At 46.7% G+C, this 113579-nt stretch carries 115 protein-coding genes, 4 tRNA genes and 6 pseudogenes (1 of these 125 running past the window's edge); 67 read left to right on the forward strand and 58 right to left on the reverse strand.

From position 1 onward, the window contains the following. Nucleotides 1–684, forward strand: a 684-nt coding sequence (locus E5355_RS04860) for a transposase (protein ID WP_136009412.1), incomplete at its 5' end; no start/stop codon positions are given. 120 nt (nt 685–804) lie between these two features. On the opposite strand, the gene E5355_RS04865 is transcribed toward E5355_RS04860, so the two are convergent. Continuing rightward, a tRNA-Ala gene (locus E5355_RS04865) sits at nt 805–878 on the reverse strand. Between the two features lie 103 nt (nt 879–981). On the opposite strand from E5355_RS04865, the gene E5355_RS04870 reads away from it, so the two are divergent. The 9 genes from E5355_RS04870 (at nt 982) to E5355_RS04910 (ending at nt 11320) form a co-directional block, all read left to right on the forward strand. Then, nucleotides 982–1287, forward strand: a complete 306-nt coding sequence (locus tag E5355_RS04870) for a DUF4286 family protein (protein WP_136009413.1) — start codon at nt 982–984, stop codon at nt 1285–1287. After that, on the forward strand, nt 1284–1862 hold the full coding sequence (gene ruvC, locus E5355_RS04875) for a crossover junction endodeoxyribonuclease RuvC (protein ID WP_136009414.1): 579 nt from the start codon (nt 1284–1286) through the stop codon (nt 1860–1862). The genes E5355_RS04870 and ruvC overlap by 4 nt, the downstream gene beginning before the upstream one ends. 24 nt (nt 1863–1886) lie before the next feature. Next, nucleotides 1887–3884, forward strand: coding sequence for a type I pullulanase (gene pulA / locus E5355_RS04880; protein ID WP_136009415.1), 1998 nt, complete (start codon nt 1887–1889; stop codon nt 3882–3884). A gap of 10 nt (nt 3885–3894) precedes the next feature. Continuing rightward, nucleotides 3895–5364: an ATP-binding cassette domain-containing protein gene (locus E5355_RS04885; protein WP_136009504.1), complete on the forward strand. Its 1470-nt coding sequence runs from the start codon at nt 3895–3897 to the stop codon at nt 5362–5364. Between the two features lie 18 nt (nt 5365–5382). Continuing rightward, entirely contained in the window at nt 5383–6675 is a 1293-nt protein-coding gene (locus E5355_RS04890; protein WP_136009416.1) for a hypothetical protein, read from the forward strand. Nucleotides 6676–6852: 177 nt separating this feature from the next. After that, nucleotides 6853–8070, forward strand: a complete 1218-nt coding sequence (locus E5355_RS04895) for a 6-bladed beta-propeller (protein ID WP_136009417.1) — start codon at nt 6853–6855, stop codon at nt 8068–8070. 98 nt (nt 8071–8168) lie between these two features. Further along, a complete protein-coding gene (locus E5355_RS04900; RefSeq protein ID WP_136009418.1) occupies nt 8169–8603 on the forward strand; it encodes a hypothetical protein in 435 nt (144 codons plus the stop codon). A 105-nt stretch (nt 8604–8708) separates the two neighbouring features. Next, the gene (locus E5355_RS04905; protein ID WP_136009419.1) at nt 8709–10607 is read left to right on the forward strand and encodes an LTA synthase family protein; all 1899 of its coding nucleotides are present in this window, start codon (nt 8709–8711) and stop codon (nt 10605–10607) included. Nucleotides 10608–10639: 32 nt separating this feature from the next. Then, a complete protein-coding gene (locus tag E5355_RS04910) occupies nt 10640–11320 on the forward strand; it encodes a phosphatase PAP2 family protein (protein ID WP_136009420.1) in 681 nt (226 codons plus the stop codon). Here the strand turns inward: E5355_RS04910 and E5355_RS04915 are convergent. Together E5355_RS04915 and E5355_RS04920 are read right to left on the reverse strand one after the other, a co-directional pair. Further along, nucleotides 11317–13854 (reverse strand): carboxypeptidase-like regulatory domain-containing protein, encoded by a 2538-nt coding sequence (locus tag E5355_RS04915; RefSeq protein WP_136009421.1) that lies wholly within the window; start codon nt 13852–13854, stop codon nt 11317–11319. The genes E5355_RS04910 and E5355_RS04915 overlap by 4 nt on opposite strands. 218 nt (nt 13855–14072) lie before the next feature. Continuing rightward, entirely contained in the window at nt 14073–14936 is an 864-nt protein-coding gene (locus E5355_RS04920; RefSeq protein ID WP_136009422.1) for a GLPGLI family protein, read from the reverse strand. A 215-nt stretch (nt 14937–15151) separates the two neighbouring features. On the opposite strand from E5355_RS04920, the gene E5355_RS04925 reads away from it, so the two are divergent. The 3 genes and pseudogenes from E5355_RS04925 to E5355_RS04935 all read left to right on the forward strand — a co-directional run. Beyond that, nucleotides 15152–16687: a sensor histidine kinase gene (locus tag E5355_RS04925; protein ID WP_136009423.1), complete on the forward strand. Its 1536-nt coding sequence runs from the start codon at nt 15152–15154 to the stop codon at nt 16685–16687. A 45-nt stretch (nt 16688–16732) separates the two neighbouring features. Further along, nucleotides 16733–17416, forward strand: a complete 684-nt coding sequence (locus E5355_RS04930) for a response regulator transcription factor (protein ID WP_136009424.1) — start codon at nt 16733–16735, stop codon at nt 17414–17416. Nucleotides 17417–17544: 128 nt separating this feature from the next. Next, a pseudogene (locus tag E5355_RS04935) lies at nt 17545–17663 on the forward strand (mechanosensitive ion channel family protein); the annotation flags it as partial. Here the strand turns inward: E5355_RS04935 and E5355_RS04940 are convergent. Then, nucleotides 17660–18718: an endonuclease/exonuclease/phosphatase family protein gene (locus E5355_RS04940; RefSeq protein WP_136009425.1), complete on the reverse strand. Its 1059-nt coding sequence runs from the start codon at nt 18716–18718 to the stop codon at nt 17660–17662. The pseudogene E5355_RS04935 and the gene E5355_RS04940 sit on opposite strands and share 4 nt — an antisense overlap. A 39-nt stretch (nt 18719–18757) precedes the next feature. Further along, nucleotides 18758–20215: an aminoacyl-histidine dipeptidase gene (locus E5355_RS04945; RefSeq protein ID WP_136009426.1), complete on the reverse strand. Its 1458-nt coding sequence runs from the start codon at nt 20213–20215 to the stop codon at nt 18758–18760. Between the two features lie 238 nt (nt 20216–20453). Here E5355_RS04945 and E5355_RS04950 point away from each other — a divergent pair, with 238 nt between their 5' ends. Both E5355_RS04950 and E5355_RS04955 read left to right on the forward strand, forming a co-directional pair. Next, a complete protein-coding gene (locus E5355_RS04950; protein WP_005835814.1) occupies nt 20454–20687 on the forward strand; it encodes a hypothetical protein in 234 nt (77 codons plus the stop codon). Between the two features lie 25 nt (nt 20688–20712). Then, the gene (locus E5355_RS04955) at nt 20713–21315 is read left to right on the forward strand and encodes an OmpH family outer membrane protein (RefSeq protein WP_009036606.1); all 603 of its coding nucleotides are present in this window, start codon (nt 20713–20715) and stop codon (nt 21313–21315) included. 162 nt (nt 21316–21477) lie between these two features. On the opposite strand, the gene E5355_RS04965 is transcribed toward E5355_RS04955, so the two are convergent. The 4 genes from E5355_RS04965 to E5355_RS04980 all read right to left on the reverse strand — a co-directional run bounded on the left by E5355_RS04965 (nt 21478) and on the right by E5355_RS04980 (nt 24639). Further along, nucleotides 21478–22290 carry a copper homeostasis protein CutC gene (locus E5355_RS04965; protein ID WP_136009428.1) on the reverse strand — a complete coding sequence of 271 codons (813 nt, stop codon included), beginning with the start codon at nt 22288–22290 and terminating at the stop codon, nt 21478–21480. Nucleotides 22291–22376: 86 nt separating this feature from the next. Then, nucleotides 22377–23915 (reverse strand): ribonuclease Y, encoded by a 1539-nt coding sequence (gene rny / locus E5355_RS04970; protein ID WP_136009429.1) that lies wholly within the window; start codon nt 23913–23915, stop codon nt 22377–22379. A gap of 125 nt (nt 23916–24040) precedes the next feature. Next, nucleotides 24041–24331: a cell division protein ZapA gene (locus E5355_RS04975; RefSeq protein ID WP_136009430.1), complete on the reverse strand. Its 291-nt coding sequence runs from the start codon at nt 24329–24331 to the stop codon at nt 24041–24043. Nucleotides 24332–24345: 14 nt separating this feature from the next. After that, the gene (locus E5355_RS04980) at nt 24346–24639 is read right to left on the reverse strand and encodes a hypothetical protein (RefSeq protein WP_136009431.1); all 294 of its coding nucleotides are present in this window, start codon (nt 24637–24639) and stop codon (nt 24346–24348) included. A gap of 547 nt (nt 24640–25186) precedes the next feature. Here E5355_RS04980 and E5355_RS04990 point away from each other — a divergent pair. The 5 genes from E5355_RS04990 to E5355_RS05010 all read left to right on the forward strand — a co-directional run bounded on the left by E5355_RS04990 (nt 25187) and on the right by E5355_RS05010 (nt 27917). Then, complete coding sequence (locus E5355_RS04990; RefSeq protein ID WP_136009432.1) at nt 25187–25561, forward strand: DUF2141 domain-containing protein; 375 nt, start codon at nt 25187–25189, stop codon at nt 25559–25561. Nucleotides 25562–25578: 17 nt separating this feature from the next. After that, complete coding sequence (locus E5355_RS04995; RefSeq protein ID WP_136009433.1) at nt 25579–26202, forward strand: hypothetical protein; 624 nt, start codon at nt 25579–25581, stop codon at nt 26200–26202. 164 nt (nt 26203–26366) lie between these two features. Next, nucleotides 26367–26981, forward strand: coding sequence for a hypothetical protein (locus E5355_RS05000; RefSeq protein ID WP_246866887.1), 615 nt, complete (start codon nt 26367–26369; stop codon nt 26979–26981). A gap of 1 nt (nt 26982) precedes the next feature. After that, nucleotides 26983–27273 (forward strand): winged helix-turn-helix domain-containing protein, encoded by a 291-nt coding sequence (locus E5355_RS05005; protein WP_136009435.1) that lies wholly within the window; start codon nt 26983–26985, stop codon nt 27271–27273. Nucleotides 27274–27338: 65 nt separating this feature from the next. Beyond that, nucleotides 27339–27917 carry a 5'-methylthioadenosine/S-adenosylhomocysteine nucleosidase gene (locus E5355_RS05010; protein WP_136009436.1) on the forward strand — a complete coding sequence of 193 codons (579 nt, stop codon included), beginning with the start codon at nt 27339–27341 and terminating at the stop codon, nt 27915–27917. Between the two features lie 4 nt (nt 27918–27921). On the opposite strand, the gene E5355_RS05015 is transcribed toward E5355_RS05010, so the two are convergent. Beyond that, complete coding sequence (locus E5355_RS05015; protein WP_136009437.1) at nt 27922–28281, reverse strand: YbaN family protein; 360 nt, start codon at nt 28279–28281, stop codon at nt 27922–27924. 35 nt (nt 28282–28316) lie between these two features. On the opposite strand from E5355_RS05015, the gene E5355_RS05020 reads away from it, so the two are divergent. From E5355_RS05020 to E5355_RS05035, 4 genes are all read left to right on the forward strand, one after another. Then, nucleotides 28317–29189 (forward strand): pyridoxamine kinase, encoded by an 873-nt coding sequence (locus E5355_RS05020; protein WP_016273219.1) that lies wholly within the window; start codon nt 28317–28319, stop codon nt 29187–29189. A gap of 14 nt (nt 29190–29203) precedes the next feature. Next, entirely contained in the window at nt 29204–30037 is an 834-nt protein-coding gene (locus tag E5355_RS05025) for a phosphodiester glycosidase family protein (RefSeq protein ID WP_136009438.1), read from the forward strand. Nucleotides 30038–30145: 108 nt separating this feature from the next. After that, on the forward strand, nt 30146–30478 hold the full coding sequence (gene queD, locus E5355_RS05030) for a 6-carboxytetrahydropterin synthase QueD (protein ID WP_005826426.1): 333 nt from the start codon (nt 30146–30148) through the stop codon (nt 30476–30478). Then, complete coding sequence (locus E5355_RS05035; protein ID WP_016273222.1) at nt 30465–31010, forward strand: 7-carboxy-7-deazaguanine synthase QueE; 546 nt, start codon at nt 30465–30467, stop codon at nt 31008–31010. The genes queD and E5355_RS05035 overlap by 14 nt, the downstream gene beginning before the upstream one ends. Nucleotides 31011–31065: 55 nt before the next feature. Here E5355_RS05035 and E5355_RS05040 read toward each other — a convergent pair. The 4 genes from E5355_RS05040 to E5355_RS05055 form a co-directional block, all read right to left on the reverse strand. Then, nucleotides 31066–31138: transfer RNA gene (locus E5355_RS05040), tRNA-Trp, on the reverse strand. A gap of 75 nt (nt 31139–31213) precedes the next feature. After that, nucleotides 31214–31789, reverse strand: a complete 576-nt coding sequence (locus E5355_RS05045) for a uracil-DNA glycosylase family protein (protein ID WP_136009439.1) — start codon at nt 31787–31789, stop codon at nt 31214–31216. A 190-nt stretch (nt 31790–31979) separates the two neighbouring features. After that, on the reverse strand, nt 31980–32606 hold the full coding sequence (locus tag E5355_RS05050) for a hypothetical protein (protein WP_136009440.1): 627 nt from the start codon (nt 32604–32606) through the stop codon (nt 31980–31982). A 474-nt stretch (nt 32607–33080) separates the two neighbouring features. Next, the gene (locus E5355_RS05055; protein ID WP_136009441.1) at nt 33081–33722 is read right to left on the reverse strand and encodes a helix-turn-helix domain-containing protein; all 642 of its coding nucleotides are present in this window, start codon (nt 33720–33722) and stop codon (nt 33081–33083) included. Nucleotides 33723–33871: 149 nt separating this feature from the next. On the opposite strand from E5355_RS05055, the gene E5355_RS05060 reads away from it, so the two are divergent. The 3 genes from E5355_RS05060 (at nt 33872) to E5355_RS05070 (ending at nt 36177) form a co-directional block, all read left to right on the forward strand. Continuing rightward, entirely contained in the window at nt 33872–34048 is a 177-nt protein-coding gene (locus E5355_RS05060; RefSeq protein ID WP_005826447.1) for a histone H1, read from the forward strand. 93 nt (nt 34049–34141) lie between these two features. Further along, nucleotides 34142–35407, forward strand: a complete 1266-nt coding sequence (locus tag E5355_RS05065) for a putative DNA modification/repair radical SAM protein (RefSeq protein WP_136009442.1) — start codon at nt 34142–34144, stop codon at nt 35405–35407. Further along, nucleotides 35404–36177: a TIGR03915 family putative DNA repair protein gene (locus tag E5355_RS05070; protein WP_136009443.1), complete on the forward strand. Its 774-nt coding sequence runs from the start codon at nt 35404–35406 to the stop codon at nt 36175–36177. The genes E5355_RS05065 and E5355_RS05070 overlap by 4 nt, the downstream gene beginning before the upstream one ends. Nucleotides 36178–36583: 406 nt before the next feature. Here E5355_RS05070 and E5355_RS05075 read toward each other — a convergent pair whose 3' ends face one another. From E5355_RS05075 to E5355_RS05085, 3 genes are read right to left on the reverse strand one after another with little or no spacing between them, the layout of a single operon-like run. Beyond that, complete coding sequence (locus E5355_RS05075) at nt 36584–37564, reverse strand: lytic transglycosylase domain-containing protein (protein ID WP_136009444.1); 981 nt, start codon at nt 37562–37564, stop codon at nt 36584–36586. A 42-nt stretch (nt 37565–37606) separates the two neighbouring features. Further along, nucleotides 37607–38332 (reverse strand): SDR family NAD(P)-dependent oxidoreductase, encoded by a 726-nt coding sequence (locus E5355_RS05080; RefSeq protein WP_136009445.1) that lies wholly within the window; start codon nt 38330–38332, stop codon nt 37607–37609. A gap of 12 nt (nt 38333–38344) precedes the next feature. After that, the gene (locus tag E5355_RS05085; protein ID WP_136009446.1) at nt 38345–38755 is read right to left on the reverse strand and encodes a secondary thiamine-phosphate synthase enzyme YjbQ; all 411 of its coding nucleotides are present in this window, start codon (nt 38753–38755) and stop codon (nt 38345–38347) included. Nucleotides 38756–39395: 640 nt separating this feature from the next. Between E5355_RS05085 and E5355_RS05100 the strand changes: the two genes are divergently transcribed. Then, nucleotides 39396–39860, forward strand: a complete 465-nt coding sequence (locus E5355_RS05100) for a MaoC family dehydratase (protein ID WP_005826461.1) — start codon at nt 39396–39398, stop codon at nt 39858–39860. Nucleotides 39861–39862: 2 nt separating this feature from the next. Continuing rightward, on the forward strand, nt 39863–40069 hold the full coding sequence (locus E5355_RS05105; RefSeq protein WP_009036627.1) for a hypothetical protein: 207 nt from the start codon (nt 39863–39865) through the stop codon (nt 40067–40069). On the opposite strand, the gene E5355_RS05110 is transcribed toward E5355_RS05105, so the two are convergent. The 3 genes from E5355_RS05110 to E5355_RS05120 are packed head-to-tail and all read right to left on the reverse strand — an operon-like array spanning nt 40015 to nt 41147. Continuing rightward, entirely contained in the window at nt 40015–40371 is a 357-nt protein-coding gene (locus tag E5355_RS05110) for a nitrous oxide-stimulated promoter family protein (protein WP_136009447.1), read from the reverse strand. The genes E5355_RS05105 and E5355_RS05110 overlap by 55 nt on opposite strands. 2 nt (nt 40372–40373) lie before the next feature. Continuing rightward, nucleotides 40374–40652: a zinc ribbon domain-containing protein gene (locus E5355_RS05115; RefSeq protein ID WP_005835861.1), complete on the reverse strand. Its 279-nt coding sequence runs from the start codon at nt 40650–40652 to the stop codon at nt 40374–40376. 36 nt (nt 40653–40688) lie between these two features. Continuing rightward, the gene (locus tag E5355_RS05120; protein WP_005835863.1) at nt 40689–41147 is read right to left on the reverse strand and encodes a GNAT family N-acetyltransferase; all 459 of its coding nucleotides are present in this window, start codon (nt 41145–41147) and stop codon (nt 40689–40691) included. A gap of 156 nt (nt 41148–41303) precedes the next feature. Here E5355_RS05120 and E5355_RS05130 point away from each other — a divergent pair. The 3 genes and pseudogenes from E5355_RS05130 to nfo all read left to right on the forward strand — a co-directional run. Then, nucleotides 41304–41627: pseudogene (locus E5355_RS05130) on the forward strand (hypothetical protein); the annotation flags it as partial. Between the two features lie 58 nt (nt 41628–41685). Next, on the forward strand, nt 41686–42003 hold the full coding sequence (locus E5355_RS05135; RefSeq protein ID WP_136009448.1) for an MGMT family protein: 318 nt from the start codon (nt 41686–41688) through the stop codon (nt 42001–42003). A 4-nt stretch (nt 42004–42007) separates the two neighbouring features. Beyond that, complete coding sequence (gene nfo / locus E5355_RS05140; protein ID WP_136009449.1) at nt 42008–42850, forward strand: deoxyribonuclease IV; 843 nt, start codon at nt 42008–42010, stop codon at nt 42848–42850. Between the two features lie 4 nt (nt 42851–42854). Here nfo and E5355_RS05145 read toward each other — a convergent pair whose 3' ends face one another. The 14 genes from E5355_RS05145 to E5355_RS05215 form a co-directional block, all read right to left on the reverse strand. Continuing rightward, entirely contained in the window at nt 42855–43199 is a 345-nt protein-coding gene (locus E5355_RS05145) for a VOC family protein (RefSeq protein ID WP_246866888.1), read from the reverse strand. Between the two features lie 57 nt (nt 43200–43256). Further along, nucleotides 43257–43727: a GNAT family N-acetyltransferase gene (locus E5355_RS05150; protein ID WP_136009450.1), complete on the reverse strand. Its 471-nt coding sequence runs from the start codon at nt 43725–43727 to the stop codon at nt 43257–43259. A 38-nt stretch (nt 43728–43765) separates the two neighbouring features. Next, nucleotides 43766–45394: an RluA family pseudouridine synthase gene (locus E5355_RS05155; RefSeq protein WP_168354277.1), complete on the reverse strand. Its 1629-nt coding sequence runs from the start codon at nt 45392–45394 to the stop codon at nt 43766–43768. Between the two features lie 72 nt (nt 45395–45466). Continuing rightward, nucleotides 45467–46117, reverse strand: coding sequence for a leucyl/phenylalanyl-tRNA--protein transferase (gene aat, locus E5355_RS05160; RefSeq protein WP_136009451.1), 651 nt, complete (start codon nt 46115–46117; stop codon nt 45467–45469). Between the two features lie 4 nt (nt 46118–46121). Then, entirely contained in the window at nt 46122–48362 is a 2241-nt protein-coding gene (locus E5355_RS05165) for an AAA family ATPase (RefSeq protein WP_136009452.1), read from the reverse strand. Nucleotides 48363–48377: 15 nt separating this feature from the next. Next, nucleotides 48378–48689 (reverse strand): ATP-dependent Clp protease adaptor ClpS, encoded by a 312-nt coding sequence (locus tag E5355_RS05170; RefSeq protein ID WP_008663802.1) that lies wholly within the window; start codon nt 48687–48689, stop codon nt 48378–48380. A 31-nt stretch (nt 48690–48720) separates the two neighbouring features. Further along, the gene (locus E5355_RS05175) at nt 48721–49410 is read right to left on the reverse strand and encodes a hypothetical protein (protein ID WP_022401631.1); all 690 of its coding nucleotides are present in this window, start codon (nt 49408–49410) and stop codon (nt 48721–48723) included. Between the two features lie 42 nt (nt 49411–49452). Further along, complete coding sequence (locus tag E5355_RS05180) at nt 49453–50310, reverse strand: SDR family NAD(P)-dependent oxidoreductase (RefSeq protein WP_136009453.1); 858 nt, start codon at nt 50308–50310, stop codon at nt 49453–49455. A gap of 13 nt (nt 50311–50323) precedes the next feature. Further along, nucleotides 50324–50470 carry a hypothetical protein gene (locus E5355_RS19350; RefSeq protein WP_168354278.1) on the reverse strand — a complete coding sequence of 49 codons (147 nt, stop codon included), beginning with the start codon at nt 50468–50470 and terminating at the stop codon, nt 50324–50326. A 70-nt stretch (nt 50471–50540) separates the two neighbouring features. Further along, a complete protein-coding gene (locus E5355_RS05185; protein WP_136009454.1) occupies nt 50541–50771 on the reverse strand; it encodes a hypothetical protein in 231 nt (76 codons plus the stop codon). 335 nt (nt 50772–51106) lie between these two features. After that, nucleotides 51107–52180 carry a PDDEXK nuclease domain-containing protein gene (locus E5355_RS05195; protein WP_136009455.1) on the reverse strand — a complete coding sequence of 358 codons (1074 nt, stop codon included), beginning with the start codon at nt 52178–52180 and terminating at the stop codon, nt 51107–51109. Between the two features lie 549 nt (nt 52181–52729). Next, a complete protein-coding gene (locus E5355_RS05205) occupies nt 52730–53164 on the reverse strand; it encodes a DUF6078 family protein (protein ID WP_008663796.1) in 435 nt (144 codons plus the stop codon). Nucleotides 53165–53324: 160 nt separating this feature from the next. Further along, the gene (locus E5355_RS05210) at nt 53325–53795 is read right to left on the reverse strand and encodes a copper resistance protein NlpE N-terminal domain-containing protein (RefSeq protein WP_136009457.1); all 471 of its coding nucleotides are present in this window, start codon (nt 53793–53795) and stop codon (nt 53325–53327) included. Nucleotides 53796–53839: 44 nt separating this feature from the next. Further along, the gene (locus tag E5355_RS05215; RefSeq protein WP_136009458.1) at nt 53840–55132 is read right to left on the reverse strand and encodes a hemolysin family protein; all 1293 of its coding nucleotides are present in this window, start codon (nt 55130–55132) and stop codon (nt 53840–53842) included. Nucleotides 55133–55226: 94 nt separating this feature from the next. Here E5355_RS05215 and E5355_RS05220 point away from each other — a divergent pair, with 94 nt between their 5' ends. Further along, on the forward strand, nt 55227–56039 hold the full coding sequence (locus E5355_RS05220; protein WP_136009459.1) for an alpha/beta hydrolase: 813 nt from the start codon (nt 55227–55229) through the stop codon (nt 56037–56039). Between the two features lie 8 nt (nt 56040–56047). Here the strand turns inward: E5355_RS05220 and E5355_RS05225 are convergent, their stop codons facing one another. Then, complete coding sequence (locus E5355_RS05225) at nt 56048–56953, reverse strand: DUF4595 domain-containing protein (protein WP_005835902.1); 906 nt, start codon at nt 56951–56953, stop codon at nt 56048–56050. Between the two features lie 13 nt (nt 56954–56966). Next, nucleotides 56967–58388, reverse strand: coding sequence for a S41 family peptidase (locus E5355_RS05230; RefSeq protein WP_136009460.1), 1422 nt, complete (start codon nt 58386–58388; stop codon nt 56967–56969). A 184-nt stretch (nt 58389–58572) separates the two neighbouring features. Here E5355_RS05230 and E5355_RS05235 point away from each other — a divergent pair, with 184 nt between their 5' ends. Both E5355_RS05235 and mnmA read left to right on the forward strand, forming a co-directional pair. Next, nucleotides 58573–59859, forward strand: coding sequence for an O-acetylhomoserine aminocarboxypropyltransferase/cysteine synthase family protein (locus tag E5355_RS05235; protein WP_005835904.1), 1287 nt, complete (start codon nt 58573–58575; stop codon nt 59857–59859). A gap of 22 nt (nt 59860–59881) precedes the next feature. Then, a complete protein-coding gene (gene mnmA, locus E5355_RS05240) occupies nt 59882–60946 on the forward strand; it encodes a tRNA 2-thiouridine(34) synthase MnmA (protein WP_005826509.1) in 1065 nt (354 codons plus the stop codon). Here mnmA and E5355_RS05245 read toward each other — a convergent pair. From E5355_RS05245 to nhaC, 3 genes are all read right to left on the reverse strand, one after another. Next, on the reverse strand, nt 60937–61599 hold the full coding sequence (locus tag E5355_RS05245; protein ID WP_136009461.1) for a response regulator transcription factor: 663 nt from the start codon (nt 61597–61599) through the stop codon (nt 60937–60939). The two genes, mnmA and E5355_RS05245, sit on opposite strands and share 10 nt — an antisense overlap. Before the next feature lie 90 nt (nt 61600–61689). Then, the gene (locus E5355_RS05250) at nt 61690–62280 is read right to left on the reverse strand and encodes a DUF4251 domain-containing protein (protein ID WP_136009462.1); all 591 of its coding nucleotides are present in this window, start codon (nt 62278–62280) and stop codon (nt 61690–61692) included. A 66-nt stretch (nt 62281–62346) separates the two neighbouring features. After that, the gene (nhaC, locus tag E5355_RS05255) at nt 62347–63783 is read right to left on the reverse strand and encodes a Na+/H+ antiporter NhaC (RefSeq protein WP_136009463.1); all 1437 of its coding nucleotides are present in this window, start codon (nt 63781–63783) and stop codon (nt 62347–62349) included. A gap of 255 nt (nt 63784–64038) precedes the next feature. On the opposite strand from nhaC, the pseudogene E5355_RS05260 reads away from it, so the two are divergent. Both E5355_RS05260 and E5355_RS05265 read left to right on the forward strand, forming a co-directional pair. Next, nucleotides 64039–64319: pseudogene (locus tag E5355_RS05260) on the forward strand (sugar kinase); the annotation flags it as partial. A gap of 471 nt (nt 64320–64790) precedes the next feature. Continuing rightward, nucleotides 64791–65552, forward strand: coding sequence for a YczE/YyaS/YitT family protein (locus E5355_RS05265; RefSeq protein WP_136009464.1), 762 nt, complete (start codon nt 64791–64793; stop codon nt 65550–65552). 566 nt (nt 65553–66118) lie between these two features. Here E5355_RS05265 and E5355_RS05275 read toward each other — a convergent pair. The 5 genes and pseudogenes from E5355_RS05275 to E5355_RS20210 form a co-directional block, all read right to left on the reverse strand. After that, on the reverse strand, nt 66119–66433 hold the full coding sequence (locus tag E5355_RS05275; RefSeq protein ID WP_136009465.1) for a hypothetical protein: 315 nt from the start codon (nt 66431–66433) through the stop codon (nt 66119–66121). Nucleotides 66434–66567: 134 nt separating this feature from the next. Further along, nucleotides 66568–67950 (reverse strand): TolC family protein, encoded by a 1383-nt coding sequence (locus E5355_RS05280; protein WP_136009466.1) that lies wholly within the window; start codon nt 67948–67950, stop codon nt 66568–66570. A gap of 2 nt (nt 67951–67952) precedes the next feature. Continuing rightward, nucleotides 67953–71087 (reverse strand): efflux RND transporter permease subunit, encoded by a 3135-nt coding sequence (locus tag E5355_RS05285; RefSeq protein ID WP_136009467.1) that lies wholly within the window; start codon nt 71085–71087, stop codon nt 67953–67955. Nucleotides 71088–71090: 3 nt separating this feature from the next. Next, entirely contained in the window at nt 71091–71951 is an 861-nt protein-coding gene (locus tag E5355_RS05290; protein ID WP_288839570.1) for an efflux RND transporter periplasmic adaptor subunit, read from the reverse strand. Nucleotides 71952–71968: 17 nt separating this feature from the next. Then, nucleotides 71969–72211 (reverse strand): annotated as a pseudogene (locus E5355_RS20210) (efflux RND transporter periplasmic adaptor subunit); the annotation flags it as partial. Between the two features lie 161 nt (nt 72212–72372). Between E5355_RS20210 and E5355_RS05295 the strand changes: the two are divergent. The 3 genes from E5355_RS05295 (at nt 72373) to E5355_RS05305 (ending at nt 74514) form a co-directional block, all read left to right on the forward strand. Further along, complete coding sequence (locus E5355_RS05295) at nt 72373–73380, forward strand: sensor histidine kinase (protein WP_136009468.1); 1008 nt, start codon at nt 72373–72375, stop codon at nt 73378–73380. Then, complete coding sequence (locus E5355_RS05300; protein WP_136009469.1) at nt 73377–74096, forward strand: LytR/AlgR family response regulator transcription factor; 720 nt, start codon at nt 73377–73379, stop codon at nt 74094–74096. Before E5355_RS05295 ends, E5355_RS05300 begins: the two co-directional genes overlap by 4 nt. Nucleotides 74097–74160: 64 nt before the next feature. Then, nucleotides 74161–74514 (forward strand): transposase, encoded by a 354-nt coding sequence (locus E5355_RS05305; protein ID WP_246866890.1) that lies wholly within the window; start codon nt 74161–74163, stop codon nt 74512–74514. Between the two features lie 178 nt (nt 74515–74692). Here the strand turns inward: E5355_RS05305 and E5355_RS19355 are convergent, their stop codons facing one another. After that, nucleotides 74693–74887, reverse strand: a complete 195-nt coding sequence (locus E5355_RS19355; RefSeq protein ID WP_168354276.1) for a hypothetical protein — start codon at nt 74885–74887, stop codon at nt 74693–74695. Between the two features lie 184 nt (nt 74888–75071). Further along, on the reverse strand, nt 75072–77099 hold the full coding sequence (gene rho, locus E5355_RS05310; protein ID WP_136009470.1) for a transcription termination factor Rho: 2028 nt from the start codon (nt 77097–77099) through the stop codon (nt 75072–75074). A gap of 291 nt (nt 77100–77390) precedes the next feature. Between rho and E5355_RS05315 the strand changes: the two genes are divergently transcribed. Further along, the gene (locus tag E5355_RS05315; protein WP_168354280.1) at nt 77391–78224 is read left to right on the forward strand and encodes a 4Fe-4S dicluster domain-containing protein; all 834 of its coding nucleotides are present in this window, start codon (nt 77391–77393) and stop codon (nt 78222–78224) included. A gap of 3 nt (nt 78225–78227) precedes the next feature. On the opposite strand, the gene tilS is transcribed toward E5355_RS05315, so the two are convergent. Beyond that, nucleotides 78228–79496: a tRNA lysidine(34) synthetase TilS gene (tilS, locus tag E5355_RS05320; RefSeq protein ID WP_136009472.1), complete on the reverse strand. Its 1269-nt coding sequence runs from the start codon at nt 79494–79496 to the stop codon at nt 78228–78230. A gap of 471 nt (nt 79497–79967) precedes the next feature. On the opposite strand from tilS, the gene feoB reads away from it, so the two are divergent. The 4 genes from feoB (at nt 79968) to E5355_RS05340 (ending at nt 83426) form a co-directional block, all read left to right on the forward strand. After that, nucleotides 79968–82439 carry a ferrous iron transport protein B gene (gene feoB / locus E5355_RS05325; protein ID WP_136009507.1) on the forward strand — a complete coding sequence of 824 codons (2472 nt, stop codon included), beginning with the start codon at nt 79968–79970 and terminating at the stop codon, nt 82437–82439. Then, nucleotides 82436–82654, forward strand: coding sequence for a hypothetical protein (locus tag E5355_RS19795; protein WP_136009473.1), 219 nt, complete (start codon nt 82436–82438; stop codon nt 82652–82654). The genes feoB and E5355_RS19795 overlap by 4 nt, the downstream gene beginning before the upstream one ends. 67 nt (nt 82655–82721) lie before the next feature. Further along, nucleotides 82722–82793 (forward strand) — tRNA-Cys (locus E5355_RS05335). A 96-nt stretch (nt 82794–82889) separates the two neighbouring features. Then, nucleotides 82890–83426 (forward strand): TlpA family protein disulfide reductase, encoded by a 537-nt coding sequence (locus tag E5355_RS05340; protein WP_016274283.1) that lies wholly within the window; start codon nt 82890–82892, stop codon nt 83424–83426. A gap of 72 nt (nt 83427–83498) precedes the next feature. On the opposite strand, the gene E5355_RS05345 is transcribed toward E5355_RS05340, so the two are convergent. The 6 genes and pseudogenes from E5355_RS05345 to E5355_RS05370 form a co-directional block, all read right to left on the reverse strand. Further along, nucleotides 83499–84236 (reverse strand): class I SAM-dependent methyltransferase, encoded by a 738-nt coding sequence (locus E5355_RS05345; RefSeq protein WP_136009474.1) that lies wholly within the window; start codon nt 84234–84236, stop codon nt 83499–83501. After that, nucleotides 84233–84418: a hypothetical protein gene (locus tag E5355_RS05350; protein WP_008664928.1), complete on the reverse strand. Its 186-nt coding sequence runs from the start codon at nt 84416–84418 to the stop codon at nt 84233–84235. Before E5355_RS05350 ends, E5355_RS05345 begins: the two co-directional genes overlap by 4 nt. A gap of 29 nt (nt 84419–84447) precedes the next feature. Next, a complete protein-coding gene (locus E5355_RS05355) occupies nt 84448–84825 on the reverse strand; it encodes a VOC family protein (RefSeq protein ID WP_136009475.1) in 378 nt (125 codons plus the stop codon). 49 nt (nt 84826–84874) lie between these two features. Next, the gene (locus tag E5355_RS05360) at nt 84875–86020 is read right to left on the reverse strand and encodes a DUF4468 domain-containing protein (protein WP_136009476.1); all 1146 of its coding nucleotides are present in this window, start codon (nt 86018–86020) and stop codon (nt 84875–84877) included. 39 nt (nt 86021–86059) lie between these two features. Further along, nucleotides 86060–86794 (reverse strand): MBL fold metallo-hydrolase, encoded by a 735-nt coding sequence (locus E5355_RS05365; RefSeq protein WP_136009477.1) that lies wholly within the window; start codon nt 86792–86794, stop codon nt 86060–86062. An 82-nt stretch (nt 86795–86876) separates the two neighbouring features. Then, nucleotides 86877–87059, reverse strand: a pseudogene (locus tag E5355_RS05370) (pirin family protein); the annotation flags it as partial. 152 nt (nt 87060–87211) lie between these two features. Here E5355_RS05370 and E5355_RS05375 point away from each other — a divergent pair. After that, nucleotides 87212–88669 carry an OmpP1/FadL family transporter gene (locus E5355_RS05375; protein WP_136009478.1) on the forward strand — a complete coding sequence of 486 codons (1458 nt, stop codon included), beginning with the start codon at nt 87212–87214 and terminating at the stop codon, nt 88667–88669. 76 nt (nt 88670–88745) lie between these two features. Here E5355_RS05375 and E5355_RS05380 read toward each other — a convergent pair. Continuing rightward, nucleotides 88746–88930 (reverse strand): annotated as a pseudogene (locus E5355_RS05380) (hypothetical protein); the annotation flags it as partial. 245 nt (nt 88931–89175) lie between these two features. Here E5355_RS05380 and E5355_RS05385 point away from each other — a divergent pair. From E5355_RS05385 to E5355_RS05410, 6 genes are all read left to right on the forward strand, one after another. Next, nucleotides 89176–89856, forward strand: a complete 681-nt coding sequence (locus E5355_RS05385; RefSeq protein WP_136009479.1) for a queuosine precursor transporter — start codon at nt 89176–89178, stop codon at nt 89854–89856. A gap of 113 nt (nt 89857–89969) precedes the next feature. After that, a complete protein-coding gene (queC, locus tag E5355_RS05390; protein WP_005831503.1) occupies nt 89970–90626 on the forward strand; it encodes a 7-cyano-7-deazaguanine synthase QueC in 657 nt (218 codons plus the stop codon). A 31-nt stretch (nt 90627–90657) separates the two neighbouring features. Then, entirely contained in the window at nt 90658–91113 is a 456-nt protein-coding gene (queF, locus tag E5355_RS05395) for a preQ(1) synthase (protein ID WP_008664917.1), read from the forward strand. Between the two features lie 649 nt (nt 91114–91762). Next, entirely contained in the window at nt 91763–94069 is a 2307-nt protein-coding gene (locus tag E5355_RS05400) for a TonB-dependent receptor (RefSeq protein ID WP_246866891.1), read from the forward strand. A 43-nt stretch (nt 94070–94112) separates the two neighbouring features. Further along, nucleotides 94113–95516: a DUF4374 domain-containing protein gene (locus E5355_RS05405; protein ID WP_136009481.1), complete on the forward strand. Its 1404-nt coding sequence runs from the start codon at nt 94113–94115 to the stop codon at nt 95514–95516. Nucleotides 95517–95522: 6 nt separating this feature from the next. Beyond that, a complete protein-coding gene (locus E5355_RS05410; protein ID WP_136009482.1) occupies nt 95523–96704 on the forward strand; it encodes a PepSY-associated TM helix domain-containing protein in 1182 nt (393 codons plus the stop codon). Between the two features lie 97 nt (nt 96705–96801). Here E5355_RS05410 and E5355_RS05415 read toward each other — a convergent pair whose 3' ends face one another. Both E5355_RS05415 and E5355_RS05420 read right to left on the reverse strand, forming a co-directional pair. Continuing rightward, complete coding sequence (locus E5355_RS05415; RefSeq protein ID WP_136009483.1) at nt 96802–97677, reverse strand: PfkB family carbohydrate kinase; 876 nt, start codon at nt 97675–97677, stop codon at nt 96802–96804. A gap of 212 nt (nt 97678–97889) precedes the next feature. Then, nucleotides 97890–98615 (reverse strand): RDD family protein, encoded by a 726-nt coding sequence (locus tag E5355_RS05420; protein WP_136009484.1) that lies wholly within the window; start codon nt 98613–98615, stop codon nt 97890–97892. Between the two features lie 100 nt (nt 98616–98715). On the opposite strand from E5355_RS05420, the gene E5355_RS05425 reads away from it, so the two are divergent. From E5355_RS05425 to E5355_RS05450, 6 genes are read left to right on the forward strand one after another with little or no spacing between them, the layout of a single operon-like run. Beyond that, nucleotides 98716–99678 (forward strand): stage II sporulation protein M, encoded by a 963-nt coding sequence (locus E5355_RS05425; RefSeq protein ID WP_136009485.1) that lies wholly within the window; start codon nt 98716–98718, stop codon nt 99676–99678. Beyond that, nucleotides 99659–100603, forward strand: a complete 945-nt coding sequence (locus tag E5355_RS05430) for a hypothetical protein (RefSeq protein ID WP_136009486.1) — start codon at nt 99659–99661, stop codon at nt 100601–100603. Before E5355_RS05425 ends, E5355_RS05430 begins: the two co-directional genes overlap by 20 nt. 9 nt (nt 100604–100612) lie before the next feature. After that, nucleotides 100613–101227: a DUF4129 domain-containing protein gene (locus E5355_RS05435; protein WP_136009487.1), complete on the forward strand. Its 615-nt coding sequence runs from the start codon at nt 100613–100615 to the stop codon at nt 101225–101227. Further along, nucleotides 101224–102447, forward strand: a complete 1224-nt coding sequence (locus E5355_RS05440) for a DUF4350 domain-containing protein (RefSeq protein ID WP_136009488.1) — start codon at nt 101224–101226, stop codon at nt 102445–102447. The genes E5355_RS05435 and E5355_RS05440 overlap by 4 nt, the downstream gene beginning before the upstream one ends. A gap of 11 nt (nt 102448–102458) precedes the next feature. Further along, complete coding sequence (locus tag E5355_RS05445; protein ID WP_136009489.1) at nt 102459–103433, forward strand: AAA family ATPase; 975 nt, start codon at nt 102459–102461, stop codon at nt 103431–103433. After that, entirely contained in the window at nt 103430–104740 is a 1311-nt protein-coding gene (locus E5355_RS05450) for a DUF58 domain-containing protein (protein ID WP_136009490.1), read from the forward strand. Before E5355_RS05445 ends, E5355_RS05450 begins: the two co-directional genes overlap by 4 nt. Nucleotides 104741–105097: 357 nt before the next feature. Here E5355_RS05450 and E5355_RS05460 read toward each other — a convergent pair. Continuing rightward, nucleotides 105098–105171 (reverse strand) — tRNA-Asp (locus tag E5355_RS05460). 354 nt (nt 105172–105525) lie between these two features. On the opposite strand from E5355_RS05460, the gene purU reads away from it, so the two are divergent. The 9 genes from purU to E5355_RS05505 all read left to right on the forward strand — a co-directional run bounded on the left by purU (nt 105526) and on the right by E5355_RS05505 (nt 113266). Beyond that, nucleotides 105526–106383: a formyltetrahydrofolate deformylase gene (gene purU, locus E5355_RS05465; protein ID WP_136009491.1), complete on the forward strand. Its 858-nt coding sequence runs from the start codon at nt 105526–105528 to the stop codon at nt 106381–106383. A gap of 69 nt (nt 106384–106452) precedes the next feature. Beyond that, on the forward strand, nt 106453–107043 hold the full coding sequence (hisH, locus tag E5355_RS05470) for an imidazole glycerol phosphate synthase subunit HisH (protein ID WP_136009492.1): 591 nt from the start codon (nt 106453–106455) through the stop codon (nt 107041–107043). Nucleotides 107044–107063: 20 nt separating this feature from the next. After that, entirely contained in the window at nt 107064–107786 is a 723-nt protein-coding gene (gene hisA, locus E5355_RS05475) for a 1-(5-phosphoribosyl)-5-[(5-phosphoribosylamino)methylideneamino]imidazole-4-carboxamide isomerase (RefSeq protein WP_136009493.1), read from the forward strand. A gap of 51 nt (nt 107787–107837) precedes the next feature. After that, nucleotides 107838–108593 carry an imidazole glycerol phosphate synthase subunit HisF gene (gene hisF / locus E5355_RS05480; RefSeq protein WP_136009494.1) on the forward strand — a complete coding sequence of 252 codons (756 nt, stop codon included), beginning with the start codon at nt 107838–107840 and terminating at the stop codon, nt 108591–108593. 16 nt (nt 108594–108609) lie between these two features. After that, nucleotides 108610–109221 (forward strand): bifunctional phosphoribosyl-AMP cyclohydrolase/phosphoribosyl-ATP diphosphatase HisIE, encoded by a 612-nt coding sequence (gene hisIE / locus E5355_RS05485; RefSeq protein WP_136009495.1) that lies wholly within the window; start codon nt 108610–108612, stop codon nt 109219–109221. Nucleotides 109222–109249: 28 nt separating this feature from the next. Continuing rightward, nucleotides 109250–109951 carry a cell division ATP-binding protein FtsE gene (locus tag E5355_RS05490; RefSeq protein WP_136009496.1) on the forward strand — a complete coding sequence of 234 codons (702 nt, stop codon included), beginning with the start codon at nt 109250–109252 and terminating at the stop codon, nt 109949–109951. A gap of 122 nt (nt 109952–110073) precedes the next feature. Next, the gene (locus tag E5355_RS05495; RefSeq protein WP_136009497.1) at nt 110074–111399 is read left to right on the forward strand and encodes an aspartate kinase; all 1326 of its coding nucleotides are present in this window, start codon (nt 110074–110076) and stop codon (nt 111397–111399) included. 79 nt (nt 111400–111478) lie between these two features. Continuing rightward, nucleotides 111479–112639: a diaminopimelate decarboxylase gene (lysA, locus tag E5355_RS05500; RefSeq protein WP_136009498.1), complete on the forward strand. Its 1161-nt coding sequence runs from the start codon at nt 111479–111481 to the stop codon at nt 112637–112639. Between the two features lie 144 nt (nt 112640–112783). Next, nucleotides 112784–113266 (forward strand): ferritin, encoded by a 483-nt coding sequence (locus tag E5355_RS05505; RefSeq protein ID WP_136009499.1) that lies wholly within the window; start codon nt 112784–112786, stop codon nt 113264–113266. Nucleotides 113267–113364: 98 nt separating this feature from the next. Here E5355_RS05505 and kbl read toward each other — a convergent pair whose 3' ends face one another. Beyond that, nucleotides 113365–113579, reverse strand: partial view of a glycine C-acetyltransferase gene (kbl, locus tag E5355_RS05510; RefSeq protein WP_136009500.1) — the final stretch only. 973 nt of this gene lie beyond the right edge of the window; only the last 215 of its 1188 coding nucleotides appear in the window; the start codon falls outside the window, past its right edge; the stop codon is at nt 113365–113367.

Raw genomic sequence — 113579 nt, forward strand, 5'->3', positions numbered from 1 at the left:
GAAATGATTCATCTCTCCAGGCGCAAGACGGTCAAAGAGGTTACTTTGGATCTTTTACCGACCATGATGCGGATTGTCCGAACGACTTTTCCCAATGCCACTATGACCAATGACCGGTTTCATGTACAGAAACTCTTTTATGAGGCAATTGATGAGCTCAGGATTACTTATCGCTGGATGGCACGGGATTTGGAGAACGATGAAATTCAGCGGTGCAAAGAGCAAAACATAGAGTATGTTCCGTTTCGATATACCAATGGTGATACCCGCAAGCAGCTGCTGGCAAGGGCCAAACATGTACTTGTCAAGCATTCCAGTAAATGGACTGAATCCCAAAGAATACGTGCGGAAATCATATTCGACCATTATCCGGAACTGAAATCTGTTTACGACTTAGCTATAGAGTTGACCAATATATATAATAAGCACTATGACAAGGATGTGGCACGTGGAAAGCTTGCCTTGTGGTACAATAAAATAGAAAAGCTTGGATACGGATGTTTCAGAACCGTAACAAATACCATGCAGAACTATTATGAAACAATACTAAACTATTTCGTTAACAGAGAAACGAATGCATTTGCTGAATCATTCAATGCAAAAATTAAAGCGTTCAGAGCACAGTTTAGGGGAGTCGGAGATATACCATTCTTTATTTTTAGATTATGCAAACTAACAGTGTAGATTTAACATACCCACAGGGTTTTCGGACTGACCCGAACATGATTTACGGGTGACCCGTAAAACTCCCGTAATCCTTAACAAAAAGAAAACCACTGACTCATTGTGAATCAGTGGTCTAAGTGGAGCGTATGAGACTCGAACTCATCACCTCGACACTGCCAGTGTCGCGCTCTAGCCAGATGAGCTAACGCCCCGTTGCCAACGTTTGCGGGCTTGCTTTCATTTTTGATGGTGCAAATATAATGCATTATTCTGAAATAATTGCTATGTTTGCGAAAGAATTTGAAAAAATAAGTTATGCTGATATATAATACCACTTATCATGTAGAGAAAGGAGAAGACAAAAACTTCCTGATATGGATGCAGGAACACTATCTTCCCGAGGTAGAAAAGAATGGAATATTGTATGCTCCACGTATAGCCCGTATCTTGAGTCATATTGAGGAAGGAAGTATCTGTTATTCTGTTCAGTTTGAGGTAGAAAACTCTGCCAAATTGCATCGTTGGCATCAAGAGCAAGGAGTGAAACTGAATGAGGAATTACTGAATATCTTTAAGAATAAAGTGATTGGATTTCCTACATTGATGGAGGTAATAATGTGATACAACCGGTCAAAGAGAAAATAATATTGGGTATAGACCCTGGTACCACCATTATGGGGTATGGAGTATTGCGTGTGGCAGGTGTCAAGCCAGAAATGATAGCTATGGGAATTATTGACCTCCGCAAATTTGGAGACCACTATCTGAAGTTACGCCATATTCATGAACGGATACTGAGTATCATAGAGAGTTATTTGCCTGATGAGCTTGCTATTGAAGCCCCTTTCTTTGGAAAGAATGTACAGTCCATGTTGAAGTTGGGGCGTGCGCAAGGCGTAGCAATGGCAGCTGCTTTGAGTAGGGATATTCCCATTACGGAATATGCTCCTTTAAAAATAAAGATGGCAATCACCGGAAACGGACAAGCATCCAAGGAACAGGTGGCGAACATGTTGCAGCGTATGCTGCATTTTCCTAAAGAGGATATGCCTACTTTTATGGATGCAACGGACGGGCTTGCTGCTGCCTATTGTCACTTTCTGCAGATGGGGCGTCCCACGGTGGAGAAAGGCTATCATGGCTGGAAAGACTTTATTGCCAAAAATCCGGATAAGGTGAAGAAGTATAAGAATTGAAATGTAGAATATAAAAATAATATCATGAAATTGAATGAACTTGCTATCATTGGAGTGGCTGCGACAACGGTTGTAAGCTGCACTCCCGCGAAGACGGAGTATGCTTCGTACGAACTTTACCCTGTCCGTTCGGGTAGTCTGACAGAGATGGAATATACACCTGCTGCCACGCAATTCACATTATGGGCGCCTACGGCGGATGAAGTTCGCCTGATGTTGTTCGAAGCAGGAGATGGAGGTCATGCCTACGAAACTATTTCAATGGAATCATCTGAAGAAGGGACTTGGAAAGCTAAAGTTGAAAAGGACTTGATAGGTAAATTCTACACATTCAATGTGAAAATCAATGATAAGTGGTTGGGGGATACTCCGGGTATCAATGCCAAAGCTGTAGGGGTGAATGGAAAGCGTGCCGCCATCATCGACATGAAATCCACAGACCCCGAAGGATGGGCAGATGATAAACGTCCGGCATTGGACTCTCCTGCCGATGTGATTCTTTATGAAATGCACCATCGTGATATATCCATTGATTCGTCGTCGGGTATTGAGCATAAAGGAAAGTTCCTGGCATTGACAGAACAGGGAACGGTAAGTCCTGATGGGCTGGCAACCGGCATTGACCATCTGAAAGAATTGGGAGTGACACATGTACATCTCCTTCCGTCTTATGACTATGCCTCCGTTGATGAGACAAAGCTGGACGAGAACAAGTATAATTGGGGATATGATCCGCAGAACTACAATGTGCCTGACGGCTCTTATTCCACTGACCCTTATAAGCCGGATGTTCGTATCCGCGAATTCAAGCAGATGGTGCAGGCTTTGCACAAAGCTGGTATCCGTGTTGTTCTGGATGTGGTGTATAACCATACTTTCAATACATCTGACAGCAATTTCGAACGTACAGTTCCAGGATACTTTTATCGTCAGCGGCCGGATGGAACGTATGCAAACGGTTCGGCTTGTGGCAATGAAACTGCCAGCAACCGTCCGATGATGCGTAAATACATGATAGAGTCTGTGTTACATTGGATTAATGAATATCACATTGACGGCTTCCGTTTTGACTTGATGGGTATCCATGACATCGAGACAATGAACGAAATCCGTAAGGCGGCAACGTCTGTAGATTCGACTATATTTATATATGGTGAAGGATGGGCGGCGTCGGCTCCACAGATGGCGGAAGATTCTCTGGCAATGAAAGCCAATACTTATAAGATGCCGGGTGTTGCTGCTTTCTCTGACGAAATGCGTGATGCTTTGCGCGGTCCGTTCAATGACAATCATCAAGGTGCTTTCCTTGCCGGATTGCCGGGAGGAGAGGAGAGCATAAAGTTTGGTATTGTAGGAGCCATCAGGCATCCGCAAGTAAATAATGACTCTGTGAATTATAGTAAGGCTCCGTGGGCGGAACAACCTACACAGATGATTAGCTATGTTTCCTGCCATGATGATATGTGCTTGGTGGATAGGCTGAAAGCAAGTATCCCGGGTATTACTCCCGTAGAATTGGCAAAGCTTGACAAACTGGCGCAAACAGCCGTATTCACTTCCCAAGGTGTACCGTTTATTTATGCCGGTGAGGAAGTGATGCGTGACAAGAAGGGAGTACACAATAGTTTTGAGAGTCCCGATTCCATCAATGCGATTGATTGGAGACGAAAGGCGGAGCATGCAGATGTATTTGCTTATTATAAAGGTTTGATACAGCTTCGTAAGAAGCATCCGGCTTTCCGTATGGGTGATGCGGATTTGGTGCGTAAACATTTGGAATTTCTACCGGTTGACGGCAGCAATGTGGTGGCTTACCGTCTGAAAGAAAATGCCAACGGTGATGCTTGGGGAGATATTATAGTAGTCTTGAATGCCCGTAAGGAGCCTGCCAAACTTACCGTACCCGAAGGTAAATATACAGTGGTCTGCAAGGATGGCTTTATCAATGAACAAGGTTTGGGTACACTGTACGGCCCCGAAGTTGTTGTTCCGGCCCAATCGGCACTGATTATGTATAAATGATGATTGGATGATGCAGCAACATACAATACACATAGCGGGGGGCGTAGTACGCAACCCGCTTGTTCGTTTGACAGAGCCTGTCACCCTTGATTTTCTGGCAGGAGAACACATTGCCATTGTAGGACCGAACGGAGCCGGAAAGAGTCTTTTGGTGGATATGCTGACGGGAAAGTATCCATTGCGTGATGGTGAGCTTACCTATGATTTCTCTCCCTCCCTCACGAAAACTGCCTATGACAATATCAGATACATTGCTTTCCGTGATACTTACGGTTCCGCCGATGCCAATTATTACTATCAACAGCGTTGGAATGCCCACGACCTGGAGGATGCTCCGTCGATACGCGAAGTACTGGGAGAAGTAAAGGACGATGCCTTGAGGCAACGACTATTTGAACTTTTCAGCATAGAGCCGATGCTTGACAAGAAAATCATTCTTCTCAGTAGTGGGGAACTCCGTAAGTTTCAGCTGACTAAGGCTCTATTGTCCGCTCCCCGAATTCTTATCATGGATAATCCTTTCATCGGGTTGGATGCGCCTACACGCGAACTGCTCTCCGGTTTGTTGGAACAGCTTACCAGGCTGGGCGGGTTGCAAATTGTCCTTGTGCTTTCCATGTTGGATGATATACCTTCATTTGTTACACACGTTGTTTCGGTAGATGGTATGAAGGTGAGCGGGAAGATGAAGCGCGAGGAGTATGTGCAGGCATTCTGTGTGGACAATCAGATACATATTCGGGAAGAAGCCGGTGCTTTGGAGGAATTGCGGCGGCGTATTTTTGATTTACCCTATGAGCATACGGATTTTACTTCCGATGAAGTGGTGAAGTTGAACGGGGTCAGTATCCGTTACGATGACCGTATCATTCTGAAGGAGCTGGATTGGACAGTGATGCGTGGGGAGAAGTGGGCGTTGAGTGGCGAGAACGGTTCCGGTAAGTCTACGTTACTCAGTCTGGTATGTGCCGATAATCCACAGTCGTACGCTTGTGATATTAGTCTTTTCGGACGGAAGCGCGGGACGGGGGAGAGTATTTGGGAAATCAAGAGACACATCGGTTACGTCAGTCCGGAGATGCATCGTTCTTATCTGAAGAACCTGCCTGCCATGGAGATTGTAGCTTCCGGTCTGCACGACAGTATCGGACTGTATAAGCGTCCTCACGCAGAACAGATGTCGGTATGCGAGTGGTGGATGGATATTTTCGGTATTGCCGCCTTGAAAGACAAGCCTTTTCTGCAACTTTCCAGTGGTGAACAACGTCTGGCGTTGTTGGCGCGTGCTTTCGTGAAAGACCCGGAATTGCTGATTTTGGATGAACCGCTTCATGGACTTGATACTTACAACCGTCGTCGGGTCAAGAAGATTATAGAAGCATTCTGCCACCGAAGAGATAAAACGATGATTATGGTGACTCATTATGAAAACGAGTTGCCGGGTACGATTACGAATCGGCTATTTTTGAAACGCAACTGATAATAATACTACAAAAAAATGAAGTACGGAATTCTTTACCTGTTGCTTCTGCTTTTCTTGTTGGTTTCTTGTGGAAAACAGCGTCTGGCATCGGAGCCTATGCGTCCCGATTCTGCTAGAGTGGCTTGGATTTTTTATAAGAAAATCTGGGCTGTATCCGCATTGGATAGTGTGGAAAGATATGCAAATCTGACATGTCGTTATCTTTCGGATAAAGAACTCACAGCAAGAGTGAATTACGGTGTGGCGCTTCGTTGCATGAAGTTAGGAATGTTTGAACGGGCTTTGGTCTATTATAGGAAAACAGGTGACGGGGCAGATACTTGGATACAGGGAGAAGTGTGTAGGGCCATGCCCGAGGCTTATGCCGGTATGGGGCGTTATTTGGATGCAGTCCGTTGTCTGGATTCCATACGCGATTGCAGGCAGTCTCGTTCCGTCATACCGCATTATTGCCTGGCTAAGGGAAACCTGTATGCCATGACAGGACAAGTTGATTCGGCCTGCCGTTACTATGAAAGTGCTGCTCGTTCGCTGAATCGTTGGGTGGCAGGTGTAGCTTCGCGGCGATTGAGTGCTTTTCATGCTTCGCGTGGCAAGGATAGCTTAGCTTATAATCTGGCATTGAAAGCGGATAAGATACTGATACGTGAAATCCAAAAGGAAGAAGCTACAGAAAATCGTGAGAATTATGAGAAAGAGAAAATGCAGAATGAACTGAATCGTTTGAGGATAGACAAGCAGCGGCAAGAAATCATGGTATTATCCCTTGGACTGATTGTGGTTCTGATTGTTTTTGTTTTCTATTTTGTATCGCAGCGTCGAAAACGCCAGACCGACCTCTTGTTGTTGCAGGAGAAAACGATTCGACTGGAACAGACCCGACAGTTGCTGGTGCAGGCAGAGGAGTTGACGCTTTTGCGTGAAAAGGAATCGCAGTTGCGCGAGTCTTTATTTCGCCGTATGAAGTCTTTTCATAAGATTCCTTCTTTGGAAGACAACGACCGGAAAGAAACAGATACCAACCTGCGCATTGCTTTGAGTAAAGAGGACTGGGACGATATCCGGCAGACGGTGGATAAGAGTTATGATAACTTTACGCAACGGCTGAAACGGAGTTTTCCTTCTTTGTCGGAGAAGGATGTCAATTTTTGTTGTCTGGTGAAGATTGGAGTCAGTATAAAAGACCTTTCAGATATTTATTGTATCAGTCGCACATCCGTCAGCCGTAAAAAGCAGCGGGTGAAAAAAGATAAGTTCGGATTGACTGCCGAAGATGATACTTTGGATTCTTTTTTGCGGCATTTTTAGAACTATGTGGCAAAATGTCTATATGATACTTTCTTTGTATATAGGTTATATATCTGTATTATAGTGAAATATAAAAGAAAGAAACTTCCGCTTTTGTCTATCGCGAGAATTGTGTTATTGCAATTTCTACTCTAATTTTGTTCTCATTCTATTCATGAATTTAAAAAGAATGAGGACATGAAAAACAAAAAACAGATGAGGGTCTTTTCCTTATTGATGGGGGTGGCTTTATTGGCGGGTTGCAATGGAGCCGGTAAAAAAGCGACGGATGGTTTGGCTGACTATCCGATGGTAAATTCTTTGGCCGGGCAGTCGGTGGTAGGTTCTGTGGAGGTAATGGATGGCGATTCGGTATGGGTCTGTGACTTTTCTAAATTAAAAGATACGGTTACTTTGCCTTTAAGTGCTATTGCGGAAGAGTTTCAAGTGGTGAAATTGGATAACAGTGACGAGGCGCTGGTTCCGGCAGGAGGTGTTTTGGTTTCGGACAATTATATATTGGTATATGGCAGGCAGCAGACACCTTTTAAACTATTTGACAAGTTCGGCAGGTTTCTGGCGAATATAGGCTCTTTCGGACAAGGGCCGGGTGAGTATCAGCTGGTGTATGATGCACAGATTGACGAGGCGTCGGAGCGTATTTATATCCTGCCCTGGAATGCAAAAGCTTTGCTTGCTTATGACTTGAAAGGTCAGTATGTACAGAGCATTCCTCTGCCCACACTGGTTCCGAAGGGGAAATTTAAAGTGGACAGTAAAAATTCCACTCTATCGGTATTCATCCTTCCTTTCAATAATCTGCTCTATGCGGCATGGCGTCAGGACTTTCAGGGGAATCTGCTGGATACCATTCCCGGACGTCATTTGGCGGTGCGTCCGGACTTCAGTAACGAGGTATTTAGTAACAAGGTGAACGGAAAGTTCGATGTATCTTTATTTACTTTCTTTGAACTTCGTCCCGATACGCTTTATCATTTTGAAGAGGGACGTTTGAATCCGCGTTTTACGGTGGATTTCGAGATGAAGGAAATCCCGATACATTTTTATCAGGAATTGCCCCACTGTTTTGTGGGCGACGTGACGGTAAAGAAGCAGGTAAGTGAGAATAGCTATGTCACTGAGGCTCCGTCCTGTTATATCATGGACAAGAAGACGTTGAAAGGTGCTTTCTACAGATTGGTGAATGACTATCTGGGAGACATGCCCGCCTATCTTACGGTGAATGGTGATTACTATATTCTCAATATGGAGCCAGCCAAGCTAAAAGATGCTTTGGAGAAACATCTGGAAATCAAGACAAATCTTTCTTCCAAAGAACGCGAACGCTTGCAGAAGTTGGCAGATAGCATCCATGAGAATGACAATAACTATATATTATATGCTAAATTGAGATAAACCATGAAATATGTTTGTTTTCTTGTTGGTACTTTTCTCTTTTTCGACTTGCAAATAGAGAGCGGAAAAAAGAACCGGTTGTTGCCGATACTCTGTCTGTGACCGTAGAACCGGTACGTTCTGTTGAACCGTCTTTGGTTGCCGGAAGTGTCACTTTGAGCGAGGATGATTTAGTGCAGAGTTGCGGTAGTGCTCGCGGAACGGCATATTTGTATGAAACGACTGCTTCTAAGCTGTATGCCGCAGATACTACCGGCACTCTAAAGTCGGTTCCTGTAAAATTCGAGGCCATAAAAGGGAGCAGCTATTCTAGCAAGCAAATAGTCATGGCGGCGCCTGATACACTCTATTCGGTAGATAACGTCAGGGGAGGCAAGGCACTTTTCCGCATGGTATTGCAAGGTGACTCAACGGTGACGGAGCAGATTTACAATCTCTCTTTCAGTAAAAAACACAAGGGGTGGGCTGCTTATATAGGAGACTTCCTTTATGAGTTGCCGGAAGATGTATTGCGTGGTCAACAAGCACTATAAATGCTATAAGCCTATCTTTCAATGTAATTATTGACTGATATTGGCGAGAAATAGAATAAAAAGGTTTATTTTTGCGCCTTATATTAAATATATGATAAGGCACTGATGAAAGATAGGCTCATAGGATTTATTAAGACATACTGCTTGTTTGTCTGTATTTTTGTGTTGCAGAAACCACTATTTATGCTGTTTTACAAGTCGCTGTATCCGGACGCCTCGTGTGCGGACTGGTTCAGTGTCGCTTGGCATGGGTTACCTTTGGACTTGTCTTTGGCTGGTTATCTGACGGCTATTCCAGGTTTCCTTTTCATTGCTTCCGTATGGACGCTTTCTAAATCCCTTCATCGCATCTGGTGCGGGTATTTCCTCTTTGTTTCAGTTCTTATTTCCATAATTTTTACTGTCGATTTAGGACTGTACGAGTATTGGGGATTTCGTTTGGATGCTACTCCGTTATTCTATTTCTTTTCTTCTCCTAAAGATGCAGTGGCCAGCGTCAGCATCTGGATGGTGCTGGGAGGAATTGTGGCAATGGTTGTGTATGCTGTCGTACTCTATGCTGTTTTTTACAGCATCTTGTTGCAGAAGAAACAGCTGCTGCGGATGAAACTGCCTTATCGTCGTCTGAAGATGTCGGGCATACTGTTGCTGATGACGGGGTTGCTGTTTATTCCTATCCGTGGAGGCTTTACGGTATCTACCATGAATGTGGGGAAAGTCTATTTCAGTGCCGAGCAGCGTCTGAACCATGCAGCTATCAACCCTGCATTCAGTCTGATGGAATCTCTTGCCAAGCAGAAGGACTTCAGCAAGCAGTACCGTTTTATGGAAGCTGCGAAGGCCGACCGGATTTTTAAAGACATGCTTGAGCCTGCAGTAGTCGGTGGTCAAACGGAAGAGACTGACTCTGTGCTGCAAGCTACTGACTCGCTGCATACTTTATTCAATACTCAGCGTCCCGATGTACTCTTTGTGATTCTTGAGAGTTTTTCCTCCAGGTTGATGACAGCTTTGGGAGGTGAGCCGAATATTGCCATCCATCTGGATAGTCTGAGTAAAGAAGGGGTACTCTTTACGAACTTCTACGCCAACAGTTTCCGTACGGACCGTGGACTGGTGGCTATCTTGAGCGGTTATCCTGCCCAGCCCACCACGAGTATCATGAAATATCCCCGCAAGACGCAGTCTATTCCTGCCATTGCAGGCAGCTTGCGGAAGGCGGGTTATGGTACCAAGTATTATTATGGCGGTGATGCCGACTTTACCAATATGCGTTCCTACCTGATGTCATCGGGCTTTGAAGATATTGTTTCCGACCAGGACTTTCCCGTAACGGAACGTTTAAGTAAGTGGGGGGCGCACGACCATCTCGTATTCAACCGTCTGCTGGAAGACTTGAAAACCGAAGCAGCCGAAGGAACTGCCGAAGAGAAAACTCCTCATTTCCGTGTCTTGCAGACCTCCAGCAGCCACGAGCCTTTTGAAGTACCTTTCCGTCGTCTGGAGAATGACCGGCTGAACGCCTTTGCCTATACGGATAGTTGTGCAGGCGATTTTGTAAGACAGTTTCGTGAGCTCCCCCAGTGGAAGAATACGGTGATTGTGTTTGTTCCAGACCACTTGGGAGCTTATCCCGAACATATCGACAATTTGTCGGTAGAACGCTACCGGATACCTCTGTTGATGGTGGGCGGTGCCGTCCGAGAGCCGAGGCGCATTGACGTCTATGGCTCGCAACATGACATTGCAGCCACGTTGCTGGCCCAATTGGCGCTGCCCCATGAAGAGTTTGTTTTCAGTAAAGATATGCTTAATCCCGCTTCCCCTCATTTTGCGTTCTTTACCGTACCCGATGCTTTCGGTATGGTGACAGCGGACAACCGGGTGATATTCAATTGCCAGGCAGGTGCTGTGGTATTGGATGAGGGTACGGCAAAGGGGAAGAATCTGCCTTTGGGCAAAGCCTATCTGCAAAAATTGTATGACGATATAGCAAAAAGATAGAGGAAGATAATTAAAGTATAAGAGTATAAAGTATGACAGCACTTATGGATGCCTTGCAAAGGGCGATAGATATAGACACAAACATATTCCTTTTCATCAATGGGATGCACAACACCTTTTTCGATTATTTTATGAGCGCCTACAGCGGTAAGTGGGTCTGGGTGCCGATGTATGCTGCCATTTGGTATGTGATGCTGCGCAACTTCCATTGGAAAGTGACTTTGTGCTGCATGGTCGGTCTGGCACTCGTAATTACCATTGCCGACCAGACGGGGGCAACATTGATACGCCCGTATGTGGAACGCCTTCGTCCCGCCAATCTGGAAAATCCCATATCCGACATGGTGCATATCGTAAACGGGTATCGGGGAGGGCGTTATGGATTCCCCTCCTGTCATGCTGCCAATACTTTTGGCCTGGCATTCTTTGTCTGGTTTCTTTTCCGTAAACGATGGCTCACTGTGTTTATGATGGGATGGGCGTTGCTGACCTGCTATTCACGTATCTACTTGGGAGTGCATTATCCGGGCGATCTCATCGTGGGAACATTGGTTGGATTGATTGCCGCATACATTGTATATCGCCTTTTCCTGAAAGTCAGCGGGTATAAGACCATGAAGAAAGTCCCCCATATTTATGCTCCCATATTGGTGGGCGGATTGACGATAGTTGGGATATTGATATATTCCACGGTGATGATATTGCAGGCTTAGAACTGATGATTTATCGTCACCATTGCTTCCCTCGGACGTATATTTAGTCGTGAAGTGTAGCTTTGCGTGGTGGAATACGTGGTGTAAGCATACTCTTTTTTGTTGAACAGGTTGTTGAGGCTTGCTTCCAATCTCCATTTTTTTCTTTTATAGATAAGGGATGCATCTGCGAACACGGTGTTGAGATGTGCGTCCCCTCCTAAGTCATTCCGGTAATGCTCGCCGGATAGCCGTAGGTCTACCTGCCCGATACTGAATGTGAGATGTAGCCGTTGTACGAAGTCCAGTAACGGGGTGAGACGGGTATCACTTCCTATCTTACTGCCGCCATAGCCTAATGTGGCATGATATTCCGCTTCAAAAACATCTGCGGGCGACCAGATTATTTTAGGCTCTGCTTTCAGATAATCATAACGATAGGTCTGCAGAAGACTTTGCCGGTTACCCTCGCTGTCAGCCAGGCGGGTAAGCTGTTCGCCATTGCTGCGACTGAGTAGTAGGGTGAGTGAGGTTTTCAAATGCCAGTCGTATATACCTTTGGACAAAGTACTGCTGAGATTCCAGCTATCGTTATGGTTCGGTAGTTCACGACGAGTGTAGACAATGGCATTTTCGGAAACACTCTGTTCGAAAAGAGTATTCCGGTTGCTGCGGCTGTAGGTTAGTGCGGCAGTGATGAAAAATTCCTGTACAGTGTTTTTGTACTCTCCGTAGAGATTGTAGGTTTGCGTGAGGCTGGTAGGGAAGAGTCCGTTGCCGTCTCGCCAGGTGCGGTAATCAGTTTGGTAGAGTCCCGGATACAAGTCGGAGAAGTCTCCTGCCGAGCGTTTCAGACTGCCATAAAGGGAGAACGTCCAATGATAATCCAGTTTATAGCGCAAATACATGGACGGATTGAAGAACAGGAACGAACGCTGTTGTGAGAAATACCGATCTGCTTTCAGAGGAAGCGAAAGTGTAGCCAGCCATTTTCCACGTTCCAGCTGGAAGTAGGGGGTAATATGCAATGACAGATGCGAAGCATTGAAATCATTGGGCTGTCTTGTCAGAGTATATTTCAGGGTAGCCCGTTCTCCTTGTATTCCTGCCTTATATTGTTGGGTAAATCCATCATACTTTCGTAGATATGCGGCACTGTTATCTGTGTAGAAGTTGTGCTGGTTGAATTTACTTTTTCCTTCTTCGAGTAGTAAGGATGCAGGCTGGTAAGCATACTGTGTCGTCGAACGAAATTCCCAGGTTCCGCTTTCCCGGTTTCGGATAAGATTGAAGTAGTTTCCGGCACTTAGCTGTGAAGTTTGCAGAGTTTGTCCCAGTTCCTCCGAATGTCCGCGATTTGTTTCTCCGTCTACGGTGAAGCGGTTGGATATATAATTCCGGCTGCTGTTGTCTTCATAACGCAGTTCCAGATTAGCGATGTCACTTCTCAGACGATAATGGTAGGTTTCGTCTATTTGTATGGTATCTGTCGGTTGATAGTAGATTTGGGTATTTCCCCGTTGCTGTCGGATTAGCTCACGAGTATATCCGGCTTGCAGGCGTAAGCTGCGGTCATCATTCCATTTGTACATACGGTTGCCGTTCAGGGTGTGGGTTTCATTGAATAATAAGCGATTCTTGTCTAATGGTGCGCTGATGCCCGGCTGGGAGAGAAAACCGGAAAGCGGAACTTGTTGCTGGCCATTTCCGGTCAGTTTGGTTTGCTCGTTGCTGAGGTCCTTGCCATTGTTATTTGTCTTGTAATTATAGACACTCTGTTTTCCTTTACCCAGTTGAAGGGCATTCAGTCTGCCTTCCCACAGGATTTTGTTGTTGTCACTCCATCCGGTTCCCAGAGTACCGTTTGCTATCCATTGATCGCGTGCTTTCGGATCCAGTTTCAGGTTCAATGCCACCTCATCGGAATTGATTTTTCCTTTCAAGGCCTTTACTGACTGATAGTTCTCCATGATTTCCGCACTCTTTACGGCTTTGGCACTCAGGTTGTTGTTGATTTGGTTATAACGTCCGCCTGTCACGTCCATTCCTTCCACAAAGTAGTGGTCGATGGCTTTCCCTTTATACTTAACCTGTCCGTTTTCATCTACATCTACGCCCGGAAGTTTCTTCAATACATCCTTTATGTGCACATCTTTAGATGATGCAAACTGCGCCAAGTCATATCTCACCGTATCTTTTCGGGTATTGATACGTCCGGGACGTATTTGTACTTCTTTTAATACGATGGCTTCCGGTTGTAGGCTGAGGTTCAGGATTCCTGCCGCATTGATATTCCGCATTTCTCTCTTATAGCCTAACAAAGAAATATTGAGTTGCAGCATTCCGCTATGCTTCCACGGCAAAGAAAATTGTCCTTTGGCATCGGTCAATGCATAGTCTATCGTTATGTTTCCGCGTAATACACTAATCATTACAGCTTCTAGCGGTTGATTGGTTTCTGCATCTGTTATCTTGCCGCTCAACGTCTGTGCGCAGGTAGGCGACAAGAAACGAAAGAGAAACAGGGAAAATAGAATGATAGTTTTTTTATTCATACACTGCAATAATTGATTGTTTGGCAATTGAAGTTTGTTGTAATTTTTATACAATTATGATAGTTTCATAATCCGTTGATTATCAATGCGTAAAAAAGAGGGTATTTAAGTATACGACTGAATGGCATTCACTATACGACTGAATAGGGTTCAGTATACGACTGAAATGCATTCAGTATGCGATAGATTTCACGAATGCTTACGGGTGTGGAGAAATATTATCGTTCCAGTGGATTATAAGGAACGTTTTTCGGGTTCTTGGTTGCATTGCCGTGTTCATCACTAACCTTAATGGTGACGTTCGGCATGCTTCCGGTGATAAATCCTACCGGATTGGCATAATAACGTTCGTGCACTTTGTTGTATGCTTTGCGGTTCATCGGTTCGTGCTTCTTTCCGTCGAAAAGTATCGGCCGATATGTGTGGCATTGCTCTACACCTGTGGCAGTGAATGAATAATGCCCTTCACTGTCTTCGGCTTTCAGTATCAGTCCGGGCAGTCCGCAAAGCTTCCATGGACCTTCGCTGACGGGTATTTCTGCAGTAAACCATGCCGTCCATGTACGGCCTTTTAATTGACATTCGGCTTTGCTGCAAAGGTAGGAGAGGACACTATCGTTTTCTGCCAGTATCTTCCACTGCGGACGTTCATCCGTTTCTTCGCAACGTAGGCGGGATATGCCTGCCACTTCATCGAGAGTCGTTACTTTTCCGGCAGGATAACCTCTGAAGGTTCGTTCGCTCAGTTTGCTTGTTCCGTATTGTTTCAGATGTTCATTAATCGTTTCCTGCGAGGCTTTATTGGCGAAGTCTACTGCCAGTACAGAGTCGCAAACATACTTGGTGTAACTGTAGAATTTAGAGAGATTTTTACCGACTTCCAGCATCATGGTTTCTTCCGTAATATTTTCCGGCTTTTCCGTATTACTGATACAGCGCGTTTCATATTGCACAAGGATTTGTGCTTCACCGATGGTATCATTCTGTATTTTCGTTCCATCAGAAACGATGATTTGTGCCTTCGCTTGTGATGCGAACAATATAGCGAGACACAGATTGAGGAAAATAATTCTTGCACTCATAGTTTTTACATTTTTAGAGGTTTTACATATTGCTTCCAGCGATTATTGTACTGCAAAACTATGCGGATTTTGCTTCAGAAGAGGCTGAAAGTTATTACTGAAATATTACTCAATGCATAATATCTGCCTCGCACGTACCTATATTTGCAAGCTAACTTCTACCTTTGCCGGTACTAAATGAAAGTCTTTCTAAGTGAGACTAAAAAAGAACAATTATGGAACAACGGATTAAGATCGTTTGGATATTCTCCATCGCATCGATACTGCTTATTACCTGCGGACAGGTCTACTGGTTGCGTAATCAGTATCAGTATATGAATGATGAACAAATCAATGATATTTATGATTGCATCTTGCAGACCACCCAACAGTATGACTCTATCCGTACTCCCCAACCCAAAAAGGTGCTTAGCAATACCAATATGTTCTTCTATCAGCTTAGCAAATCCATTGATTTGGAAAAGCGGACTACTATCGACGAATTAATTTTGGGTGTTCTGAAAGGGCGGGACTTGGAGAGCTTGGGCCAAAAGAATACAGAAATTCTCAAAATAGAGCAGCAGGACTCTGCCAGTACAGATGATAAAGAGAGAGAGGCAAAGCGTAGGGAATGGGCATTGGCGTTAGACACCCTTTTGCCGGAAGAGCGGCTCATTGCGAAGGATTCATTCAAAATCAATATGTCCGATAAAGATGCTCCTAATTTGAACTCTATTATTAATCTTTATCGTTTGGAGTTGGATGTGCCTTTTGCGTTGCAGCAATTTGATTCCTTGCTTGCCATACGTTTGGACGAACAAACGTTTACTACGCATCTGGTGGTTTCCGAAGATTCCATTTACCAGTGGAATGCGGAACTGAAACGGCAAGGTACATTGTTCAATCCATATATAGAAGTAATGTATCCTTATAATCCCCTGAAACGCCAGTTTGTGCTTGTTTCCGTGAAGGTTTCACCTCATGTGGTACTTGTGCGTATGGGTTGGCAGTTAGTGGGCAGTACATGTCTGATATTTCTGCTGGGGCTTTGTCTGCTGTTTCAGATAAAAACCATCTTGAAGCAACGGCGGATAGACGAACTGCGAAAAAGCTTTGTAAACACTATGATACATGAACTGAAACGTCCCGTCCAGGCTCTGAAAATGTGTATAGCCTTTCTCAATGACAAGTCTATGCGAACAGATGAGAAAGCGATGGATGAAGTGATTCACGATTCCATGTCCGAGCTGGATAACTTGTCGGCCTATCTTTCAAAACTACGTGATATGACGCGTGCCGATGATGAACACACGCAGCTTTCCGTCCGTACATTTGATATAAAGACGAGTTTGGAAAAGCTTGTCCGGCTTTACCATGTTCCTGAGGATAAGGATGTTGCTATTGAAACCCATTTCAGTTCGGAGACTCTGGTAACGGCAGACCCGGTGCATGTTTCTAATATTATCAGTAATTTGATAGAGAACGCCGTAAAGTATTCGGGCAAGTCTGTGCATATTGTTGTAGATTGCCTTTTGCAGGATTACCAATTGACGATACGGGTGTCTGATGATGGCATCGGCATTCCGGTTTCCGAACAGAACCGTGTATTCGATAAGTTTTATCGGGGTAGTAATCTTCCCGACCGTTCGTTGCCCGGCATTGGTCTGGGGTTGAGCTATGTAAAGTTGCTGGTAGAGGCGCATCATGGAAGCATTTCTTTAAATAGTCAGGCAGGCAAGGGAACAATGATTGAAATTAATATTCCTCAATAAGTCCGTGCTAACCCGCATAATCCCTACTCTAAAATAACCAATGATATGAAAGCCTTGAAAATACTTTTTGCCGATGATGATTTGAAATATTCAATGCTGCTGAAGCGCTTTCTTGAGAAGGAAGGCTATGAAGTGACTTATGCCGGAAACGGGGAAATTGCTCTGGAACAATTTCCGCTCATAAAGCCTGATTTGGTATTGCTCGATATCAATATGCCCGGTTACAATGGCTTTGAAGTGGCTGAACGCATTCGCGAGACGGATAAACACGTCCTGATTTTTTTCCTTTCCGACCGTAGCGATAAGGCCGACCGCCTGCAAGGATTCCAACTGAAGGCGAACGATTATCTTGCCAAACCCTTCTATCCGGAAGAGCTGACAGCGCGTATCCGCGAGCGTTTCACTTCGCAGTTGTCCGGCGTGGCGGAGAATGAGATGTATGCTTTCGGCCATTCCGTATTCAATTACAGTACGAACGAGATTCGTACGGGAAATAGTAAGGTGCTGATTACTTCCCGTCAAGCCGATATCCTTCGCTTGCTTGCGCTGAATGTGAATAAGACTGTCGGCCGCGATATGTTGCTGGATGCCGTGTGGGGCACTGCCTCATATGCCAATTCCCTTGCCTTGAATGTGCAGGTGTCCTATCTGAGGCGGGCATTGAAAAACGACCCGGCCGTGAGGATTGAGTCGTTGATGAAAAAGGGGTATATGCTTGCCGTTCCCTGAAACCATCTTTATCTTTGGATTGTTATACAAACAAGAGACTTCAAAAAAGAGAGCTTGTGATGAGTTTAGGAGGATGAATGAACAAAGTCCTGACAAGTTGGGGGATAGACCCGAGGTTTGCCGAAATGTATTTCTCTTCGCGCAACAAAGTTTGGAAAGAGTACGAGCGCATTCAGTCCGACATCTCGACCATTTGTTGGTTATAGCGCAGAAGTTTGATTTGAAGCTGTATCAGTATTCCGATTAATATATCAACCGGAACTCCGCATATACAGGCAAGTGGTCGCTGTATCCTCCTTGATACTTCATCCCGTAGTAGGTGCGGAAAGGTTGCTGCCCTCCGTATTTCTTGTCTCTTGTCAGTAGGAAGGGCGGGCGGAATACATCCGACTTTGCTTCCTCCGTACGTAGTGATGAGTGTTCTTGCAACAGCGTGCCCGATACGATGATGTGGTCCAGCAGTCCCCATTCTCCTTGATACCTGTAGCTGCCGAAGTGCTTGTGTGTCTTGGCTTTTTCTGCCAGCAGATGATAAAGCTTTTGTGGACGTAGAGAGTCTTGCAATGTTGACGGTGCTACCGCCTCCAACACCTCCTTTACCGATTTATTCTCCGGATAATCGTTGAAATCCCCTAAAAGGACAATTTGCGGATGTCGGCGTATCGTGTATAGACTGTCTATGGCATACTTCACCTTTCGGGCAGCCAGTAGCCGGTAAGGTTCAGACTCTCTTGCCCCTCCCGAACGGGATGGGAAGTGAGCTACCAGTACATCAAGCGTATCCCGATTCAGCAACAATCCGCTGACGTGAAGAATGTCCCGTGTGGGACGGCTATTCTTCCGGGGCTTGTCTACGGGGAGGCTCTGATAGGAAAGCAGCTTGAAAAGATTACGTTGATAAAGCAGCGCTATGTCGATGCCGCGTTCGTCGGGAGACTGTGTCATCACATACCGGTAGTCTGCTTCGCGCAAGGCGGAGTAGCGGGTAAGGTCGCGCATCACACTGTCATTCTCCACCTCACACAAGGCAACAAGGGCAGGCGGCGTCCATCCTCCGGTGGCGATGATGACGCGGGCTATATTGTCCAGTTTCTTTCTGTATTTAGAGTAGTTCCAATGCCGGACGGCATCCGGCAGGAACTCGTAGTCATTCTTTAGTGTATCATGTCGGCAGTCGAATAGGTTTTCTACGTTGTAGCTTACTATCCGAAACGTGAGGGTATCTTTTCCTTCTTGCCCGTACAGAGTGATGTACGGGCATAGAAGGAAGAGTATAACTCCTATCTTATAGATAACGTTCATACAAACTATTCCCGTTCCCTTTTAAGGAACGTGGGATATTTATTTCACCGGTATGTGCTTCAGTATATCCAGCAGATGGTCCCAGAACTTCTGTACGGTAGGAATCAGCATCCGTTCGTCGGGAGAGTGTACACCCTGCAGGGTAGGTCCGAAGGAAATCATGTCCAGTGCCGGGTATTTGTCAAGGAACAGTCCGCATTCCAAACCTGCATGGATAGCTTTTACCTTGGCATCTACACCGAACAAGCGTTTGTAGGACTCGACAGCCACTTCCAGAATTTCTGAATGCGGGTTGGGTTTCCAGCCCGGATATCCGTCTCCGAAGGATACGGCTGCTCCACCCATTTCGAATACAGTGCGTACCATATTGGCAATGTCTTGTTTGGAGGAGGCGGTAGAACTGCGCTGGCTGGTCTCGATGCGGATGATATGGCCGGGTTTCATCTTTACGGAGGCCAGATTGGTAGAGGTTTCCACCAACCCCGGAATGTCTTGGCTCATGGCATATACACCGTGAGGTGCGGCATAGATGGTTTGCAGCAATCGCTTGGCGGTATCTTTGTCAATGGCTTTGGGACGGGCTGCTTCCGATTCGAGCACGAATTGGAGGTCTGGGTCAACGACGGCATATTCTGCCTCCACTTCGGCGGCAAAGACATTCAAGTCTGTGCGCAGGGCATGCTTGTCGGCATCGGGTATGGCAATTACCGCGTGTGCTTCGCGGGCAATGGCATTGCGCAGGTTACCACCGTCTATTTCGCAAAGGTACATGTCGTACTTCTGGGATGCCTGGCTCAGGAAGCGGTTCAGCAGTTTGTTGGCATTGCCACGCCCCAGGTGTATGTCGCCGCCGGAGTGTCCGCCTTTCAGCCCCTTTACCTGCACTTTGCAGCAGAAGTATCCTGCAGGTACGTCCACTTCCCGGTAGGTGAACTCGCCAACGGAATCTATGCCTCCTGCGCAGCCGATGAAGAGCTCGCCTTCATCTTCGGAATCAAGGTTCAGCAGAATGTCTCCGTTCATGAAACCTTCTTTCAGTGCAAAGGCACCGGTCAGTCCGGTCTCCTCGTCCACGGTGAATAAGCATTCGACAGGACCGTGTTCAATGCTGTCGTCGGCAAGGATAGCCAGTTCGGTGGCTACACCGATGCCGTTGTCGGCTCCCAAGGTAGTACCTTTGGCTTTCAGCCATTCGCCGTCAATTTCGGTTTCGATAGGGTCGGTCAGGAAATCGTGCTTCACGTCGTTGTTCTTTTCGCATACCATGTCGATGTGCGATTGAAGTACGACAGTCTTGCGGTTTTCCATGCCCGGAGTGGCGGGTTTCTTTATCAGAACGTTTCCGGCTCCGTCCACTTTTGTTTCCAACTTATGTTTTTCTCCGAATGCTTTTAAGTAAGCAATGATTTTCTCCTCCTCCTTAGAAGGACGCGGCACTTGGCAGATTTCCTCGAAATAGTGAAATACACCGGCCGGTTTCAAGTCTTTTTCTTCCATAATTATCTGAATTAACAGCTGCCTTACATGCGTTTATGCAGCCTTCATTATCAATTGTCAATTATTAATTCTCCATTAAATTAACCGCTTATTGCTAAATATGGTTAAAATGGTTGGCTATTTTATTCCCCTTTCTCTTTTTTTAGAGTAAAAAAGGCGTGTTAGTCCAACCAAAGCCCTATATTTGCACCCACAAAAATAGTAAAAACGCTATTTTCATGTAACAAAATTAATGGAAATGCTTGATACAATATTGATAACTCTGTTAATAGTTGCTATTTGCATTGTTTTATTGGGTGTAAAGGTCTTTTTTGTGAAAGGCGGCAGGTTTCCTAATGGGCATGTCAGTGGCAATAAGGCTATGCGCGATAGAGGTATCGGCTGTGTGCAGTCGCAGGATAGGGAAGCGCAACGCAAATCCCGTTTTTCCATTGATGAACTGGAAAAAGCCTTAAACGATAGTATGAACTAAATTTTAAAAACAATATTTATCAATTATGAAGAGATTAAACTACCTCATGAACGGTCTGGCAGCTCTCGCACTGATCGTTTTATTTGCTCAATGTGCCGGCAATACTGATAAACAGACAACAAACGCTCCTGCACAAGCCGGCGGATTATCGGAAATGAAAATTGCTTATGTTGAAATAGATACGCTTTTGGCAAAATACAACTATTGCATAGACTTGAATGAGGCTATGGTGAAGAAAGGAGAGAATGTCCGCCTGACCCTGAACCAGAAAGCCAGCGAGCTGGAGAAGCAGAAACAGGAATTCCAGACAAAGTACCAGAACAACGCTTATCTTTCTCAGGAGAGAGCGCAGCAGGAATACAACCGCATTGCCAAATTGGAGCAGGATTTGCAAAATTTGAGCAACAAGCTGCAGTCTGAGCTGATGAGTGAGAATGAAAAGAACAGCTTGCAGTTGCGTGATTCTATCAATGCTTTCCTGAAGGAGTACAATAAGACAAAAGGTTACAGCATGATTATCAGCAATACGGGTTTTGATAATCTGCTCTATGCAGACAGTGTCTACAACATCACTCGTGAGATTCTGGATGGTCTGAATGCAAGATACTCTTCTCCGGTGAAGAAATAATATATATCCTAATGATATAAGAAATAAGGATGTACTTTCGGTACATCCTTTTTTATAGGAGGGTGTGTCAAAACCCTCTTTTTAACAAAATCACCCTTGCTACAGATATCTGTGGCAGGGGTGATTTTCATATTTTTGGTGTTTTGACACCCTGTTTTGAAGTTACCCTTGTTTGTATTTTGTAGGACTATCTTTGTCCTCCTCCCCATGAGGAGGGGCTAGGAGAGAGGTTTTCAATGCTCCGATTGTTTGCCTTACCCGTTCCGTCGTAGTGATGGTGTGTGTATATTCATCAATATGTACCGTTCCTCCCATAGAGACGTTGGAATTATGATAGAGCATGGAACTCTCGATATTTTCCCTGGCGGAGAAATGGAACTCGCGGATACCGGTTTCTCGGGCAATGTGGGCTATGTTGGTTTCATTCACCCCACAGCCTGCCAATAGAATGATTCGGCCTGCTGCTTGTTGTTGGAGTTCTTCTAGCAGAGGGATGCCTTGCTCTGCTGTAGATTGCTGTCCGGAAGTTAGGATGCGGTTGCATCCTAATGCGATAATATCTTCTATTGCTTTTCGTGGATTTCTGCATACATCGAAAGCACGGTGGAAGGTGACGGACATCCCTTGTGAGGCTTTCATAAGTTGCTCCATCAATGGGAGGTCTACATCTCCTTCTGCCGTCAGGCAACCGAACACGACTCCGTCAGCGCCTAGACGGCGGGCATTCTCTATGTCTTTCAGCATGATGCGCTGTTCGGTGGAGGAGTAAAGGAAGTCTCCTCCGCGGGGACGGACAATGATATGCAATTTGGTCTGCTGCAATACTTCCCGTGCGATGAGGATATCGCCGTATGAGGGGGTTGTTCCTCCCTCGGGGATGCCTGCACATAGTTCTACTCGGTCTGCTCCGCCGGCTTGTGCGGCAATGCAACTCTCTACGGAGTTGGCACAAACTTCAAACTGATAATCTTTCATTTTTGTAAAGTTATGGTTATAGTGCAAAAATAAGAAAAGGGTGAATATGAATTCACCCTTTTCTGCATTTATTTTCTTTTCCGATGTTACTTTGCGTAGCTCACTGCACGCGTCTCGCGGATAACGGTAATCTTCACCTGGCCCGGATAAGTCATTTCATCCTGAATCTTCTTGGCGATTTCGCCGGAAAGACTCTCCGTCTGCTTGTCGTCAATCTTGTCGGCACCGACAATGACGCGCAACTCACGACCTGCCTGGATGGCATATGTCTTTGTCACTCCCGGATAGGACATGGCCAATTGTTCAAGGTCGTTCAGGCGCTTGATGTATGCTTCTACAATTTCGCGGCGTGCTCCCGGGCGTGCTCCTGAAATGGCGTCGCATACTTGTACGATGGGGGCCAGCAGGCTGGTCATTTCCACTTCGTCGTGGTGGGCACCGATGGCGTTGCAGATGTCCGGTTTTTCCTTAAACTTTTCTGCCAGCTTCATACCATAGAGTGCATGCGGCAATTCCGGTTCTTCATCGGGCACCTTACCTATATCGTGCAGCAGTCCGGCACGTTTTGCTTTCTTCGGGTTGAGTCCCAGCTCTGATGCCATCACAGCGCAAAGATTGGCTGTCTCGCGTGCATGCTGCAAAAGGTTCTGGCCGTACGAAGAACGGTATTTCATCTTACCGATAATGCGGATAAGTTCCGGGTGCAGACCGTGGATGCCCAGGTCGATAGTAGTACGTTTACCGGTTTCGATGATTTCCTCTTCTACCTGCTTGCGTACTTTGGCAACTACCTCTTCAATGCGTGCCGGATGGATACGTCCGTCCGTCACCAGCTGGTGCAATGCCAGACGTGCAATCTCACGGCGAACTGGGTCGAAGGCTGACAATACGATAGCTTCCGGAGTATCGTCTACTACGATTTCTACACCGGTAGCGGCTTCCAGAGCACGGATGTTGCGGCCTTCGCGACCGATGATACGTCCCTTTATTTCATCTGATTCGATGTGGAACACGGTTACTGAGTTTTCAATGGCTGTTTCCGTAGCTACACGCTGGATGCTCTGTATCACGATGCGCTTGGCCTCTTTGCTTGCTGTCAGCTTGGCGTCGTCCATGATGTCGTTGATGTAGGACTGGGCCTGCGTTTTGGCTTCTTCCTTCAGGGATTCCACCATGCGCTCTTTGGCTTCTTCGGCAGAAAGTCCGGAGATAGCTTCCAGTTTTTCTATTTCCTGGCGCTGCATGTGCTCCAGTTCTTCTTTCTTCTTGTCTACGATGGACAGCTGGGCTTCTAGATTTTCTTTCACGGCTTCTGCTTCCATCTTCTTGCGCTGGATTTCTTCCTGGCGTTGGTTCAGTACCAATTCACGTTGTTTCAGCTTGTTTTCTGCCTGCTGTATCTTTTGGTTACGTTGGGCCACTTCTTTTTCCAGGTCTGCCTTCTTGTTTAAGAATTTTTCCTTTACTTCCAGCAACTTGTTCTTCTTAATCACTTCCGCTTCCGCTTCCGCATCTTTCAGGATACCGTCGTATTTGTTTTTCAGCCCGTGCTTGAAGAACAAGTACGAGGCAAACCCTCCGACAATGAGGCAGGCAATGGATAATACTATTGTAACTACTGTCATTTTATTAATTTGTTTTTAATATATAAATAAAAAAGCACTGCATAAAAGCTTGCTTCGATGAAGGGCAAACTTTTGTACAGTGCGCGAATTTCTCTCTTTTACCGACCCGACGGAGGGATTGCAGCTTATTGTTCCTTGAAATAGGTCTCCAATACCTCTGTCAGTTCCTTTATTTTAGCTGTATAGGGTTCAGTATCATTACAATCCTTCAACCGAAGGTTTTCTAAAGCGAACTGATAGGCCACCATAGCTATAATTCTCTCTAGAGACACATTCAGATAATGCTCCCGATACGCATTGAGTCTGATATCTACCTGCTTGGCGGCTTCTCTTACCATTTCCTCGTCCTCACGGTTGATTGTGAGAGGGTAGGAGGCCCCTGCCATCTTCAGGTTTATCTTTATTTTATCGTTCATACATCCTCTTTTCTTTATTCATTCAACAAAGCGATGCATTTATCGATTTCACGCACTAATTTGGACAATCGCAGTTTCGTCTCTTTCACGTCGCTGCCGTTAAGGCTGATTGTCATAGCTGTTTTTAGGTTCGTGTAGTTAAGTTCCAGTTCGCGGTATTCAGCCTGTACCTTCCCGTATTCTTCCTCTTTGGCTTTAAGAAGTTGCTTTAGCTCAGTATTTTCGCGTTTTAATTCATCGTGCAGATAGATTAAATGCCGCAGTCTGGCTTCAAAGGTACTTAATAGCTTCTTTTCTTCGTCTGTCATTACTACACCAAAATTGTACACAAAAATACGATTTACTTGGAGATTACAAAAACTTTTCGGAGAAAATGTGTTGTAGAGGTATCGAAATAACCGAAATGGCCTATGAAAACCTGCTTTCGGGGGATTGAAAAAGGGGCGGACTGTTTATCAAAAGATAGGATATGTGTGGGACTATTGGTTTTCTGCAAGGATTCTCTTCCTTTCTTTTCAAACGCTTAGTATTTCTGTTGCTAACTATTAATCGTCCGACAGTTGTTGAATTATCGTCCAACAACTGTCGGATGATAATTAGACATATGTCGGACGATAATAAAACGGTTATCGGACGATTAATAGTTAGTAAGGCAGGAATTACTTTTTGCTGTTTCCGGAACTACTGCTTGGGAATGATTGGAATAATCTACAGTAAAGGAGGATGCAAAGAAATAAATAAAATAATTTATATAATAGTTTGGTTTATAAAATAAACTAATTGTATTTGCATTGGAGTTCGAACCTAAAAAGTGTTTTTGTTAATATGTGTGTAACTTTAAAATGAAGTGTGATTATGAAAACAATGGGTTATAAAGGTATGGTAATCGTTCTTTTTAGTATGTTTGTAGTGGGTGTGTCGGCGCAGAGTGTTCTGACGCTGAAAGTGACGAATGTTCCTTCTGCCAAGGGGAAGCTGATGGCGGCTACCGACAAGGGGCAATATAATATGGTGGATGCCGCTGTGAGCGATGTCGTGCTGGAGCTGAAGGATGTGCCTGCGGGCAAGTGCAAAATTTACGTCTATCACGATGAAAACGGTAATTACCGGCTCGACAGAGAGGACGGAGTACCGATGGAGTATTGTGCCATTGTCGATTGGGAGGTAAAAGAAAATACGGAGACGGTGGTTGTGCCGTTGGTGGATGTCCGAAAGGGAATGAAGAAGTAATCATATCGGGTATAATTATGAAAGATAAAGAATTGAACGAGAAAGAGAGTTTGGAACTTATCGCTCGAATGATACGCAATACGCGTCGCAACCTGGATACGGGTAGCGGAAATGTTTTTTTAGTGTGGGGATATGTAGGTGTGTTGGTGACTTTGGCCGTATGGGCAGGTGTCACGTTTACGGGCAATCCTGTCTGGATGTGGGGATTCTGGGGGATTCCGGTTGTGGGGTATCTGTTGATGTTCCTCTTATTGCGTAAGCGGCAAAAACCTGTGAAGTTTTATCTTGACAAGATACTGGAGCGGGTGTGGGGGGTGTTCGGGATGGTATGTATGATGGGGGTGCTGGCGGCAACGGATGCCGGACGTTACGAAACTATTCTGCCTTTGTGTGCCATCTTCTTCTCGTTGGGCAGCATCATTACGGGCTGCATCATTCGCTATACTACGTTTTTTATCTTCCCGCTGTTTGGCTTTTTATGGGGGCTGAAGAATTTGTTGTATACTTGGGGAGAAGTGCCTTTCCTCTCATCCCTGCTTTGGTTTGTCGGTGTACTGGTATTTTCGCTGATTATTCCCGGGCATATACTGAATTATAAGGCGCGGAAAGAAAATCGAAACGGAGAGTGGGGTGAAGTATGATGACACGAAACAGTGCTTTAGACAAATTCCTGCTTTCCCGAAAGTTTATTGTGTGTATAATTGTTTTGCAATTTATTCTATTGCCGATTGCTACTAAAGGATTTCGGTGGGAGAACATCGGTGATCTGATAATTTATACCTTGAGCCATGCACTTATACAAGGGATGTATCCTTATGCGTGGACTTTTCAGATTGTTTCCCTTGTCATGCTGATGCTGCTTGTGCTTCGGCGCGTGACGATGTCGCGCTGGTTTATGTTTTATGTGGGAGGTTGCTATGTGCTGTATGCCATTGTACAGAATGTGGCAGTAACAGATAAATATGGTTTCAGCATAGTGACGGTCAATGTGGTGATGATGCTCTTGGTTGCCCTGCTTTGGATGAGGGAAGCCTGGCGGGGGAGCAGCAGGCTGACCTTCGGCAATCTGAACCGAAGGACGGCATGGCTGATACCCGTGGCACTCTTTTGCCTATGGTGGCCTATGGACATGATGCGTGGCGCAGAACCCGATTTCAGCCCGATACATCTGTTTGCCGGAGGCTCGGCGATGGCATTTTGTCCGATGACTCCGGTTTTTCTGGTCCTGCTTCTATTGAGTAAAGAAAATATTGATTTAACTTTGCTGCGGGTAACGGCGTTGGTGGGGTTTATCATCGGCTGTTATAACATGGGCAATTTTGCAACCGATGCAGGGTTTTATTTGGGATTGTATCACCTTCCTTTGGTGGGAATATCTCTCTATGCATTGTTGAAAAGTAAACGGAAGAATAAAATTTGATATGTTTAAAGAACTGAACCCTTTGCTTCACAGTGAACTGCGGCTTGCGGTGATATCGTTGCTCATCAGTGTCGAGGAAGCGGATTTTGTCTATATCCGTCAACAAACGAAAGCTACGGCAGGAAACCTCAGTGTGCAGTTGGACAAGCTCAGCAAGGCGGGTTATGTGGAGATAACAAAAACTTTTAAAGGAAAAATGCCTTGTACACTTTGTAGGATTACTCCGCAGGGAGTGGATGCCTTTGAAGAATATATAGAGGCGTTGAAATCTTATCTGGTGGGAAAATTATGATTTTCCTGAGAATTTGATGAGATTGATGGAAAATGGCAGTGTCTGATTAAAAACAATGAATTGATATGAGAATCTTGGTTACTTATGCCGTACAAGGCGAATTTACTGAATTGAAATTTCCCGGACTGATAGGGGAGGAAGAGGTGCAGATTGGCTATCTCCGTACCGGCGTGGGAAAGGTGAAATCGGCTTTTTATCTTTCTGAAGCGATAAACCATGCGCAACCGGACTTGGTGGTCAATGTAGGTACGGCAGGGACTATCTGTCATCAGGTAGGAGATATTTTCGTATGTCGCCATTTCGTAGACCGCGATATGCAGAAGCTGGTGGAGCTTGGTATGGAGCATGAGATTGATTCAACGGATTTGTTGTCCCAAAAAGGATATTGTTTGCACTGGCCGGCAGGCGGTGTATGCAATACGGGGGATACTTTCCTGACAGAACTCTCGGATGTGTCCGGTGATGTTGTGGATATGGAAGCCTATGCCCAGGCTTTGGTATGCCGTGCCAAGAATGTTCCTTTCATTTCGGTGAAGTACGTGACGGATATTATCGGACAGAACTCCGTGAAACATTGGGAAGACAAGCTTGCCGATGCCCGGAAAGGGTTGGGAGAATTCTTTGAAAAATTGGGAGGAATTTAGCACGTTACCTCAACGTCTTGAATGACAGAATATGCCAAGTCACCCCCACAGCGACAAGAAACAATACTATCTTTATTTCTGTTAGTGGAATCAGGAAGAAGATGCAGTAAACCATTGTTCCCCACATCAGCAGTAGGGAGATGATTTTGGCACGTAGAGGGATGGCTTTGTTCTCGCGGAAGTTGCGGATGTAGGGGCCGAGGCATTTGTGGTTCAGCAGCCATTGGTACAGTCTGGGTGAGCCTCTGAAATAGAGCGTAGCCGTGAGCAGCAGGAAAGGCGTAGTGGGCAGCAACGGCAGGAAGATACCGATGATGCCGAGTGCCAAAGAAAGTGTTCCTAAAATGATGTAGACTGTTTTCATGCAGCAAATGTAGGAAAAATAATAATATAGATAATATGTATGCGAATAAAGTAAAGAAGGTTGTTGCCGTCCACGACTTGTCGGGAGTCGGACGGGTGTCTCTGACGGTGGTCATTCCCATTCTTTCGTCTATGGGTTTCCAGGTGTGCCCATTGCCTACAGCCGTATTGTCAAGCCATACCCAGTATCCGGAATTCTCTTTTCTGGACCTGACGGATGAAATGCCGAAGATTATTTCCGAGTGGAAAAAGCTGGAAATGCAGTTTGATGCCTTTTATACCGGCTATCTGGGTTCTCCGCGGCAGATACATATTGTTTCTGACTTTATTGATGACTTCCACCGACCGGACGGTCTGGTTGTGGTAGACCCGGTGTTGGGCGATAACGGACGGCTTTATGCGAACTTCCACGAGTCCATGATTGATGAAATGAAACATCTCATCACCAAGGCCGATGTCGTTACTCCCAATCTGACGGAACTGTTCTATCTGCTGGGCATTCCTTATAAGGAGATGAATACGGATGAGGAGTTGAAGTCATATCTTCGCCAGCTTTCCGATTGTGGTCCCGAAGTGGTGATTATTACCAGTGTGCCTGTATGGGATGATAAGCATAAGACGTCCGTATATGCCTATAACCGGAACGGTAACCGCTACTGGAAGGTTACGTGTCCTTACTTGCCGGCCCATTATCCCGGAACGGGGGATACGTTTACCAGTGTCATCACCGGAGCACTGTTGCAAGGCGACAGTTTGCCCATTGCCCTGGACCGTGCCACGCAGTTCATTCTGCAAGGTATCCGTGCTACTTTCGGATACGAGTACGACAACCGTGAAGGTATACAGCTTGAAAAGGTGTTGCATAATCTCGACATGCCGATTCAAATCTGCAGCTATGAATTAATTTAAACCAATCCCATCTTATGAAAAAGAAAATATTCCTGGCAGTGTTTCTCTGCTGCGGCATGTTTGCAGCAATGGCGCAGACTGCTGCCGACTCTCTTGCCATCGTTTCTGCCACCTGGCAGACTGAGCCCCTGCAGAAAGGGATGCTTTATAAAAAGGCAGTATTCAGTTCTTTGTATGGAGTTCCTCAGGAAGTGTCCATTCTTGAAATATCCCCGAAACGCTACCGTTTCGATGTGCTCGTCCACAATCCCAAGGAGGAGACCAGCGTAGCCGCCCGGCATGCAGGTGCGGTGGCGGCCATCAATGGTTCCTATTTTGATATGAAAGCCGGTAATTCCGTCTGTTATCTGCGTAAGGACGGGGTGGTGATAGACACTACCTCTACCGGGGGGGTGGCAACAGTGTCCAATGGAGCTGTGTTCATAAGGAAGGGTAGGCTGGAACTGATTCCCTGGAGCAGGCAGGATGAAAAGACGTGTACTTTGAAAAAGGGCACTGTGCTGGCTTCCGGTCCTTTGATGCTGAAGGACGGGCAAATGTGCGACTTGTCCGGGACTAACCGGAATTTTGTAAATACCAAGCATCCCCGCAGTGCTGTGGCGCTGACAAGAGAAGGAAAAATCCTGCTTATTGTTGTTGACGGACGTCGGAAGGGAAAATCGGAAGGTATCAATATACCCGAGCTTGCTCATATGATTCGTATATTGGGCGGGGAGGATGCGTTGAATCTGGATGGTGGCGGTTCTTCTACGCTGTGGAGTGGGGCGTTGCCGGATAAGGGAATAGCCAATACCCCGAGTGGCAGTGCCGAGCGTAAGGTTGCCAATTCTCTTTGTGTGTACGAATAAGTTAGGGAAGTAAATGGATAAATCTTAAGTTTTTTGTAATTTTGCCGTCGCATCGAGGTGACATTAGATGCGATAACTTATATTATATTAATTAGCGTATTAACAAGTATGTACACAGTCATCAAACGCATGGAAGTGTCGGCTGCCCATAGCCTGAAACTTTCTTATCGCAGCAAGTGTGAGAATCTGCACGGTCACAACTGGATTATCACTGTCTATTGCCGTTCCAAAGAGCTGAATGCGGACGGAATGGTGGTAGACTTCAGTCACATCAAGCAGGTGGTAAAGGAACAGCTGGACCATCACAATCTTAATGAAGTGCTTTCCTTCAATCCCACAGCCGAGAACATAGCCCGTTGGATATGCGACCAGATACCCACTTGCTTCAAGGTAGAGGTGCAGGAGTCGGAATCAAACATTGCCGTCTATGAGGAAGATTAATGAGATATTCTACAGTTTGCAGGGAGAAGGATACCATACGGGTACTCCGGCTGTCTTTATCCGTTTTTCCGGTTGCAACCTGAAGTGCCCCTTTTGTGATACGCAGCATGAGGACGGCATACTGATGTCCGATGAAGATATCGTAACAGAAGTCAGTAAATACACTGCCGCTACCGTGATATTGACCGGTGGAGAACCCTCCCTTTGGATTGACCATGAATTTGTGGATTGTCTGCACCGGGCAGGAAAGTATGTCTGCATTGAAACAAACGGTACCCGTCCGCTGCCGGATAATATAGATTGGGTGACCTGTTCTCCCAAGCAGGGGGCAAAGCTGGAAATTACGCGTATGGATGAAGTGAAGGTGGTGTATGAAGGGCAGGATATTACTGTTTATGAGCAGCTGCCTGCCAGGCATTTCTTTCTCCAGCCTTGCTCTTGCAGCAATACGGCCGAAACGGTGGATTGCGTGATGAAGCATCCTAAGTGGAGGCTTAGTTTGCAGACACATAAGCTGATAGATATCCGGTAGGCGTTTATAAAACGATAAAGGCTGTAAGCATTGCTTACAGCCTTTATCGTTCATGCACGGGAGGAGAGGCTCGAACTCCCGACACCCGGTTTTGGAGACCGGTGCTCTACCAACTGAGCTACTCCCGTGTTTGCGGCTGCAAAGGTAATGTAAACTTTCAAATATACAAGTAATATACGTACTTATTTTATAAAGAAAGTTGCTTATAGCATCTGTAAGTCCTGATACATAATGCGATAGGCAGCTGCCTTTTTTTCCAGTGCCAGCGGGTAGGCTCTCGAGGAAGAAGGCATCCGGTAGAGACGCATCGGATGGTTTTCAAAAAGAAACTCTGTGAAGTCTCCTACTTTGGGTTTGTCGATGGAGAACTGTGTGCACAGCGTATCCGTCGCCTTCTCGCCGGTGGTGACGATAGCCTTGCATTGAGGTATCCGGTGTAGCAGGGCAGGGATGTCCGTGGGTTGCACCACTTCCAGAAACTTATCCGAGGCGTTGTCTTGCAGGCGCCGTATGGCAGAGGCTGTGTCGAACAAGGCAATACCTTTTTCCTGCAGGAAACTGATGAGGCGTGCTTTGCAGAAAGCCTTCTTCGTCTTGTCTACAAAATAATCCTTGTCATTGAAGAAAAGTAATCCGGTAATCCTCCACATGTCATTGTTCCAGTTGGGATAGTAAAACTCCATGGACCACCGTTTTTTCTGCGGAGGAAAACTTCCCAGCATAAGCAGACGGGCATTGCCGGGAAGGAAGGGTTCTAAAGGGTGTTGTTCTATTTCCATACTTTCCAATCGTCTTGCCTTTCGTATAGTTCCGGATGATGGCATATTCTTCGGCGTCTTCTCCCATGGCTTGCAGTTGGTGGAGGCAGGAGGCTTTGGTTGTCAATGAACCAGCCAGCCGCCAGCCGGCGGCATTAGGCTTGCCGGACTCCACCATATTCTACTGTTTCCAGTTAGAATTCTTATTCTTTTATTTCTCTTCGTTGGCTTTCTGTTTCGGTTCCTTTTTGGCCAGCATCACTACGTTGTAAACGTACTCGGTCATCCATTGTTCCGAATATCCCAGACGCTCTTTGTACTGGCGTACTGCCGCTGCCGTCTTGTGTACATCGTCCTTTTTCCATACGGTTTTTGTGCAGACATCGTGTACGGTTTTTTCGGTCATGCTGCGCAGTGCTCCCTTGAAGATGGAAGGCATGCGGAATTTCCACTGCATCAGGTTTCCCATCAGCATCATAAGATCATTGGAGAAGCCCTGATACATGAAGAGGTAGCCTTGTACGTCATTTTGTGTACGACAGTGCTTTTTGACAGAAGTGTCAATTTCCTTGAAGAAGTTTTCACTGATACCGTAGTCCTGCATCAGCATTTTGCGCGAAGCGGCCTTTTCCGCTTGTCCCAAGCGTCCTCCCTGCGTGGGGATTTTGAACAGACGCTTGAAATTGGCTACATCCGGCACAAAGCGGATGTTGGTGATGCCCAGATTGGCGGCTATTACAGACTGGAAGTAGACGCGTGTCAGTGACACGAAATCTTCTACATTCTTCGAAGATACTTCTTCGGTATTCTTGTTGAATAGTTTGGCAAATAAACTCATATCAAATTACGAATTATTGATTACAATTTACAAAATCGCAGGTCATCCGGCGGTTTCGGCTGCAAAAGTACGAAATAAGTTGGTTATCACCAGCACTCTATGTCTTTTTCTACCTCTTTCAGGCAGTTCTTGGTGAAAACGGGGTCTTGGATATCGGTGCTTTTCTGTGCGCGGTAGTCTTAAGGCAGCCTGAAAGCATATTTTCCGATTATCCCAACAGCAGGGCGATGAGGATGTAGATCCGGAGCAGGTCGTTTATCAGATTTATTATTCGCATCAATGTATATATACAGTAATCTATTTGCAGTAAAAAACTTGCACAAAACAACTACTATCCTCTGTCGTTATTCAAGATTGCTTCTGTTGTTATAGAGATGAGCTTTTGCAAATTTTTGATAATCAGCAATATGAAGTCTGTTGTGCTGCAACTTGCGGCATGGGCAAATCTGGACGAACCTGATGGAATCTCCTTGCCTATTTCAGCCTGAAGTGAAATTTGTGCCCTTCAAACACAGGCTCCACGATGTCATAACGAACAAACTTTGCCAGCAGATGTTCGGCGGTGCGTCGGGAAAGATGCGCTAGGCGGCAGTAACGGTTCAGTGAAAGGCGGTTGTCTTCTTCCAGCAGATTGAGCAGCAGTTGTTCCCGTTCGGTATATTCTATCAGTTCTCCTTTCAGACTTCCGCTTTGCTGCCAGACGCGTAGATGAACGGGAGTAGCCAGGATGTTTTCGTCCTTGATGCGCAGATAGGCCAAGTATTTTCCTGTTTCGTCCTTGGCGTATACCGGCTTCCGGTCACTTTCCTCGATTTGTACCACCAGCACACTGCGTCCTTCCACCAGATAGGTCTGCATGGTGTAGTTCACTTCGGGACTGCAATAAAGTCCGGCAGCCGCTTCTATCATATATTGTTCTTCGTCCGAACGGACACCGGCAATTTTCCCGTTGTCTTTCACTCCAATGAGCAGTTTTCCGCCGTCTGTATTGGCAAAGGCTGAAAGGGTTTTGGCTATCTTGCGGGCGTCGGATATTTCGAACTTGAAATCCTGTTGTTGATGCTCTCCTTCAGCTATGAGAGCGTGTATATACTCGGTGTCAGTAAGCGTTTTCATGCTTGCAAAAGTAGATAAAAAACGCGTAAGAGCCCGTTTTTGAGGCGATTTTACCGAATATTTCAAAAAAAATATCGTTTTTCTGTATTTATTTCAAGAAAGAATGTATTTTTGCCAGACATTATTAACGAAGTAATTTGAAAAGGATTATGAAAGAATTAGTTGAAAAAGTAGCTGCATTATATGCAGACTTCTCAAAAGATGCAAACGCTCAGTTGGAAAACGGTAATAAGGCAGCAGGAACTCGTGCTCGTAAGGCTTCTTTGGAAATCGAAAAAGCTATGAAGGAATTCCGCAAAGCATCTTTGGAAGCTTCTAAGAAGTAAGAAAAAAAGCATATCTTATGCTGTGAAAGACTGCCACGTTTGGCGGTCTTTTTTGTTTTTAAAAGTATTATTATTACTTTTGGCGCAGGTATTATGGATGAAAACGTTCTCAATAAACTGAAGATACTGGCAGAGTCGGCAAAGTATGACGTCTCTTGCTCCTCCAGTGGTACGGTACGCTCCGGCAAGGCAGGCATGCTGGGGAATGCTGTGGGTGGCTGGGGCATCTGCCATAGTTTTGCCGAGGACGGCCGTTGCATCTCTCTGCTCAAAGTGATGCTTACCAATTATTGCATCTACGATTGTGCCTACTGCATCAACCGCCGCAGCAACGACCTGCCGCGTGCCACGCTGTCGGTGACCGAGCTTGTAGGCCTCACCATGGAGTTCTATCGCCGCAACTATATCGAAGGGCTTTTTCTGAGCAGTGGGGTGGTGCGTAATCCCGATTACACAATGGAACGCCTGGTGCGTGTTGCCAAGGATCTCCGTACCATCCATCGTTTCAACGGTTATATCCATCTGAAAAGCATTCCCGGCGCCAGCCGCGAACTGGTGAATGAGGCAGGGCTTTATGCCGACCGTCTCAGCGTCAATGTCGAAATACCGAAGGAAGAGAATCTGAAACTGCTTGCTCCGGAGAAAGACCATAAGAGTGTATATGCGCCTATGCGCTACATCCAGCAGGGTGTCCTTGAAAGTTCGGAAGAACGCAAGAAACACCGCCATGCTCCTCGTTTCGCTCCTGCCGGACAAAGCACACAGATGATAGTAGGTGCTACTGCCGAGACGGACAAGGATATTCTGTATCTTTCGTCAGCCCTCTACAAGGGACCTACGATGCGACGTGTCTACTATTCGGGCTATATTTCCGTCAATACCTACGATAAGCGCCTGCCGGCCTTAAAACAGCCCCCTTTAGTACGTGAAAACCGGCTCTACCAGGCTGATTGGTTGATGCGTTTTTATCAGTTCAAGGTGGAGGAAATAGTGGATGATGCCTATCCGGACCTTGATTTGGAGATTGACCCCAAGCTGTCCTGGGCTTTGCGTCATCCCGAGCAGTTTCCAGTCGATGTGAACAAGGCGGATTATGAACTGTTGCTTCGCGTGCCGGGCATCGGCGTGAAGTCGGCACGGCTGATAGTGGCTTCCCGGCGTTTCTCCAAGATAGGTTTCTATCAGTTGAAGAAGATAGGGGTGGTGATGAAGAAGGCACAGTATTTCATTACCTGCTGCGAGTTGCCGATGCACACGGTCAATGAGCTGACTCCGCAAGGGGTACGCAGCCTGCTGTTGCCCAAACCGAACAAGAAAAAAGTGGATGAGAGGCAGTTGATGCTTGATTTTGGCGAATGAATATTTTTTTATACGATAAGACTTTTGAGGGATTGTTGACTTCTGTTTTTGAAGCCTATTCCCGCCGCACTTTCCCCGATGCACTGTTGTTGGAAGGAGAGCCTCTTCCATTGTTCTGCGATGAAATATTTACAGTGATAACCGATGAAGAGAAATCCGGCCGCGTCTGGCGGGGATTGCAGAAGAAACTGTCGTCTGCGGCACTTGCCTGCCTCGCCCAGTGCTGGCTGGCGGAGGAACCGGAAACTCCCATGCTGCTGTTCCGCTATATCCGCAAGGCGATAGATGCTCTTCGCTCCATTGAAACGAATTTTGCCGATCCTGATGTGCTGGAGTTCTCCCGTATGTGGAAGCGGGTGGATTGGGAGCGTATACGCCTGCTTCAGTTTGTCCGTTTTCAGAAGGCTGCGGACGGTACTTTCTTTGCGGCCGTCGAGCCCGAGAAGAATGCCCTTCCTTTGGTGACGGAGCATTTCAAGGATCGTTTTTCCGACCAGCGTTGGCTGATTTATGACATCAGGCGAGCCTATGGGTACTATTACGACTTGAAGGAGGTGCGCCAAGTGACTTTTGGTGAGGACAGCTGCGAGGGGCATCTTGTCACCGGCATGCTCGACGAAAGTCTGATGGACAAAGACGAACGGCTTTTCCAGTCTCTCTGGAAAACCTATTTCAAGGCAATCTGCATCAAGGAACGCCTCAATCCCCGAAAGCACAAGCAAGACATGCCCGTGCGCTATTGGAAATATCTGACGGAGAAACAGCAGTGATTCCTTTTATTCGATTTTCCACTGTCATCTCGGGAAATTCCTGCCCAGTTGCAGCAAATATCCCTCATCATAGTTTATTAATACGAATCTGTGGTTGAAACGGGGCATAACGGCCCTGAAACGAGTACAATGATATTTTGATGAATTGTTGTGATTTAATGAAGTGATGATGGCGGTTTGTAATATTCTGATTATCTGCGTGTTTAAGATGACCTGCATTCAGTATACGACTGAACCCTATTCAGTATACGATTGAATGGCATTCAGTATACGACTGAATTAGGTTCAATATGGCACTGTATCTCGAATCTGTATTATTTGTAAATAATGCAGATTGCCATCCGACTTCTGTCTCGGCTCATGACCGATAAAAAAAGGAATTAGTTTCAACTACTGATTCGCATTGTTAATTGATGACCCAGTTCTTGTCGTGGGGTACTGTTTTCTTGGGGTCGTAATGCATTCCATCCTGCGTAGGTATCTTCAGTGTATAAGTACGTCCGCTTTTATTCATCAGTAAGGTATCCCGTAGCCAAGGGTTGGCGTCTTTCAGTTGGGCATAGGTGATGCCTTTACTTTTGGCAAACTGTGCCAGGTTGGCAATACCCGTTGTGACAGCCACTTCCGTGCAGGGTATGGGCGGATAAAGATGTTCCCGTTTCAGCAGAAAACCGTACTGTTGCGGATTGCTGATGACGGCTTTGGCTGCCAGCAGGCGGAACATGTAACGCGAAGTTTCTTCTACCAGCCACAAGTCGACGGCTTGGTCTACCATTTGTCTTTGCATCTGTGTGGAGATGCGCCCTTGTCCGGCATTGTAGGCGGCAGCCACGCACAGCCAGTTTCCATATTTCTGATAGGCGTCTTTCAGGTATTTGCAGGCTGCCTTGGTTTCCTTCTCGATATGGTATCGTTCGTCGATGTTGCTGTTCACCTCCAGGCCGAATTCACGTCCGGTGGCAGGCATGAACTGCCATAGGCCTGCAGCACCCGCAGGCGATTTGGCTAGCGGGTTCAGGTTGCTTTCTATCACAGCGAGGTACTTGAAGTCATCGGGCAGGCCGTTGGCTTTCAGTATAGGTTCTATGACGGGGAAGTAGCGGTTGGCACGCTTCACCATGAGCATGGTGGTGGAGTGCATGTAGGTGAATGACATCAGTTCGCGGTCCATACGCTCGCGATGGTCATAGCGCAGCAGGTCAATATCCTGCCCGGCAAAAGTAATCTTGTCCGGTACGCTGGGAGAGGTCACGCAGTAGGGAACTTCGGATTTCACGGAATCGCGTTCGGGGTTCAGCGCACTGCTGCCTGCGAGGAAGGGGAGGCTGGAACCTGCACACAGTGCAATGGCAGCCGTAAGCACGATATATTTTGAATTTTTCTTCATGTCTGTATGTATATTTCTGTTTGGAGACGTGAAGATACGAAATCAATTCGTTATAGGCAACCTTTCCCATAGCCATCGTGGAATCATACGCCAAAAAAACACCAGTACCCGGTAGCGTCCGTCAATGACAACTACCCGTCTCTTTTCTCTTAAAGCCTTGATTATGTGCTGTGCTACACGGTCTGCTTTCATCAGCATCGGGTATTTCCCGCTTTTCAGTAAATCGGTGGCAACAAATCCCGGACGGATGTCGGTGAAGTGTATATCAAGATGCTGCATCCGGGCAAGTTGTGCCAGCGCTTCGATATAGGTATTCTGGAAGCGTTTGGTGGCAGAGTAGGCCGGTGCAACGCCTAGTCCTTTAGTGCCTGCAATGGAACTGATGACAGCAATATGTCCGGAGCCTTTTTCCTTGAAATAGTTGAAGGCGGCAGTCACCATGCGGGTAAATCCCTCTACATTGGTACGTGCCGTGTTCAGTTCGATGTCCGGTTGTAAGTCCCGGTTTTGATGTCCCACGCCGGAACTGAGGAAAAACAAGTCCATACCTCCCAGCTTTTCTATCAGGTTATGGAGGTGTAGGGTCGCGGTCTCTTCCGTAACGTCCAGCTGTTCCGTGACTATCCGGTCGGGTGCGGTGGTTTGCAGGGCATGCAATGCCTCTTTCCTTCTGCCGGCAATGCCTATATGCCAGCCTTGTTGTACAAGTATCCTGGCTACTTCTTGTCCGATGCCTGAAGTGGCACCGATGATGATGGCTTTCTGCATGATGATAGGGGATTATCCGATGACGGTTGCTACAATTCTTCTTCCTCCGCCCCGGTTGCGGAACTCGCAGAGATAGATGCCTTGCCAGGTACCCATGTTCAGGCGTCCGTTGGTGATGGGAATCGTAAGGCTGGTTCCGCTGAGAGTTGCTTTGGCATGGGCGGGCATGTCGTCATCCCCTTCGCATGTATGTTGGTAATAAGGTTCCCGCTCTTTTACGAGGCGGTTGAAGATGGCTTCCATGTCTGTCTGTACGTCAGGGTCTGCATTTTCGTTGATGGTGAGGCCTGCGCTTGTATGCTTGATGAACAGATGCAGGATTCCGGCAGGTGGAAGAGGGGGAAGGTTACGTATAATCTCCTCTGTCACCAGGTGAAAGCCACGCCGGCGAGGGGTCAGGGTAAATTCTTTCTGTGCGGTCATAAATCATTGTTTTTCGTTTGTTGTCAGGCTTATCTTGTCTGGCAGGGCAGTTCCACGGTGAATGTACTTCCCACGCCCATTGTCGAATCTACGGCAATCACTCTTTAATAGTGATGTTTTTGTTCTGTCACAACAATTAAGATATTGACAAAGATATATTATTTCCAAATTAATATGTGATGAACGGAAATAAAAAATAAAGGTTGTATCTGTTTTGAGGAAATGGGAAAAAGATACCCGAGTTTTTGTACTTGCGGGAATAAGACGTATATTTGTTGCAATTTTTGCATCCTGACAAGAAAATGACATGAAGCGTATTGGACTCTTTGTAATGGTTTTTTCTGCATGTCACTCTTGCTCCATGCAAGTGGTCTGCGTGTCTTGTTTATCGGAGATTCTGTGATATGAACCATATTTATGGTAGCGGCTATATGTATTTGTGTGCAAGTCATTATCAAGGAAATTTCCCGGAAAAGGAATATGCTTTTTTAATCGTGGCATCAGTGGAAACACTCTCCGGCTTCTCAAGACCCCTATTGGATTTGGGACGGTATCCACCCCACTCCTGCAGGGCATAAACGAATGGCAGATATGTGGATAAAGCGCGTGAATTTATAATTTATCAATAAAATAGAGAGTAATGGAAAAAGTGATTATCAACTCGTACGAGGATTTTGAAAAGCTGGTAGGCCAGCAAATCGGTGTTTCGGAATATGTAGAGCTCCCTCAGGAGCGTATCAATCTGTTTGCTGATGCGACATTGGACCATCAGTGGATACACGTCGATACGGAACGTGCCAAAGTGGAAAGCCCTTTTAAGAGCACCATTGCACATGGGTATCTCACCTTGTCCATGTTGCCATATCTGTGGAACCAGATTATTGAAGTGAACAACCTGAAGATGATGATTAATTATGGTATGGACAAGATGAAGTTCGGTCAGGCGGTATTGTCCGGACAGAGCATCCGACTGGTTGCCCATTTGCAATCTCTGTCGAATCTGCGCGGTGTGGCAAAGGCGGAAATAAAGTTTGCCATCGAGATACAAGGTGAAAAGAAGAAGGCACTGGAAGGGGTGGCTATATTTTTGTATTATTTCAATTGATGATGCGTAAGATGGTATGCCCCCAATGCAAGGTGGGGGCATTTTTTGTGATGAACGGACAAGGTGAGCGCCTGCCGGTCTACATCTCTGACAAAGGCGAGATTGTGCCTAAAGACAGCACCTCTTCATTGGAAGGATACGACCTGGATACGGTTTATTGTTTGTGCTGTTCCTGGCGCGGAACTCCGAAACGTTTGGTGAGATACTGATGGACATATTCCTGCCACAAATGGCAGATTGCCGCCACGGGATGGTATAACAGCATCCGTGGTCCGGCATACCGCATGACTTTACGCATCCGTTCTTTCATTTCGGGCTTGTAGCAGTGAATGCTGCATTGCCTGCAGGTGGATTTATTCTCACCGAAAGGACAGCGTGAAAGACGAATGCGGGCATATCCCAGCAATTCCTCGCATCGGGGACACAATTGCTTGTTACCTTCCTTTTTCCGGCAGTAGAGGCGGACCATCCGTTCTACTGTCTGTTTTTCCTGCTCGATACGGGATGGCATGTTTATTGTTTGGACTGCCAGCGTTTCAAGGTCGGGAAGAATTCTTTCATACCGGCAATGGCTTCCTCTTTAGTGAAATTCATTCCGGAATCCTTGTTGAATTCGTCGGTGAACTGTGCACAATGTTCTATCATTTCGTCCATAGTGCAGTCTTGTGCAAAATTGCCGTGCTGGTAGCAATAGGTGCAATATTCCTCGTTGAGGCTACCGTCGGCATTGGTTCCGAGTACTTCTGCAGATGACAAGGGCATTCCGCAGCTTTGGCAAAGTTTAGCTTCCATAATGTGTGGAGTTAAGTGATATGCAAATATAGGATATTATTTTGGTTGAAGCGTCCTTTTCAGATAAATCATGTCTTTCAGTTGCTTGCCTCCTTCAAATATGGGGTGGTCGTAATTATCGATAAAGAAATCGGGTACCCGGTGTGAGTATGCAAATCCGCAGCTTTCATAGAAGGGGATGGTTAGCGGACTGTCTCCAGTGCCGACAAGCATAGTATGGCACCGGTCTTTATAATGTTCAAGAACGAATGCTATCAGTTGTCTTCCATATCCCTGGCGCTGGTATTCCGGATAGACAGCTATGCTCTTTATTTCGTAGATTCCTTTATCCTCGCAGGTGATTACACAAGACGCTTTGACTGTATCATTATCGGATAGGATGAACATCTCTCCCCGTTCCAGATAACGGTCAATCATGGACTCTTGTTCGTCGGCAAGCAGCAGCAGGTCAAGATATTGCTTTTTGTTGCCGGATATGGGATGTATTCTTATCATATTTCTGAATTTCTGGTGTGAAGTTAGTCATTTTCTATTGAATTACAATGGATATCTCTTTTTAACTGTTGAATGGTTGAGAGTTGCCGGTGAACAAAATCTGCCATACGCCGTTCTTCTCATAACATGATAATCTGATGAAGTTATGAGTAAGTTGAAATTCTCTTTTCTGGTTTTGATACGAAAGTCTGGTTTGACGGGCAGGCGCAATGGGTAATGCAACAGACGGACTGGGAGACAATGGACGAAGTGCCCCCTGCCGTTTACAATGCTTTTGCCGCCAGTGAATATTCCGGAGGGATGGTGCAGAATGTCACTTGGGTACAGTTTCCCAAATGGCAGTCCATCGTGGCGGTAGAGGTAGGGATGGCAAATCTCCAGACGAAATATCAGATATTGTTTACCCCGACGGGCGAAATCATCCGTGCCCGTAATGTCACCTATACATACAATCCGCTCGGGGCAGCCACTTTCTTGTAACGTCTGTTCGCATACCTGCTGAATTTATCATATCTTTGCCTTCCCAAACCAGACTTTTATGGACAAAGACACTTTTCAGCAGGAGGTTTATAATGTAGTGGCCGCAATCCCTCCGGGGCGGGTGGTGACGTACGGACAGATTGCCTATCTTGTCGGAAGACCTCTATGTTCGCGCATGGTGGGACATGCCATGCACGATGTGCCCGACGGCATGTGTCTGCCCTGCCATCGGGTAGTGAACAGCCAGGGCAGGCTGGCACCGTGCTGGACTGAACAGCGGGCTTTGCTGGAGGCAGAGGGCGTGACGTTCAGAAAGAATGGGTGTGTAGACATGAAAAAATGCCAGTGGGAATTCATGAAAGAACAAATACAATAAGATTATGAAATTTATAGGTGCACATGTATCGGCCAGTGGGGGAGTGGAAGCGGCTCCCGTCAATGCCGGTGAGATAGGGGCAAATGCTTTTGCCTTGTTTACCAAGAACCAGCGTCAGTGGGTGGCAAAGCCGCTGGCGGCTGATAGTATTGAATTGTTTAAGGAAAATTGCGGGAAGCTTGGTTTCGATTCCCGCTGCATCCTGCCTCACGACAGTTATCTGATAAATTTAGGGCATCCCGAAGAAGAAGGGCTACAGAAAAGCCGCGCCGCTTTTCTGGATGAGATGCAGCGCTGCGAACAATTAGGGCTGAAGTTGCTGAATTTTCATCCGGGCAGCCATCTGAATAAGATTTCCGTGGAAGAGTGTCTGGATAGGGTCGCTGAATCCATTAATCTTATATTGGGCAAGACGCACGATGTGGTGGCTGTCATAGAGAACACAGCCGGGCAGGGTAGCAATGTGGGAAACGAGTTCTGGCAGCTGGGACATATCATTGACCGGGTGGATGACAAGTCTCGCGTTGGAGTTTGCCTTGATACCTGCCACACGTATACAGCAGGCTATGATATAGTGAATGAGTATGACAAGGTGTTTGAGGAGTTTGACGCAGCGGTAGGCTTCGGCTATCTGCGCGGTATACACCTGAATGACTCCAAGAAAGCACTCGGCTCCAGAGTAGACCGTCACGACAGCATCGGCAAGGGGCTGATAGGTATGGATTTCTTCCGGCGTTTTATGCAAGATGTGCGTTTTGACGGTATACCTATTATTTTGGAGACGCCCGATGAATCGCTTTGGGCAGAGGAGATAAAACTGTTGAGAAGCTTTGTTTCCTCTGATTGAGAGACTATGCCCTGAATACGCATTCTATACGGTTACCGTCCGGGTCGAGGACGACACTTTCAAAATATCCGTCGCCGGAGGTACGGGGCTCTCCTGCGATGGTATATCCCGCTGTACGTAGCCGTTCTGTCTGTCGGAGGACAGCTTCCTGGCTGTCGAAGGCAAAGGCAAAGTGGGTCAGTCCCAGTCTGTTTTCCTCAATAGGGGTATTCTGTATGTCCGTACGGCTCATCAGTTCCAAATCCGTTCCTTCATCGAAGTGAAGGAAATAAGATTCGAATCCTTTTTTGGGGTTGATGTACTTTTCATTGCTGCTCCCGTTGAAGTAACGTGTGTAGAACTCTTTCATCTCTTCCAGTTGGAAGGTCTAGATGGCGATGTGATGTATCTTCATAAGTTTGCTAAATTATAATCTGTGTTCTACCCGAGTAATCTGTGGTGGGGTTGGTAATTGCAGATGCAGAATAGGGAAAGGCTTTCCCGTCGGGTCGGTTTCGTCCCGGCCGGCCACTTGGAATCCCATATGTTGGTAAAATCGGCAAGCTTGTCCGTTCTGCTCGTTTACATCCACTTTGTGGATGTGTTTTTGGTGGACGGCGTACTCCATGAGCCGTTTTCCGTATCCCTTACCTTGTTGGTCAGGACGGACAAACAACATCTCGATGAGTTCATCGCTCAGTCCCATAAAGGCGGCAATTTCTTCTTTTTCGTTGCGGATGATGTAAAGCTCTACGGCGAGAAAGGACTGCTCTCTTATCAGCGGTTTGTAAAACTGTATATCCTTTTCTGCCAGGAAGTGGTGTGTGCTGCGGACAGAGGCTTCCCAGACGGTCAACAGTTCGTCATAATCTTGTGGGGTAGGTCGGAATATCATCATTTATTGCATTACTTTGCTGGTTATTAATCAGTAGGCAGTCAGAATTCAGCTTCTTTGGTAATCCTTAGGGTTTCTCCCGTGATAGGATGCGTAAATTCCAAATACTCGGCATGCAGATAAAGCCGTTTTGCTTTCTCCCCGTAAAGTTCATCACCGATGATGGGGCAGTGCAAGCCAAGCGGGTGTGCTGCATGTATACGTAGCTGATGGGTTCTTCCCGTGCGCGGATAGAAAGCGATACGGGTCTGTTTCCCGTCCAGACGTTCCAGAACTTGATAATCGGTGATGGCGGGCTTCCCGTGTTCGGTGTGTACCATTTGTCGTGGACGGTCAAGTGGATTCAAGCAAAGCGGGAGGTCGACCGTACCTTTGTCCTTTGGAACAACACCCTCGAGCAATGCGACATAACGTTTCCTGACCAGGCGGTTCTTGAACTGGGCCTGCAGGTTCTGGTGTACACGCTTGGTCTTGGCAATGAGCATTAAACCGGAAGTGGCCATGTCGAGACGATGTACCGTCAGTGGACCGTCAGCTTCTGGATATTGCCCACGCATCAGGCTATAGACGGAGACTGCATCTTCCTTGCCGGGAACAGACAGCATTCCTGCCGGTTTGTTGATGACCGAAAGCCATGAATCCTCGTAAACAATCTCCAAATTCTTGGAGGGCACCTGCATTCTTTTCAGCATGGGGTTTTCCTCTACTTGCAGACCTTGCAGCATATGCTGCAGTATAGGTTCGCACTTTCCTTTGCAAGCCGGATAATAGTGCCCGTGATGGCGTATCTCTGTCTTGGGGGAGTCACCCCACCAGAACTCGGCCATGGCAATCGGTTTCCATCCATGCAAATAAGCTTGTTGTAGCAATTTGGGGGCTGCACATTCACCCGCGCCGGCAGGAGGTGTCTTGTGCACGGTCTGCCCGAATATCTCACAGAGATTCTTGACTTCTCCTCGGTAATTCAGCATCCCGAACTGTTCGAATAGCTTTTGCTGCAATGCTGCAGAGCGGGTTTTACGTTCAGACTTCAATGCTGAAATCCGTCTTTCCCAGTCTTCCGTCTGCGTTTGCAGTGTGGCAATCCTTGCTTTCCATGAACGTTCCAGGCGTTTATATTCCGCCTTTTGAAACTGGCTTTCCCGTATCAGTTCGGCTTCTTCCTGCGCATTGAGTTCTTTTTCTTTTCTGCGCTGTTCTCTGGCAGTTTTGGCTTCTTTCAACTGTGCTTTGGCTGTTGCCAGTATGTCTTCTGCTGACTGGATAGTCCGGGCAAGCTCTGCTGATAAGGCGGCATATGCTTTGTCATTTTCCAATTGCCGGATGTTGCGGTTGATGGAAGAGATGTTCTCTTCTTCTATCTTGAAAAAGCCTTGTGGCTGTAGCAAGTCATATACGGGAGGAACAAAAAAGGGATGTAGGTTCTTTCCGGCCAATATGCCTGAGAATGCAGCTAAATATCCGGTTTCTCCATGCTCGGTTTGTACAATCAGTACCCCGAACATTTTGCCTTGGCGCAGTTCGTCCTTCCATGCAGTTTGTCGGGTAAGATAGCTTTGTACTTCTTTGGCTGCCAATATACATAACGGGTGCGGAGTATAGCAGAAAGGATAGGTGAACCTTTCCGGAAGCGGAATGTCGGTTATGGGAGTAGTAAAACGATGCAACATGATGTTGCAAAGATACTACATTTCTCTCATAACAGATTGTTTGTACTGCAAATCTTTCTTTCGTTATTACTTTTAGAAGCGGTAGTCTTGTTCGATGTATGTCATATATTCGTCGTAACTGATGTGCCTGCCTCCCATTGTCTTGAGGTGAGGGGTTTCGAACTGGCAATCTATCATGACGCCTCCATGTTCCCTGAAGAATTGGGCCAGACGGATGAGGGCCAGCTTTGAGGCGCTGGGAACAAGTGAGAACATGCTCTCTCCAAAGAAACAACGTCCCAGGGTCACTCCGTACAGCCCACCTACCAGTTGTTCTTCTTCCCATACTTCCACGCTGGCGGCGAAGCCTTGTTCGTGCAGGTGTGTATAGGCTTCCATCATCTGCGTTCCAAGCCAGGCTCCTTCTTGTTCCATCCGCAATTCTCCGCAGGTTTGTATGACGTCTTCAAAAGCTTCGTTGAAGGTGATTTCGTACTTTCCTTTGTTGATGAGTGTACGCATGGAGTGGGAGATATGTATTTCGTCCGGAAAGATGACAAAACGGTCCATCGGGCACCACCATTGTATCAGTTCTTCCCGAAATGCGTACCAGGGGAATATACCGTTGGAGTACGCCAAGATGAGGCGGTCGATGGAGAGGTCACCGCCCACGGCGAGCAACCCGTCGGGGTCGCCGTAGTGAGGATCGGGGAAAGCAAGTTTATTCGTCAGTTGAAAGACCATATCGTTATTCGGTTGCGGGTTGTAGTTTCAATGCTCCGTTTTCCACTTGCACGCGGACTTTCCCTCCCTCCTTCAGTGTGCCGAACAAAATTTCGCGCATCAATAAAGGTTTCAAGTGCGAGGCTATCACGCGGTCCATCTCTCGGGCACCGTATTCGGGGATAAAGCCCCGTTGGAGCAGCCATTCGTGTGCTTCCTGGCTCAATACCATTTCCACCTGGCGGGAAGACAGCTTGCTGCCCAGTTCTCCGAGTTTCTTGTCGAGGATAAGTGATGCCATCGGGCGGTCCATGTCATGGAAGACAACTGTGGCTGAAAGGCGGTTGATGAATTCGGGCTTAAAGGTTTTCTTGACTTGTTTCAGCATGGCTTCTCCGGCGGTGACCTGACTATTGAAGCCGATGGATGCTTGGCGGGCATATTGTGCTCCGGCATTGGAGGTCATGATGAGAACCACGTGGCGACAGTCGGCTTTCCGCCCTTTGTTGTCGGTCAGTATGGCATAGTCCATTACTTGCAGCAGGATGTTGAATACGTCAGGATGCGCTTTTTCTATTTCGTCGAGCAGCAACACGCAGTTTGGGGTCTTGCGTATGGCGTCGGTCAGCAGACCGCCGTCCTCGTAACCCACGTAGCCGGCAGGCGAGCCAATCAGTTTGGCTACGGTATGCTTTTCGGTATATTCGCTCATGTCAAAACGTTGCAGGGCGATGCCCAGCTCGGCGGCGAGCACTTTGGCAACTTCGGTCTTTCCTACTCCGGTGGGGCCTACAAAGAGCAGGCTTGCCAGCGGTTTGTTTTCGTCCAGCAGTCCGGCTTTGGACATTTGCACAGCTTCCACCACCTGACGGACGGCTTCTTCCTGCCCGTAGATGCGGGAGCTGATGCGTTCGTGCAGGCTTTCCAAGGCGGTGGTGTCGTCCTCTTTCATGGCGAGGGCATTGACTTTGCAGGTACGTGCCAGTATGTCGGTTATCAGTGCCTTGTCCACGGTCTGTTCTCCGGAGTCTGTGGGATGTATTTCCCGGTAAGCTCCTGCTTCGTCCACCAGGTCGATGGCTTTGTCGGGCAGGAAACGGTCGCTGATGTAGCGGGCGCTTGCCTTTACGGCGTAGGGGATGACGTCGGGCTCGTAGGTGACGCCGTGGTAGGTTTCGTATTTCTCTTTCAGGCCTTCTACGATATGTATGGCTTCTTCAATGCTCGGTTCCAGTATGTCTATCTGCTGGAAGCGGCGTACCAGTCCCTTGCTGCGTGCGAAGTAGCGGTTGTACTCGTCGTAGGTGGTAGAGCCGATGAAACGTATTGCCCCGGTTTCCAGATAGGGTTTCAGCATGTTGGAGGCATCCATGGAGCCTTCACCCGTGCGTCCGGCGCCTATCAGGTTGTGTATCTCGTCGATGTAGACGATGGCGTGTCCTTCACGGCCTATGCCCTCCATGATGGTTTTCAACCGCTTCTCGAAATCGCCGCGATATTGCGTGCCTGCCAGCAGATTGCCCAAGTCCAGCTCGTAGATGCGGCAACCGGCAAGCCGTTCGGGGACGTTGCCCGCTTCGATACGGGCGGCAAGCCCATAGGCAAGGGCTGTTTTGCCTACGCCGGGTTCGCCCACATGCAACGGGTTGTTCTTTTCTTTGCGGCAGAGCACTTGTATGGTTCGCTCCAACTCCATCTCCCTGCCGATAAGCGGGTTGTGGTCTGCCAGGCGGTCGTTGAGGCAGGTCACGTAGTTACGCCATGGTTCTGTTTTCTCTTGTTCATCGGGAGATGGCGTATCGCCTGCTTCTTCTGCCAGCTCCGCTTCTTCGTAGTGGGTAATGAGCAGACTGAGGAATTCGGACAGGTCGCCGCCGACTGCTTCCTTTAGGAAATGGCATGCCCAGGAATCTTCCAGTTGCAGCAAGCCTTGTATCAGATGAGGAACATCCAGCTCTTCGGCGCTGGAATACTCTGTCACCGTATAGGCATGTTGCAGGAGTGAGCTGAGCTGGACGGAAAGTCCCAACTCGTATTCCACATTGTCGGGGACAGTGTCCACTTCTTCCGTCAGATAGTTTTCCAGCGAGATGCTGAGCTCCACATAATTGTAGAAGGTATCTTGCAGGGTGTGGATAAAGGGTTCCTGCTCTATAATGGCGCTCAGCAGATGTTCGGGCATGATGAACTCGTGCCGGTAAGACTCGGCCTTTCTTTGTGCGGAAGCGAATGCTTGGTTTACGAATATCGTATTTTTTATATCCATATTGTTTCTTTCTTCTTATTCTTCTTCCTCCGGGGTGACGGTGAGCCGGAGGGGGAAACCTTCATTGCGTGCCATGCGGGTGGCTTTCTGTACTTTGGAGTGGGCGATGTCGTATGAGTAGATGCCCACTACCGCGGAGTTGCTCTTGTGCACCTGCAGCATCAGTGTTTCCGCTTCTACCGATGATTTGTAAAAGACGGTGGTGAGTACCTTTACCACAAACTCCATGGTGGTGAAGTCATCATTGTAGATGGTGACTTTAAAGCGTCGGGGTTCCCGTAGTTCTATGCGTTCTTTTTCTTTGAAAGAAGATTGCTGTTGTTCCATTTCTTTGAAAAACTACTGTTAAGACATTGTTCTACCGTTGTGTGGGCAACGAAAACTCCTGCCAGTCATATTCGTCTCCGTACTCGTCGGCTATGGCTATGCGTATGGTGACGTTACCCGTCTTTATCCGTTCTCCGGCACTGATGTTGGCGGTGTATTTCACACCGTTGCGCGGAGTTATTTGCTCTATCATGACCGACGGCGATATGTAAATACGCTTCATGCCCGTGGTTTCCACCACCACCGGCACTACGTTGTAGGCTGTTTTGTTTCCTTCGTTCATGATTTCAAAAATCACTTTACAGTTTTCGCCCGAATTGATGACGTGGTTGCGGCTGTCGTCAATGAAACGTATATTCCGTATCCTCAAGTGGTCGATAGCCGATGCTTGCGGCTGTCTTCCGGATTGCGGGGGATAGGGCTGTGTCCTTTCTATCCGGTAGCTGTACTCCTCCTGCTTTTGGGGGGCTGTGGCTGCATTGGCAATGGCAGCTCCCGCAATGGTCCCTATGATGGTGCCGATGGCGGAACCCCGGTATCCTCCTCGCCAGCCTCCGTTACTGTCACCTATCAGCCCGCCGATGGCACCGCCTACATTACTTCCGATGGCAGCTCCTGCGAGCACTGCGTTAGGGTCGCCTGCAGCCATCTGGCTTGTGCCGCATCCGCTGAGGATGATGGTTGCTGCCAGGATTCCTATAAAAGACTTTTTCATGTTCATATCCTATAATTATTATGTTGGGCAGATTGTTTTATAAAAGGGCTATTCCCGATAAATCATCTTTTTGGTCATGCCTCCGTCAATGGTGATGTTTTCGCCATTGATGAAGTCGTTTTCGTCTTGACATAGGAATAGGCACATACGGGCAATATCTTCCGGTTTGCCAACCCGTCCGGAGGGATGTTGTGAATGGTCTTCTACCCGTAATTGTTCATAATCGTGTGTCTGAATCCAGCCCGGAGAGATGGAGTTGACCGTGATGTGCCACTCTGCAAGCGATAAAGCCAACGCATGCGTCAATGAATAGATACCTCCTTTGGAAGCTGCATATCCTTCACTGCCCGGTTCACTCATCAGATAGCGGGTAGAACAGAGATTAATGATTCTTCCGTAGGTATTCGTGCTGTTTTGACTTTTGCGGTGTACTGCCAACGCATGTGAAGTAATGAATACCGGACGTAAATTCACAGACAATATTTTATCGAACGTCTCCACACTCGTTTCTGTGATGGGAGAGAATTCACTGATGCCGGCATTGTTTATAATGATGTCAATATCCCCCCATTCCTTGAAAATATTTTGCAGGCAAAGTTCCAATGCTTCTTTGCTGTTTAGGTCGACGGGGTGAAATTGTGCTCCGGTGGCTTGGGCGGTTTGTTGTCCTTCCAGTTCATTCTTGTCACAAAAGGCTACTTGGTAATTAAGCTTGCAGAAGGCTTCTACAATGGCTTTGCCAATCCCCCCGGCACCTCCGGTCACGAAAACTTTCTTTCCGCCTTTTTTGAGGGGAAGTGTCGGCTTATGTAGCGTTTGTACCTTGCCGGATTTTTTCGCTTTCTCCCAAGCTGCTTTGCGTGCCTGGTATTGCTCGTACTGATTTTCAAGATAATTATCGGCCATGTCTGTTTCGGTTTTATTGTTTAACTACGGTGTGTGTCACTTCGTATCCGATGACTACTGCCAGTCCGTTCTGTTTCAAGTATTGTCCGATGGCGGGTACGTAACCGCATCCGTTCAATATGAGCAGGGAAGTGGTCAGTATGGCAATCTGTTTCTTCATGTCATTTTGACTTTATTTGGTTTAATGTTACAAAGGTAGAGAAAGTATTGAAAAGGCTATAGGGGTAGCATTATATTTTCTTTCCTTTTGTCATATTATTTTTTTCAATGTGGTGATTCACCTCTCCATTAATGAGAGTTATATGATGGCTTTTACTGATTTTTCCTACTTTTTGTTTGTGGCTTTTCCCACTTCTACGAAATAAGTTACATATTTCTGTAATTAGAACTGTCAAAATGGCTATAATGATGGGAACTAACCACTCTTTATTATTTTGTATGAATTCTACTGGATTGCTCATATTTGTATGTATTTATTAAAGTTAGATATGGATAACGGTGATGAATGAGTGAGTTTCCCTATGATTTTTGTTCCAATATATAATCCTAAGATACTTAAACTTAATCTTGTTAATGTAGAACTATTTAGTAGATTGAATACTTGCTCCCAGTTCTTATTTAAATTACAAAAATAACTTCTGACTTCTGTGGCTGTAAACGGTGGCATTTCCTTTTTAGGCTCTTTCAGTCGTTTTTGATTTTTTTACTCTATTGAGTCATGTGGTATATTCACATGCTTCATCAATAGACTTGTCTTTTCTTCGGATAAGTTCACTATATTGATACAAAATAACCTTCATCTCTCTTCCTTCTTTTTTCCTTGAATTCTCTTTACTTGTTCCTCTATTTCCTCAATCGAAGGCAGTTGACTTTTAATATCTTCGGGAATCAGCTTAGACAGCTTACACTCTGATATGCCGATAGGCTGATTTGTTGATTCCAGTGCATATTGCGCCATTACTTGTTTTTTTGTCTTGCAGATAAGCAAGCCGATGGTGGGGTTATCGCCAGGTTTACATTTTAGATGGTTTACGGCACTGATATAAGTACCGAGTTGACCTATAAATTCAGGTTTGAACTTCTGTACTTTTAGCTCGATTACGCAATAACAACGCAGTTCCAAGTGGTAGAAAAGCAAGTCGGGATAGATTGTTTCATCGCCTACTTCCAAAGGCATTTGACGTCCTACGAATGCAAATCCTTTACCCAATTCAAGCAGAAAACGAGTGATATTCTGTGTCAAAACCTTTTCTAACTCTAATTCTTGAAAATCTTTGGTAATGGTCAGGAAATCGAAGTTATAGGGGTCTTTGAGTGTCTGTAGAGCTGGGTCACTTTGCGGTTTGGGTAGCAGACGACTGAAATTGTTTACCGCTTTGCCTTGCCGCTCATAGAGATTGGTATCAAGAAAGTTGAGCAAAACGGCACGACTCCAGCCGTTTTCTACAGTTTCATTCAGATAGAATAGAGCCTTATCCACTTCCTTGCATTGGGAGATGATATAGAGATGATGCCCCCAAGGGATGGAGAAAAATTTCTCTTCACCTAATTTGGAAACAACTTGTTGCCAAATTGTATATGGCTCATTATAAAATAGATACCACTGCTTTATACTGCGTATGTTTCTATATGAGAACCCTTTCATATCAGGAAATTCTGCCATCAGCTCACGACTCAACTCTTCGAGAAATCCGCTTCCCCAAGTCATTTCTTTCTGCCGTTCTATAATTTCTGTCCCCAGTTGCCAGTAAAGGTGAAGCAGTTCGCTGTTCACGCGTACAGCCGCTTTAATCTGTGCACTACGAATGTCTTGTTTTAGGTGGTTTACCCAATCCTTGAATGGTTGATTTATAGATAGTGCTGTTTTCATATTTTTATTTTCTTCATCGTCATATTCGATGTTTCTATTTCACAAAGTTAAGAAAAAGAATTTATTTCAACTGTAATCCTTTCCGTCTTTTCTACCTCTCCACTTTTACCACACAATATACCATCTCCCCCTCTTTTTCCTTTACCTCATCCCGTGTTGCTGCAATATCCTCCCGAACACGTTCACCCGTTTTGCAGAGAATAGGTATCGCACTATGTCGCTGTATTTCCTCCTATATTTTCGCAGGCGATAATTATTCCCCTTGTAGGGCTTCAAAAGGGAATCCGTCTGTTTCCCTAAGGAGAACGGTTTGTTTCAATATGGAGAACAGTTTGTTTCATTAGTAGGAAACAGTTTGTTCCGTTAAAGAAAACAGTTTGTTTTATTGAGTGCGAACAGTTTGTTTCATAGTATGTGAACACTTTGTTTCATAGTATGTGAACACTTTGTTTCTTACTGTTGTAACAAAGTGTTCACCGTTGTGAACTAAAGTGTTATCTATATTTTCAGTGATAAAATGACATGAAAAGGGGGCTGAAGATTACCTTTCTACCATTTGTATTCCTCGCTGTAAGAGTCGAAAGCCGGTTCTCCCGGAATGTTGTATTGGTGGAAAGTTCTGCGGATATAGTTCTGGTCTTCGGGGGAAAGGTAAGATTCTTCCCGGTAGAAGCGGTAGTATTTTCCGCGGCCGAAATGGGCTATCAACTGGCTTTTCAGAGGTTGGAGATTCTTGTAGGGAACTTCATCGAGCAAGTGGCTGATTCCCCATGCAACATGTATCTTTTGTGTCGATTGGAAATAGGCGCATTGACTGCTATCCTCTGGAATGCACAGTGGATTGATGATGCGGATGGACGGGTACTCGGGGGTATCGCGAAGGGCGGCTAAGCGATGCAGGCAGTTGTCGGCTTTCGGGCATTGGTTGTTGAAACAGCGTGAGTAGTTGGCAGGTGCTAAAGGTTTTTCGGAAGAATGTTTCATGTTTATATATACTTTGATGAAGCTACAAAGATAACACTAACTTTTTGATATAGCCTTCTGTTCTCTTGTTTGAAATGCCTCTTCATTGAAAAAACAGTAGCCGGAACCACTGAATCCAGTAATTCCGGCTATACCGTTCTTTCTTATAAGCAAGGATGGACTATTTCACCTGGATGATGTCATAATTCAAGTCACTCACTGCTTCCTGCAGGCTGTCGTTGACAAGGTGCAGGGTAGTGTCGTTCACTACTACGAAGTACACCGGAGTGTCCCCGTCGTTCGGGGTCAGCTTGATGGCTGTTTTCTTCTTGTTGTCGACGTCTTTCTGGATAACTTCTTTCTTTCCTTTGGAAGTAAAGCTTTTGTTTTTTCCGGGGCCTTCGGCATCCAAATAAGTTGTTACCAACGTATAACCGCTTTCTCCATCAGGACTTACGCTCAATACATACCGGATGCCCGGACCGTCGGCAGCAGGAAGAATTCCCTCGTATACGGCCACGGCAGACGAGTCATTGCCGGCAACTGTCATTATCCCTTCGTCTACGGCGACAGCATCATTGTTTGGGGTTCCTTTTGATTGGCAGGATACCAATGCAGCTGTAAAGGTTGCAATCATCATTACTTTTTTCATGGTTTTAATGGTTTAAATTAATTATAAAGACGCAATAGCGTTCGTTATTCATCTTCTTCTTTCTTGATGACAAGCAGTTTGTCCACTCGTCCGCGGTCCATATCCACTACTTCGAAGTCCAGGTTTTTGTAGCTGAACAAGTCTCCGGCTTTCGGCACCCGTCCTATCAGGAACATGGCAAGACCGCTCAAGGTGGTGAAGTCTTCTTCTTTCAAGTCATCATAGTTCATAATGCCCATCGCCTCCATAAAGTCATCCAGATTCATGGAAGCCTCCACCAGCATGGAACCGTCCTGACGGACAACGATCTCCTCTTCTTCCGTTTCATTCTCTTCGAGGATGTCTCCGAAGATGCTTTCCGTCAGATCGTGCAGGGTGATGATACCTTCTGTATTTCCATACTCGTCTACAACAACTCCAAACTTGTTTTTGTTCTTCTTAAACAGCTCTAAAACTTTCTTTGCATACAAGCTTTCCGGAATAAATAGGGCAGGGCGGGCAATATTGCGTAGGTTGAAGGGTTGTTCGCCGCCCATCATCAAGATGATGTCCTTTACGGAAACCACACCGATAATCTCGTCTTTTCCTCGCTCCACCAGGAGATATTTGCTGAAGTGTTCTTCGTGGATGATACGTAGCACCTCTTTTGGGGTGTCTGTGGGATGGAGCACGACGATGTCGCGGCGATAGGTCATCAGGTCATTCGCTCTTTTGTCCGAGAAACGGAACACGTCACGCAACATTTCCGTTTCGTCTTTGTCGATGACGCCTTGTTCCGAGCTTTGGTGCAGAATCATCTTCAGTTCGTCTTGTGTCATTTGGCGTTCCTCGCCGCTGTTCAGTCCGATGATTTTGTTCATCAGTTTGGTGGATGCACTCAGCAGGCATACAAACGGATAGGAAATCTTGGTCAGCACAATCATGAAGGGGCTGAGCATAGTGGCCCATCGTTCCGGGTTGTTCAAGGCGATGGACTTGGGCACCAGTTCGCCTATGATGAGCGACAGATAGGTGATGATGGCTACTACGGTAATCATGGCGAGAGTCTTGGCATAGGCGGCTGCTCCCGGAATGAAGGCGAACAGCGGTTCTACGTCATCAGCGATGGTGGCACCACCATAGGCACCGGATACGATACCGATAAGGGTAATACCAATTTGGATAGTGGAGAGGAACTTTTCGGGTTCTTCCAGTTGTTTCAATACTCCTTTGGCTCTTTTGTTCCCTTTTCCGACAAGAGTTTCAAGGCGTGCTTTACTTGAGGAGACTAAGGCGATTTCATACATGGCAAAAATGCCGTTCAGAATAAGTAAAAGTAGAATGATAATAAACTCCATAGTGGATTTTGAATAGTTTGTGAGGCAAAGATAATGATTTTTCAGTATTTATTGTTAATATTGCCATCCGTTAGAAAAAATAAACAATAAATAGATGAAAAAAAGAATTATTGCCTTGGGGCTTTTGTGGTGTCTGTCTGCCGTAATGTTGCAGGCGGCACGTGTAGACACGGTGTTGGTGAGAAGTGCAGCCATGAATAAGGATGTAAAAGTTGTGTATGTATTGCCTGATAAGGCTATCGGCAAGCAGGCTTGTCCGGTGGTTTATCTGTTGCACGGTTATGGCGGCAATGCGCGGAGCTGGGTGCAGCTGAAGCCGGAATTGCCGCAGATGGCAGATGAGAAAGGAATCATATTTGTATGTCCGGACGGCAAGAACAGTTGGTATTGGGACAGTCCGGAGAATCCTGCCTACCGTTATGAGACTTTTGTCACCTCGGAATTGGTGAAGTATACAGACGGGAACTATGCTACCATTCCCGACAGAAAGGCGCGTGCCATCAGTGGATTGAGTATGGGCGGCCACGGTGCTTTGTGGAGTGCTATCCGTCATAAGGATGTGTTCGGTGCAGCGGGCAGTATGAGTGGAGGAGTGGATATACGGCCGTTCCCCCAGAATTGGAAAATGAGCAAGCAGTTGGGAGAGTTTGCTGCCAACAAGGCATCTTGGGATGCGCATACGGTGGTCAACCAGCTGGATAAGATTGAGAATGGAGACTTGGCGCTAATCATCGACTGCGGTGAGGCCGATTTCTTTCTTGAAGTGAACAAGGACTTGCACAACCGGCTGCTGGCAAGGAAGATAGACCATGACTTCATCACCCGTCCCGGTGGACATACCGGAACGTATTGGAACAACTCCATAGACTATCATGTCCTTTTCTTCGACAAGTTCTTTAAGAAGTAAGTAGTTTATTATTCGATGGTATAGTTCACGGTGCGTGTGTAGTCCTGCTCGTAGCCGTTCCTTATATGCCTGACGACTGCATGGCAGGAAGTGACGATACCCCGGTTATCTAACGTATAAGTATAGGTGGTGGTCTCTTCACTTTCTCCGTTGCTGTCCGGGATGAGTTGGGTAATCAGATAGTTTGCAGGTTCTCCCAATATCTTCCCGTATATGGCAACCGCATGCATGGAAAGCGGATACATGTCCGTAATGAATAGGCTTGGTATTTCGGAGATATTTGCAATTTCATTGCCTGATGGTGTGGTAGCCGTACTGTTGTGCTCAAAAGTGTCAACCTTTTGCTGTATGCGCAATGCCCGGAAGTTGCTGTAGTCTATTGTAATGAATGAGTATTCTTTTCCGTCGTCCAGCTTTTCTGTGATGTTTTCCAGATAGTATTTGTCTTCGGTGTTGATGAGGTAGGAGAAGGTGTAAGTACGGGTATTTCCTGCCATATCCTGACTGGTACAAGTGGTGGCATAACCTTTGTCATTCAGCGTGTAGGTTGATACTGTACCTGCTTCGTCGGTTATCACGGCTTGATGGTCCTTGTATTCGACAGTAGTGGTATTCTCTATCTCGAAGAGTTCGTCTCCTGCTGTAAAGCTCTGTTTGCCGGTGTAGCTGGTCAGCCTGCCTGCACTGTTGTAAAGGTAGGTGTGGGTGGCAGTAACCGGTTGCGCATCGCTCTCTATCACTTCTTTTAGTTCGATTTTGGAGAAAGGAGTGGTGGGGTAGGTTGACGGCTCCGGTTCTGGCGTATCATTGCCATTGTTATCATCGCTGCAAGCTGCCAGTCCGCCGAGCAACAGCAGGCTGAACATGATTCCCGAAAATCGGGTGATGATTGTAACTCTTCTGTTTAGTTTCATCCTATTGGTCTTTTTATTTGATGCGTACGGCATGGCTTGCCCGGCGTTCAATGGAGTTTGCGAGAGTGGTCACTCTTAAAGAACGGGTATCTTCTTGTGCGGGCGGTTGTATGCTTCCGTCGATGGCGCCGAGTGCAGTGCTCAATAAGGCTTCGTTGGTATCTCCAAAGGGCAGGAAACGTGACATGTCGCTCATCTCATTCACTACATATCCCGAGTAGGCCGGTTGGAATCCGGATTCATAATCAGATTTCCCTTCCGAATTGTATATCTTGCAGACGATGGGATTCATCGTTATCATCAGTTCGGGGCTGGAGAAATTCCTGGAACCTACATTCTTGCCTACGGTAGTACCGCCGATGATGACAACATCCATATACGGGGCGAGGCAGTTAATCACCATTTCGGAGGCGGAGGCAGTCTGGCTGCTGGTAAGTACGTAGAGAGTATTCAGGTTTAGGTTTGCTCCGTTTCCGATGAGTCCGGAGTTCAGGGTGAACGGTACTATCTGCGGATTGAAGCGGTTGTTGAATTCCAGGTACCCCAACTCTTGTCCCAAGGCGGAGGAAGGTGCAAGCATGGTACACAGCAATTCTGCGCAACTCAGTAATCCACCGTTGTTGTAGCGCAAGTCAAGGATGAATTCGTTGACTTGCTGTGATGCGAAATATTGGAATGCGCTGCGCAGGTCGTTGTCATATTCATTACTGTTGTCCGTGGGGCCGGAACTGAAGTGGTTGTAGACCAGATAACCTATTTTCTTGCTGCCTGATGTATATACATTCTTATAGTGCACCGGGTTGTCGTTGACGGGACGCGCCGATGCTATCTGTCTGGGTTTGTCGTAAGCAACGATGGCATTTTTCTCCACGTCGTAATAACCTACTGTAAGTTCCATGGCACTACTTCCATACAGTTTCTTATAATTCTGTTCAGTAATAAAGTTCCCGTCCATCTTCATAATCCAGTCACCCCGTTTCAGCCCGATTTCCGAGGCCGGGCTTCCGTCGGCAACGTAAAGAATCTGTGCAACAATGGCATTATTTTCTCCTTCTACTTCTATCTGGTTGGTAGTGAACTGGAATCCGTAGCTGTAATCCGTATAGGGGATGCTGCGGGTAGTGGTGACGCTGACCAGACTGTCGATGGTGGAGAATTTGTCCTCTTCGGATTTGAGCGAGGCAAAGAAAGTGAAAGGGGCTTGGAAATAGTTCAGGTCGTTGGTATGGGGGATAGCGTCTACCCAATAGTACCACACACGCATGGTGTCGTCAATCCAGCGGTCTGTCTGGGTCTGTCCGGCATACTCTTTCCAACGGTCCACTCCGCAGGAAGTCAGATAAATGGGAAGAATCAGGGTTCCCAATATGAGTATCAGTATATTTTTTGCTTTCATGGGGGCAAAGATAGTGCAAATTGAGTGCAGAACTTTCATGCTTGCATGAAAAAGTTTTGCCGAAATGCAGCTTATCTTATCTAAAGATAGAAAATAGCTTGCTTATCTACCACAATTGTGGTATAAAATTCCCTAACCTGTGTCATTGTCTGCCCCAGCTTATCGCTCTATCTTTGCAACATCCGAATGAGAAACGGTTTATTCACCTAAAATACAAACGACAATGGAAACAAAGAAATTGCACTTTGAGACTCTACAACTTCACGTTGGACAAGAACAACCCGACCCGGCAACTGATGCCCGCGCCGTACCTATCTATCAGACAACTTCGTATGTATTCCGTAATTCGGCCCATGCGGCAGCTCGCTTTGGCTTGCAGGACCCGGGGAATATTTACGGGCGGTTGACGAATTCCACCCAGGATGTGTTCGAGAAACGTGTGGCGGCTCTGGAAGGCGGTGTTGCCGGATTGGCCGTAGCCTCGGGTGCGGCAGCCATCACTTATGCCTTTGAGAATATCACCCGTGCAGGCGACCATATCGTGGCAGCTAAGACCATCTACGGCGGAACGTATAATCTGCTGGCCCACACATTGCCTGCCTACGGGGTTACCACTACTTTTGTGGACCCGGGCAATCTGGACAATTTCGAGAAAGCGATTCAGGAGAATACCAAGGCAGTATTCATTGAAACGCTGGGAAATCCGAATTGCAACATCATTGACATTGATGCCGTTGCTGAAATAGCACACCGTCACCGGATTCCTCTGATTATAGATAACACCTTCGGTACTCCTTACTTGATTCGTCCCATAGAGCATGGGGCAGATATTGTAGTCCATTCGGCAACGAAGTTCATCGGAGGGCATGGTACGTCCTTGGGTGGTGTTATTGTAGATAGCGGCAAGTTCGACTGGGTGGCCTCGGGGAAGTTTCCCCAACTGACGGAACCGGACCCGAGTTATCATGGAGTACGTTTCGTCGACGCTGCCGGTCCTGCTGCCTATGCCATCCGTATCCGTGCCGTATTGTTGCGTGATACCGGTGCCACAATCAGTCCTTTCAATGCTTTCATTCTGTTGCAAGGATTGGAGACGTTGTCGCTTCGCGTGGAACGTCATGTGGAGAATGCCTTGAAAGTGGTTGAATTCTTGAAGAAGCATCCCAAAGTGGTTGCCGTGAACCACCCGTCCCTGCCCGAGCATCCTGACCACGCGCTTTACGGGAAATACTTTCCGAATGGAGGCGGTTCTATCTTTACGTTTGAGGTGCGGGGCGGTGTGAAGGAAGCGCAGACGTTTATTGACAGTTTACAGATATTCTCGTTGCTTGCCAATGTGGCTGATGTGAAATCCCTGGTTATCCATCCTGCCACCACTACCCATTCCCAATTGAGTGCACGGGAATTGGAAGAACAAGGCATCAAACCGGGCACGGTCCGCCTCTCCATCGGGACAGAACATATCGATGATTTGCTGGACGACTTGTCCCAGGCATTTGACAGAATTTAAAAGAATAACAGTATACGATAGAATGAATATTGCTGTATTATTGTCGGGAGGTGTAGACAGCTCCGTGGTGGTACATCTCCTTTGCGAACAAGGTTACCGTCCTTCTCTATTTTATATCAAAATAGGGAGGGACGATGCCGATTATATGGACTGCTCTGCGGAAGAGGATATGGAGATGGCTTCTGCCATTGCCCGGCGTTATGGATTATCGTTGGAAGTAGTGGACCTGCACCGGGAGTATTGGGACCAGGTGGCGGCTTATGCCATTGATAAAATAAGACGTGGCTTGACTCCCAATCCGGATGTGATGTGCAACAAGCTGATAAAGTTCGGGTGCTTTGAGCAACGTGTGGGGAAGGATTTCGATGTCACGGCAACCGGGCACTACGCCACTACGGTGTTGAGGGATGGAAAGACATGGCTCGGTACCGCTGCCGATTCCGTGAAAGACCAGACCGACTTTCTGGCACAGATAGATTATCTGCAAGTTTCCAAACTGATGTTTCCATTGGGCAGACTGATGAAGAATGAGGTTCGTGACATAGCCCTGCGTGCCGGATTGCCCAGCGCCAGACGTCGTGACAGTCAGGGCATCTGCTTTCTGGGAAAGATTGATTATAATGATTTTGTGCGCCGTTTCCTTGGCGAAAGGGAAGGGGATATTGTGGAGTTGGAAACGGGTAGAAAGTTGGGCAAGCATCGGGGCTATTGGTTTCATACCATTGGCCAGCGTAAAGGATTGGGGTTGGGTGGAGGACCGTGGTTTGTTGTCCGCAAGGATGTGGAGGAGAATGTGATTTACGTGTCCCGCGGATGTGATACGGCATTGCAATACGGCTATGAATTCCGTATGTACGATTTTCATTTCATTACGGATAATCCCTGGAAGGGAGCGCAGGAAGAGGTGGAGGTGACTTTCAAGATACGCCATACGCCGGAGTTTGTCAAAGGCAGGTTGCAAAAGGAGGCGGAGGGTTACCGCATTGTTTCGGAAGAAAAGCTGCAAGGCATTGCTCCGGGCCAGTTCGGAGTGGTGTATGATGCTGATGCCCGGCTGTGTGTCGGGAGCGGGGAGATTTATATATAATATTCCACCAAGTCTACGATGCCTGCCTTCATGGCATATTTGGTGGCTTCGTGCGCATTGTTTACACCCAGTTTCCGGAAGATATTCTTCCGGTGGCTGTTTACCGTATGGAAGCTGAGGTTTCGTTCGGCAGCTATTTCTTTGGTTGTTTTCCCCAGGGCTATCTCTTTTAGGATGCTCCGTTCGGCAGTAGTCAGTAAATCATCTTTGATGGTAGGATGAGTGGGGGAGGAGGAACCGTTGCCTGCGAGCAGCAGGTTACTGACGTGATTACAGATAAATCGCTCCTTGCGTGAGGCACATTGTAGTGCGGTTAGTATCTCTTCTTTGGAATTATCTTTCAGCACTACGCCGAATGCCATGCTGCTGAACAATACCTGGCGCAGGAACGGTATACTCAATTCGTCGGAAAAGAGTAGCCAATCGGTTTCTTTGAAGCGTTCGTGAAGTACCATCAGCTCTTCAGCTCCTGAAAAATCAAAAAGGGTATAGTCCAGAATGACAACGGCGGTGGGATGCAGGCGTAGTTGCTGTATCAGTTCTGCCTTGTTGTCGGCTTCCAGCAGCAGGGAGGTGTCTTTCTGTCTGCCCAATAGGAACATCATGCCTGCTTTGGTGATATCTTGATTGTCTGCAATGATAAATTCTCTCATGACATTGGTATATAAAAAACTCCGCTACAAATGTACACTTTTTAGTGTGATTTGTGGCGGAGTGGGAATATATATATTTATATAAGGGTTTTACCAGGAACGTCCCTTGAATATGTTGGATTGTTCCAGCGGAACCAGGTTCCCGCTCAAAGTCATGGTGTTGGAGTTGAAGTTCGGGCTGATGGTTACGGTTGCGTTGTTCCCGCCATCGGTCAGCGTAAGGAATATCTGGGCGGAAATGCCGATACCCTGGATGCTGAAGTTACAATTCACGTTGCCCCGTTTGTCGGTAGTTATTTGGATGTCCGATACGGTTCCGTCTACTGTTACACCGCCAATGCCGTTAGGACCTGGGTATACGGTGTTGAAGGCTACCTGCACGGTGCCACGTCCTTGGTTGACCAATACGAAGTTGGTGTTGGAGTTTACAAATGCGGTCTGTCCGTTGCGGAACATCACTTGGTCTGCCTCCATTACGAACTGGTGAGCTTTCAAGGCCGCCATTGCGTCATCGTACGAAATGGCATCCTGTGCTTGTTCTTCAGCTTTCAGGCGTGCACGTTCTGCGTCTCTTTGGGCTTTACGGTCTGCGCGCTTTTCAGCTCTACTCTCTTGTGCATACATGGTCGTTGTTGCCATGCTTACCAATACTACTGCTGCTAATGCAATAAACTTTTTCATAATCGAATCTTTTTTTGTTTAGGTTTAAATAAATTGTTCGTTATAAGTTTATTGCAAGAACAATGCCTATCCAGGATTGTTCACCGGTTTTTTAATTATTTTATATCCGATAGCAGCAATAAAGATACTCATTACCGGACTGATAAGGTTGAAGAAGCAATAGGGAAGGTAGGTCAGCGTAGGTACGCTCAAGATAGTGGCTTGTGTCATTCCGCAAGTATTCCACGGAATTAATGGAGATGTAACGGTCACGGCATCCTCCGTAGTACGGCTAAGTAGCCGGCTTTCGTAGCCTTTCTTTGCGTAGACGTTGCTGAACATGTTTCCGGTGAGGATAATGCTGATATACTGGTCTGCTGTGGCAAGGTTCAGGAACAATCCGGAACATACAGTGGATGCTACCATGCTGGCTGTATTCTTCATGAAGCAGACGAATAGGGAAGTGATGCTTCTCAGCATGCCGCTTGCCGTCATGGCTCCGCCGAAACACATGGCGCAGATGATAAGCCAGATGGTATTCATCATTCCTGCCATGCCTCGTGTAGCAATAAGTTCTGTCAACATGTCACTGTCAGTTTGTAGGCTGGTACTGCCATAGAATGTCATCATTATCCCTTTGAACATATTCCCATCTTCCGCTATCTCATTCAGTAGTCCCGGTTGGAAGATGAAGGCGAATATCCCTGCCAGCAGAGTGGAGAGAAAGAGTGTGATGACGGAAGGCACTCTCCGGGCAATCAGTATTCCCGTAATCACGGGAACAGCCAGTAACCAGGAAGTAATGTTGAATTTGGCGTCCAATGCTGCCGTAAATTCCGCAATCTGTTGTGTATTGTTCGTTTCGTGTGTGAGTCCCATTACTGTAAAGATGACAAGGGTGATGAGGAGAGAGGGGACGGTGGTAATCATCATATAGCGGATATGGCTGAATAACGGTGTTTCCGTTACGGATGAGGCAAGGACCGTGGTATCCGATAACGGTGAAATTTTGTCTCCGAAATAGGCTCCCGAAATGATGGCACCGGCTATCCATCCCTCTTCAAAACCTTGTGCCTTGCCTATGCCCAAAAGGGCGATACCGATGGTGGCGATAGTGGTCCATGAACTTCCCGTCATTACTGATACCAATGCACAAATAATGCAGGTAGAAGCAAGGAAAAAATTCGGATGGATAATCTGCATACCATAATATATAAGGGTAGGTACCACCCCACTTATCATCCATGTGCCGCTCAAAGCACCGATAATCAATAGAATAATGATAGCTGTGGCAACACCTGAAATGTTGTTGGTGATGGCAAGTTCATAATCTTTCCAAGGGATGCGGTAGAAAGCCATGCCGATAAAGACACACATACCAGTGGTGGCAAGCAGGGAAATCTGGCTTCCTCCACTCAAGGCGTCACTTCCGAAAGTATGGATGGTGGCGAACAGCATTCCTACGAGAAAAGCGATGGGAAATAGAGAAACGAGTGGAGAGGGTATTTTCTTTGCTGAATTCATTGGATCGTTTTTACTATGCTTGGTTGACGAATCTATTATCACTCTGCCGTTTACAGTTTGATGTGGCAAAGGTATAACAATTCTGTTTAATATCTTTCTTATCCTCTGTATGACAAATAAAAATTATCAAATCTTTGCGTTTGCTTGAAAAAATGATAGTATTTTTGACTTTCAATTGATATATTTGACTTTAAATTGTATATTTATGAATAAAAAACTGTAACAGACAGGAAAGTGTTGACTTTTGGTGAAGTGATGTTTCGTCTGATTACTCCAAGATTTCGCCGTTTCTCCCAGTTCAATGAGTTATTGCAATCTATGGTGGCAGGTAGGCTAATGTTGCTATGTCGTTGGCACATTTCAGCATCCCTATGGAATTTGTCACCTGTCTGCCGGACAATGCCATAGCGCATGCTTGTATTGCTTCTTTCCGTGCTTGCGGTTTGGATATGGAGGAGATTGTCTTTGGCAGCAAGCGTCTGGGATTATATTATTGGGAGAGCGATGTTGCTTTCCGAAATTCTAATGTGGTGTATGTTGCAGGAAAATCTTTCAGGAATTGTGTAATTTCATCACTTTCATCTAACTCTGTTACGCCACCTTCGTTGCAATGACATTCAAGCGTAAAAGTTCCAGTTCACCATAATGATCTGTTGTAAACTGTATAAAAACTTCTGGGCTGTTAATGTCGTATAGTCTATCTGCATCTACGAACTTTACTTGCGTGTAATAAGCTACATCTCGCAGATTTTCCGGGAGATTCGGTTGTTCTTTGTAGATACAGTTTCCTGTATCTCGTTAGTGATGTGGTAATACGTGCAATATGGCCTGATGGTCATAGTCTTTAGGTGAGATGCGGAATGCACCTTCACCGAATTCTCCAAAACCTTTATAATCTTTTACCTCAATCTTGAACCTCGGTGTTATCAGATTGAGTTCCCTATTACTATATCTTTCCGCATTTCACTTTTTTTTGTAACTTTGCCATAAAATAATCGAATATGAGTATGACTTTAACAACTGAGAGAAAAGAAAAAGCAATATTATTCCTCTGGCAACATCTCCTGCTTCTGATTTCATTGTATCTGATGACATTGGGAGTCGTTCTATGTGTAAAATCCTCTTTGGGCAGCAGCGTAATCTCCTCACTGCCGTTCGTTTTTTCGCTGGCGGGATTGATAAGTCGTGTCCCTGAGTGGACAATTGGCGGATACACGATTGCGATGAACTTTATCTTGGTATTTTGCCAAATACTCATACTGCGCCGCAATTTCGACTTCATGCAGCTCTTCCAGCTTGTCATCGGATTCGTATTCGGATGGCTTATAGATATTAACATGGCATTGACAGCCGGTTTGGAATGCACGACTTGGTCTTCGCAAATATTCGCCCAATTCGCTGGATGTACCATCATGGGCATCGGCATCGCCTTCGAGGTGCGGTGCGGCTCGGTAACCATGCCGGGCGAGGGCATTTCCATTACCGTCAGTCAGGTAACGAAGCGTCCTTTCGCCAAAGTAAAGATATGGGTGGATACGACCCTCGTACTGCTCGCCGTTGCTGGGTGTTATCTCTTTTTCGGGAGCTGGCAATGGAATGTTATCGGTATCGGAACGCTGTTCGCTATGATTTATGTCGGACTGGTAGTGAAATTTATCGCTCCGCATTTGGGTTGGTTCGACCGCCTTCTAACCTATCGCCCAGGCTTCCGGCGTTACCTGTTCGGATTGGCTCGATTACTATATCGTCGCGGTGAAGTGAAAGAATAAAAACGAGGGTGTCAAAATGTGGCACCCTCGTTTTTGTTGTATCCCTGTTGAAGGCTGAAATCAAATATCCGCTTCTACAAGGAATATTTTGATTTTTGGAACAGCATCAACGGTTAATGTTGTTTGATTAGGCTATTTCAATTTTGAAATTAGCCAGTCAGTGACAAGCTTCACCGCATAATCAGAAGCAACGGTATATTATGGTCTTTATCTGTTTGTTGTCATACTCTTCGCTTGCAATTGAAGTGACGCCCCGCCTTGTGAATGTCCAACAAGATATATGTTTTCAGTTATCGTTAATGCCTTGACATAGGAAATTATACTTATGAGGTCTTCATTCTCATTGAGTACTGTCATATTCTGAAACTCGCCTTCACTCTTGCCGCAATCGTTGAAATCATAATGCAAGACGCCTATGCCATTCTCGTTGAGAATACAGATTATCGGTTCCCAGAGATGAAAGCCATCGTCACAGATGGTATGTTATTCGACTTTGAAAAAGAAGTGCGAATGCCAAATGCAATCACGCTTCTTTTGAGAATAAAATCCTGTGCAAAACAGAACTTTTACTTGGCAGGCAGCACCTCACCCTTCTCGTTGAAGAGCACGTCCGAAGTCTTTCCTTCAGCATCGGCAAGTGTCACCTTGTAGGTCTTGACACCCTCCTCGTTCTTCACATAGGCGGCCTTGATGGTCTGTCCCTCGTAGCTCTTGGCTACGGCATCCTTGACAGCCTGCGGAAGCTGGTCGGTTTCGATAGCCTCGAATTCATTTTCGGCGGTTACCGAAATCTGAGCCTTCGGTGCGATTACAGTGTTGGCATACGCGGCATTGAAGCCGAGGGCTGCGAAAAGAGCAGCAGCGATAAATACTTTTTTCATTTTCGTAATGTGTTTAATTAAACTTAAAATCTCCTTTTTTCAAAGTTGCTGATACAAATTTATCGACATCCCGAGCACAATCCAAGCAAGTGATTATGAACGGCATTTTTCCGATGACGGATGTTTCCCGGGTTCTATTTCGTCTCGCCTCCGAGGGCATGGTAAAGCGTGATGACGCCCTGTATCTCGTCATAGCGGTCTTCCGATTCCGCCAGTTCGGCCTGCAAAAGTTTCTGCTGGGCGGTGAGCACTTCCAAATAGTGGGTTCGCCCGTACTTCATCAGCAACTTGGTATTCCATACGGCGGCTTTCAGATTCAGAATCCGCTTGCGGTCTATACCCAGCCGCTTGCGGGCCGTCTGCCAGAGGATAAGTGCATTGTTCACCTCGTTGCCGGCATCGAGCAGGCTCTGCCGGAATTGCAGCAATGCCTCCTGCTGCTGTGCGCGGGCTATTTTCAGCCGGGCAACGTTCTCGCCTTTATGGAAAAGGGGCTGCACCAGCGAACCGACCGCATTGAAAAGCCACGTTCCCGGATTGGATATGGTCTCCGCATTATTGGTCCATCTGATGGTGCCGGAAAGCGTGATACGCGGATAAAAAGCCGAACGGGCTTCGCCGGTGGCATAGAACGACTGCATCAGGGCAAACTCCGCCTCCCGCACATCCGGACGGTTGCTGACCAGCGACAGAGGAAGCCCGGCGGACAAGCTGTCGGGAAAGTGCCGGTCGGCAAGCACGCCGCGTTCCAGCTTTACAGGAGCAATTCCCAGCAATGCACAGACCGTATTTTCCAGCTCTCCGATGCGCTTTTCCAACGTGAGGATGGAACCTTCCACCTCCAACTTGTTGGCACGTGCCTGCAACACGGCAGCTTCCGTAGTTTTTCCTGCCCGTTTGAGCGCGGAAAGCGTGCGGATATTCTCCTGCCATGTCGTCAGCGTGCGGCGGCTGATCTGCAACTGCTCGTCGAGCATCAGCAGCGTATAGTAACTGTCGGCAACGGTGGCGACCAGACGTGTCTGCATCGCCTGCTCGTATGCCCGGCTTTGCCCGAGAGCCGCCTTGGCTCCGGCTTTCGCATTGCGCTGCCGGCCGAAGATGTCCAATTCCCACTCTGCCGAAGGGCCGACCGAATAGGTTCGTTGCGCAGGACGTCCGTCGGAATGACTTGCTTGTCCCTGCCCGCCGAGAGAGACGGACGGAAGGAATGCCAGACGGGAGGATTGCAGGACGGCTTCCGCCTCTTCCGTCCGCAGGCGGGCCACACGCAGGTCGGTGTTATGCTCCATGCCGCATTCTATCCACCGTTGAAGCAGAGAATCGGTAAAAACCTCTCGCCACGAAAGATTGGCGAACGATGCGCTATCCGTCTGTTGCGTCTCTTGTCGGATACCGGTGTACAGACTGTCGGCGAACGACAAGTCGGGCCGTTCGTAGCGCGTATAGATTCCGCAACCGTTCATGAACGGCAGCAGAAAAAGCAAAAGGAATATATAATGAACTGTTTTCTTCATGATTATTTCTGTTTTAGGGTACGCCGGGGCATGACGGCCTCCTCCATACGTTGGAACACGATGAACAGCACCGGAACGATGAACAGCAATGCCACCGTGCCGATAAGCATTCCGCCTACCGTACCCACGCCGATGGATATGTTGCCGTTGGCTCCCACGCCGCTGGCGAACATCATCGGCAACATACCGAAAACCATCGTCAGCGAAGTCATCAGGATAGGCCGCAGACGGGCTTTTGCCGCAGACATGGCGGCAGCGGCGATACTCATTCCCATTTTACGGTGCTTGGTGGCATATTCGGTCAGCAGGATAGCGGTCTTGGCCAACAGACCGATGAGCATCAACAACCCCACTTGCATATAGATGTTGTTCTCCAGAGAGAACATGCGGGCAAAGAGAAAACTTCCCGCCAGCCCGAAAGGTACGGAGAGCAATATGACTACCGGCATGAAAAGGCTCTCGTAAAGAGCACAAAAAATCAGATAGATGAAAACGAAGCAGATGATGAAGATGATTACCGTCGAACTGCCCGAACCGGCCTCCTCGCGCGACATGCCGCCGAACTCGTAACCGTAGCCCGCAGGCAATACCTCGGCAGCCACCTCCCGCACAGCCTGAATGGCTTCGCCCGAACTGTAACCGCCCGCCGCCGAACCGTTGATGGCAATGGCGGAGAAGAGATTGAAACGCGCCAGCGACTGCGCCCCGTACACTTTCGTCAGGGTCAGATATTGTCCGACGGGACTCATGCCGCCCTTGTCATTGCGTACGAACATATTATTCAACGCTTTGGTGTCGAGGCGGAACTCCGGAGATGCCTGTACCATGACACGATACAATTTGGAGAACCTGTTCATGTTCGAGGCATAGATACCTCCGACATACCCGGACAACACATCCAGCACATCGGCAGGCGACACACCTGCCTGTTTACACCGTGCGGCATCGACCTCCAACAGATATTGGGGATATTTCGTATCGAATGCGGTGGTAGCCTTGGCTATCTCCGGCCGCTCGTTCAGCCCCTCTATCAGCCGATTGGCCACTTTCTGCAAATCCTCGATGCTGCCTCCCTTCTGGTCCTGCAAATGAATCTCGAAACCGTTGCTCGCACCATAGCCAGGAATCATGGCTTGGGTGAAGACGATGACTTTCGCGGCTGTGATGTCCGCCGTGCGGCGGTATATCTCGTCGATGACGGATTGGATGTCATCTCCCTTTTCCGTGCGCTCGTCCCAGGGATGCAGACGGATAGTAAACATACCGCTCGACGAACCCATACCGCTCAACATGCCCATACCTGTGGTCTTTGCACATACCTTGATTTGCGGAATGTCGCCGATTTTACGGTCTATTTCCTCCATGATTCTGGCGGTCTGCTGCAAATTGGTGCCGGGAGGCGTCTGAACGTCAATATTGATCGTACCCATATCCTCGTTCGGGACCAGTCCGGTTTTCGTCGTCTGCATCAGATATACCAGCCCGCCGCACGCCAGCAGTAATGACAGTCCGGCCAGCCATTTGCGGCGGAACAGAAAGAGCACTCCGCTCTTGTAGCGCACGAGCATTCGGTTGAAAGCCGCATCGAAAGCCAGATGGGAACGGGTAGAGAAACCGGGCCGTTCTCCTGCGGTAACCTCCGTGTGGGGCGTCATGAGCAGGGCGCAAAGAGCCGGACTGAGCGTAAGTGCATTGAGCAGCGAAATGCCGACGGCAACGGCCATCGTCAGTCCGAACTGCATATAGAACGTGCCTGTCGTACCGCCCATGAAACTGACGGGAATAAACACCGCCATGAAAACGAACGTGGAGGTCAGCAGTGCGGACGATATGCCGTCCATCGCCCGGATTGTGGCTTCGTAAGGCGAACGGTACCCCTCGTCGAACTTGGCCTGCACCGCTTCGACCACCACGATGGCATCGTCCACCACCGTGTCGATGACCAGTACGAGAGCGAAGAGCGTAATCATGTTCAAGCTGAATCCCGCCACGTACAGGAAGGCGAAGGTGCCTATCAGCGAAACGATGATTGAGACGGTCGGTATAAGCGTGGAACGTATGTTCTGGAGGAACACATAGACTACGAGCACCACCAGCAGGACGGCTTCAATCAGGGTCTTGACCACATTCCGGATGGAGGCGTCCAGAAAATCCTTCGTACTCATCAGGTCGGCGATTGCCATCCCCTTGGGAAGATTCTCGGATATTTCCGCCACCACCTTGTCGATCTCTTCGATAATTTCGTTGGCATTCGAGCCGGAGGTCTGGGAAATCATGCAGGTAGTGCCCGGATGCCCGTTCACGGAACCGATGTACTCGTAGGTTTTCGAGCCCAGTTCGACCCGCGCCACGTCTTTCAGGCGCAGGACGGTTCCGTTTTCCTGCGCGCTGACCACCAGATTCTCGTAGTCGGTCTCCTTGTCGTAACGTCCGCGATATTTCAGCACATAACGGAACGTATGTTCCGATTCGGCACCCAGCGTTCCGGTCGGCGATTCCAGATTCTGCTCGTCGAGCACCTTGCGTATGTCTGACGGAACAAGACCGTATTGCGCCATCTTGCCCGGATCGAGCCATATCCGCAAGGAGTAGTCCGCACCCTTGACGTCCACCTCGCCGACACCCGCAATACGGGCGAAACGGGGCTCGACGTTTATTTTCATATAGTTGCACAGGAACTTTTCGTCGAACGAATCGTCGGGACTGTAGAGAGCTAGCGTCTTGATGCGGCTCGTCTGGCGTTTACGCACGGTCAGGCCGCTCTTGGTCACTTCGGCGGGCAGTTGCCCTTGTGCCGAAGCCAACCGGTTCTGCACATTGACCATTGCCATGTCGCCGTCCGTTCCCTGCCGGAAATAAATCTGGATCGTGGCGGAACCCGTGTTCGTGGCGGACGACACCATGTACATCATGTTCTCCACACCGTTGATGGCCTCTTCGAGCGGCACCACCACGCTTTTCTGCACCGTCTCGGCATTCGCACCGGGATAGGTAGCCGACACAAGCACAGTGGGAGGCGCGATTTCCGGGAACTGTTCCACCGGCAACTGGACGAGGCAGATGATGCCCAACAGCGTAATGAAGACCGAAATGACACCGGCCAGTATCGGTCGGTCGATAAACGTTTGTATCTTCATAAGTTATTCTCCCCGTGTGTTTTTAGGTTCGACAACAGCACCTTCGCGCACCAGTCCGGCACCTTCGGCGATAATGACGTCGCCCGCTTTCAGCCCCGATTCCACGATATATTCTTTTCCGTCGTTCTGCGGGAAAACTTCGATACGGGTAGAGACGGCCCTGCCGTCCACCACCTTATAGACGAAGATGCGGTCCTGCAATTCATACGTGGCAGCCTGCGGAATGACGATGCAGTTTTCGCGCACGGAAGGAATCAGCACCGTGCCGCTGCCACCGTTGCGCAGCAGCCTCTCCTTGTTCGGGAAGACGGCACGTAGGCTCACAGCTCCCGTACTCTCGTCGATGGTGCCGCTCACAGCGTCGATATGGCCTTTGCAGGAATACATCTGCCCGTTGCTCATTTTCAACTCCACTTCAGGCATCTCCTCGATGGCATGCTTCAGGGAGCCGTATCGCTGAATCATGTCCAACATCTGATTTTCGGCCATCGAAAAATAAGCATACACCCGGCTGTCGTCCGACACCGTGACTAACGGGTCGCCGGATGTGCTGCTGACCAATACGCCTACCCGGTAGGGAATCATGCTCGCCACACCATTCACGGGCGACTCCACCTCTGTGTACGACAGGTTGTTGTGGGCGCTCTTCTCTTCGGCCTCGGCCAATGCGAGCTTGGCTTCCGCTTCCATGACCTCGTTGCGGGCGGTCTGCAAGTCGAACTCCGAAACCACCTCTTCTTCCAAAAGCCCCTTGTTGCTCTCCAGACCAGCCGGGCGGTGGAGAGCACCGCTTCGGCACTTTTTACATTGGCGACGGCGATGTCGTGCGCAGCCTTGTAAGGCACTTGGTCGATGACGAACAATACGCTGTCCTTACGTACCGCATCGCCCTCCTTCATCCGGATGTCCGTAATCTGACCGCTTACCTGCGGGCGAATCTCCACGGTCTGATACCCCCGTATGGTAGCCGTATAACCACTGCGGAGCGTGCGGCTGCTCAACGTTACCGTATCCGTCCGGTAAGCCGCAGTTCCCTGCTGCCGCCCGTCGCGGCCTCCGTTGCAGGCGAAAAGGCACAGGGCACAAGCGGCAAAAATCATTTTTGTTTTATATCCGTTATTCATACCGAAAGTTTTTTTGGACACAATATTACGAAGAAATCGACGGGTCGGGAAAATAGCGTTGACGAACGGTGGAATTGCGGTGGTAAACGTCGGGGACAATTCTTGTACGCGACTTCCGGAATAAGTATCTTTGCAAATAAATTATTTATAATGAACGGAATATGAAAGAAAAAAATATAACCTTGTCCATCGACCTGATTTTTTGCGTCATTATCCTGCCGCTCATCATCACGATGGTTCCGGTGGAAAAATGGATAGAAAAATACACACTCTTCGCCGTAAGTCTCGTGGCTTATATGTACGTCCTTTACTTCGCCATACGCAAAGTCAATTTTCCGCAACTTTTCATGAATCGCCGGTACGGCAGGATGGCGGCATTCATTCTGCTGTTCCTGGGGACAACCTATCTGTTGTCACTGTTTCCCTATCCTGAAAGTGCAGCGGACAACTCGGCTCTGCATCCCCATCTGAAAGAGCACCTGCGCAGCCAGACGGTATGGTTCCTTTTTCTTGTCGTGAGCGGGTTCAGCCTTTCTGTCAGTCTGATTTTCGAGCTTTTCCGGCAAACGCTGGCCAAGAAGGAACTGGAAAGCCAGAAGAACAAGGCCGAGCTGGCACTCTACAAGGCACAGATCGACCCCCATTTTCTGTTCAACACGCTCAACACCCTTTACGGGCTTGTCATTCAGAAATCCGAAAAGGCCGAATCGGCGTTCGCCCAATTCGCCGACATGGTGCAGTACATGTACACCCATGCCAAAGACGACACGGTTGCTGTCCGCGACGAGATAGACTACATCGGTCACTACATCGATTTGCAATCCCTCCGTCTGAACCGCCACACGAAAGTCGTTTGGGAATGCGAAACGGACGACGATACGCTGCGCATACCCCCGATGCTGCTTGTCACCTTCGTGGAAAACGCTTTCAAGTACGGTGCGTCTTCGAGCAAAGACTGCACGATACGCATCCGTATGGAAATCGAAGAGGGCGCGCTCCGTTTCACGACGCAAAACGGCATCATGAAAAAGCGGCACGAAAAGGAGCCTGCCGTCGGCATCGAAAACTGCCGCGCACGGTTGGAACTGCTCTATCCCGGACGTTTCACGCTGACCGCCCGGGAAGAAAACTCCGAGTATGAACTGAATCTGACCATACGCCTCAAATGAAAAAGATAAATTGCATCGCCATAGACGACGAACCCATAGCACTGTCCGTCATATCCCAATTCTGCTTGCGGACGGGCGGTCTCGACCTGCTTACCTGCAGCGAACCGCAAGAAGGATTGCAAGCCGTCATCGACAGGCAACCTGACATCGTTTTCCTCGACATAGAGATGGACTGCCTGAACGGTCTCGACATCGCACGCAAACTGCCGGCATCGACCTGCTTCATCTTCACCACAGCCTACATTCGCTACGCCCTCGACGGATTCGACCTCGATGCCGCCGATTTCCTGCACAAACCGTTCTCCTACGAAAGGTTCAAGACAGCCGTGGAAAAAGCAGTGCGGCGGCTGGAATATATCCGTAATGAAAAAGAGTGCATCATCGTCAAGCAGGAATACAACAATGTAGTGATTCCTGTTTCCGACATACTCTACATCGAAGCAATGGAAAACTATTGCAAAATTTTCCGTCGCAAGGGATGCTACACGCTTTCGCGCATGAACCTCAAAGCGATAACGGAACTGTTGCCGCCCCGGAACTTCATCCGCATACATCGTTCGTTCATCGTCCAGCTCGACAGCATTCAGCATTTCAACAAACAGGAACTTCGGCTTACCACCGGGCAGACCTTACCCATCGGCAGGCAATATGCCGAAAAAGTGATTTCCCGGTTGCACTCTCCGGGGAACAACAATGCGCATCATGACAATGAGTAATCCAAAACCGAAATCGGGAAAATAATCGTAAGAATCAACAATAAACAAATATAAATCAGGGAAAATGGAAAATACAGTCAGATGTGGGAACAATGCTTCTTTGAACGGTATTGATGGAAACAAAAAGGTAAAAGGCATAAAACGGCATGTCATAGTGGATAAGAATGGCTTTCTTATTGCCGTTATGGTCACCATAGCTAATGTACATGACAGTGAAGCCGCTTATTTGCTGATGAGGGTTCTTAAGGAGATGTGCTCCAGTGTAAGAAACATTCTTGCCGATGGAGGTTACCGAGGAGAACTTGTCGATAACATAAGAAAGAAATTCGGATATGTCATTCAGGTTGTTATCAGTGCGTACAAGGAACAGGGATTCAGACCCATTCAAAAGAGATGGATTGTGGAAAGAGCATTCTAATGGATGGATTACAATAGAAGGCTCTGCCGAAACTATGAACTAACATTCGACTCGGCAGAGGAAATGGTCAAATTAGCCACTATAAGATTATTATTGAGGAAAATTTAAACAGGCTCTTATTTCGAACCACGTTTTTTAAGTGGACAGCTGCATAACCGTTGGCAGTAAAGAGGCTTCCCTAGGGCGAAATGCTGTCGGGCAGTGGGAGATTGATGTGCTCGGCTTTATAAAACGTACATTGGTTTGATGTGGTATCAGTTCCATAAAAGGCTACGTGTAACAGATGTTTGGGGGCGGCATCGTATGCGCCTACTACCCGTTGGATTAAATGGTCGCATTGGATAATAAGAAAATTGGGTGATTGCTGTGCCATCACCAGAAAGCATTCATAATACCATTCTCATAAAAGAGTAAATCGGTTTCATCAGATTTGGAATTTATTTGTTCAAGGTTATTGTATGGCGGCAAATGTATGAAAAAACGGATATACAAAAACTTCCACCTACGTTTATGAACGTAAATAGAAGCTTTTGTACAATATTTGTATGTAGTTGTTGTTAACTGTTCATACTCATCAAGAATTCGTCGTTGTCTTTGGTCTTCTCCAGACGGTCTTTTACGAAGTCCATGGCTTCTATCGGATTCATGTCGGCAAGGTATTTGCGGAGAATCCACATGCGGTCTAATGTCTGCTTGTCTTGCAGCAAATCGTCACGGCGGGTGCTGGAAGCAACGATGTTGACAGCTGGGAAGATACGCTTGTTGGACAAGTTGCGGTCGAGCTGCAATTCCATATTACCCGTACCCTTGAATTCTTCGAAGATAACTTCGTCCATCTTGGAGCCGGTGTCGATTAAGGCGGTAGCCAAGATAGTCAGCGAACCGCCGCCCTCGATGTTACGGGCAGCACCGAAGAAACGTTTGGGCTTATGTAATGCATTGGCGTCCACACCACCGGAAAGTACTTTGCCGGAAGCTGGGGATACGGTGTTATAGGCACGTGCCAGGCGGGTGATGGAGTCGAGGAAGATGACAACATCGTGTCCGCATTCCACCATGCGTTTTGCTTTTTCAAGGACGATGCCAGCAATTTTCACGTGACGTTCTGCCGGTTCGTCGAAAGTAGAGGCGATTACTTCCGCATTGACGGTACGTGCCATGTCAGTAACTTCCTCCGGGCGTTCGTCGATGAGCAGCATAATCATGTAGACTTCCGGATGATTGGCGGCAATGGCGTTGGCAATGTCTTTCATCAAGATGGTCTTACCGGTTTTGGGCTGTGCCACAATCAAGGCGCGCTGACCTTTGCCGATGGGGGCAAACAAGTCTACGACACGGGCAGACATGGAGTCGGAGTATCCGCCTTTGCAAAGTTTGAACTTCTCGTCCGGGAAGAGGGGCGTGAGGTGTTCGAACGGTACGCGGTCGCGTACGAAAGCCGGATTACGGCCGTTTATTTTGGATACTTTTACCAGCGGGAAGTATTTTTCGCCTTCTTTCGGGGGACGGATTACACCCTCTACCACATCACCGGTTTTTAGGCCGAACAATTTGATTTGTGATTGTGATACGTAAATATCGTCCGGTGAAGATAAGTAGTTGTAATCGGAAGAACGGAGGAAGCCGTAGCCATCCTGCATGATTTCCAGTACGCCGGTTCCAGTGAGGATATCATCGAATTCGTAAACCTTCTCGCGTTCTATTACGGGTTTGCGTTCCGGAGCAGCCGGATAGTTCTCTCCGTTGTTATAGGATTGTACCGGGCGCTGCTGCATGGGGCGCTGCTGGCTATAGCCACCGTTGCGGTTGTTATTGTATGGGTTGTTGTTGTCACGGGCGCGGAGGCGCGGGCGTTGTGGCTGTTGCGGTTCGGCTGGGGCAACGGCAGGTGTGGGGGGGGCGGGAGTTTCCGTTTTGGTCGCTTCGAATTTGCCGATAAGTTCGGATGGCAACTCTGTTTTTTCTGTAGGGAGGTCTTCAATAGGAATGAAGTCATTTGCCGCCTCGGTCAGAATGGGACTTTTGTCCGGTACGATATTCTTTTCAGCTTTGGCTTCCGCCTGGGGTTCTGCTTTCGGGTTGTTGGCTTCGAAGTTCAGTTCCGGTTCGGCGACTTTCGGGGTTTCCGTTGCCTTGGGAGCAGCGGTTTCTTCCTTTACCTTACGGGGACGTCCCGGTTTTCGTTTGGGGGCGGTGGCTTCTTTGGCAGGTGGCGGCGTTGCAGTATTTATGGCTGGTTCTTGGGGAGCTTCTACAGTTATGGGTTGTTCTTTCGTAGCCGGTGCTTCCTCTGTTTTGGCTTTGGTGAGGTCTCCGTTTTTATTGGCGGAGAACACTTTGTCGGCACCTTCCTTTTTTACGGTCTTTACAGTAACGCGTGAGCGTTTTTGTTTTTCCCCTTTGCGTTCTTCCTTCATCTTGTCGGCGGCAACTTTCTTGGTAGCGCCTGCGATAGCTTGTTCGTCAAGTATCTTGTAAACAAGTTCTTCTTTTTTGAGTGAGTCTGTTTTTTTTATACCCAGTTCTTGGGCAATAGTTTGTAGTTCCGACAAATTTTTGTCGTTCAGTTGAATGATGTTATACATACAGTATATATGTGAATGGTTTAAAATTTACTTTTATTGAAAAGGCATAAATGCACAGTTGCAGTTGTTGTAGGAAGCAACTTGGGCAAGTTTACCTTGTGATATATGATTTATATGGGATATTTATTATTGAACCGGAAATCTGATAAACAATTCTCGCCACAGCAAGAAGTCGCAGAATGTTTCAACGATGCAAAGGTAATAAATATTTTTTGTTTCATAAACAAATCATCTTTTTTTAATTTAAAACTTTATCTTTGCTGTATTAACAACAACATGAAGGATTGGCTTATGAATATAGATGAAGTACAATTGATAACTTTTTCACCTACTTGTACCTCTAAACAAGTGGGAGAGGCAATTGTTCACGGAACAGGAATTTCGTCTGTTTCCAAAGTGGACCTTACTTTGGAGGCAGCGGGTAAAAGAGAGGTTCCTTCCCATGTTTTGGCGATCATCACGGTGCCCGTATATGGCGGTCATGTGGCTCCTTTAGCATTGGAGCGGATGAGGGAGCTTCATACTGATGGTGCGCCTGCTGTGGTGGTGGTGGTTTACGGCAACCGGGCCTATGAGAAGGCTTTGGTGGAATTGGATGCTTTTGTTACAAACTTGGGTTTCAAGGTAATTGCAGGTGCTACGTTTGTAGGCGAGCACTCTTATAGCAGTGAGAAATACCCGGTAGCATCCGGACGTCCGGATGCGGATGACTTGGAGTATGCAAAGCTTTTTGGTGAAAAGATACGTGCTAAAATTGCAGCGGCCGAAGATGTGGAGAAACTGTATGGGGTGGATGTGGCCCATATCCAGCGTCCACGCCAGCCTTTTTTTCCGTTGCTCCGCTTTTTGCGCAGAGTCGTCAAGTTGCGTAAGAGTGGGGTTCTTATGCCCCGTACTCCGGAAGTGAATACGGAACGTTGCACACATTGTGGATATTGCGTGAAGCATTGTCCTGCAGGAGCGATTATAAAAGGAGAAGAGTGCAATACGGTTGCAGAGAAATGCATCAAGTGTTGTGCCTGTGTGAAAAGTTGTCCGCAGAAGGCGCGTGCGTATGACACGCCGTTTGCCGTGTTGCTTTCCGATTGCTTCAAGAAACAGAAGGAGGACAGAATCATTCTGTGACGGCTATCGGTCAGTGGTTGATATAACCAGCACTTTCCGGGTCTTTTCGTCTATCCTGAAACGGTTATCCGCTCGTTCTCCCACCAGCCAGATTATGTCATCTCCGCAGCAAAGCACCCATTGTCGTTCTTTGTGCAGAAGGGAGAACTTGCGGTCGGTCAGGTAGTCACTTACTTTCTTCCGACCTCTCATGCCGAAGGGCACAAATCTGTCTCCCTGCCTGCAAAGACGTAGCGAAAGGGGATGCTTGAGCTTGTCGGCATCAAAGCAGGCGGTTGCTCTGTCGCGTGGAATCATGAAATCCGGTGTATAGGGATATTCTTTTATTTCCAATAGAGGCTTTACGACTTTTTGTATGGGTTCTATCAACAATGAGTCGCGGTCTTTGATGACACGCCAGCCGGAGGTGGCAAAGGCTTTGCCGGATTGTCCGTCCAATGTTCGGTAGATGTCTCTTGTTTGTGCGGTGTTGAACCCAAGTGGATGCAGAATCTCAAATAATACCGTTTCCGGTGCCGCTTCTTGCATCAGAGCGTCGATGTTGATGCCTTCCGGTGTCTTGACCCGCAGTTTGGCTTCTTCTATACCTATGTTATATATAGAGGCGGCATCGTCCAGATGCTCTGCCGTTTTGAGGATGCTTTCCTTAATAGAGGGGTTTATCTCTTGCATCATGGGAAGCAGGTTCAAGCGTATTTTGTTGCGGGTGTATTCATCCTGCAGATTGGTGCTGTCCGTCACGTAGGCTTGCCCGATACTTTCCAGATAACTGACGATTTCCTTTCTGTCTAGGCAGAGCAAAGGACGGACTATATGTCCGTTTCGGGGGCGTATGCCCCGCAATCCGTTTATGCCGGTGCCACGAATCAGATTGAGCAGCAATGTCTCCACGCTGTCATCTTGATGGTGGGCGACGGCAGTGACGGCCGCACTGCATGCTTTCCTTGTTTTTTCGAACCACGTGTAACGCAATTCTCTTGCAGCCATTTCGATGGAGATATGTCGTTCCTTTGCTTCCTGTTCCGTGTTGAAGTGGACGGTGTGCAGCGTCACCCGGTGGTCTAGGCAAAGTTGGCGAACAAAGTGCTCGTCGCGATCGGATTCTGCTCCGCGCAGATGGAAGTTGCAATGAGCGGCTTCGCATGTATATTCCAGGCTGAGGAGCAGACGCAGCAACGCCACGGAGTCAGCCCCGCCGCTCAGTGCCACGAGAATTTTGTCGTCTGGCGAAAATAGCTTGTGATGCTTGATGTATTGTACTACCTTCTGCATATTTAAATATAGAGTGATGCAAAGATAGTGCAAACGATTTTTATTGCCATATTTGCAAGTATCTATTTTCAGAATTTCTATTGGTTAAGGTCATATTTGCTAAAAGCTAATCTTGCTACAGTTGTGTTTTTGCATACCCCGTCTTTGTTCTTTTCCTACCATAGTTGTGGTAAGAAAAGGACAAAGACGGGGTATGATTACGATTTAGTATCTTTGGAAATCGTGTTCTGTCTTCTGGGCATTATTGTTTAATGTCTTTCTGGGGGGGGAACTAAAAGATGATTTAATCTTTTTTCTTTCGCTTATCACGGTTTTTTTATTTAGAGGGGTTATAGGAGCTAAGGGGGGGAGTTAACACCTTTGAATGAAAGAGCTATGTTTGCTTATTTAAAAACATTCTAAATTATTTGCACCTTGTAGCCATAAGTATTATCTTTGCCCCCAAATTTAGAAAAGAAAGGCAGAAAGACTATGCGTTTGTCCGAATTGAATACCGGTGAAAAGGGTGTAATCGTAAAAGTGCTGGGACACGGTGGTTTCCGCAAACGGATTGTGGAAATGGGATTTATTAAAGGTAAAACAGTGGAGGTCTTGCTGAATGCTCCGTTACGTGATCCTATCAAATACAAAGTAATGGGCTATGAGATTTCTCTTCGTCGGCAGGAGGCTGAGATGATAGAGATTATCAGTGAGCAGGAAGCTAAGGAACAGGCTGTGCAGCCCGATTATCACGAAGGGTTGGGCGAAAACATGCATTTAGGCGAAGATGAGCTGAAACAACTGGCTCTCGGCAAACGCCGCACCATAAATGTGGCTTTGGTGGGAAATCCCAACTGCGGTAAAACTTCTCTTTTCAATATCGCTTCCGGCTCGCACGAGCATGTGGGCAATTACAGTGGCGTTACGGTAGATGCAAAGGAGGGTTATTTTGACTTCCAGGGTTACCATTTCCGTATTGTCGACCTTCCCGGAACCTATTCCCTCTCGGCCTACTCTCCCGAAGAAATCTATGTTCGTCGGCACATCATCAATGAAACGCCGGATATCGTCATCAATGTGGTGGATTCTTCCAATCTGGAACGTAATCTCTATCTCACCACCCAGCTGATTGACATGAACGTGCGCATGGTGATTGCGCTGAACATGTACGATGAGCTGGAAGCCAGTGGAAACATGCTGGATTATGTAAAGCTCAGCCAGCTGTTCGGAGTTCCGATGTTGCCTACGGTCAGCCGTAGCGGGAAGGGTATCGAACAGCTGTTCCATGTAATTATCAATATTTACGAAGGCTGCGATTTCCTCGACCATAAAGGAAGGATACGTAGCGAGATATTGAATGACCTTCGCAGCTGGCATCAGGAGTATGTTCCCGATCATGACTTCGGTAGCCATAAAGAAGAGGTGGAGCAGCCGCGCGGCTTTTTCCACCATATCCACATCAATCACGGTCCAGAGTTGGAGCGTAGCATTGAAGAGGTGAAGCGTGTCATCAGTGTCAATGAAAACATTCGCCACAAATATTCCACGCGTTTCCTTGCCATCAAGCTGTTGGAGAACGACGAAGACTTGGAAAAGATTGTGGAGGAGCTGCCTAACGGAAATGAAATTCTTGCCGTCCGCGACCGGGAAGAGTCACGGATTGCCGAGGTGGTGAACGAAGAGAGCGAGCAAGCTATCACTGATGCCAAGTATGGTTTCATAGCCGGTGCCTTGCGCGAGACCTATGTGGACAATCATCAGGATACGTCGAGGACTACTCAAATCATAGATTCAATCGTTACACACCGCGTGTGGGGCTATCCTATATTCTTCCTTTTCCTTTATCTGATGTTCGAAGGTACCTTTGTGCTGGGCGACTATCCTATGCAGGGGATTGAATGGCTGGTAGGCGAATTGGGCGATTTGATACGCAACAACATGTCCGAAGGACCGCTGAAGGACCTTCTGGTGGATGGCATTGTAGGTGGTGTGGGAGGTGTTATTGTATTCCTGCCGAATATTCTGCTGCTCTATTTCTTTATTTCCTTGATGGAAGACTCGGGCTATATGGCGCGTGCCGCTTTCATCATGGATAAGATTATGCATAAGATGGGTCTGCATGGAAAGTCCTTCATCCCGTTGATTATGGGCTTTGGTTGTAATGTTCCCGCTATCATGGCTTCGCGTACCATCGAGAATCGCAAGAGCCGTTTGGTGACGATGCTCATTAATCCGCTGATGTCATGCAGCGCCCGTCTGCCCATCTATTTATTGCTGACAGGCGCTTTCTTCCCGAACAATGCGAGCTTTGTGCTGTTAGTAATCTATGCCATTGGCATTCTGTTGGCAGTGGTCATGGCACGTCTTTTCTGCCGCTTTCTGGTGAAAGGGGACGATACGCCGTTTGTCATGGAATTGCCGCCTTATCGTATGCCAACCTCCAAGGTCATCTTCCGTCATACGTGGGAGAAGGGGGTGCAGTATCTCCACAAGATGGGAGGCATCATTATGGTGGCATCCATTGTTATCTGGGCATTGGGATATTATCCCAACCACGATGAATATGAAAGTGTGACGGAACAGCAGAAGAATTCCTACATCGGCCGGATTGGTAAAGCCATGGAACCGGTCATCGAGCCGTTGGGATTCGACTGGAAGCTGGGTATCGGCATCCTCTCCGGCGTGGGTGCCAAGGAACTGGTGGTAAGCACGCTCGGGGTGCTTTATGCAGACGATGCCGAGGCGGATGCCGTAAGTCTAGGCGAACGCATTCCGATAACGCCTCTGGTGGCTTTCGGATACATGGTGTTTGTGCTGATTTATTTTCCGTGCATCGCCACATTGGCGGCCATTAAAGGTGAGTCGGGCGGTTGGAAGTGGCCTGTGTTTGCGGGGCTTTATACTACTGCGTTGGCCTGGCTGATGTCTTTCGCAATTTATCAGATAGGAGGTCTGTTTTTATGAGGAATAGTTGGCAGGAGTGGGTAGTAGCCCTATTGTTACTGCTCTGCGCTGTGCGGATTGGCATGAGTATTTATTCTTTTTTTCATCAGGTAAAAGAAAACGGCAATCCGTGTGATGGTTGTGCAAGTGGCTGTGAATTAAAGAATTTGTATGATAAGAAACGTGCGGAGTGCAGTGGGGTGACGAAAAAAAAGAAAAAAAGTTGCTGTAGATAGTTGGTGGTTTCAAAAAAAGTGCTACCTTTGCATCCGCAAACAAGAAATAAAGAACTCTTGTAATGTTGGTACCTTGGATGAGTGGCTTAGTCAGCGGTCTGCAAAACCGTGTACGGCAGTTCGAATCTGCCAGGTACCTCGATAATAAAATCCCGAAACTACTTTTTATAAAGTGTTTCGGTTTTTTTTCGTTATAGGGAATTTTTCCCAGTTCTATTATTGAAGATTGAATAAGATGAAAAAAGTAGGATTTTTGATTTTCTGTCTGTTTGCTATGTGCAGTATGGCAGGCAAGGCGCAGGATGTGGTGGCGGACAGTACCGGCTACATCGTTAAGGTAGGGGAGATGGCTCCTGATTTTACAGTGAAGTTGACGGATGGGAAAAGCATTACCCTTTCGGAACTTCGTGGGAAGGTGGTCATGTTGCAGTTTACTGCAAGCTGGTGTGGGGTATGCCGTAAGGAGATGCCTTTCATAGAGAAGGATATTTGGCTGAAGCATAAGTCGAATCCGGATTTTATGCTGATTGGCATCGACCGTGACGAGCCGTTGGAGAAAGTGATTGCTTTTGGTAAGTCAACCGGAGTGACCTATCCTTTGGGTCTGGACCCGGGAGCGGATATATTTGCGAAGTATGCGCTCCGCAAGGCAGGTATCACACGCAATGTCCTGATTGATAAGGAAGGGCGTATTGTGAAGCTGACACGTCTGTATAACCCTGAAGAATTTGCTTCTCTGGTGAAGGAGATTGACGGAATGCTTTCTGAATAGTAGGAATAGGCAAGATGTAAAAAAGGAAGTGCCCCTAAAAGTTAGACAAAAACTTTTAGGGGCACTTCACTTTTATGCTTGTCGGGATAATTTGGCAAGATAGTCATAATGTGTACCCTCTTTCACTAGTTCTGCTTTGAAGCCGTTTTCAGCAGCGTAGAGACTCAAGGTCTGGAAGTCTATGTAGAGCCAGTCGAAAGAGTTGCCTTTGACATTCTTGTATTGCATCTGGAAGTCTACCTCTCCGTAGTAATCACTGGCAAGGTCGATAACAATACTGCCATCTTCCTCTTCGAACAGATAGCTCAGGTTGCTGGAATCCATTAAAACACAGCCTCCAGGCCGGAGCAGCAGCTTCATCTTCCGGAAAAAAACAGGCAGGTTTTCCAACTTTCCGATAATGCCGGAACCGTTCATCAGCATCAGGATAGTATCGTATTCATCGACAAACAGTTCATTAAACAGATTGGTTTGTGACACGCTACGCACACCCCGCTGCTTCATTACTTCCACGGAAAGCGGGGAAATGTCAATGGCATGGACCTCTTTTCCGGCTTCTTGCAGGGCAAGGCTGTGGCAACCGCTGCCGGCACCCACATCCAGAATCCTTCCGGTTGCCATTTCCAGAGCTGTACGCTCCAGCAAGGGCATTTGCTTTTCTGTGCGGAACAGTTCTTCGACGGGAATTTCGTCCTCATCGAATTGTGAAGAGAACACGCGTAGGCGGTCGGCTTTATGCCGTTTGAAGTAATCGGCTATGGCTGCGCCCATCGGGTCCTTGTCGGCAGGCAATAAGGTTGTATTTATCATTTCTTATGTCTGTTAGCGCGTTTGCGGCGGATTTCTGCTTTCATTTTGGCTGAGGCGGAACCGTGTTGCCCGGTAATGTAGGTTTTCTTCTTGGCTTTGGTTTTTATCTTGTTTTCTTCTTTAGGTTTGTCCTTTTTGCCTTTGAAGACAATACCACCCATCATCGCTTCTTCTATACTCATATATTTCCTTGTTTTAGTGATGTAAAATATCATTTTTCCGGCAGTACTTCAATCCAATAGTCATCCGGGTCATTGATAAAGTACAGTCCCATTGCTGTGTTTTCGAAGCATATCCATCCGTTTTCCTTATGATATTGGCGTATGGCGTCGTAATTGCCGGATACGCGGAAGCAGAGGTGGCTTTCGTTCTCTCCTAATTCGTAGGCTTGTGGGTGGTCCTTCAAGCAGGTCAGTTCCAGCAGGAAGCCAGTGCTTCCGTCGGTCAGATAGACTAGGGTGAAAGAGCCGTCGGACGACTCTTTCCTATGATGTTCTTTCAGTCCCAGTGCCTTTTCGTAGAATGCGATGCTACGTTCCAGGTTGGTGACATTGATATTAAAATGATCGAATTTACTTTTTATTTCCATTTGTTTATTTCAGATTTGGTTATTTGCAATTTACAGTCTGCATATGCGGTCATTTGACCATTGTTTTCAGAATTTCGCCTACATACGTGCGTGGCATACCTTCCATCGTTGCGGGTGAGGGCAGCTTCTTACATTCCAGAATGACCGTAGGCTCTGTCTGTCCCGTGGGATAGAAACGGATGGTATAGCTTTCTGCTTTTTCCATTTGTTCATACGGCTGGTCGGGCGACAGTATGCTGAATATAACCGGTTTGCCGTTGACTTTACCCAAAGAACCTCCGGAGTTTGCTGTCATCATGGTCATGTTGAAAGGCTCTTGGCCGATGACGATAACTAATTTGCCTGCTCCGGTCTGGATGGCATCGGCTGACAATTGCTCGGGGGCTATGGTCTTGTATTCTTGCTGCCGGCTCTTTTGGGCAGGAACCGGTGAGGCAGATTTCTTGACTTGGGAAACTTCGATGGCTTGGGCGTTTTCCACGATGTCTTCGGATACTTTTTCAGCAGCCTGGGCAGGTTCTACGGTAACTTGTTTCTTCGGGGTGATTACCGTCGGACCGGAATTGACGACAGCCTTCACCTCTTTCTTTTCTTCCTTCTTTTCTTCTACCGGAGCTTTGGCAGTGGTGGCGCTCAATGCTTCTGCTGCTCCCAGGCAAAGGTCATCAACGAAGTCTACGGTTTTTCTGCGCCACTTGGCAAGTCCGCGTACCAGTTTGGTTCTTGTCTTGTTCAAGGCATATTTGTCTACAATCCACTCCTCGGCGGTATATTTTTCTTTTCCTTCGCGGTAGTTAAACCGTATCTTCTCTACTTCGAGCACGCTCTTTTCGGGTTGGCAGGTCACAGTTAGCTGGTAAAGGATTTTGGTACGGTCTAATGACAGAGCCGTAGAACTGAATACAATCCATTCATCTCCGATACCTACAATCTGTCCTTTCTCTTTGTCTGAGAATACTATGCGGCTGGTATTTTCATTCTTTTTCAGACGGGCATCCATCCAGCCGAGCAGACGTTCGTAGATTTCATCCTGAGACATGCCGGGGATGCTGAATTCTTTGGCGAATACCACTTTGCCGTCCACCTCGGGAATGGCACCGGCCAGATATTTACTGTCGTCCCTATCCTGTGCCTGCAGCATGGCCGGCAGACAAAGGCAAAACAGTGTAAAAAGAAGTTGTGTTAAATTTTTCATAATAGTATGTGTTTTAATTATTAATTTACGAGTTACGGGCTAAAAGTTGGGGAGTTCGAAACTTTCACCACGGTGTGCAATGCTCAGAAAGCGGCATCCCTTGCTCTCGGCAAACTGCTGGAAGGCGTTGCCTCCTTGATAATCTTCGCCGAAGTGCATCGGTACAAATATAGTGATTTTTATTCGTTCCACGAATTGTTTTGCACCACGCATATAATCTTTTCCGATACGGCTGTCCACCGGAAACATGGCTACATCTATGGCAGGTACAGTTTGCAGCAGATTTTTCACTTCGGCCAGAAAGTCACCTTCGGCTTTGCGTATTTCCTGCGGAGTAGATTCCTCGCTCCAGTGCCAGTTGTTCAGGTCACCGGCATGAAACAGCCGCCTTCCCTGCAGATTTATCAGGAAGGAAATACCCACATCGGTAGAACCGAAGGCTTGGATACGGATATGTTCGTCTTCGTAGGTGTCGCCCTTATTGATGTAGGTGGCATCTTCTGCTGAGGCGCGGCGGTGCTTTAGGATGTCTTTGGAGAATATGTAGCGGATGTCGGGTCGTAGCTTTTTCCATGAAAGAACTTCGCGATTGAAGTGGTCGGGATGGAAATGTGAGCATAGTACGTAGAGTACGCCCGGCTTTTCCAAAAGGTAGTCGTGCACGATACCTTTATTGAAAACCTCTTCCGAGGAATCTTTATAGTAATCGATAATGACCGTCACTCCGTCCGCTTCAATCGCGAAGCCGCTATGGTAGATGTAATCAAGTTTCATTTACGGATTGAATTATAGCGCAATATTACAAAAAACGCTACACAAACTTCCGGTTTAAGCTGTTATTTTATGCAAAAGCACGCTACATCAGTACTTCTATGAAGAGAATGTGAGTGTCTTTCAATCTTTCCAGTTCAAAACTGCTGGTCTCGTATACCCCCATTCCGTCACGACATGAGAGTATTGCGCCGTCCGCTTTGCCTTTATCTTCCATTACGAAAATGTATACACCGGGATGCAATCAGTGCATGTGGTAGTCAATCTTCTATATAAAGACAATTGTTTCCATTTGTTTCATTAGAAACTATTTGATGTTTCAATGAAAGTATTATATTAGGATAACTTTATGCACAAAATACTTTTTTATGTGCAATATTGTTGTACCTTTGCGCCCGAAAACAATTAAAAAAGATTTAGATGAGAAAATTTTCGTTGATTAGCATTGCGATGCTAATCGTTTCAACTACAACTTTTGCAGGAGATTATTTGACTAATACAAATCAGAATGCTGCTTTCTTGCGTATGATTGCACGTGGTGCTTCCATTGATGTTGACGGCGTTTACAGTAATCCTGCCGGTTTGGCATTTCTTCCCAAAGATGGCTTTCAGGTGGCCCTTACCATTCAAAGTGCTTATCAGACGCGTGACATTGCTGCAACCAGTCCCTTATGGACTATGGATGGGCAGAATACTACCCGCTATTATGAAGGAAAGGCTTCCGCTCCTGTCATCCCTTCCATACATGCTGTATATAAGAAAGGCGACTGGGCATTCTCTGGTAGCTTTGCTGTGGTAGGCGGCGGTGGAAAAGCCTCTTTCAACCGGGGATTGCCGATGTTTGATGCTGCAGCTATCGGACTCGTGACAAAAGAAACGGAAGCACTGGCTACAAACTTCGGTTATGCTGTGACTCCGGACAAATATACCATTAATTCTGCTATGGAAGGCCGTCAGTTTATCTATGGTTTCCAGTTGGGATTAAGCTATAAGATAAATGAACACTTTGCTGTGTTTGCTGGTGCGCGCATGAATTATTTTACTGGTGGTTACAAGGGTTTCCTCAATGTGGGGCTGAATAATGGTGTGGCCGAGCAGATAGGCGGTGCCATTGTACAGAAATTGATGCAGGCAGGACTTACCCAAGAGCAGGCAATGGCAAAGGCTGCGGAAATATCAGCTCCTATGATGCAAAAGCTGGATGACTCGAAGATTGAGTTGGATTGTGACCAAACCGGTTGGGGACTGACCCCTATTATCGGAGTGGATGCCAAGTTCGGCAAGCTGAATCTGGCTGCGAAATATGAGTTCAAGGCAAACATGAACATTGAGAATGATACGCACGAATTAACCTATCCGTCGGGAGCCAAAGCTTATATGGCTCCTTTTGTGAACGGCGTGAATACACCGAGCGATATTCCCTCTATGTTGTCGATGGCTGCAGGCTATGAGATTCTTCCTTCTCTGCGTGCTTCGGTAGAGTATCATTTCTTTGACGACAAGAATGCCGGTATGGCAGATGGCAAACAGAAGGCATTGACGCACGGTACGCACGAGTATTTGATTGGTGCGGAGTGGGATATTAACAAATTGCTTACAATCAGTGGAGGTTATCAGAAGACTGATTACGGATTGAGTGATGACTTCCAGTCGGATACCAGCTTCTCTTGTGATTCTTATTCAGTAGGTTTCGGTGGTCGCATCAACCTTAGCAAAGCGTTGAGCCTGGATGTGGCGTACTTCTGGACTACTTACAGCGATTATACAAAGAATAATCCTCGTGGTCTTGCAAGTGGCAATACTGCAAATGTGGTAGACAAGGATGTGTATAGCCGTACCAACAAGGTATTTGGTGTCAGTGTAAACTATAAGTTCTGATTTCACAATCCTACCTTTATATATTAAGAAGCCGTCTCAAATGTCGATTTGAGGCGGCTTCTCTTTTTATATTGGATTAGAAAGAATACTGTACAAGCAGGTTCATACGGTTGGCATGGTTGGTGGAATTGTCGAAGTTGGCGCGCCAGCCACGCAGATATTCAGCGCCTATCTGCATGTTCGGGGCTTATTTCAGAATACATTGGCTACGAAATACTGTCTGTAATGATAGGTACTTGGCAGGTTGTTGGGATAACCGTCTCACACCTTACAACACCATTCTTGCCCTTTTCTAAGAGGGACAATTTCGGCGTGTCCGCTGAATAGTTACGCTGTTTGCCATTACTTGGAATAGAAAAAGGACTTTCGTTTTACCTGAATTTTGGTTAAAATATATGTTGTTTGTTCGTTTGCAAAACTTGTTGTATCTTTGCAGCCGGATTAAATAAGTATGATGCCGTGAATAGCGGTCGTGTATTCTAGAACACCACGTAAAAAACAGGAGTATGAAACAAAAAGTATCTGTACCTTTTATGTTGCTGGGCATTCTGTTCAATGTATGCTTGATTGCAGCCAATCTTCTTGAGACTAAAGTTATCCAGGTTTTTGGTATTACCGTAACAGCTGGATTGCTGGTCTTCCCGATTTCTTATATTATCAACGATTGCATAGCCGAGGTTTGGGGCTTTCGTAAAGCCCGCCTGATTATCTGGAGCGGTTTTGCCATGAACTTTTTTGTGGTAATGCTGGGACTGATAGCCGTGGCGTTGCCTGCCGCCCCTTTCTGGGATGGTGCCGCGCATTTCAATTTCGTTTTTGGAATGGCGCCCCGTATTGTCATAGCCAGTCTGACGGCATTCTTGGTGGGCTCTTTTCTGAATGCCTACGTAATGAGCCGCATGAAACTGGCAAGCAACGGGCGTAATTTCTCCGCACGTGCCATTTGGTCGACGGTGGTTGGTGAGACGGCAGACTCGTTGATTTTCTTTCCGGTTGCGTTCGGAGGAATCATTGCATGGCAGGAGTTGCTGGTGATGATGTGTATCCAGATTCTGCTGAAGTCCATGTACGAGGTATTGATACTGCCTGTGACTATCCGTGTGGTAAAAGCTATTAAGCGGATAGACGGTAGTGATGTCTATGATGAAGGCATCTCCTATAAAGTATGGAAAATAGGCGATATTTAAAGCCCCTTACCCGTAGTGAGGGGAAATCAGTTATTATGTCAAACAAATAATTAACAATGCCCTCTCTGTTTCCCTCCCTACGGGGGAGGGCAAGGGGAGAGGCTTTTAACAAGATGAATAGGGACACAGCTTTGGTGGTATTCAGTGGCGGGCAAGACTCGACCACTTGCCTCTTTTGGGCAAAACGTGAATTTAAGAAAGTGTATGCGCTGAGTTTTCTGTATGGACAGAAACATCAGAAGGAAGTGGACTTGGCGAGGGCCATTGCCCGTAAGGCAGGTGTGGAGTTCGAAGTAATGGATGTTTCCTTTATCGGCCGGCTGGGACATAACTCATTGACAGATGCCGGCATGGAGATGGACCAGGAGAAGCCGGCAGACAGCTTTCCGAATACTTTTGTGCCGGGACGCAATCTGTTTTTCCTGAGTATAGCCGCCGTCTACGCCCGCGAGCGGGGGATTAATCATATTGTGACGGGGGTGTCGCAGACCGATTTCAGCGGTTATCCCGATTGCCGGGATGCTTTCATCAAGTCGCTTAACGTGACGCTGAACCTGGCTATGGACGAGCAATTCGTACTGCACACACCACTGATGTGGATTGACAAAGCGGAGACCTGGGCGCTGGCAGACGAGCTTGGAGTGCTTGAACTTATACGTCACGAAACGCTGACTTGCTATAATGGTATCCCGGGAGATGGTTGTGGACACTGCCCGGCATGCACGTTGCGCAGAGAAGGATTGGAAAAGTTTTTGGCTTCTACTAAATGAGGCACACTTGTATCACTAAAAATATATGGCTATGACAGAATTGAAAGACCAACTCTCCCTTTTAGGGAGAAAGACAGAATACCGTCAGGACTATGCCCCTGAAGTATTGGAGGCATTTGATAACAAGCATCCCGGCAATGATTACTGGGTACGTTTCAATTGCCCTGAATTTACCAGCCTCTGTCCCATTACGGGGCAACCGGACTTTGCGGAAATCCGTATTTGCTATATCCCTGATGTCAAGATGGTAGAGAGCAAGAGTTTGAAACTCTACTTGTTCAGCTTCCGCAATCATGGTGCCTTCCACGAGGATTGCGTGAATATCATAATGAAAGACCTCATTCATCTGATGAATCCTAAGTATATCGAGGTGACAGGTATCTTTACCCCGCGTGGCGGCATCTCTATCTACCCGTATGCCAATTACGGACGTCCCGGCACGAAGTTCGAGCAGATGGCGGAGCATCGTTTGATGAACCGTGAATAGGATGCTGTATCTGATGGCTCCTATAAATAGAAGGGGGCTGTTAGGATAGGTAATTTTTGCATCACTATATTCTATATCCTTGTCTACTGACCTTTAGTTTCTTGTTTGCTAATTTTTATTCGTCCGACAGTTGTTGCATTATCGTCCAACAGTTGTCGGACGATAATTAAACAGCCGTCGGACGATAATGTAACGCTTGTCGGACGAATAGTTTTTAGTAAATGAGAAGTTAGTCTGTCTTTATTCATCGGCTAATATAAGGCTTCTCTATCATCAGTTTTGCTACATCTTTATTTTCCCTTTTACGATTATCCGCATAAATGCCGCTGACGAATAAGAAACTGTTTTGATTTTATTATTTAAGAGATTTCCTCAGCACCTTCCGAGCTTGTTTTCGGTTTTTTTTATCTGTTTTATTATTGATAATACCTATCAATGGTGATTGCGCGGTATGATATATACGATGAAAACTCTCCATGCAATTACCTACAATAAGCGATTGCACAGCTGGCTGTTAATAATGACCTTTGCAGCGATTTATTAACAACATATAATCATTGTAAAATTGAAAGCATATACACTTAAATTCTCTCTGTTGTTTCTTCTTCTGTCGGTTTCTCTGTCTGCACGTTCGCAGAGGGGAGGAGGGATGATTTCGGGTAGAATCATTTCTACGGAAAAAGAAACGGTGGATTTTGCGACTGTTTATCTGAAAGGGACAAGTTATGGAGGAATCACGAATCAGGAAGGCCTCTATCATATCAAGGCGCCTGCCGGCGACTATACGCTGGTGGTGTCTGCCGTAGGTTATACAAAGGTGGAAAAGAAGGTGAAGCTGGTCAATGATGAGCGGATGAAGCTGAATATAACCATCGCTCCCGAAACACAACAGCTGGATGAGGTGACTATCGTTTCTACCGGAGTGAGTCGTATGAAGAGGTCGGCATTCAATGCTGTGGCAGTCGATACGAAGGAACTCCAGAATACCACGAAGAACCTGAGCGATGCCTTGACCAAGGCTCCGGGTATGAAACTCCGTGAGTCGGGTGGGGTAGGTTCGGACATGCAGCTTATGCTGGACGGTTTTAGCGGAAAGCACGTCAAGGTATTCATTGACGGTGTGCCGCAGGAAGGCGTGGGAAGCTCCTTCAGTCTGAACAATATTCCGGTGAGCTTTGCCGACCGTATAGAGGTATACAAGGGTGTGGTTCCCGTAGGCTTCGGAACGGATGCCATTGGCGGTGTCATCAACATCGTTACCAACAAGAAACGTCGGAACTGGTTTCTGGATGCTTCTTATTCTTACGGATCGTTCAATACCCACCGCTCATACATAGACTTCGGACAGACTTTCAAGAACGGTTTCAGCTATGAAATCAATGCCTTTCAGAACTACTCGGACAACGATTATCATGTAGATGCACCGGTAAAGAACTTTGAGACGGGCAGTTTCAACGAAAGTGAAAAGGTGCGTGTGAGGCGTTTCAATGATACTTACCATAACGAAGCCATTGTGGCTAAAGCGGGTATTGTAGACAAAAGTTGGGCAGACCGGCTGATGTTTGGTTTCACCTATTCGCACATGTACAAGGACATACAGACCGGCGTACGCCAGAAGACAGTCTTCGGAGAAAAGCACCGCTTCGGCCATTCACTGATGCCTTCGATGGAATACAGCAAACGCAACTTGATAATCAAGGGGCTGGATATGGTGCTGACAGCCAACTACAATCGCAATGCCACTACGAATGTGGATACTGCCCGCTATGAATACAACTGGCTTGGTGAGAAACATCCGCTGAACAGTCCCGGCGAACAGTCCCGCCAGTATTCCCGTGCCGATAATGACAATTGGAACGGTACATTGACCTTGAATTACCGCATTGCCAGAGTCCACATGCTGACTTTCAATCATGTGCTGAACGCTTTCCGGCGTGATAATACTTCACTGTTGGCGGTGGAAGAACAGACGGATGCCATTGCCAAGCAGACCCGCAAGAATATCTCTGGTTTGTCATACCGCCTGATGCCTTCCGAAAAGTGGAACTTCTCGGCATTCGGCAAATACTACCGCCAGTATGTGGCAGGACCTATGGCCGAGGATGATACCGGTAGTAATTATGTACGCACCAGCCGTACGGTAGACTCTTGGGGATATGGTGCTGCCGGGACCTACTTCATTCTGTCCGGCTTGCAGGCAAAGTTCTCTTACGAAAAAGCTTACCGCCTGCCCACTATCGAAGAGATGTTTGGTGACGAAGATCTGGAGAGTGGAGACATCGGCATCCGTCCCGAGAAAAGTGACAACATCAACTTGAACCTGAGTTATTCTCGGAGTTTTGGAAAACATTCCGTCTACGTGGAAGGCGGTGTGGTATACCGCAATACGAAGGATTATATCCAGCGTAATATTCAGGACTTGAGCGGAGGAAAAGAAGGGGCCACTTATACCAACTACGGCAAAGTGCTGACGAAGGGATACAATGTATCGGCGCGTTATGGCTTCGGACGCTGGTTGAGTGTGGGCGGCAACTTCACGCGAATGAATGTGCGTGACAATGAGAAGTGGCAGATTGGAAGTACGGGAAACTCCGTACAGAATCTTGGCTATGAAGCACGTATTCCCAATGTACCCTATCAGTTTGCCGATTTTGACGTGAACTTCTACTGGCGCGACTTTGGAAAAAAAGAGAATGTGCTCTCCATGACCTACGACAACCAGTACATGCATAGCTTTTCCTACTATTCGCAGGCCGTCGGTAGCAAGAACAATGATTTTATGGTGCCCGACCAGTTCTCCCACAATCTGACATTGAGCTATAGTCTGAAGAACGGCCGTTACAATCTCTCGTTTGAGTGCCGTAACTTTACAAACGAGGATTTGTATGACAACTTCAGCCTTCAGAAAGCCGGGCGTGCGTTCTATGGCAAGATACGTGTACATTTTGGTGATTAATAAATATAATGGTTTTAATAGGTGTAATTAATAAGAAGAACAAATGAAGAAGAATTATCTTTTGTCCGGCCTCTTTGCAATGGCAATGACCGGAATGGCTTTAGTTTCTTGTACAGACACAGACGAACCGGGTTCCGGCTCCGGTTCCGGTTCAAAGGGTAACTATGTGATAGCTGCCACGGCTACAGTTTCAGGTAGCTCCGTTCCTGTCCTGCTGACAGCCGAGTCGCTGGAAAGCGGTGAGATTACTGCTGCTGGTAATGGCCTTGTGAATGAGGGTGCTACTTACTGGGTGTTCTACGGAAACAAATATCTGTATGCCTTGAACTACAATCAGGGAAATGCAGGCACTACCCAGTCGTTCATTATGAATGCAAACGGTGAACTGGAAAAACGTAGCCAGGAGTATAACGTCAATCGTTTCACTACCTACGGCTATTGTGACCAATTTATAATGACAGCTTCTACCGGTGACGGCCCAACGGAGCTGAATGATGCAAATGGGTATACTCCCCAATCTTTTTTGATTTCCTATCTGGATGTCGAGAAACAGACTTATACAAAGAATTCGGTAACAAAAGATACTCCGTTTCTTGCCGAAAATTTCCTTGAAAATGGTGAATACGTGACACTGGCCGGTATAGAACAAGTGGGCAGCAAGGTTTATGCGGCAGCCATTCCCATGGGGCTTAGCCAGTATGGTTGCATGCAGAAGAACGAAGACGGTAGCTACAAGTGGGTGCTTCCCGGTAATGAGGATTTAATAAAGGCAGAATCTGGCGGACAGGGTAGCAGTGCCTATGAAAAGGACGAGTTGCAATGGACTCAGTATCCTAATGAATGCCATATTGCTATCTTTGCTGATTGGAATCTGAAGTCTCATAAAGTCATCACTACCGATAAAATAAGCTATGCTGCCGGACGCAACCGTTCACAGTACTACCAGATGAACTGGCTTGCTGACGACGGCTATGTATATGTATTTTCTCCGAGCTATGCCAAGACCATGGCCGATGCCCGCCAGCGGACTACGTTGCCTGCCGGAGTGGTGCGTATCAATACAAAAACAGAAGAATTTGATGCCGGCTACTACTACAACCTTGAAGAAAAGGCGAATGGACACTCCTTCATGCGCAGTTGGTACATCTCCGGCAGTTATTTCTTGCTGCTGATGTATGATAGAGACATTACGGAGGCGGGTAAGGTCGCCAATCAACTTGCCATTTTCAACGCCTCCACCGGAGCTTTGACTTATGTGAACGGCCTTCCAAGTGATGTTTCCGGATTTGGTAGTACCCCATACATGGAAAATGGCAAAGCATATATGGCAGTCACTACCTCTTCCGGCTATCCTAGCATCTATAAGGTAGACCCAGCCAATGCAACAGCTGCCAGAGGTCTGGTTGTTAATGTAACTCAATTGAACGGTGTAGGTAAACTGGAATAAGCTCCTATGAAGAAAGTTTTTCGTAAGATACATTTATGGCTTTCAGTCCCCTTCGGGCTACTGATTACCCTTATCTGTTTTTCCGGAGCGATGTTGGTATTCGAGACGGAGGTGATGGAGCTTTGTCATCGCGACCTCTACTATGTGGAGAAAGTCGGGACGGCACCGCTTCCCATGGACAAGGTGGCCGAAAAAGTAGCTGCTACTCTGCCGGATAGTGTTTCTGTGACGGGTGTCACTGCTTCATCTGCTCCGGAGCGTGCCTGGCAAGTGAATCTTTCCAAACCCCGTCGTGCCTCTGTCTATGTAGACCAATATACGGGTAAGATAAAGGGAAAGTATGAGCGTGCACCGTTTTTCATGACCATGTTCCGCCTGCATCGCTGGTTGTTGGACAGCATGAAGCCCAATGGAGGCATCTTCTGGGGGAAAATGATTGTGGGCACTGCCACGCTGATGTTTGTCTTTGTCCTGATATCGGGCATTGTCATCTGGTGGCCTCGTACAAAAAAGGCTTTGAAGAACAGTTTGAAGATTGTTGCCGGTAAGGGGTGGCGTCGGTTCTGGTACGACTTGCATGTGGCAGGTGGTATGTACACGCTGGCTTTTCTGTTGGTAATGGCGCTTACGGGACTAACATGGTCTTTCTCCTGGTATCGCATCGGTTTCTACAAAGTTTTCGGAGTGGAAACCACACAAGGAGATGGAGGACATGGTGCTCCGGCACAAACTACAGCCCAGGGAGGAGAACGGGCGCAAGGTCGGTCTGGTGGCAGACGGAGAGGTGAGAATCATGAAAGAAATTCTTTTTCTCCTTTTGCAAGCTGGCAGAAGGTTTACAAAGAACTGAAGGAGCTCAATCCTGATTATAAACAGATAACCGTATCCAAAGGCTCTGCTATGGTTTCTTTCAATCGGTTGGGCAACCAGCGTGCTGTCGACCGTTATACGTTCAATCCCCGTAGCGGTGAAATCACCGGGACTACCTTGTACAAAGATACCGACACTTCAGGAAAAATCCGGGGCTGGATATTCTCTATTCATGTAGGCAGTTGGGGAGGGCTGGGCACTCGCATATTGAGCTTCCTTGCTGCTTTGGTGGGTGCAAGTTTGCCGCTGACGGGCTATTATCTTTGGATTCGCAGATTGATTCGGAAGGGCGGTAGGAAAGCGAATATGCGCCCATAACCAGATACTGCACAGGCAGATAAGCCGGTAGATGCCGTGAAGAGATTCGGATTATAAATGAGATGGTAGGGTGATAGCAAGATATCACCCTATCATTTTATCCTCTTATCACGTTATTTATAGCTTCTTCCGTTCCGCAGAATGGTCCGTGTGATTGTAGTTTTATGGTACACATGGCAGCAGCAAAGCATCCGGCTTCCCAATGTGATGCACCTTTGTTGCGCATATACAGATATCCTACCATATAGGTGTCTCCGCATCCTGTTGCATCTGTAATCTGAAGGGCCGGATAGGCAGGTATTTCGTGGAATTCTCCTTGGGCATATATCAGCGAACCTTTATCTCCCAGGGTCAGCAGCACTTCCTTGACACCCCAGTCTGCAATCAGTAATGCAGCTTCGTGTGGTTCACGGCATCCGGTCAGCACTTCCATTTCAGCTTCGTTGGCTTTCAGAATATGGATATACTTCAATGCTTCTTTCTTTTCCGGCCAGTCTACGGCCAGCACTTTTTCATTGTCCACTTTACGGAGAAATCCTTGTACATCTACCGAGAGTAATCCCTTTCCGGACAGAAACTTGATAACCTCCAAAGAAAAGTCATCGGCAAGCAGACTGCCCAAGTGGATAATCCGTGCATTGATATCTTTCAAACCTTCCACGGTGAAAGGGTCTGCTTTTGCCGTGACGCGTTGTGTACGTTCGTTCTGGTTTTCTCCATAAATATTCTCGAAACATACGGAATGTGTGCTGTGCAAGGCTTTGACGGAAATTCCTTCTTTCCGAATATCTTCCACAACGCCCATATCGGTATCAGCCAAAGCTGTTATCAATAGAAAATCGCTGGCATTCAAATGTTTGATGGCGTGTGCGAAGTAGAAAGAGGTGCCTCCCGGCATGTATATGGTATTTTTAGGGGTTACGACTTTATCTTGGGTAATATAACCGATGCAACATAGACTGTGTGTATTCATTTCTTTGTTGGCTTTTTATTTCTTTATTGTATTGATTCCGTAAATTGGGCGCGAAGATAGTGATTTAATAACAATTCGACTATATTTGCAGCTGTAAATGTAGCCTTATTGAATACGAATTCATTAAGAACGAAAAGAGCATGTATGATACATTGCAGGCCTTTAATGTATGTTCACCGTCCATTATAACGAAGTTTGGCTGGAAGTCTGTATTAAATTTCTTCCAAGGCATAATATTGATAGTCCCGGAGAACGGTTTGAAGAAAGTTTTCCGGACTACTGTCATGAGGGGTGATGGAGAGAAGTTCCTGCACTTTTCTAGCAAGGGAAGCAATGCGGCGTGTACGGTCTTTTTTACCCGATTGCAGGGTCCGGGTAATGACGTTGATTTGCTCCAATGATAAGTCGGAAACTTGTGGATAGGTAGGCCGGTAGTCTTTGGTCAGGTAGTCGAACTCATCGAGGCTGACGTGTATCTTGCGGTAATTCTTTTCTTTGATTACCATGGTGCCAGCGGCAAGGTCTCCCATTCGCTGGCTGTTTTTTGTCAAAAGGACGACCAGAAGTCCCAAGCCACCGGTCATCGGTCCGTCGATAGGGAAGAGAAACCATCGGAGCAGGTATGAGCCTATGCTGGGCGTGGAGCCATCCGCTTTTACGACACGGATGTTCATTATCCGCTTACCGAAACTTTGTCCCTGATTGAACATTTCGCAAAGAAATGCGTAGAACAAGACCGGCAGGTAGACGATAGCGAGGAAGAAAAGCATCGCGAAATCAGAAGGCAGGTGAATTCGTGAGAACAAGTCAAAAGTAGAAAATACATAGATTCCAAGCAGAATATAGTCTATAACCAGTGCAATGAGTCGCTCACCGATACTGGCAGGCGTTTGACTGATGCGGACAAACTGTCCGGTGATAATTGTAGATTCTGCCATTCCTAATAAAACATTTTCAGTATTTCATTGCAAATATATCATTATTCTCTTATTTTTGTTACCAATTTCAGACAAAACTTCTCTGAGATAGTCATGGAGTATGAAAGAAGTGACGTTTATCCGGTGGAACATCGAAAAATGGAAACAAGCAGAAAAAATAGTGGAGCAGGCAGACAGTCTGTCTCCCGATGAGCTTGCCGACGCATATATGGAGCTTACGGCAGACTTGGCTTTTGCCCAAACGCATTTCTCCGCTTCCCGCATTACTATCTATCTGAACAATCTCGCTTCAGCGTTGCACAACCGCATTTATAGAAATAAGCGCGAGAAATGGTCAAGAATTGTCACCTACTGGACTCGTGAAGTACCTTTGGCTATGCGCGATGCACGCCGTGAGCTGTTGGTTTCCTTCATTATATTTGCGGTTAGCGCATTGATAGGAGTGGTATCCGCTACCGGAGATCCCGATTTTGTGCGTTTGGTTTTAGGAAATTCTTATGTGGATATGACTTTGAACAACATCGCCAATGGCGAACCCATGGCTGTATATAACGGCTCCTCCGAGCTCCCTATGTTTCTGGGTATCACGCTGAACAATATCATGGTCTCCTTCAACTGCTTTGCCATGGGGCTGCTGACCAGTTTTGGTACCGGATACATGCTCCTTAACAATGGCATCATGTTAGGGGCTTTCCAAACCTTTTTTTATCAGCATGGCTTGCTTTGGGAGTCCTCTCTTGCCATTTGGCTGCACGGGACACTTGAAATCTGGGCAATTATTGTAGCCGGTGCCGCCGGTCTTGCCCTGGGCAACGGATGGCTTTTTCCCGGAACCTATTCAAGGCTGGAATCTTTCAAGCGAGGAGCCAAGAAAGGATTGAAAATAGTGGTGGGTACGATCCCCGTATTCGTCATGGCAGGATTTATAGAAGGCTTTATCACCCGCCATACCGGACTTCCGGATATCCTGAGGCTCGGTTTTATCCTGCTCTCTTTGTCGTTTATTCTTTTTTACTATATTTATTTACCAGACAGAAAGAAACATGGAAGCGCAGAAACCTAAAATCGCACTGTATGCACAACGCTCTTTTGGAGAGAAATTGACCGCTGCCTTTGATTTTATCAAAGAGAACAGTAAGCTGTTAATGAAGTTTACCACCTATCTGATTTTGCCGCTTTGTCTGCTTCAAGGGCTGAGCCTGAACGGACTGATGAGCGGTGCAATGGCTTTGGGTGATATGACCGGAGGCTCGTTCGACTCTTCTGTTGCCGGGTCGTCCGTCATGATGTTGGTGACTTATTATAGTCTGTATGCCGTTCTCTATCTGTTGGGGACTGTAATGCTGACCTCTCTGGTCTACGCTTTGGTCCGTACTTACAATGAACGGGAAGAACGCTTGGAGGGAGTGACGTTAGGGATGCTGAAGCCCTTGTTGTTCCGTAACGTCAGAAGGTTGTTCCTGATAGCGATTGTGGGTGTGCTTTTAGTGTTGCTTGTGGGGGGTGTTGCCGGTTTTCTGGTTACCATCATCCCGGTTATGATACTTGTGTCCCTGTTTGTTTTGCTTGTTATTGTGGTGTCTGTGCCGCTTGCTATTTGGGCTCCTGTTTATCTGTTTGAAGATATTCATATCATGGATGCTTTGAAGAAAGCCTATCGTCTGGGATTTGCTACTTGGGGAGGTATTGTGTTGATTTCCATTGTTATGGGATTCATTGCCCTCATCTTGCAGGGAGTGACTATGATTCCGTGGTATATCGGGACTATTGTGAAATATATTTTTGTGATGACCGATACGGGTGGTGGCGCCACTGTCTCGGTAGGTTATAACTTTATGCTTTATCTGTTGGCGGTAGTCCAGGCATTCGGAGTCTATCTGTCCATGATTTTCTCATTGCTGGGGCTGGCCTATCAATACGGTCATGCTTCGGAAAAGATAGATTATGTGATGGTGGAGAATGATATTGACAATTTTGACAAACTCTGATAGCGGACTATGAATATGGCTCCGGCTGATACACTGGTTTATGATACTGCACAGATTGCCGTTTGGCAGTCCGACCCGGCGTTTGCTTACAGCCGTGAGTTGATGGCTCCTGAAATCAATGTGCTTGAGTGGATTGGAAAGTGGTTCGGCAGGCTGCTGGACAAGATATTTGGCAATACGTTCGTAGAAGAATATTCGGAGGTTGTGTTGATATGCATTGCGGTCCTTATCTTGATGCTGGTCATCTGGTTTGTATATAAGAAGCGTCCGGAACTGTTCATGCGTTCGCGCAAGAATGGCGCGCCCTATACGGTGGGGGAGGATACCATCTATGGAGTGGATTTTGCGAAAGAAATCACTGGAGTGCTTGCCCGGAAGGATTATCGGGAGGCTGTGCGTCTGCTTTATCTGCAGACATTGAAACGGCTTAGTGATGGGAAACGTATAGACTGGCAGTTGTATAAAACGCCTACGCAATACATCTATGAAGTCCGCCTGCCTGCTTTCCGCCAAATGACCCATCACTTCTTGCAGGTGCGTTACGGAAATTTTGAGGCGACCGAAGCATTGTTCCGTATCATGCAGAATTTACAGAAAGAGGTAGAGAAAGGAGAGACGGCATGAAAGGAAACCATTGGTTTATAGCCGGTATCATTGCTTTTCTGGTACTGATGTTTGCGATAGAGTGCCGTCTGCCGAAGAAGTTTGTTTGGAACCCTACATTCAGCCATTATGATAAACAGCCGTTCGGTTGCGCCGTGTTCGACAGCCTGCTGTCTTCATCATTGCCGAAGGGATATTCATTGTCGAGAAAGACCTTTTATGAGTTGGAACAGGAAGATACGGCACTCCGTCGTGGAATACTGGTTATCACCGACAACCTGCATCTGACGAATGTGGATGTGGAGGCAATGCTGAAGATGGCGGAACGGGGAGACCGGATTACGCTGGTAGGAAGTTCTTTCAGCCGTATCTTGAAAGATACGTTGGGATTTGAGTGTGGATATTCCTCTTTTAATCCATTAGCGTTGAAGAAGGATGCCATTGCATTACGTTCAAAAGACAGTTTGTATTGGGTGGGGGACTCAGCAATCTATCCTCGTCAGGTATTTTGTTTCTACCCCCAGCTTTGCCAGTCCCATTTCTTTGCAGATTCCATTTCTTGTGAAATATGGGCGAAAAAAACTATTGTTGGGGGAGAGTCCCATCCGGTTGCCATGTCGGTTTCTTGGGGAAAGGGGGAGGTTATGCTGGTTTCCACTCCCCTGCTTTTTACGAACTATGGGGTACTGGATGGGAAAAATGTGGCTTATCTTTTTCGTATATTATCCCCAATGGGTGGATTTCCCATTGTCCGAACCGAAAGCTACATGAAAGAAACAGCCCAGGTACAGATGTCTCCTTTTCGCTATTTTCTTTCGCAGCCGCCGCTTCGCTGGGCATTGTACCTGAGTATGGCTTCCATCTTGCTCTTTATGATATTTACAGCCCGCAGAAAGCAGCGTGCCATTCCCGTTATCCGCGAACCGGAGAATAAATCTTTGGAGTTTGTAGAGTTGATAGGCACCCTTTATTATCAGAAGAAAGACCATGCAGACTTGGTCCGCAAGAAGTTTTTCTATTTTACGGAGGAACTGAGGAGAGAAATACAGGTGGATGTGAGGGAAGTGGCAGAGGATGAGCGCTCTTTCGGCAGGATTGCCCGGAAGGCGGGTATGGAGGCGGGGGAAATTGCCGCATTCATCTGTGAGGTAAGGCCGGTGGTGTACGGAGGGCGCAGCATTTCCGAGAAGGAGATGAAACGGCTTGTCGATAAAATGAATGAAATAATCAATCATATATAAAGAAGATATTTATGGAGGTGAACACAGAAAAACGAGTGGACTTGACTCTCTTTTCCGAGAAGATACAAGTGTTGAAGGATTGGATTGCTATGGTCATAGTGGGGCAGGAACAGACGGTGGATCTGGTGCTGACGGCTGTCCTGGCAAACGGTCATGTGTTGCTGGAAGGAGTGCCGGGAGTGGCAAAGACACTGCTTGCCCGTCTGGTGGCACGCTTGATTGAGGCGGACTTCAGCCGTATTCAGTTCACTCCGGACTTGATGCCGAGTGACGTGCTGGGTACTACGGTCTTCAACATGAAAACCAATGACTTTGACTTCCATCAAGGACCGGTGTTTGCCGACATCGTGCTGGTGGATGAGATAAACCGTGCTCCAGCCAAGACGCAGGCAGCCTTGTTTGAGGTCATGGAAGAACGGCAGGTCAGCATTGACGGTACCACGCATCAGATGGGAGAACTCTATACGATTCTGGCAACCCAGAATCCGGTGGAGCAGGAGGGGACTTATAAGTTGCCCGAAGCGCAATTGGATCGTTTTCTGATGAAGATAACTATGGGATACCCTTCATTGGAGGAGGAGGTGGATATTCTGGAGCGCCACCACACGAATGCTTCGCTGGTGAAGCTGGACAGTCTGGCGCCCGTTCTTACAAAGGAAGAACTGCTGTCATTGCGCAGACTGATGGAGCGTGTGTTTGTAGACCGTACACTGCTTCAGTACATCGCGTTGATTGTGCAGCAGACGCGTACCAGCAAGGCTGTGTATTTAGGAGCCTCTCCGCGTGCGTCCGTGGCAATGATGCAGGCTTCGAAGGCGTATGCACTATTGCAAGGACGCGATTTCGTGACACCGGAGGATATCAAGTTTATTGCTCCATATGTGCTTCAGCACCGCCTGATATTGACGGCAGAAGCCGAGATGGAAGGTTATTCGTCGGTAAAGGTGACGCAACGTCTGATTGATAAAGTGGAAGTTCCGAAATGAGACTGGGCCGCCGCTTCTATATGGTTCTTGTGCTGATTATCCTGCTGATGGGTATCGGGTATGTCTTTGCTCCGTTCTTTGCAATCGGGCAGTGGGCGTTGTTTGTTTTGGCCTTGTTGATGCTGGTGGATGGGGCTATGCTCTATCACGTTCATGGCATTCGGGCATTCCGCCAATGTGCTATCCGTTTCTCAAACGGAGATGAGAACGGCGTGAATATACGTGTGGAGAGCAGTTATCCGTATCCGGTGACTGTGGAAGTGGTGGATGAGATTCCTTTTGTATTTCAATTGCGAAATGTTGATTTCCGGATGAGGCTTCAGGCGAGTGAGGGCAGGACGATTATGTATCATCTGCGTCCCACGCAGCGGGGGATTTACTCTTTCGGACGGATTCAGGTGTTTGTGGAAAGCAGGATGGGACTGCTTTCCCGCAGATATACTTGCGGTGTTCCTCAGGATGTTAAGGTATATCCGTCCTATCTGATGCTCCATCGGTATGAGCTGCTGGCCATCAGTGACAATCTGACCGAGCTGGGTATAAAGCGCATCCGTAGGGTGGGGCATCATACGGAGTTCGAACAGATAAAGGAGTATGTGAAAGGGGATGATTACCGCACGATAAACTGGAAAGCGAGTGCCCGGCGGCACGAACTTATGGTCAATGTCTATCAAGACGAACGTTCCCAGCAAATCTATAATGTGATAGATAAGGGGCGGGTTATGCAGCAGGCATTTCGCGGAATGACTTTGCTTGACTATGCAATCAATGCTTCCCTTGTCCTATCGTACGTTGTCATGCGGAAGGAGGATAAAGTCGGACTGGTGACGTTCAACGAGCATTTTGATACGTTTGCTCCCGCTTCCCGGCAGCCTGGTCAAATGCAGATGTTGCTTGAGAATCTTTACAGTCAGCAGACGACTTTTGGAGAAACCGACTTTTCTTCATTGTGTGTACACTTGAACAAGCGTGTTTGCAAACGGAGCCTTTTGGTGTTGTACACCAATTTCTCTGGTATCAGAAGCCTGAACCGCCAACTGGCTTATCTGCAGCAGTTGAACCGACAGCACCGTTTGCTTGTTGTCTTCTTTGAAGATGCTGATTTGAAAGAGTACATTGCCATGCCTGCAAAAGATACAGAAGGTTATTACCGTCATGTCATTGCCGAGAAATTTGTATTTGAGAAGCGGCTGATTGTTTCCACTTTGAAGCAGCATGGCATTTATTCTTTGCTGACTACACCGGAGAATCTTTCTGTGGATGTGATAAACAAGTATCTGGAAATGAAGTCACGCAGCCAGATATAAAGACAGTAACTAAGGTTATATAATCCGTAATAAAGATAGTGAAGATATCCGGGTTTCCGGTAATTCTTGAGAGCTTCTGTTAGTGACTTATACAAAGGACTTTGGGAGAATTACCCAATTTTGAGGTAATGATTTGGTAACCGTGCCATATGCTGTGTGCTGCCTTGATTTGCTATTAGAGAAATTACGTGGCATGTGCGTGTGAAACGCGGTCAAAACATGGAGCCAAGTGTAGGTATCATGGATAGTCAAAGAGTCAAATGGGGGGGAATAAAAGGCCGGGGGAGTAAAAGGGGGAGTAGTAGAAAAAAGAAAACCTCCGAGATTCAATATCTCGGAGGTTTTCTTTTTTCTTCGCGGTGCGTACGGGACTCGAACCCGTGACCCCATGCGTGACAGGCATGTATTCTAACCAACTGAACTAACGCACCATTATTTCATTTCTTAGTTGCTATCTCTCTCGATTGCGGTTGCAAAGGTAGGCATTTTTTTTATATCTGCAATAGCTGTGATGATTTTTTTTAAAAGATTTATATTGTGAATTGTTTTAAGTGTTAATAATTAGGGAGTTATGTAAATAAGAAAAACTGAGTTTAATATCTGTTTAGAAATGTGCTTGTACCCCGTTTTATCTTTGATAAGAAAACCATTCTTGGAGAAAACGAAACTTTTTGAGGCTTCTTTTAAACTTCTTGCTCGAAAAGTTCGTTGTTTTGCAATAAATAGTTATTTTTGCGAACTCAAAATGAGAATGTTGTAATTTGAAAAGTGAAAAACATTTTAGGATGATGAAAATAGCCAAACTGTTGCTGCACTGTCCTGACAAACCAGGTATATTGGCAGAAGTAACAGACTTTATAACGGTGAACAAAGGTAATATTATCTATTTGGATCAGTATGTAGACCATGTAGAGAATATCTTTTTCATGCGTATCGAATGGGAATTGATGGATTTTCTGGTGCCTCAGGAAAAGATTGAGGATTATTTCGCCACTTTGTATGCACAGAAGTATGAGATGAATTTCCGACTCTATTTCTCCGATACAAAACCGCGTATGGCTATCTTTGTTTCGAAAATGTCCCATTGTTTATTCGACTTGCTGGCACGCTATACCGCTGGTGAATGGAATGTGGATATACCTCTTATAATAAGCAATCATCCCGATTTGCAGCATGTTGCTGAACGTTTCGGTATTCCTTTCCATCTTTTTCCTATTACCAAAGAGACAAAGGAGGAGCAAGAGAAGAAGGAAATGGAGTTGCTGGCAAAGTATAAAATCACTTTTATAGTGCTGGCACGCTACATGCAGGTCATTTCAGAACGAATGATAAATGCTTATCCCAACCGGATAATCAACATTCATCACTCTTTCCTTCCGGCATTTGTGGGAGCGAAACCTTATCATGCTGCATTTGAACGTGGAGTGAAGATTATTGGAGCCACCAGCCACTATGTTACCACGGAGTTGGATGCCGGCCCTATCATAGAGCAGGATGTGGTGCGCATTACGCATAAGGACACTGTACAGGATTTGGTGAACAAAGGCAAGGATTTGGAAAAGATAGTGCTTTCCCGTGCCGTTCAGAAGCATATTGAACGCAAGGTGTTGGCATATAAGAATAAAACAGTAATATTTAATTGATGAATAATTGATAAAAGAAAATTCTTTGTTACTTATTATCAGTTCTTTATTATCAATTCAATTGCAGGAATGAAGGTTGCAGTTATCAAATATAATGCGGGTAATATCCGTTCGGTGGATTATGCCTTGAAACGCTTGGGAGTAGAGGCAGTGATTACAGCGGATGAGGCTGTGCTACGTACGGCCGATAAGGTTATATTCCCCGGTGTGGGAGAGGCGGAAACTACTATGGTTTTTTTGCGCGCTGGTGGTATGGATAAACTGATAAAGGAGTTGCGTCAGCCGGTGTTAGGTATTTGTCTGGGTATGCAGCTGATGTGCCGCCACTCTGAAGAGGGAGATGTGGACTGCTTGGGTGTCTTTGATGCTGACGTAAAGCGTTTCATTTCGCAGAGGCACGAGGATAAAGTGCCTCATATGGGATGGAATACCATTGCTCAGACCAATAGCGGACTTTTTAAAGGGTTTACTAAAGAAGAGTTTGTTTATTTCGTACATAGTTTCTATGTGCCTGTTAATGATTGTACGGCAGCCGTGACGGATTACATTCATCCGTTCAGTGCTGCTTTGCATAAGGACAATTATTACGCCACACAGTTCCATCCCGAAAAGAGTGGAAGTGTGGGAGAGCGTATCTTGAGAAATTTTTTGGAACTGTAAATCGTCAAATTGTAAATAAAATGATAGAACTGATTCCCGCTATTGATATTATTGACGGAAAGTGTGTGCGTCTTTCCCAAGGTGATTATGACAGTAAAAAGGTGTACAACGAAAATCCTGTAGAAGTAGCTCTGGAATTGGAGGCTCATGGCATCCGCAGACTTCATGTAGTCGATTTGGACGGTGCGGCTTCCCATCACGTGGTAAACTACCGTATGTTGGAGCAGATTGCTGTGCGCACATCTCTTATTATAGATTTTGGAGGTGGGGTGAAGAGTGACGAAGATTTGGTAATAGCTTTTGAAAGCGGTGCACAGATGGTGACCGGTGGCAGCATTGCTGTGAAGAACCCCGAATTGTTCTGCAAGTGGCTGCGGATGTATGGTTCTGAAAAGATTATTCTTGGTGCTGATGTGAAAGAGTCTAAGATTGCTGTCAACGGTTGGAAAGACGAGAGTGGCTGCGAACTGTTTCCGTTCCTAAAATACTATGTGGAGGAAGGTGTCCGCAAAGTTATCTGTACCGATATTAGTTGCGATGGAATGTTGCAAGGACCATCGTTGGCGCTGTATAAGGATATATTGGAACAATATCCCGAACTCTACTTGATAGCTAGCGGAGGGGTGAGCTGTGCCGATGACATCCGTCAGTTGGAAGCCGTGGGTATACCTGCTGTTGTTTTCGGTAAGGCTCTGTACGAAGGTCGCATTACTTTCAAGGAACTGGAAAGCTTTGTTGATTGATACTGGATAATTGATAATTGGCAATAATAATAACTCATAACTTGAACTGCCGTGTTAGCAAAAAGAATCATTTCTTGCCTCGACATTAAGGATGGGCAGACTGTGAAAGGTACTAATTTTGTGAATCTCCGTCAAGCGGGCAATCCGGTAGAACTGGCGCGTGCTTATAGTGAGCAGGGTGCCGACGAATTGGTGTTTCTTGATATCACTGCCAGCTTTGAAGGTCGCAAGACTTTCACCGAATTGGTGAAGCGCATTGCCGCGAATATCAGTATTCCTTTTACTGTAGGCGGAGGCATCCATGAATTGGGCGACGTAGATAGGCTGCTGAATGCAGGTGCCGATAAAATCTCTATCAACTCCTCTGCAATCCGTCGTCCCGGATTGATAGACGAGATTGCAAAGAATTTCGGTTCGCAGGTGTGTGTGTTGGCTGTCGATGCTAAACAGACAGATAAAGGATGGCGGTGCTACTTGAACGGTGGTCGTGTGGAAACGGATAAGGAATTGTTCGCATGGACAAAAGAGGCTCAGGAACGTGGTGTAGGCGAGATTTTGTTCACTAGCATGAATCATGACGGTGTCAAGACCGGTTATGCCAATGAAGCGCTTTCCGACCTTGCCGACGGATTGTCTATCCCTATCATAGCATCGGGAGGAGCAGGTGCTAAAGAGCATTTCCGTGATGTTTTTTTGAATGGGAAAGCGGATGCTGCCTTGGCAGCTAGTGTTTTTCACTTCGGAGAAATTAAAATTCCCGAATTAAAATCGTATCTTTGTGCCCAAGGAATTGCGATGAGAAGATAATAACTCATAACTTAAAATAATGTTGAATTTTGATAAGATGAACGGACTTGTTCCGGCAATTATACAAGATGCAGATACCGCTAAGGTACTGATGCTTGGCTTCATGAACAAGGAAGCCTATGAGAAGACGGTAGAAACCGGGAAGGTGACTTTTTTCAGCCGTACCAAGAACCGCCTTTGGACAAAAGGCGAGGAGAGTGGAAATTTTTTGAATGTGGTTTCCATGAAGGAAGACTGTGACCGGGATACTTTGCTGATTCAGGTACATCCCATGGGGCCGGTTTGCCATATTGGTACGGATACCTGCTGGGGTGAGAAGAACGAACAGCCCGTAATGTTCTTGAAGTTGCTTCAAGATTTCATTAGCAAGCGTTATGACGAGATGCCTGAAGGTTCCTATACTACCAGCCTTTTTCAGTCCGGTGTAAACAAAATGGCACAGAAGGTGGGTGAGGAAGCTGTGGAAACAGTCATTGAGGCTTGCAACGGTACAGGTGAACGTCTGATTTATGAAGGAGCCGATTTGTTGTATCACCTCATCGTATTGCTTACGTTCAAAGGATATCGTATTGAAGATCTTGTGCGTGAATTGGAGGAACGACACAGTGCGACGTGGAAGAAGCACTGATAATTAATAATTAAAAATTAAACAGGGGGTGAGTGAAGCGCTGATAAAATATAAGGACGTAGAGATCCACCAGCAGGAGTTGTGCGTACTGAACGATGTGAATTTGGAACTTCACAAAGGGGAGTTTGTGTACTTGGTTGGTAAAGTGGGCTCCGGTAAGACGAGCCTGCTCAAGACTTTCTATGGCGAACTGGATATTGCATCGGGCGAGGCTGGAGTTTTAGGGTATGACATGCTCCATATTAAGCGTAAGCACATCCCGCAGTTGCGCCGTAAGCTGGGAATCATATTTCAGGATTTTCAGTTGCTGACAGATCGTACAGTGTACGATAACCTTGAATTTGTTCTCCGTGCCACCGGTTGGAAGAGTAAAGGAGAGATTAAGGATAAAATTGAAGAGGTATTGAACTTGGTGGGGATGAGCAATAAAGGATATAAGTTGCCCAATGAACTTTCGGGTGGTGAGCAGCAGCGTATTGTGATTGCACGTGCAGTGCTCAACTCGCCAGAGATAATCCTTGCGGATGAACCTACCGGAAACCTAGACTCGGAAACCGGACATTCCATTGCAGAACTTCTGCACGGCATCAGTGAGGCCGGTGCATTGGTGGTGATGACCACGCACAATCTGCAATTGTTGCGTGAGTTTCCCGGCAGGGTGTACCGATGCGCAGACCATCTGATGACTGATGTTACAGCAGAATACGCCCCTGCAATAACTAATGATTAGTAGTTAAGTAGTTTTTCTGACTACTGGTTTTTATAAAGAACATAAATTAATGATAAAGCTCCGCAGCTATTGACTTGTAGCTCGTTGCTTGTAACTATAAACTAATTAATACAGGAACGAAAATGAAAGTTTTAAAGTTTGGAGGTACTTCAGTAGGTTCGGCTCAGCGAATGAAGGAAGTGGCTAAATTGATTACCGATGGTGAACGTAAGATTGTGGTTCTCTCTGCCATGTCGGGTACCACAAACACATTGGTTGAGATTTCGGATTATCTGTACAAGAAGAATCCGGAAGGTGCCAATGAAATTATCAACAAGCTGGAGAGTAAATATCGCCAGCACATTGATGAACTCTTTGCGACTCCGGAGTATAAACAGAAAGGTCTGGAACTCATCAAATCTCATTTTGACTATATCCGTTCTTATACCAAAGACCTTTTTACTCTGTTTGAGGAGAAAGTGGTGTTGGCTGAGGGCGAGTTGATTTCCACCGCCATGATGAACTACTATCTGCAGGAATGTGGTGTGAAGTCTGTGTTGCTTCCGGCTTTAGAATATATGCGTACGGATAAGAATGCCGAACCCGATCCGGTCTATATCAAGGATAAACTCCAGATTCAGCTGGAACTGTACTCGGATGCTGAGATTTACATCACTCAGGGTTATATCTGTCGCAATGCCTATGGCGAGATAGATAATCTGCAGCGTGGTGGAAGTGACTATACGGCTTCACTGATTGGTGCTGCCATTGACGCTTCCGAAATCGAGATTTGGACGGATATAGACGGCATGCATAACAACGACCCCCGTATTGTGGATAAGACTGCACCAGTACGTCATTTGCACTTCGAAGAGGCCGCAGAGTTGGCGTACTTTGGTGCTAAGATTTTGCACCCTACTTGCATTCAGCCTGCCAAGTATGCTAATATTCCTGTCCGCCTGCTCAATACAATGGACCCTACTGCTCCGGGTACGCTGATTTCCAACGATACAGAGAAGGGTAAGATTAAGGCGGTGGCTGCCAAGGATAATATTACAGCCATCAAGATAAAATCCAGCCGGATGTTGCTTGCTCACGGATTTCTGCGTAAGGTTTTTGAGATATTCGAGAGCTACCAGACTTCCATTGATATGATTTGTACCTCAGAAGTGGGTGTGTCTGTATCTATTGACAATGTGAAGCATCTCAATGAAATTCTGGATGACTTGAAGAAGTATGGCACAGTGACAGTGGACAAGGATATGTGCATCGTCTGTGTAGTAGGCGACCTCGAATGGGAGAATGTCGGTTTCGAAGCTAAAGCGTTGGATGCCATGCGCGACATACCAGTACGTATGATTTCTTTCGGTGGCAGTAACTATAATATTTCTTTCCTTATCCGAGAGTGCGACAAGAAAGTAGCGTTGCAGTCACTCAGCAATGCGTTGTTCAACGGAGAAGAACAATAATAAGAGAACCGCATAAACCAAAGCGCTTTTACTTTGTTGATAAAAGCGCTTTTTTAACTGAACAAGGATTATAAAAGTTATGAAAGGAACATTCCCCATCAATAAATTCCGCGAATTGCGTACTCCCTTCTATTACTACGATACAAAGGTTTTGCGTGATACGCTTTCTCATATTCGTACGGAAGTGGCGAAGTATGGTAATTATTCAGTGCATTATGCGGTGAAGGCTAATGCCAATCCCAAGGTGCTTGCTATTATCCGCGAGAACTGTTTGGGTGCCGACTGCGTAAGCGGCGGTGAAATCCGTGCGGCCATTAAGGCTGGTTTTCCTACCGATAAGATTGTTTTTGCCGGGGTCGGTAAGGCTGATTGGGAAATTAATCTGGGATTGGATTATGACATTTTTTGCTTTAATGTGGAATCTGTTCCCGAATTGGAGATTATTAATGAGCTGGCTGCTGCCAAAGGCAAGATAGCTAACGTAGCTTTTCGTATCAATCCCAATGTAGGTGCCCATACTCATGCTAATATTACCACTGGGTTAGCCGAGAATAAGTTCGGTATCAGCATGCAGGATATGAATCACGTGATAGATATGGCGCATGATATGAAAAACTTGAGATTCATTGGGTTACACTTTCATATTGGTTCCCAAATATTGGATATGGGGGATTTCGTAGCTTTGTGTAACCGCATCAATGAGTTGCAGGATAAGCTGGAAGCTCGTCATATCCGTATTGAGCATGTGAATGTAGGGGGAGGATTGGGCATTGATTACGGTCACCCTAACCGTCAGTCGATACCTGATTTTAAAAGTTATTTCGAGACTTATAACAGTCATCTAAAACTTCGTCCTCACCAGACGCTCCATTTCGAACTGGGACGTGCGGTAGTGGGACAGTGCGGTTCATTGATTTCGCAGGTGCTTTATGTAAAGCAGGGTACCAATAAGCAGTTTGCTATCTTGGATGCAGGCATGACGGATTTGATTCGTCCGGCACTTTACCAAGCGTTTCATAAGATAGAGAATATTACTTCAGATGCACCAGTCCAGACTTATGATGTGGTAGGTCCTATCTGCGAGTCTTCCGATGTATTCGGCAAGGCCATTGATTTGAATGGTGTGAAACGTGGTGACTTTATTGCCCTCCGTTCGGCAGGTGCTTATGGTGAGATTATGGCTTCAGGTTATAATTGCCGCGAGCTACCTCAAGGGTATACTTCGGACGAATTGGTATAGATAGGTTAAAGGCGTGTGTCATAGTTGATGAGATATTTATCCTATACTATGTGTACTGTTTTTATATAAAAAATGTTATTGTGTGAACAACTTTTAAGGTTTCTTGTTATTTTTGTAATGATTTCAATTTAAATAAATACGATTATGATTACAGAAAAATTACAGAATGCAATTAATGAGCAGATTACAGCCGAAATGTGGTCTTCCAACCTTTATTTGGCAATGTCCTTCTATATGGAAAAAGAAGGTTACAATGGTATGGCTTGCTGGTTGAAGAAACAAGCTTCTGAAGAAAAAGCTCATGCTTGCGAAATGGCTTCTTATATTATCAAGCGTGGCGGTAAGGCTAAATTGGATAAGATTGATGTTGTTCCCAATGATTTTGGTACTCCGTTGGAAGTGTTCGAGCAGGTTTATGAACACGAATGCCGTGTTTCAAAGATGATTGATACATTGGTGGATGTCGCTGCTGCAGAAAAAGATAAGGCTACACAAGACTTCCTTTGGGGATTCGTACGTGAGCAGGTAGAAGAAGAAGCTACTGCTGCTGGCATTGTGGATATGATGAAGAAAGCTGGTACTAACGGAATCTTCTTTGTTGATGTGAAGTTGGGAGAACGCAAATAAGAAATGACAAAAAAAATCCCGCGACTGATTAGTCGCGGGATTTTTTGTTTAGTTATGAGTTATTTGCTTGCAACATACAAAAAACATCAATAAATAACTCATTTCAGTATTCCGAGCTCTTTCCCTACCTTAATAAATGCAGCAATACATTTGTCCAGATGTTCCTTTTCATGTCCAGCAGAGATTTGTACGCGGATGCGTGCCTGGTCTTTGGGAACTACGGGATAGTAGAAGCCGGTGACGTAGATGCCTTCTTCCTGCATGCGGGCAGCATAAATTTGGGAAAGTTTGGCATCATATAGCATGACGGCAC

This window comes from Bacteroides muris (ex Afrizal et al. 2022) (genome assembly GCF_004793475.1).
GTDB classification, from domain to species: Bacteria; Bacteroidota; Bacteroidia; order Bacteroidales; family Bacteroidaceae; genus Bacteroides; species Bacteroides muris.

Bases quoted from the DNA above. Each gene is read 5' to 3' on its own strand.
- E5355_RS04870 (WP_136009413.1), top strand. From the start codon at position 982: ATGCTGATATATAATACCACTTATCATGTAGAGAAAGGAGAAGACAAA.
- pulA (WP_136009415.1), top strand. From the start codon at position 1,887: ATGAAATTGAATGAACTTGCTATCATTGGAGTGGCTGCGACAACGGTT.
- E5355_RS04885 (WP_136009504.1), top strand. From the start codon at position 3,895: ATGCAGCAACATACAATACACATAGCGGGGGGCGTAGTACGCAACCCG.
- E5355_RS04890 (WP_136009416.1), top strand. From the start codon at position 5,383: ATGAAGTACGGAATTCTTTACCTGTTGCTTCTGCTTTTCTTGTTGGTT.
- E5355_RS04895 (WP_136009417.1), top strand. From the start codon at position 6,853: ATGAAAAACAAAAAACAGATGAGGGTCTTTTCCTTATTGATGGGGGTG.
- E5355_RS04905 (WP_136009419.1), top strand. From the start codon at position 8,709: ATGAAAGATAGGCTCATAGGATTTATTAAGACATACTGCTTGTTTGTC.
- E5355_RS04910 (WP_136009420.1), top strand. From the start codon at position 10,640: ATGACAGCACTTATGGATGCCTTGCAAAGGGCGATAGATATAGACACA.
- E5355_RS04915 (WP_136009421.1), bottom strand. From the start codon at position 13,854: ATGAATAAAAAAACTATCATTCTATTTTCCCTGTTTCTCTTTCGTTTC.
- E5355_RS04920 (WP_136009422.1), bottom strand. From the start codon at position 14,936: ATGAGTGCAAGAATTATTTTCCTCAATCTGTGTCTCGCTATATTGTTC.
- E5355_RS04925 (WP_136009423.1), top strand. From the start codon at position 15,152: ATGGAACAACGGATTAAGATCGTTTGGATATTCTCCATCGCATCGATA.
- E5355_RS04930 (WP_136009424.1), top strand. From the start codon at position 16,733: ATGAAAGCCTTGAAAATACTTTTTGCCGATGATGATTTGAAATATTCA.
- E5355_RS04940 (WP_136009425.1), bottom strand. From the start codon at position 18,718: ATGAACGTTATCTATAAGATAGGAGTTATACTCTTCCTTCTATGCCCG.
- E5355_RS04945 (WP_136009426.1), bottom strand. From the start codon at position 20,215: ATGGAAGAAAAAGACTTGAAACCGGCCGGTGTATTTCACTATTTCGAG.
- E5355_RS04950 (WP_005835814.1), top strand. From the start codon at position 20,454: ATGCTTGATACAATATTGATAACTCTGTTAATAGTTGCTATTTGCATT.
- E5355_RS04955 (WP_009036606.1), top strand. From the start codon at position 20,713: ATGAAGAGATTAAACTACCTCATGAACGGTCTGGCAGCTCTCGCACTG.
- E5355_RS04965 (WP_136009428.1), bottom strand. From the start codon at position 22,290: ATGAAAGATTATCAGTTTGAAGTTTGTGCCAACTCCGTAGAGAGTTGC.
- rny (WP_136009429.1), bottom strand. From the start codon at position 23,915: ATGACAGTAGTTACAATAGTATTATCCATTGCCTGCCTCATTGTCGGA.
- E5355_RS04975 (WP_136009430.1), bottom strand. From the start codon at position 24,331: ATGAACGATAAAATAAAGATAAACCTGAAGATGGCAGGGGCCTCCTAC.
- E5355_RS04980 (WP_136009431.1), bottom strand. From the start codon at position 24,639: ATGACAGACGAAGAAAAGAAGCTATTAAGTACCTTTGAAGCCAGACTG.
- E5355_RS04990 (WP_136009432.1), top strand. From the start codon at position 25,187: ATGAAAACAATGGGTTATAAAGGTATGGTAATCGTTCTTTTTAGTATG.
- E5355_RS04995 (WP_136009433.1), top strand. From the start codon at position 25,579: ATGAAAGATAAAGAATTGAACGAGAAAGAGAGTTTGGAACTTATCGCT.
- E5355_RS05000 (WP_246866887.1), top strand. From the start codon at position 26,367: ATGTATCCTTATGCGTGGACTTTTCAGATTGTTTCCCTTGTCATGCTG.
- E5355_RS05005 (WP_136009435.1), top strand. From the start codon at position 26,983: ATGTTTAAAGAACTGAACCCTTTGCTTCACAGTGAACTGCGGCTTGCG.
- E5355_RS05010 (WP_136009436.1), top strand. From the start codon at position 27,339: ATGAGAATCTTGGTTACTTATGCCGTACAAGGCGAATTTACTGAATTG.
- E5355_RS05015 (WP_136009437.1), bottom strand. From the start codon at position 28,281: ATGAAAACAGTCTACATCATTTTAGGAACACTTTCTTTGGCACTCGGC.
- E5355_RS05020 (WP_016273219.1), top strand. From the start codon at position 28,317: ATGTATGCGAATAAAGTAAAGAAGGTTGTTGCCGTCCACGACTTGTCG.
- E5355_RS05025 (WP_136009438.1), top strand. From the start codon at position 29,204: ATGAAAAAGAAAATATTCCTGGCAGTGTTTCTCTGCTGCGGCATGTTT.
- queD (WP_005826426.1), top strand. From the start codon at position 30,146: ATGTACACAGTCATCAAACGCATGGAAGTGTCGGCTGCCCATAGCCTG.
- E5355_RS05035 (WP_016273222.1), top strand. From the start codon at position 30,465: ATGAGGAAGATTAATGAGATATTCTACAGTTTGCAGGGAGAAGGATAC.
- E5355_RS05045 (WP_136009439.1), bottom strand. From the start codon at position 31,789: ATGGAAATAGAACAACACCCTTTAGAACCCTTCCTTCCCGGCAATGCC.
- E5355_RS05050 (WP_136009440.1), bottom strand. From the start codon at position 32,606: ATGAGTTTATTTGCCAAACTATTCAACAAGAATACCGAAGAAGTATCT.
- E5355_RS05055 (WP_136009441.1), bottom strand. From the start codon at position 33,722: ATGAAAACGCTTACTGACACCGAGTATATACACGCTCTCATAGCTGAA.
- E5355_RS05060 (WP_005826447.1), top strand. From the start codon at position 33,872: ATGAAAGAATTAGTTGAAAAAGTAGCTGCATTATATGCAGACTTCTCA.
- E5355_RS05065 (WP_136009442.1), top strand. From the start codon at position 34,142: ATGGATGAAAACGTTCTCAATAAACTGAAGATACTGGCAGAGTCGGCA.
- E5355_RS05070 (WP_136009443.1), top strand. From the start codon at position 35,404: ATGAATATTTTTTTATACGATAAGACTTTTGAGGGATTGTTGACTTCT.
- E5355_RS05075 (WP_136009444.1), bottom strand. From the start codon at position 37,564: ATGAAGAAAAATTCAAAATATATCGTGCTTACGGCTGCCATTGCACTG.
- E5355_RS05080 (WP_136009445.1), bottom strand. From the start codon at position 38,332: ATGCAGAAAGCCATCATCATCGGTGCCACTTCAGGCATCGGACAAGAA.
- E5355_RS05085 (WP_136009446.1), bottom strand. From the start codon at position 38,755: ATGACCGCACAGAAAGAATTTACCCTGACCCCTCGCCGGCGTGGCTTT.
- E5355_RS05100 (WP_005826461.1), top strand. From the start codon at position 39,396: ATGGAAAAAGTGATTATCAACTCGTACGAGGATTTTGAAAAGCTGGTA.
- E5355_RS05105 (WP_009036627.1), top strand. From the start codon at position 39,863: ATGCGTAAGATGGTATGCCCCCAATGCAAGGTGGGGGCATTTTTTGTG.
- E5355_RS05110 (WP_136009447.1), bottom strand. From the start codon at position 40,371: ATGCCATCCCGTATCGAGCAGGAAAAACAGACAGTAGAACGGATGGTC.
- E5355_RS05115 (WP_005835861.1), bottom strand. From the start codon at position 40,652: ATGGAAGCTAAACTTTGCCAAAGCTGCGGAATGCCCTTGTCATCTGCA.
- E5355_RS05120 (WP_005835863.1), bottom strand. From the start codon at position 41,147: ATGATAAGAATACATCCCATATCCGGCAACAAAAAGCAATATCTTGAC.
- E5355_RS05135 (WP_136009448.1), top strand. From the start codon at position 41,686: ATGGACAAAGACACTTTTCAGCAGGAGGTTTATAATGTAGTGGCCGCA.
- nfo (WP_136009449.1), top strand. From the start codon at position 42,008: ATGAAATTTATAGGTGCACATGTATCGGCCAGTGGGGGAGTGGAAGCG.
- E5355_RS05145 (WP_246866888.1), bottom strand. From the start codon at position 43,199: ATGAAAGAGTTCTACACACGTTACTTCAACGGGAGCAGCAATGAAAAG.
- E5355_RS05150 (WP_136009450.1), bottom strand. From the start codon at position 43,727: ATGATGATATTCCGACCTACCCCACAAGATTATGACGAACTGTTGACC.
- E5355_RS05155 (WP_168354277.1), bottom strand. From the start codon at position 45,394: ATGTTGCATCGTTTTACTACTCCCATAACCGACATTCCGCTTCCGGAA.
- aat (WP_136009451.1), bottom strand. From the start codon at position 46,117: ATGGTCTTTCAACTGACGAATAAACTTGCTTTCCCCGATCCTCACTAC.
- E5355_RS05165 (WP_136009452.1), bottom strand. From the start codon at position 48,362: ATGGATATAAAAAATACGATATTCGTAAACCAAGCATTCGCTTCCGCA.
- E5355_RS05170 (WP_008663802.1), bottom strand. From the start codon at position 48,689: ATGGAACAACAGCAATCTTCTTTCAAAGAAAAAGAACGCATAGAACTA.
- E5355_RS05175 (WP_022401631.1), bottom strand. From the start codon at position 49,410: ATGAACATGAAAAAGTCTTTTATAGGAATCCTGGCAGCAACCATCATC.
- E5355_RS05180 (WP_136009453.1), bottom strand. From the start codon at position 50,310: ATGGCCGATAATTATCTTGAAAATCAGTACGAGCAATACCAGGCACGC.
- E5355_RS19350 (WP_168354278.1), bottom strand. From the start codon at position 50,470: ATGAAGAAACAGATTGCCATACTGACCACTTCCCTGCTCATATTGAAC.
- E5355_RS05185 (WP_136009454.1), bottom strand. From the start codon at position 50,771: ATGAGCAATCCAGTAGAATTCATACAAAATAATAAAGAGTGGTTAGTT.
- E5355_RS05195 (WP_136009455.1), bottom strand. From the start codon at position 52,180: ATGAAAACAGCACTATCTATAAATCAACCATTCAAGGATTGGGTAAAC.
- E5355_RS05205 (WP_008663796.1), bottom strand. From the start codon at position 53,164: ATGAAACATTCTTCCGAAAAACCTTTAGCACCTGCCAACTACTCACGC.
- E5355_RS05210 (WP_136009457.1), bottom strand. From the start codon at position 53,795: ATGAAAAAAGTAATGATGATTGCAACCTTTACAGCTGCATTGGTATCC.
- E5355_RS05215 (WP_136009458.1), bottom strand. From the start codon at position 55,132: ATGGAGTTTATTATCATTCTACTTTTACTTATTCTGAACGGCATTTTT.
- E5355_RS05220 (WP_136009459.1), top strand. From the start codon at position 55,227: ATGAAAAAAAGAATTATTGCCTTGGGGCTTTTGTGGTGTCTGTCTGCC.
- E5355_RS05225 (WP_005835902.1), bottom strand. From the start codon at position 56,953: ATGAAACTAAACAGAAGAGTTACAATCATCACCCGATTTTCGGGAATC.
- E5355_RS05230 (WP_136009460.1), bottom strand. From the start codon at position 58,388: ATGAAAGTTCTGCACTCAATTTGCACTATCTTTGCCCCCATGAAAGCA.
- E5355_RS05235 (WP_005835904.1), top strand. From the start codon at position 58,573: ATGGAAACAAAGAAATTGCACTTTGAGACTCTACAACTTCACGTTGGA.
- mnmA (WP_005826509.1), top strand. From the start codon at position 59,882: ATGAATATTGCTGTATTATTGTCGGGAGGTGTAGACAGCTCCGTGGTG.
- E5355_RS05245 (WP_136009461.1), bottom strand. From the start codon at position 61,599: ATGAGAGAATTTATCATTGCAGACAATCAAGATATCACCAAAGCAGGC.
- E5355_RS05250 (WP_136009462.1), bottom strand. From the start codon at position 62,280: ATGAAAAAGTTTATTGCATTAGCAGCAGTAGTATTGGTAAGCATGGCA.
- nhaC (WP_136009463.1), bottom strand. From the start codon at position 63,783: ATGAATTCAGCAAAGAAAATACCCTCTCCACTCGTTTCTCTATTTCCC.
- E5355_RS05265 (WP_136009464.1), top strand. From the start codon at position 64,791: ATGACTTTAACAACTGAGAGAAAAGAAAAAGCAATATTATTCCTCTGG.
- E5355_RS05275 (WP_136009465.1), bottom strand. From the start codon at position 66,433: ATGAAAAAAGTATTTATCGCTGCTGCTCTTTTCGCAGCCCTCGGCTTC.
- E5355_RS05280 (WP_136009466.1), bottom strand. From the start codon at position 67,950: ATGAAGAAAACAGTTCATTATATATTCCTTTTGCTTTTTCTGCTGCCG.
- E5355_RS05285 (WP_136009467.1), bottom strand. From the start codon at position 71,087: ATGAAGATACAAACGTTTATCGACCGACCGATACTGGCCGGTGTCATT.
- E5355_RS05295 (WP_136009468.1), top strand. From the start codon at position 72,373: ATGAAAGAAAAAAATATAACCTTGTCCATCGACCTGATTTTTTGCGTC.
- E5355_RS05300 (WP_136009469.1), top strand. From the start codon at position 73,377: ATGAAAAAGATAAATTGCATCGCCATAGACGACGAACCCATAGCACTG.
- E5355_RS05305 (WP_246866890.1), top strand. From the start codon at position 74,161: ATGGAAAATACAGTCAGATGTGGGAACAATGCTTCTTTGAACGGTATT.
- E5355_RS19355 (WP_168354276.1), bottom strand. From the start codon at position 74,887: ATGGCACAGCAATCACCCAATTTTCTTATTATCCAATGCGACCATTTA.
- rho (WP_136009470.1), bottom strand. From the start codon at position 77,099: ATGTATAACATCATTCAACTGAACGACAAAAATTTGTCGGAACTACAA.
- E5355_RS05315 (WP_168354280.1), top strand. From the start codon at position 77,391: ATGAATATAGATGAAGTACAATTGATAACTTTTTCACCTACTTGTACC.
- tilS (WP_136009472.1), bottom strand. From the start codon at position 79,496: ATGCAGAAGGTAGTACAATACATCAAGCATCACAAGCTATTTTCGCCA.
- feoB (WP_136009507.1), top strand. From the start codon at position 79,968: ATGCGTTTGTCCGAATTGAATACCGGTGAAAAGGGTGTAATCGTAAAA.
- E5355_RS19795 (WP_136009473.1), top strand. From the start codon at position 82,436: ATGAGGAATAGTTGGCAGGAGTGGGTAGTAGCCCTATTGTTACTGCTC.
- E5355_RS05340 (WP_016274283.1), top strand. From the start codon at position 82,890: ATGAAAAAAGTAGGATTTTTGATTTTCTGTCTGTTTGCTATGTGCAGT.
- E5355_RS05345 (WP_136009474.1), bottom strand. From the start codon at position 84,236: ATGATAAATACAACCTTATTGCCTGCCGACAAGGACCCGATGGGCGCA.
- E5355_RS05350 (WP_008664928.1), bottom strand. From the start codon at position 84,418: ATGAGTATAGAAGAAGCGATGATGGGTGGTATTGTCTTCAAAGGCAAA.
- E5355_RS05355 (WP_136009475.1), bottom strand. From the start codon at position 84,825: ATGGAAATAAAAAGTAAATTCGATCATTTTAATATCAATGTCACCAAC.
- E5355_RS05360 (WP_136009476.1), bottom strand. From the start codon at position 86,020: ATGAAAAATTTAACACAACTTCTTTTTACACTGTTTTGCCTTTGTCTG.
- E5355_RS05365 (WP_136009477.1), bottom strand. From the start codon at position 86,794: ATGAAACTTGATTACATCTACCATAGCGGCTTCGCGATTGAAGCGGAC.
- E5355_RS05375 (WP_136009478.1), top strand. From the start codon at position 87,212: ATGAGAAAATTTTCGTTGATTAGCATTGCGATGCTAATCGTTTCAACT.
- E5355_RS05385 (WP_136009479.1), top strand. From the start codon at position 89,176: ATGAAACAAAAAGTATCTGTACCTTTTATGTTGCTGGGCATTCTGTTC.
- queC (WP_005831503.1), top strand. From the start codon at position 89,970: ATGAATAGGGACACAGCTTTGGTGGTATTCAGTGGCGGGCAAGACTCG.
- queF (WP_008664917.1), top strand. From the start codon at position 90,658: ATGACAGAATTGAAAGACCAACTCTCCCTTTTAGGGAGAAAGACAGAA.
- E5355_RS05400 (WP_246866891.1), top strand. From the start codon at position 91,763: ATGATTTCGGGTAGAATCATTTCTACGGAAAAAGAAACGGTGGATTTT.
- E5355_RS05405 (WP_136009481.1), top strand. From the start codon at position 94,113: ATGAAGAAGAATTATCTTTTGTCCGGCCTCTTTGCAATGGCAATGACC.
- E5355_RS05410 (WP_136009482.1), top strand. From the start codon at position 95,523: ATGAAGAAAGTTTTTCGTAAGATACATTTATGGCTTTCAGTCCCCTTC.
- E5355_RS05415 (WP_136009483.1), bottom strand. From the start codon at position 97,677: ATGAATACACACAGTCTATGTTGCATCGGTTATATTACCCAAGATAAA.
- E5355_RS05420 (WP_136009484.1), bottom strand. From the start codon at position 98,615: ATGGCAGAATCTACAATTATCACCGGACAGTTTGTCCGCATCAGTCAA.
- E5355_RS05425 (WP_136009485.1), top strand. From the start codon at position 98,716: ATGAAAGAAGTGACGTTTATCCGGTGGAACATCGAAAAATGGAAACAA.
- E5355_RS05430 (WP_136009486.1), top strand. From the start codon at position 99,659: ATGGAAGCGCAGAAACCTAAAATCGCACTGTATGCACAACGCTCTTTT.
- E5355_RS05435 (WP_136009487.1), top strand. From the start codon at position 100,613: ATGAATATGGCTCCGGCTGATACACTGGTTTATGATACTGCACAGATT.
- E5355_RS05440 (WP_136009488.1), top strand. From the start codon at position 101,224: ATGAAAGGAAACCATTGGTTTATAGCCGGTATCATTGCTTTTCTGGTA.
- E5355_RS05445 (WP_136009489.1), top strand. From the start codon at position 102,459: ATGGAGGTGAACACAGAAAAACGAGTGGACTTGACTCTCTTTTCCGAG.
- E5355_RS05450 (WP_136009490.1), top strand. From the start codon at position 103,430: ATGAGACTGGGCCGCCGCTTCTATATGGTTCTTGTGCTGATTATCCTG.
- purU (WP_136009491.1), top strand. From the start codon at position 105,526: ATGATGAAAATAGCCAAACTGTTGCTGCACTGTCCTGACAAACCAGGT.
- hisH (WP_136009492.1), top strand. From the start codon at position 106,453: ATGAAGGTTGCAGTTATCAAATATAATGCGGGTAATATCCGTTCGGTG.
- hisA (WP_136009493.1), top strand. From the start codon at position 107,064: ATGATAGAACTGATTCCCGCTATTGATATTATTGACGGAAAGTGTGTG.
- E5355_RS05495 (WP_136009497.1), top strand. From the start codon at position 110,074: ATGAAAGTTTTAAAGTTTGGAGGTACTTCAGTAGGTTCGGCTCAGCGA.
- lysA (WP_136009498.1), top strand. From the start codon at position 111,479: ATGAAAGGAACATTCCCCATCAATAAATTCCGCGAATTGCGTACTCCC.
- E5355_RS05505 (WP_136009499.1), top strand. From the start codon at position 112,784: ATGATTACAGAAAAATTACAGAATGCAATTAATGAGCAGATTACAGCC.